Below are 115343 nucleotides of genomic sequence, written 5' to 3' on the forward strand. Positions count from 1 at the left end.
CCGTCTCCAGCCACATCATTAGTCTTAGTTGCAACTTCTTTAACTAATTGTGCTCCCATGTTTTCATATGGATCTTCTAATTCTATTTCTCTAGCAATTGAAACTCCATCGTTAGTTATTAATGGTGCTCCGAATTTCTTATCTAATACAACATTTCTTCCCTTAGGTCCTAATGTAACCTTAACCGTATCTGCTAATTTATCTACTCCAACTTGCATACTTCTTCTAGCGTCTTCGCCGAACTTTAACATTTTAGCCATTTCAATACACTCCTTTTATAAATAATCTATTTAAACATTCTATTAACTCATGTAATTATAATTTTAATCTGTCTTATACTTAATTTATAATTAAGCTATATATTAATTCTATAAAATATAGTTTATTCAACTATTGCTAAGATATCATCTTGCTTTAAAATTGTATATTCATCTCCATCTACTTTTACGTCTGTTCCTGCATATTTAGAGTATAATACTTTATCTCCAACTTTTACTTCCATTTCAATTCTTTTTCCATCTGTTATTGCTCCTGGACCTACTGCAACAACTTCTGCTTCTTGTGGTCTTTCTTTAGCACTTCCTGTTAAAACTATTCCGCTTTTTGTTTTTTCCTCTGCTTCTAATTTTTTAATTACGACTCTGTCGCCAAGTGGCTTAATATTCATAAAAAAACCTCCTTAAAATATATATTAAATTGATTATTGCATTTCTTTGTTAGCACTCATTAAAGTTGAGTGCTAATACAATTATTATAATATCCTTTATATCCATATAATTCAAACAGGACTTATAATATTATATCCCGTTTTAAAGCGAATATTCTTAATTATCTCAAAATATATTTAAATTGCTCACTTTTTCTTTAATTTTCATCTATTAATCTTTTTAATAATTTTCCATGGAAGTCTATATATTTTTATTACTAAAGAAAGGAATTTAATCTATATATTTTTAATATCAAATTATTGTAATTAATATATATTATTTGATATAATCTAAATAAAATAATTCTAAAATTCTGATAGGAGATTTGTATGAAAGAAACTCATATATGTGAACTATGTAATAGAGATGTATCTATTATAACTAAGCATCACCTAATTCCTAAGCAAAAAGGTGGCAAAGATTATAAGACAATCCATTTATGTACTACTTGTCACAAGCAAATTCATGCACTTTTTACTAATACAGAACTTGCCACATTATATAATTCTATAGATGCATTGAAAAACAATGCTAGAATAATTAAATTCTTAAATTTTGTAGAAAAAATCCCTGGAGATTATAATGTTAACATAAAAAAATCTCGTCGAATACGAAAAAGCAGTTAACTAATCATAGTTTAAATATATATTCATATGTATTATAAGGCAGCTACTTTAACTGCCTTATATTTATAATGTTATAAATTTGATTTTCTACTCTTCAATTTTTATTTTATTTTCTCTTGCATAGTAAAATAAATATTGTTGAGCAAATCCAGATAGCTTACCAAACTTATTTCTACCAAAGATTCTTATCTTATTTAAAGAAGCATCTTCAGCGCCATAAAAATAAACCATAGCACGTTTAACCCATACATCTACAGGAAATGCAGAATACTTTTCCATGGAGAACAGCATTATGCAGTCTGCAACCTTAGCCCCTACACCTTTAAACTCTTGAAGTGCTACATGACATTCATCATCATTTAAGCTTTTTATATAATCTAAACTATATTTTCTAAACTCATTTATTGCATTTACGTCACCGCTTTTAATTGCTTCCTTGCTTTTATAAACATTAGAAATTGTATCTACTATATATTTACTTCTAAATGATGCTCCTGTTTCTTGTATTTCTTCTAATGTGGCATCTTTTATTTGATCTATTGTAGGAAATGCATAATATATAGTATCTTTATATTCAATTTCTCTTCCATATTTAATCGATATCTTATTGATAGTTTTCATTATTGATGGTATGCTGTTTCTTGCTGATATAATAAAGCTTATTAATATTTCAAACGGATCTTGATTTAATATCCTAATTCCAGGACCAAATTCTACACTTTTTCTTAACAATTCATCTTTGGATAATTCTTTTTGAATTTCCGAATAGTCTCGTTCTAAATCAAAATATTTAATCCAAATATTTTTAACATCTTCTTCATTAGAATTATATATAAAAATATTATTTCCATCTTGCTTTAATTCAATCACTTTTTCAAAAGCAACTACTATATAATTAGTATCATCTATTTTATAAAATCTAAAACATTGACCACATTCAAAAGTTTGTTTAATATTAAAATTCTTAACTTCTTCTATGGCAATATAATTTTCATATGATTTTATTCTTTTGTAATCCATAAGAATCTCCTCCATTTATTTTTCATAACTATATTGTACTCTAAACACTATATTTATACTTACATAAAATTTTAATATGTATATGATCTATACCAAAAGCAACTTCTTATTACTAAGTTATTACTAAGATTTTATTAACTCTAAGTTAAGTAAGTATATTTATAGTAATATTTTAAATTTTGATTAACCTTCTTTTATTATACTTTCTAATATCTCTACACTTACTTCAATCATATGGCTACAAGCTTTTTCCTCTGGATTCACAATCTTTGTTTTTAAATCTCTACAATCTATGTATCCCATTTCTTCTTTAAATCTTTTTATAAATTCTTGCGTCATAGCCCTTACTTTAGGGCTCTTATGTCCTCTTTCCTCAGTAAACATAATTCCGAGTACTGCTACAGCACCAGATATAGCTCCACACACTTCACCAGATGCCATACCTCCTCCAAAGCCAGCCATAGTCTTAAATGTTTCATGTGATAAATTTAAGTTATATTCTTCATTAGCTGCATACATTATACATTCTGCACAATTCAAATCATATTCTTTAGTCCAGTATCTTTTTGCTGTTTCTGTTAGCATTTTTCTCTCTCCTTTTATTAATAATGCAATTACCTTTCATTTATTATATCACTATATTTATAATATGTAATCTAATGAAGGATATATACAATGTGGAGTATTTGTTATTATAATACTATAAAAAGGAGTATCATAGATTAATAATGAACCGACCCCAAAAAGTTAGACCAAAAATCTAATGATTTGGAGGTCGGTTTTTTGGCAAAATATAGTTATGAATTCAAAAAAGAAGTTGTTCAAGCGTATTTGGATGGTAAAGGTGGTTATAAATTTCTTGCGAAAGAGTTTGGTATTCCTTCTCCAAGCAAGGTTAAATTATGGGTTGATAATTACCGTACATTAGGCGATGAAGCGTTGATGCGTTCAAGAAAAAATGAATCTTTTACTTTCGAATATAAACTTCATGTAGTAGAATTATATCTAACAAGTGAGGTCTCATATCAGGAGTTAGCCCTTCAAGAAAGGATACATAATCCAACGCAAATAGTTAAGTGGGTAAATGATTTTAGAATTGCTGGTCCTGATGCTTTGCGGCCGAAGAAGAAGGGACGAAAGATATCGTTGGAATCATCAAATAAATTGTCTAGTAAAACAGAATCCGCCGAAATTGTTTCAGTTGACACTACTGCTGAACATGTAAAACAGCTTGAAGATGAATTGCTCAAGCTCAAAATTGAGAACGCATATTTAAAAGAACTGAGGAGGCTGCGTTTAGAGGAGGAAGCTCTTCTGAAAAAACAGCGAGAATCATCCACAGCCTCCGAGGAGAATTCAAATTAAAAGATATTCTCGCAGTTGTAGGCTTTCCAAAAGCGACATACATGTATTGGCAAAAGCGATTTAATAGAGAAAATCCTAATAAAGAACTAGAAGAAAAGATCCTTGAAATACGTAGTATTAATAAAGATTGGGGTTATCGACGTGTATACGGAGCACTACGTAAACAAGGAATACTTATAAATAAAAAGAAAGTTCAGAGAATTATGCAAAAGCTTAATCTTCAGGTGACTTCCTTTACAAGAAAGAGTCGTAAGTATAGTTCATACAAGGGTAAAGTTGGAAAGGTTGCTCCTAACAGAATTCATAGACGTTTTGACACACAGATTCCTCATCAGAAAATCACAACAGATACTACTGAGTTTAAGTATTATGAGGTTGATGATAAGGGACGAATGATAATAAAGAAACTATACTTAGATCCATTCATGGATATGTGTAATAGAGAAATCTTAAGCTATGGAATATCTCAACATCCGTCAGCGGCCAATATCATGGGAGCACTAAACCAGGCAATTGAAATCACAGCTGATTGTCCATACAGAAGAACTTTTCATTCTGATCAAGGTTGGGCTTACCAAATGAAAGCTTATGTACACACTCTTAAAGAAAATCGAATTTTTCAAAGTATGTCCCGAAAGGGCAACTGCCATGACAATTCAGTAATGGAGAACTTCTTTGGAATAATGAAACAGGAAATGTACTACGGCGTTGTTTACTACAGTTATGATGAACTCAAAGAGGCAATAGAACAATACATCAAGTACTACAATGAACAAAGAATTAAAGAGAAACTAGGATGGATGAGTCCCGTAGAATACAGGCTCAACCTCTTGGCTGCATAAAAATAGCGTAGCAGCCATTAAAACTGCTACGCTTAAAAAGTCTAACTTTTTGGGGTCACCTCATAAAAATCATTCTAAGATACTCCTTAAAAATTAAAAATCACTTATAAATTAAAAATCAACCTTTGTATTATAATATGTGCAAGTAAATAGCCTCTCCATTGTTTCATCATTTATTTCTCTAGGATTAGATCCTGTACACGCATCTAATACGGCATTATGAGCTATAAATTTAAGATTATCCTTAAATTCGTCTTCACCAACACCATATTCTTTCATTGAATGAGGAATATTTAATTTATCATTCATTTCATTTATCATAGTTATCAATGAATCTGTTAATTCAGAATCATTATTTCCATCTAGTTTTAATACTCTAGCAATATCTGCATATCTGCTTTCACATTTAACTCTATTGTACTGAATTACATATGGTAAAAAGATTGCATTTGCACATCCATGAGGTATATGGAATACTGCCCCTACTTTATGTGCCATTGAATGCACTATTCCAAGAAGAGCATTTGAAAATGCCATTCCTGCTAAACATTGAGCTTCATGCATTAAGTTTCTAGCATCTTTGTCTCCACCATAAGATTTGAATAAATTTTCATTCACCATTTCTATTGCCTTAATAGCTAATGGATCTGTAAAATTAGAACTTTGTGATGCAGTATAAGCTTCTATAGCATGAGTCAATGCATCCATTCCAGTATGTGCTACTAGCTTATCTGGCATAGTTTGAGCTAATGCTGGATCAACTATTGCTATATCTGGAGTTATATTAAAGTCTGCTAAAGGATATTTTATCTTTTCTGAATAATTTGTTATTACTGAAAATGCTGTTACTTCTGTAGCTGTACCACTTGTTGATGGAATAGCTACAAACTTAGCTTTTTGTCTAAGCTCAGGTAATCCAAAAGGCACTACTGCTTGTTCAAATGTAAAATCTGGATATTCATAGAATATCCACATAGCTTTTGCTGCATCTATTGGAGATCCTCCCCCCATCGCAACGATCCAGTCTGGTTCAAATTTTCTCATAGCTTCTGCGCCCTTCATAACAGTCTCTACAGATGGATCTGGTTCAACACCTTCAAATAGTTCAATCTCCATTCCAGCCTCTTTTAGATAATCCTCAACTTGTTTAAGAAACCCAAACTTTTTCATTGATCCGCCACCAACTACGACAAAAGCCTTATTACCTTTCAAAGTTTTAAGCACTTCCAAAGTTCCTTCTCCATGATATATGTCCCTAGGTAATGTAAATCTCATAACGCCTCTCCTTTTATTCAATTTATTTTTACACCATATATATTCTATATATTTTTTACAATTCCTCCAGTATTTAATATATATTTATGATTCTATATATATATATATATATTAAAAAATAAAAAAACTCCCAAAGAAATAATCTTTGAGAGTTTTTAATATTATTTAGAATAATCGAAGAATCCTTTTCCGCTCTTTCTACCTAACCATCCTGCTCTAACATATTTTCTTAATAATGTACAACATCTGTATTTGTTATCTCCAGTTTCATTGAATAAAACATCCATGATAGCAACACAAACATCTAATCCGATAAGATCTCCTAAAGCTAAAGGTCCCATTGGGTGATTAGCTCCAAGCTTCATAGCAGCATCTATGTCTTCAGCAGATGCAACACCTTCTTGAAGGATGAAAGCAGCTTCGTTAATCATTGGGATTAAGATTCTGTTTACAACAAATCCTGGTGCTTCAGCAACTTCTACTGGAGTCTTTCCGATTTCTTCTGATATAGCTTTAACAGCATCAAAAGTTTCTTGAGATGTAGCAGCTCCTCTGATAACTTCAACAAGCTTCATTACTGGAGCTGGGTTAAAGAAATGCATTCCTATAACTTTATCTGGTCTCTTTGTAGCAGAAGCAACTTCTGTTATAGATAAAGATGAAGTATTTGAAGCTAAAATTGTTTCTGGCTTACAGATTTCATCTAATTCAGCAAAGATTTCTTTCTTAATTTTCATGTTTTCGATAGCAGCTTCAACTACTAAATCGCAGTCAGCAGCTAATTTCATATCAGTAGTTCCTGAAATTCTTGAAAGTATAGCTTCTTTATCAGCTTCTGTAATCTTTTCTTTAGCAACTAATTTGCTTAATCCTTTATTGATTCCAGCAATTCCTCTTTCAACAAATTCATCTTTAATATCTCTAACGATAACTTCGCATCCTTTTGCAGCAAATGCTTGAACAATTCCAGCACCCATAGTTCCTGCACCAAGTACAAATACTTTTTTCATGGTAAAACCTCCATTAACTTTATTCATAATTTTTATTAATATCATGCTCTTTATGACATTATTAGTTTAATTTAAATCAAGTTTTAAATTATCATTTATCAATTCTCAATAATCAATGAATGATTAAATCACTACGCGATTTCTTTAAAATATATATTAAAAATTTTGCATAGCAAAATAAATCTTCATTGAAAATTGATCATTGTACATTGTTGATTAAAATTATTCTGCGTCTTTAATTGCTTTAACTTGAGCTATTAATTCAGGAATAACTTTTTTAAGATCTCCAACTATTCCGTAATCAGCAACTTGCATGATTGGAGCAGTTTCATCTTTGTTAATAGCAATGATAACTTCTGAATCTTGCATACCAGCAACGTGTTGGATAGCTCCTGAAATACCACAAGCAACATAGATTGTTGGTTTAACAGTCTTACCAGTTTGACCTACTTGGTAAGCATTTTCTACCCATCCTTTTTCAACTGCAGCTCTTGAACCTGCAACAACTCCACCTAAAGCTTCAGCTAATTCTTTTACTAGATCGAAGTTTTCTTTAGATCCAACTCCTCTACCACCAGCAACTATTATCTTAGCTTCTGAAATATCAACGATATCTTTAGCAGTTTTAACTGTTTCTAAAACTTTAGTTCTAACATCACTGTCACTTAATTGAACTGCAACTTTTTCTATTTTGCAGTCAGCTCCATTTGTATTAACTTTTTCAAATACACCTGGTCTTACTGTAGCCATTTGTGGTCTGTGATCTGGGCATGCAATTGTAGCCATTAAGTTACCACCAAAAGCTGGTCTTGTAGCTAATAGATCACCATTTTCAACTTCTACATCAATTGATGTACAGTCAGCTGTAAGTCCTGTATTTAATCTTGCAGCTACTCTAGGGCCTAAATCTCTTCCTATGAAAGTAGCTCCAACAAATAATATTCCTGGTTTTCTTTCATTTGCAAGATCACAGATAACTTTAGTGTAAGCATCAGTAGTGTAATGTGCTAAGTTTTTATCTTCAGCAACTAAAACTTCATCAGCACCATGTTTAGCTAATTCATCAGCTAAGTGAGCAACATTATCACCTAATAATAAAGCTGTTAACTTAACTCCTAATTTATCTGCTTGTCTTCTTCCTTCTCCAAGTAATTCTAAAGATACTTTTTGTAATTCGCCTTCTCTTTGTTCAGCAAAGACCCAAACGCCTTTATAATCTGCTATATTCATAATAAATTAACCTCCTATTATCTTAGATGTAGTGTTTTTCTTTTAATTTTCCTAAAACGTAAGTTGCAGCAGTTTTAGCATCCTCTTTAACTAATTCTCCAGCACCCTTAACTTCTTTAGTCATTGACTTCTTAACCTTAGTTGGTGATCCTTTAAGTCCTAATTCTTCTACAGCTACATCTATATCAGCTGCACTCCAAACTTTGATTTCATCATCAGAAGTTGAGAATATGTTTGCAACATTCATATATCTAGGTTCATTTAATTCTTCAATTGCAGTTAATAAACATGGCATTTTAACTTCTACAACTTGATGTCCGTCTTCTAATGCTCTATTAACTATTAATGTATCTCCTTCAACTTTAACGTCTTGAACGTAAGTTACTTGAGGAATGTTTAAATGTTCAGCAATTTCTGGTCCTACTTGTGCAGTATCTCCATCGATTGCTTGTCTTCCAGCAAAGATTATATCGTAATCTAATTTCTTAATCATTCCTGTTAAAGCTTTTGAAGTAGCTAAAGTATCAGCTCCTCCTAATGCTCTATCTGTTAATAGGATGGCTTCATCAGCTCCCATACATAATGCTTCTCTTAATGCAGCTTTTGCAGCAGGAATACCCATGCTCACAACAGTCACTTTAGCACCAGTTTGTTCTTTTATTTGTAAAGCTGCTTCTAGAGCATGTTTATCTTCTGGATTTATAATTGCTGGAACACCATCCCTGATTAATGTACCAGTCTTTGGGTCTATTTTAACGGCTGTAGTATCTGGAACTTGTTTTACACAAACTACTATATTCATTCTAAAAGTCCTCCTATCTTAAAATGCTTCCTGCGATAACCATCTTTTGAACTTCTGAAGTTCCTTCATAGATTTCAGTTATCTTAGCATCTCTCATCATTCTTTCTACTGGATATTCTTTAGTATATCCGTATCCACCAAATAATTGTACTGCCTTAGTTGTTACTTCCATAGCAACGTCTGCAGCAAATAATTTAGCTCTTGCAGCATCAACTGTATATGGTTGCCCTAATTGCTTCTTACAAGCAGCTTTATAAACTAAATGTTTTGCAGCTTCGATCTTAACATCCATTTCAGCAATATACCATTGTAATCCTTGGAAAGCTGAAAGAGGTTTTTTAAATTGTTTTCTTTCTTTCATGTATGCAACAGCTTCTTCAAAAGCGCCTTCTGCAATACCTAAAGCTTGAGCAGCAATACCAATTCTTCCTCCATCAAGAGTCTTCATTGCTATTCCAAATCCTTTACCTTCTTTTCCAATTAAGTTTTCCTTTGGAACTATACAGTCTTCAAAAATTAATTCTGTAGTAGAAGATGCTCTGATTCCCATTTTGTTTTCAAGTTTACCAATTGAGAATCCTGGGAAAGATTTTTCTACTATGAATGCAGAAATTCCTTTTGTTCCCATCGACTTATCAGTCATAGCAAATACGATGAATGTTTCAGCAACTCCACCATTTGTTATGAATATTTTTGATCCATTTAATACATAATGATCTCCATCTAATACTGCAGTTGTTTGTTGTCCAGCAGCATCTGTACCAGCACCTGGTTCAGTTAAACCAAAAGCACCAATCTTTTTGCCTGAGCATAAGTCTGGTAAGTATTTTTCTTTTTGAGCTGGAGTACCATGTTCGTTAATTACTGAAGCACATAATGAAGTATGAGCTGAAAGTATAACCCCTGTTGTTCCGCAAACTTTTGATAATTCTTCTACAGCTATTATGTAAGAAAGAACATCTCCGCCTGCACCTCCAACTTCTTTAGAAAATGGAATACCCATCATTCCTAATTTTCCCATTTTCTTTACATTTTCCATTGGGAATTGTTCAGTTTCATCGATTTCTGCAGCTAATGGCTTAACTTCATTTACTGCGAATTCTCTAACCATTTGTTGTACTAATTCTTGTTCTCTAGTTAATTGGAAATTCATTAAATTACCCTCCTTGTTAATTGGAGCCTACTAGTAGGCAAACTATATATAAATCTCTAATAGATTTTTGACTAAAAAAATTATTTGTTTTGGAAATTCTTTTCTTTTCTTCTTTCTAAGAAAGCGCTCATTCCTTCAGTTTGATCTTCTGTTGAGAAGCATTTACCAAAGTCAGCTGCTTCTATCATAACAGCTTCATCTATTGCTACTTGCATACCTCTGTTTATAGCATCTTTAGCTAGCTTAACAGCAATTGGTGCATTAGATATAATTATTGAAGCCATTTTCTTTGCTTCTTCCATAAGATTTTCTAAAGGTACTACCTTATTAACTAATCCTATTCTATAAGCTTCATCAGCTTTAATATTTCTTCCTGTATAAATCATTTCCTTAGCTTTTCCAAGACCAACTATTCTTGGTAGTCTTTGAGTTCCACCAAATCCTGGCGTTATTCCAAGACCTACTTCAGGTTGTCCGAATACAGCTGCTTCAGATGCAATTCTTATATCACAAGCCATCGATATTTCACATCCGCCACCAAGTGCAAAACCTTGAATAGCCGCTATAACTGGCTTGTCCAAGTTCTCAAGTCTTAAAAATACTTTGTTTCCAAGCTCACCAAATTCTTTACCTTGAGCTTCATTTAAATCTTTCATTTCAGCTATGTCAGCACCAGCAACAAAGGATTTTTCTCCTGCTCCTGTTAATATAACTGCATATATGTCGCTATCTTTTTCTAAATCATCTAGAACTATATCTAAGTCTTTTAATGTTGCCGAATTTAAAGCATTTAATGCTTTTGGTCTATTAATTGTAACAACTGCTAAATGTCCTTCTTTTTCAAGGATAACATTTTCTAATTCCATGTTTTTTACTCTCCCTTTAAAATCATATTATTTATTTTTTTAATTTTCTTACAATTTTAAAAATATTAAATATGCTTGTTATAATATTAACAAGCTTGAACAAAAAAACAACGGAGCTTAAATCTCCTTATTTAAAATTATAATACGTAGTTACATTATTTGCAATAAAATATTATCTTTCCATCCAACTTTTTTATACCTTTTATCTGCATTGTTCATACAAAAACTCATATATGAATAAAAAATAAATAATTTATATTAAAAGCTTATATTTTTTCCTTTTAATATAAATTATTTATTTAACAAATTTATTCGTTTAGTAAATAAATTAATGTCATTAAACTCTCACTTAAATGAACATTTTCTACCTTTACATCACTTGGAACAACTAAATCAACTGGAGCAAAATTCCACATTGCTTTAACTCCGCCTCTTATTAATTCATCAGCAACATTTTGCGCATTTTTTTGAGGAACACAAATTATCCCTATATCTATTTTCTTACTATCTAGAGTTTCTTTTAACTCATCTATATCTCTTATTTCTATATCTCTTATTTTCATTCCAACTAATTTAGGATTAACATCAAAAATAGTACCTATATTAACTCCTAAATCTTCAAACCTAGTATAATTAGCAACAGCCTGACCTATATTACCTGCTCCTATCAATACTGCTTCATACCCTTTATCTAGTCCTAATATACATCCTATCTGCGTATATAGCTCTTTTACATTATAGCCATAACCTTGCTGCCCAAAGTCTCCAAAACAATTTAAGTCTTGACGAATTTGAGAAGCTGTAAAACCTATTTTTTCTCCTAATTCTTTTGAAGAAATCCTATCAACATCGTTCTTCATTAATTCACCAAGATATCTATAATATTTAGGTAGTCTTTTAATTACTGCCATCGATATACTTTTGCTTCTCTCCATTCCGTTTCTCTCCTTAATCTAATATACTCTATTTAAATTATCCCCCAATGCATAATTAATTATTATTTTATATTCAACAAATCATATAATATACTATAATTTATAATTTTATCATATCCATCCATTTCTATGTCAAGTTTATTATAACTTTTTATAAATATGAGTTATATAAATCATTAATAAAATCGTGTATATTAATATGGAGTAAAATATTATCAACTTTTATTATTAAAAATAATAAAGACGTACATTTTAGTATATTTTTAATTAATACATATGTCAACTTTTATTAATTATTTAACTCAGATTAATGTCAGAAGCAAACAAGAAAAAATGTGATTAATAGTTCAAAAAAGGTGTTTACATTATTGGCATAGATCCAGCGACAACGGACTTTCAATGTCAAGTTATTGCCATGCTTGGCATGCAAATAGAGAGTAGATAGTTTTGTTTTTACCTAAAACTATCTACTCTACCTTCAAGTTATTAAGTTATTTTTTAAATATCATTTTCTAAATCCGCACCATTTGTTGCAATTAATTTTTTATAATAATAGAATGATTTCTTTTTACTACGCTTACCAGTTCCATTTCCATAGTCATCTATATCTACATAAATCATGCCATATCTCTTTGTCATCTCTGATGTACCAGAAGAAATAAGATCGATTGGTCCCCACCAAGCATAGCCAAAGACATCTACTCCATCTTCAATAGCTTCTCTCATTTGTTCAACATGTCTCTTCATATAATCAATTCGATAATCATCATTGATTGAACCATCTTCTTCGATTTTATCAACTGCACCTAATCCATTTTCTGAAATAAAGATTGGTAAATGATAACGATCATATATATGATTTAAAGTAATTCTAAAACCAATAGGATCAATCGTCCATCCCCAATCAGACATCTCTAAATTAGGATTTTTAATATCAGAAACCAATCTTCCTGTTGGTTTAGGTACTGTTTCACCTTTATAGCGCATAACATAAGTCATATAATAACTAATTGTAATAAAGTCAACAGATCCTTCTTTTAAAATCCTTTCATCATCTTCTCCCATCTCAATATGGATATCATTTTCATCAAAAAATCTTTTCATATAATATGGATATTCACCTTTAGCTTGGACATCTGTAAAAAACCAGTTAAAATGATCTTCAAACAAAACTTGTAATTGGTCTTCTGGTTTAGAACTTTCAGCATAATTTTCTAATCTACAAAGCATATTACCCATTTTAGCTTCCGAATCAATTTCGTGACATTTCTTAACTGCTAAGGCACTAGCGACCATTTGATTATGCACTGCTTGGAATTTTAGTTTCCAGTTTCCTAAATAAGGATTACAGCTATTTGGTTCAGGTGCTCCTTCTAAAATAACACCACTACTTGTAAAAGGATTAGAAAGAACATTATTAATTTCATTAAAAGTTAACCAGTATTTAACTTTACCTTTATAACGTTTTAAAACTGTTTCAGCGTATTTGACAAATGCATCTACTGTATGGCGGCTTAGGAATCCATTATATTTTTCTGCCAAATGTAAAGGTGTATCAAAATGCGATAATGTTACTAATGGTTCAATATTATATTTATGCAATTCATCAAATACATTATCATAAAATTGTAATCCTTCTTCATTAGGCATTTCATCATCTCCATTAGGGAAGATACGTGACCATGAAATACTCATACGAAAAACTTTAAATCCCATTTCAGCAAATAATTTAATATCTTCTTTATATGTATGATAGAAATCAATTCCTCTACGTTTTGGTAGTTCCCAATTTTCAGGATGTAATTTCATGTCTTCTACCATTTCTTTTGAAGCAGCATTATGTGGTACATGAACATCAAATGAGCCTTCAGTGTCACGAATTTCTTTAGTTATCAATCTTGCAAAGTCAGATGTTGCTAAACCTCTACCTCCTTCATTATAAGCCCCTTCAATTTGATTAGCAGCTGTTGAACCGCCCCATAAAAATCCTTCTGGAAATACTTTATTTTTTATTATCATAATTCTATTCTCCTTTACTTCGTTGATATAGTGCTTTAAAGATAGGCTCCATTTTTTGAACCATTCTTAATTCTGTGGTAATTGTCATAACTGTATCTTGTGCATGAACAAATAACAATGAATATTCAAATTGTTCACCACTTACCTGTGCTTGAATAACTTTTGTTTGAGCATTATGTGCCTGTAAAATTTCTTGTTTTGCTTCTTTTAATAATTTATCAGCATACTCGAAGTCAAAGATAGCCATTTTTTCTAATGCCTCATCTATTTTCATTCTTCCATCACCTGCATGAAGAATAACTTCCATTGCTACTTCATTAATATTTATTATTTCTTCCATATTTAATCACTCCTATTCTTGTACAGCTAATTTTTTTGCAGCCTTTTTTGATGCTTTTTGTTTTTCTCGTTCAGCATCTTTAGTAACTTCAAATTTTTCTGATGCTTTAAAAAATGGATACCAGATTAATGTTGCTAAGACTATATTGATCAGTACTAAAATTACATTTCTAAAATCTCCACCAGACATCATAAATGCAGAAATAGCATTTGGTAAAAAGTTCATATCAAAGTTTACATAATTTATAGTACCCCAACCAAATTGGAACCATAAATAAGAGAATCCTGGAAGAATTATACTAATTAAAACAACTGGAATAAACATAAATGGATTATTAACAACAGTACCATAAACTAATGGTTCATTAATATTGAAAATAGAAGGTATAATTGTCGCTCTACCTAATAATTTATATTTTTTACTTTTTGAAAATAACATCATAAAAGCTAAAGGAAGTGTTGCCAATTGTCCTCCAATATGATGATAACGGCTAAAACCATAAGCATAAATATTTGTAGCAGTTCCTCCAGCAGCAACCATAGCAGCATTTTCAGCAATGGCTGCTTGTGTAATAGAACGTGTTACAGGCGTGAAAACCCAGCCACTAATACCAAAAAAGTAGAAAATATTTTGTAAGAAACAAATCAAAATTACACCAGGTAAGCTTTGTGCAAACCCTTTAATAGGACTCATAACAACTTGTACCATTGCAAACACATCAATATTAAATGTAAATGTTAGTAAATAACCAGCCAATAAACTTAGAAAGATTGAGATAATATTGTCAAACCAATTCTTAACAAAGTCTGGAATTACACTATCTTCTCCAAAGAAAGAAAACCTTACCATACATTTATAAATAAATGCTACAATAAATCCTATAAACATTGATGTAAACATACCGCCTGCACCAAATTGTGATATATTAAATAGAGTTCCTTCAGCAACTGTCTTTGCATTCATACATAACATGAATGCTCCAATACCAGTAAATCCAGCAATCATTGCTCTATCTTTCTTTTCCTCTTTAACTAATGTATTATAAGGAATAATAAATACAACAAAGAGACCTATTAATCCAAAGGAATATGTATTAAGTGGTGTTAAATCTGGTAAGCTTGGTACAAAACGTCTAAGAATAGACCATAAACTTGGAATTGTACTTACCATTGAAAATGGTACGATATATAAAATCGCATCAGCAATAATACTAAACCAATAACTATTTGTGATTTTGTTGATGATTGGAACTAAATAAGTTTCAATCCATGCTTGTATTGCTTTCATGACTTCTCCCCCTCTTACTCTTCATTATAAAATTCAATCGCTTCATCTAAAATGCTTTCCCCATCTAATGATGCATAATAATCTGAATCAATAGAAGTTACTTTAACATGATGATCCTTTAATTCTTCTTGGTATTTTGGAACTTCAGCAGCAAAATGAGGTCCAAGTAAAAGAACATCAATTTTATCTGCATACTCCATAACTTGAGATTTGCTAACTGCATTGACCTTAACATCTAATCCTCTTGCTTTAGCAGACTTTCTCATATTTGCAGCCATAAAACCTGTTGAAGCACCAATTCCGCAAGCTAATAAAATTCTAATCATAATTCATTCTCTCCTTTATACATTTAATCTTTATTACTGCTCTCCTTTTCCTTTATTTGCTTTCATTGTATAATCAATTTAAAATAATATATAACATATTTTTTTCCGCATACACTGCAATATATCGAAATTACCTACATAATAGAAAATTCTTTATTAGCAATTTATAGTTAAAAATTTGTATTATTATAATGTAAACAATGTCATTTATATACTGTTTATTGGGAAGGGGGGAATTAGTCATGAAAAATATGAGGATAGACACGCTAATTAATGTTTTAGAAGAAACAAATGATGATATATCATCTACATCATTGGCTAAAATTATAGGCGTTAGCGAAAAGACAGTAAGAAATTATATAAAAGAGATTAACCAACAAGAAATATATAATATTCAATCTTCCAAAAATGGATATAGATTAATAAAAATGTCCGAAAATCCTAATGATTTTACTATAAATAGTATAGAATACAGAGAGAATTATCTTATTTCTAAACTTTTAACGAACAAAAATGGAATTTCAATATTTGAGGTGGCAGAAGAATTATCAGTAAGCGAAAGCACAATTATTAATAATGTACTACCTAAAATTAAGAGGTTGGCAAATAAATTTCAATTATCAATTCAATCACATAATTATCAATATAGTCTAATTGGAAAAGAAAATCAAAAGAGAAAATTCATCGGTTATATAGCTACTCATAATAGCTATGGATACTTCACTTCAACTGAAACATTAGAAAAATTATTTCCTTCTATAGACATTAGAAAAACCTTAAATCAATTACATAATATTTGTCAACAATCTAATTTATTCCTCAATGATTACTCTATGAATAACTTTTTGATTCATATTTTAATTATGTGGATTAGAGTGCAATCAAATAATACAATCAGTGTAGTAGATAATTACAAAAGTATTGAAAATATTATTTCTTTTTCTGAGCAAAAAGAAGACATAATTAAATTAGCCGATTTAATTCAATCACTATTTGTTGATATCCATTTCTCAATTCCACAAAATGAATATCAACAGATAATTGCATTAATAACTCTATCTATTGATAATAGTTATAACAATTTAAAGAATTTAATTGAACCCAAATTTATGGATAACATATTAGAGATAGCAAAAGAAGTTTCAACACGCTTTGATATACCTGAATTCGATCATAGTTTTCTAATGCAATTTTCTAGACATATGTATACTGCCTATCACAGGGCAAAAATGAATATGAGTTATCCTAACCCTATAGCACATCAAATCAAATTGGATTATACTCCTGTATACGATATGAGTGTTTATTTTGCTCATAAATTTTCAACAATTTATAATATAACATTAAATGAAGACGAGATTGCTTTCATAGCACTTCATTTTGGTGCATATCTAGAAAATAATAAAAATAAATTAGATATGACATCATGTATCATAATATGTGAAAAATATCATAATATCACTAAAAAACTAGTATCTAAAATCAAGCTTAACTTTCAAAGTGACCTTATTATTTTAGATATTATGTCATTAGATCACTATCTTTCCATTAAGCCTCAAAGTGATTTATTAATTACAACTATTGAAACCACAATACCATATCCTTATAAGATACTTATAAATCCAATTTTGACTAAACAAAATATACGGGATATATGGCAAGGTATAGAACAAATTGAGGAAAAAAAATCATTAAAAAAAGGAAAATTTTTTTTAGAAAAAGCTTTATCCGATTGCTTATATGCAAGAAATGTTTCTTTTAATAACGTCGAAGAATATATTAGATTCATGGGCAATATTTGCTATACAAATGATTATATTTCGCCAGAGTTTATTGATGATGTATTATTGAGAGAAGCTGTTTCATCTACTGCTTTTACAAATTTCGTTGCTATTCCTCATACAATAAGTCTATATGCAAAAAGTTCATTTATATTTATATTACATAACGACTCACCAATTAATTGGAATAATAAAAAGGTTAATTTTATTTTAATGATAGGTATTGCTGAAAGTGATATAAGCTCTTTTAATGATACACTTAATTTTTTGATAGATATATTCTCTTCAACTCAAAAAACATTGAAGATTATGAATACAAATACTTTTGATGATTTTAAAGAAACCCTTATGAATTTATAATATGAATTGTCAAGCGAAGTAAACAATTAACTTATTCTTTTTTTATGCTTCATGGTATTTCTCTATAATAAATTCCATCATAAAAATAACAGCTCCAAGTTTACGTTTCCCTTGGAGCTGTTTATTTTTATTCAAAATCAAAATTATTCACAATCTCTGTAGTTTTATCCACATAATTTTCAACAGCTTGGTCAATTTCATCACAAATATATTTTAAACTGCATCCTTCACATTTATTAAGTATGCCTTCCTCTAACAAAGAGCATTTTAAGTCATCCTCAAAAGTGGAATTTCTAATAGCGAGAGCTATTTGCTTTTTATCATATACCTCTCCTTCTTCTGATTTAATTTTAATTTCATTCTTAAACATATCCACAACACACTCCATAATTTATTTGCAGCTTAAAAATTTATTCAATAGCTAGTATCTGTAAAACCACCACTTCTTCAAATAGAAGTTAACTGTTACACACTAATGAATAGGCTAAACTTAATCTGCTACTATTATGGATATATGTTTTAAACTTAAACATTACTGGCATCATTCAATTCAAACAGATTTCCTTCTGGATCTCTGAAATAGGTGCAACGCATCCCCCATGCTTCAATGTGTTGTGGTTCTCCAAGAAACATCACCCCTGCTTCTTTCAGACGCAGATAATCTCCATCTAAGTCAAGTGTTGGGATGACTGCCACAACAGTATCTGGCTGTGTGCTGACATTTGGTTGTTCATACCCTTGAAACATTGGCATAGCTTCTCCTGCAAAAATAGCAAAGCAAGGTGGTGTATTGTTACTTGTGGCAAAAGAGGTGTACGGTCCATTTCTATCGCCCCAAACTGCAATCAAGCCAATTTTCTCTGTGTAAAAGTCAAAGCATTCTCCATAATTTTTTCGCACTAGAATACGAATTGTTGTTTCATTAAATTTCATTTCTATAACTCCTCTCTTTTTGTTTAATATTACAAAGATATTATAGATTTAAAATTTTGCTATTTCACTGTAAAAATCGGACATATTATTTCTATATTCTTGAGGTGTAATACCACATACAATTTTAAAATCTTTTACAAAGTGAGAAACATCATAATATCCTAGTTTCTCACATATGAAAGCTAATCCATTTTCTTTTTTATTTAGAAGCTGAATAGCTTTGTTTATTCTCACTAATCTGGAAAAGAATTTCATACTCATACCGAGATATAGATTAAACAACCGATTTAGGTGTCTTGAACAATAAAAGACATTATTTGAAATTTCTATAGAAGTCATAACCCCTTCCATTTGAATGATGCCTTTGATAGCAAGTTCAAGCTCCTTAGGATATCGAACTTTAGTACTTAGAATTAGTTTTTTTTCAAATTCCAGTAATAATTCATCTACAGATAAAGAAGTTATAAAAATATTTCGCATTGCTATATCCAATGAATTATCAATCAATGAAAATGGTATAATCTGGTCAGTCAGTTTCTTTTGATTTATTTTGGTAAAAGGAAAAAATCCTGCTGGTTGAAATTCAATAATGAATATGGCATCACATTTATTTGCAATATCACCTACTTTGATTGACTTTGTGGTTGGTCCAAATAAAAAACTATAAAGTTCAGCATTGTAATTGAATAGTACAAGAGTAGCACTACCATGAGGCATAATAGTATAATCATCTGAAATAATTGATTTATTAGGAAAGCTGATTGTGAAATTGGATATCAAGCTCCTAAGTTGCTCACATGGTAATAAGTAGACAAAATTTTCTTCACGAATAAGTATCTTTCTACCTGTAGATATATTCTCAAGACTTCTCTTATTTATCATTTTCTCTTTTTTCCTTTTTTTAGATTTGTTAACTAAAATCACTCATATACATATATGATACATATCATTTAAGAACTTTAAAAGAAGTTTTACCTAATAATATATAAAAAATTATTCACAATCTCTGTAGTTTTATCCACATAATTTTCAAAAACTTGGTCAATTCCATCACAAATATATTTTAAGTCACCCTTCACACTTATTAAATATGCCCTTAGCCAGCATTTTATAAGCAAATTCTTATATTCTTGAGTTCTCATATTCTTAAATTCTAAAAAATATAAATTCTTAAATTCTTAAGAACTTTAGATTTTATAATAAATACTCATATATCTTTTAAGAGGGTACATAAAAATATCTCTAAGAAACTTCCAAAGAAAGATACAAATAATGCATAGGAAAATGATATCAAATATAACGAAGAATACTTGAAAATATTATTTAAGAACTGCTAAAGGAGGATATAGTTTATGCCTAAGAAAAGAACATCAAAGGTTGTTAAAAATGATTTTGAATATGATGAAGGTGAAGTATGTGGATTTACCAGTGAAGTTCCTACAGATGGTAATTGTATATCTTCCTTTTCTTTCGATGATGATTCTGATGTTAAAGATTTTGAAACTAACTCCAAATCTAATATTAATACTCATATTAGAACAGATAATAAGCCCAATTCTAAAATTGATACTATTTCATCTAGTAACACCAATAATCAAAATAGCATAACTGATTCTATTAGAATCAAAAATCCTCGTATCTCTACAAAAGAAATATTTGATAACAGAAGGACTCCACTTCCTAATGGTGCTGCCCCTGCTATTGATGGTGAAACTCCAACTATAAAAAGAAGTTACACTCTTAGAAGCTCCACAATAAGAAAAATAAATGAATTAAAAAGTATACATCCTGACATTAATGTATGTGTAAGCACAATAGTTGATATAGCTATAGATTGCTACTATAACCACATTGTAAATGAAGGTGGAAATCAATAACTGAATTTTTAATATATATGTTCTAATTATGATTCTTCATTTGAATCTACGCTGAAGCTAGTTAGGATTTATATGCTGAATGTAGAAAATTTATTAGAACTTATATATGAAATAATATTTTTTCTATCATATATCCTTTATAGGAGGTGAAAAATTATGGAGGTAAATGAACTTATGAATCTTATTGTTAATAATGGTTTTGCTATAGCTGTTGCTGCATATTTGCTGATTCGCTTGGAAAAACAGATTAATAACTTATCTAATTCAATTAACAAATTAAATACCATAATATCAACCAAGCTTGGAGTTGTTATAGATAATGATGATTCTGATAAAATAGCTTGAGAAAAAGGCATGAAACACTTTAAATAATTTTCAAAGTGTTTCATGCCTTTAAACTTGTCTACATTTAAAATTACAACTTCCCAAGTATTAAGTAATTTAAATCGAAATATTTTATATTTTCATATACATAAAAAATCAAAAAAATTGCCTAAATTTTAGGCAATTTTTTTGATTTTATATAACCTTTTTAATCTTACTTTCATTAGTAAGTACATTATTTAAAATCATATTTAAGATACTGTCACAAACATAGTATGCGAACGTTAGATCATTATTAAAATCTATCACACTCTCATATTGCTTTTGTAAATCTATCAAAAAATCTTTAGTGGCATTTGGATTTATTTTCGCAGTTAATATACCTCCCGGTATAAATGTTTTGCTTTTTTTAGCTAATCTCTTCTCATATAACATATGATCTTTCATTATTTTTGTACTAGTACATTCCCATCTATAATAATGTGGAGCACAAAAATAATCACATAAAAAATGGCAAACAACACCTAATTCTTCACTGAACTTAGCCATCGTCATTCCATAGTGTACATCATATATAGTAAGAGATGATAAATATAATATCTTATTAATTACCATATCTATACTTTCATCAAAATAGTGTCTTATACGTTTATATTGTGGAACACAGTCTGGTTTTACGTTCCCCCATATAAATCTATTTTTATTAATTAGAGAGATAGCTTCGGTATTAGAATACTTAAGTATATTCCCTCCCATTAGTTTATGATTATTTATCATCAAGATTTAATCACATCCTTCATTCTCTAATTACAATAATAATATTAAAATAACATAATCATTTCAATGCAAATTTTATTACTAAATTGTAAATTTAATATATATTATTATAATAATACTATATCAGGATGTTTACAATAAATTCATAATTAAAAATTTATTAAATTAATTTACTAACTTCTTCTTCCATTAATATAGTTACATCTCTATGCATATTAAGCATAGTTGATGGATTATTAGTTGTGATCACACCTTTTAATAATTCTCTTACAACATCAGCTTTGTTTGTTCCTTTAACTATTAAAATTATTTTTTTTGATTTTAAAATTTGACCTAATCCCATAGTTATTGCTTCTGTTGGCACATCTTCTATTTTATCAAAAAATCTTGAATTCGCTTCTATAGTACTTTGTGTTAATCCAGTTTTATGTGTACCTGCTATTAATACTTCATCAGGTTCATTAAATCCTATATGGCCATTAACGCCAATTCCAAGTATTTGTACATCAATTCCACCTAGCTCGTCAATTTTCTTATCATAGTTCTTAGCTTCTTCTTCAATATTTTCTGCTACACCACTTGGTACAAAAGTTCTTTCCTTATTAATATTAATATGATCGAATAATTTGTTATTCATGAAATATCTATAGCTTTGTGGATTATCTCCATTTAAACCTATATATTCATCTAAATTAATAGTTGTAACATTTGAGAAATCTATTTCTCCATTTCTATTCATTTCAATAAGATTATTGTATAAACCTTCAGGAGTACTTCCTGTTGCTAATCCTAATACAGAGTTTGGTTTTTCATTAACAGTCTCTTTAATCATGTTTGCTGCTAACTTACTCATTTCATTATAATCTTTTGTAATAATAACTTTCATAACATATCCCTGCTTTCTTTATATTCTTAATATTTATGTAGAATCTTAGCTAAAGTTTTATCATTTAAACTTTAGCTAAGATTTCTTCAACTCAACTTAATACTGTTATACTGTTACTTGATTTTCTACTTTATTAGCTGCTGCATTTTCTTGCTTAGCTGCCATAGCTACAAATGGAAGATATATTACCACTGCTGCTGCTAGACAAATAAGTGCTGTTATACCACCTCTGATTGAGTTAGTAGAAAGTATTGCCCCTAGAATTGGTGGTGTTGTCCAACCAGCCATAACTACAACTTTTGGAGCAAATCCGATTGCTGTTAATGCATAAGCTATTACTGTACATGCCATAGGTGCTAATATAAATGGTACAAAATAAATTGGATTTAATATTATTGGCATACCAAAAATTACTGGTTCGTTAATATTGAAACATCCTGGTGCTATACCTAAACCTACCATCATTTTTTGTTGCGCACTCTTTCTTTTTGCAATTATTAATATTGCTATAAGTAACGCAATTGTTGTTCCAGATCCACCCATGTTTACATATGAATCTATAAATTGACTGTTTAGTATATATTCAGCTGGCTTACCATTTGCAAAAGCTTCTGTATTTAATATAGTTAATGGTAATAATAATGCATTTATAATTGGAGCCATGATATTTGAACCATGTAAACCAAAGAACCATAATAAATGAATCATAAATACTATTACTAGAACTCCGCCTAAGCTTCCAGCTACACCTTGAAGTGGTGCTTGAATAACATTAAATAAAGCTTGGTGTATATCTGGCAATCCTAATACTTTAAATATTTCTAAAATTCCTGCTGTAACACATAGAACTACAATAGATGGAATTAATGCTGCAAAAGATTTTGCTACTGCTGGTGGCACACCATCAGGCATTTTTATTACTAACTTAGGATTTCCTATTAACTTAACAAAGATTTCTGTTGCAATAATTGCAACTATAATAGCAACAAACAAACCTTGTGAACCTACAAAAGTAAGTGGTAATGTACCATCTTCTGTTGTTTTATATAACATCCATGATGCTGCTACTGATACAACACCTGCTGATAAGCCATCTTTATCATAAGATCTTGCTAAATGATATGATATTGAAAAAACTACCAATATTGACATAAGTCCAAATGAAGCATTCCAGATGTCACCACCAAAGTTCTTCCAGTTGGCTGGTAATAACCAATTCATAAAGTTTTGATAGAACTCAAACCCTAAATTATTAAATAATGTAGCAAAGGCACCAGCCATAATTAATGGAGTTAAAGTAGCAAATCCATCACGAATTGCAACTAAATGTCTTTGTGATCCTATTTTAGCCGCTATTGGAATAAAATGTTCTTCCATCCATTCAAAAAACTTATTCATAATATATTCTCCCCTTTATTAATATTATTTTTCTTCTATAAAACCAAAACTACTCCATGGCTCTATATAATCTAATAGGAATTTTTCTTCGTCAACTATTTTCCCTATAACATTAGTTTTACCTTCGTTTTTCATTTCCTTTAAGGCTATTTGAAGTTCTCCTGCATATCTAGTATACAAATCAGAATCTATCAAAATATCCCCTCTTTGAATATTCGGCGTATTTATAGGAGGAAAACTTTCATTTTTATACTTAACTCTGCTTTGAGTAGATCTTATCATGTACTCAGAAACATCACCTCTATTATAGTGATATTCTTCTAATACAATCTTTCTATCTAACTCTCTAGCACTTTCATCAAATTTGACTTTGAATGTTATTTTTTCCTTATTAAGTTCGCTTAATAATTTTAGTTCCTCTTCACTAGCAAAAGAATTAGCTATTATAATATCATCCACAAAGCCTGTTGCCATTAAATGTTTTGCTTGAACATCAATTGGAAGCTCCCTATGCATTTCTAATGTACATAGTCCCTCTGATACTGGCCAAGGACCATATTTTGCACTTGGAGAATTAACAAATGCTGCTACATTAATCCCTAGTTCTTTAAATTGTTTTGAACATTTAATGAAGTGATCTAATGACAGTCCTGTATATCTATGTGGATAGAAATTATGACATCCATATAAATTATTTAAATTAGCTTTATATGATAATATATTATCTATATATCTTGTACCATTGCTTACATTTAACTCTATTTTCAATCCATATTCATTAAATGACATTATAGCTTCTTCTTGGCCACTAAATCCCATATCTAGTCTTATACCATCTAATCCCATATCTTTGAATACTTTTAAGTCATATATAGATGCGCCTAAATTCTTGAAGATAGTTGGATCTAAATCTGCAATAACTTCCATATTTTCTTCTTTTGCAGCCTTAAGCATAACCTTAAATTCACTTATTACATCATCTACATTCTTATCCGCCACAGATAATAAACATGTAAAAATTCTTTTAAAGCCATATTTTCCTGCCAAATGAATATAATCCACTATTTCATCTATTTCTGTATGATTTGGATAAACCGAAATTCCTAACCTTTTCATTAATAATCACCTCTATTTACTTTGGTTAATGTATATATAGTATGCTCCCTTGGTTGGTGAAATATCATCATCTACTATTTCATCAATACACATATTTTCTCTTAGATAATTTTCAAAAGCGCTTCTAACAACTTTTGCTTTTCTTATTACGCCACCAACTAATGCTACTGAACAACTTTCAAATCCTAACTTTTTGTATAACTTTTCTACTGTTTTAGCTAGTTCTATTCCTTGCTCACATAAAATATTTTTAGATATATAGTCGTCGTCTTCTCCAAGTCTTGCAACTATAGGGGCTATTGATGCAATGTCGTCCTTAGTTGATGAATATACAAATTCAGTAATATCATTAACACATTCAATTTGTAATTTTTCTAATATGCTCTTTGTTAGTTTTGATTGTGGTAATGATTCTTCTTCTTCTTTTATCATTCTTTGGATAGCACATATTGCCACTTTATATCCGCTACCTTCATCACCTAGAAGATTTCCCCATCCACCACATCTTGAAGATCTTCCGCTATTTATACCAAATGCAATTGATCCTGTTCCTGCTATAGTTAGAATTCCATCTTTTCCTTTTAACATAGCTTTTAAAGCAATCTCAGCATCATTCATAACTTCTACTGTTACGTTTATTTGCGACTGTATCTTTTCTTTTATTAACTTAGAATTATTCCCTACTTCTGCTCCAGCTGCCCCGATATAAATTCCATCTAAATCTTCACAACCTAAGTCAGAAGCAATCTCTGTTATCGCATCTGATATATTAGCTAAAGCTATTTCCGTATTGTTTAATAAATTTCCAAAACCTTTTATAGAGCTTTTTATACATTCACCATTTAAGTTATAAGCTGCTGCTTCTGTTTTTGTACCTCCAGCATCAACACCTATTACATACTTCATACTAAACCCTTCTTTCTTACTCAACTGGAAAAGTAATTCTACTTACTTTGAATTATTTCGTGTATATCTATCAATTCTACTGCTAAATCCTTCAAAGTCATACTTGTCATTAAGTGATCTTGTGCATGAACTAATAACAATGATACTTCTGCTTTATTTCCTGCTGCCTCGTTTTGTATTAATGAAGTTTGAACCTTATGAGATTCCACTTGTTCTTTATCTGCTTTCTCAATTAGCTCTTTAGCTTCCTCTATATTACCTCTTTTGGCAGCCTGAATTGCTTCCATTGAATAACTTCTTACTTCACCACTGTGTAATATAAGATTCATTATTATTTCTTCCATAACTATTCTCCTTCTATGCTACGTCCAAATACTCTGTAATATCTTATTATTTAATAAGATCTAATGCTTGTTTTAACACTTTTTCACCATTCATTGTTCCATAATCTACTGCATTTATAACTTCTACTGGTATGCCTTTAGATTCTACACTCTTTTTTATTTTTGATAGTAGAAATCTTACTTGAGGTCCCAACAATATTACGTCTGTATCATCAATTCTGTCTTTTAGTTCAGCTTCTGCAGTTGCATTTATTTCACATTCAATTTTTTGATTTTCTGCTGATGCCTGCATTTTAGATACTAATAAACTTGTCGACATTCCAGCTGAACATACTAATAATATTCTTTTCATGATAACTTCCTCCTTATTATTTTTATTTACACTAATATATATAGCAATTATCATGCCAAAGTCCATAAATCTTATCTTCCATTATAAATGCCTGTAATCGTCATCTTAGGTGTATTATTAACTGTGTAATTTAAGTTATTTAGTGTGTAATATATAAATACACACTCTTTATTTTACACACTATGATGATTATTTTACACAGTTTATTAGTTCTCTATAATCATCCTTACTATATGAGCTAATTCATCATCTCCAACATTAATTTTATAAGTATTTTCGATTAGCTTAAGTGCCTTTTTAACTAATATAAACTCTCTGTTTTTATTATGTCTGTAGTTTTCTAAGTCCTTAAACTTGACTTCTTTCTTTCCATTTACTAATCTTTCTATTAAGAATGCTGTGTGAATTAAAATTCCAATTTTAATTTCATGTTTTATTTTGATTTGCAAACTCTCTTCTATATTAGTTATAGTATCTCTTATATTTGCAACCATATTTTTACAATTGATATCTTTTATGTGTATTTGCCCTTCTAATGATCTTGTAATCTTTAAAAATTCTTGTTCAACTTCAATTAAATTTTCTAATTGTTCAATTCCTTTATTCAAAAACACTTCTTGAGCTGATATAAATGGCACTCCATCTATAAATATATTTACAGTACCAACTATAGCAAGTATTGTGTATTTTTCTTTTAATGTTTTTACTTTCTTCAAAAAGTCCTTTTTATCTAAAATGTTTAATGGTATTACTTTAATCTTGTTAGAATCATTTAAAGATGAAAGTATTCTATCTTTTATTTTTTCTGCTGCACCTTCTCCTGTAAAGCATGTTGTTATTATTGCAAGTTCTTTATCAACTGTATAATCTTCTTTTTCCATCTGTATTGATAATCTTCCTATCTCTTGACAAGAAGTATATATACTTTCAAGATTCCTACCATTTAAAGCCTTTCTTCCCGCTTCAAGTACTGTTAATGTTGTAACCATATCTATTGTTTTTATTTGTATTCCTAACTCACTTGATATAATTTCGCCAAAATTAATTAGAGACCCCATGTCAACCAGCATCAACACGCCTTTATCATTTTTCATTTTTGATATTTCTTCTTTTGCAATTTGAAGCATATCTTCTGCTTTCATTGTTAATGGCATATCTAATGCTTTTACATATTCTTCTCCAATTAATGTATTAGCAACTTCAACCATACTTGTTGCAGTATTTCTTCCATGCATAATTACTAAGACGTTTACCTTTTCTTCAAGCAGCTCATTATTTTCTTCTCTACTGGCTGCTAAAAACATAGTTATATAACCAATTTCATCTAGTGGTGCTTCTATATTAAATTTATTTTCTACTATTTTGACTATTTCCATTGCTACCATAAATTCTTCTCTGTATTGTGCTCTAATTAAGTTGATCTTTGGATGACGTATTTTTATTCCTAATGTCATTCTTTCAATACTTCCTTGCAAATGTAAAGCCAATCCAAAATAAACCTTTTGTTCAAATTCTCTGTTTAGTTTATTTGATGCTATTTGTAACATCTCTTCAACTATATTTATTAGCTTAATATCGACTACTTTTGAAAGTTCACTTTTTTCAATTTCATTACTTAAGCTACTTATATATTTTTTAAAATGTTCTTCTAAATCAATGTTTAAAAGATCATTCATTTTTTCTTCATCTATTCCTTGTGCCTTTAACTCTTCCATTTTCTTTTCTATCATGGAATAAAAGCTTAAGTTCGTTATATCCTTGTCTGAATCATTTTCTAAATTCAGTGGTATTAAAACATCTTCTTTATTTGAAAATTGTACAATATCACTCATATTGTTTGATATTTTTTCTACTTCTTTTCTATGTGACTTTAAATTTATGATTCCTTTTTGAACTCTTGATTGTAGTTCACTTTGATCTATTAATATGAAATTACTTTTATTAACCTTATAATTTAAGAATGCCTTTGCACATGATAATTGTACATCGCTTCTTAATTGCCCTATATTGTTATTACAATCATAAAGCAAAAATGATATTATTGAATTTTTGCTTATATATATGCTCTTTCCGAGTCTAACCGACTCTTCTTTAATGAAAGATTCTAAAAGTAAGTATCTTTCTTCTAATGTTCTCTCTCTTAATGGCGGTAAAATTATTGTCATAGGAATTCTTCTTGTGAAAGTCTTTAAAATAAATTATTGCGGGTCTTCAGTAGTTTCCNTGCCCTATATTGTTATTACAATCATAAAGCAAAAATGATATTATTGAATTTTTGCTTATATATATGCTCTTTCCGAGTCTAACCGACTCTTCTTTAATGAAAGATTCTAAAAGTAAGTATCTTTCTTCTAATGTTCTCTCTCTTAATGGCGGTAAAATTATTGTCATAGGAATTCTTCTAGTGAAAGTCTTTAACATAAATGATTGCGGGTCTTCAGTAGTTGCCGAAATTATTTGAACTTCAGCTTTTATTTGTTCTTCTGTGTCTCCAAGTCTTCTAAACGTTCCTTTATCTATAAATGTAAATAACATTTCCTGACCTTGTGGAGATAATCTATGTATTTCATCAAGAAATAAGATTCCACCATCTGCTTTTTTTAATAGTCCCTCTTTGTCTGAATCCGCACCTGTAAATGCTCCCTTTTTAACTCCAAAGATCTGTGCAACAACTAATTGAGGATTATCAGCATAATCTGCGCAATTAAATCTTATAAATGGTGCATCTTCATCTATAACTCTAGATTCCTTAGCAAATGAATACATCATTTCTGCAAATAATGATTTTCCCACACCAGTTTCACCTAAAATTAATGTATGGAGTCCTCTTGGTGGATAAAGCATTGCTGCTTTAGCTTGCTGTATAGGTAGCTTTAATGATAATTCTGCACCCACAAGTCTATCTAAGCTATCTTTTTTTACAACTAATTCATCTTCTCTTTCTCTTTCTTTTATAACCTCTTCTTCTTTTTCTTTTCCAGTATCAACATCTTTGAGCTTAAAACTACTATATAGAACCGGTCTTCCGTTCGATTTATTAACCCTTTTTTCCTTATATAAATTATTTAAATATCTGCTTACATTGGCTCTATCCATTTTCATATATTCACTAAGCTCATATGCACTTATTCCTCTATTTTTTTTATTTTCTAAATATACTAATGCCTCTATAATTTTCTCTTCTTTTCTTACATCCATATAAGTCCCACCTTGAATAGAAATCTAAAGTATAAGCAGTTTTTAATATAAGCTGTGGCAAAATCCACCTTATCTTTTTACCACAACTTATAAATATTCATAAATTAATCTTTGTTATTTTTTCTTAAATATATTATGTCAAACTACTTATAATTTAGAACTTCTCTTTTCCATTAATAAATACTTTTTTAATGTTTATATTATCGTCAAATAAAATTATATCTGCATCGTATCCTTCTTTTATTAATCCCTTATGATCTTCAACTTTGCAATGTCTTGCGCCATTATATGTTGCCATTTTAACTATTTCATTTAATGGAAGTTTTGAATTCTTATATATGTTTCTTACTGCTTTGTCTAAAGTTAAAACTGATCCAGCTAATACTCCATCTTCAAGTGTAGCAACACCATTTTTAACAGTAACTTTTTGTCCTCCTAATGAATAGTCTCCATCTGGCATACAGCAAGCCATCATAGAATCACTTACAAGTAAAACCTTATCTGTTCCTTTTTGCTTATATGCAACTCTTAAAGCGGGATATGATATGTGAATACCATCTGAAATGGTTTCTGTTGTAATATCTGTATCAAATGTAGCTCCAACAACTCCTGGACTTCTATGTTTGAATCCTGTCATTGCATTATATAAATGTGTGCTATGCGATGCTCCAAGTTTTATTGCCTCTATACACTCTTCATATGTTGCTTTAGTATGCCCTATAGAACATACTATTCCTTTTTCAGAAATATATTGGATTAATTCTCCTGCACCTTCTACTTCTGGGGCTAATGTTACTGATGTAATCACATCTTCATATCCATCGCTTATTTTCTTGAAGTTATCAATAGTTGGTTCTAATACATAATTTCCATTTTGTGCTCCAAGTGCCTCATAACTTATAAAAGGTCCTTCTAAATGCGCTCCTAAAACTTGCGCTCCTTCAGTTCCATTTTCCTTTGATTCTTTTATAGCTTTTAATGAATTTCTTATTTCTTCGATTGAAACAGTCATTGTAGTTGGTGTAAATGATGTAACACCATGTTCTACTATTGCTTTCGAAATTTTATTAATTGATTCGACTGTTCCATCCATGGTATCACATCCACCTGCTCCGTGAATATGTACATCGATAAATCCTGGCGCTAAGTATAATCCCTCAGCATCTAATACATTGTCATCCAACGTATCTGTGTTTATTTCCTTTATCTTTCCATCTTTAATTAATACTGATCCTTTTTCAATCCTATCGTAATATACTATATTGCAATTTTTTATTAACATTAAATCCCCTCCTTTATAAAACTATAAAAAGCAGAACTGGACATTACCACTCTTTAAGTTTATTATAGATTCTTAAGTAATAAATTGCAATAAAATTTATTATCAATATAAATAATTTAGATTTATTCTCACATGTTTACGTTTTTATAATATTTAGCGATAATTTAAATGAATTTATTAAAATTATTTTGTAAGGATAATTGTAATTACCACTTTTTCATTAATTATTCTTAAAATTATATTGTATAATTTATAATAAAATGCACACATAATAAGATTTTCGCCACTAAATATAGAGCAATTCTCACATTCGTCTGTATATATATTTTGAATAAAAAATGTAATTATTCCTCAAATCTACAATATACATTTAAAATATTCACTTAATAACATAAAACTGTACTAGTATAATCGTATTTTTATCTTCTTGAATAAAACTATCTATAGATATAACATGAACTTACAGAACTATTTAAGGGAGGTTTTAGATATGAAAGATAAAATTAAAATAGTAACAATTGGCGGTGGATCAAGTTACACACCAGAATTGATAGAAGGTTTTATAAAAAGATATAATGAATTACCAGTAGGTGAAATATGGCTTGTTGATATTGAAGCTGGAAAAGAAAAATTAGAAATAGTAGGAGCTTTAGCTAAAAGAATGGTAAAAAAAGCTGGTGTTCCTATAGATATTCATCTAACTTTAGATAGAAGAGAAGCATTAAAAGATGCTGATTTTGTTACAACACAACTTAGAGTTGGTCTTTTAGATGCTAGAATCAAGGATGAAAGAATACCTTTAAGCCATGGTGTAATTGGTCAAGAAACAAATGGTGCAGGTGGAATGTTTAAAGCATTTAGAACAATTCCAGTAATATTAGATATCGATAAAGACATGGCTGAATTATGTCCAAATGCTTGGCTTATTAACTTCACAAATCCTGCTGGAATGGTAACTGAAGCTCTTCTTAAATATGGAAAAAACAAGAAAGTTATTGGATTATGTAATGTTCCAATTGGTATGGAAAAAGCAGTAGCTAATCTTTTAGATGTAGACCATAGCCGTATTAATATGACATTTGCCGGATTAAATCATATGGTATTTGGAAAAGAAATTTACCTTGATGGAAAAAATGTTACCGAAGAAGTAATCAATTCAATTGCAGAAGGTAAAATGGGTTCAATAGTTAAAAATATTAAAGACTTTGAATGGAGCCCAGAATTTATTAAGGCTCTTGGAATGATGCCTTGCCCATATCACAAATATTATTTCCAAAGAGAAGATATGCTTAAAGAAGAATTGGCTGAGTTCTCTAAAGGTGAAACTAGAGCAGAAGTTGTTCAACGCCTAGAAAAAGATTTATTCGAATTATATAAGGATGAAAACTTAGATATTAAACCACCTCAATTAGAAAAACGTGGTGGTGCATATTATTCTGATGCTGCATGTAGACTAATTAATTCTATTTATAACAACAAACGTGATATTCAACCAGTTAACACGCGAAATAATGGTGCTATTGAAGGAATTGATGATAATTCAGCAGTAGAAATTTCATGTATTATAACTAAAGATGGTCCAAAACCAATAGCTACTGGAAAACTTCCTGTTGCAGTAAATGGTCTTGTTCAAACAATAAAATCATTTGAAAAATTAGTTGTAGATGCGGCTGTTGAAGGAGATTATAATAAAGCACTTCTTGCATTAACAATTAATCCATTAATTCCATCAGAAAAAATCGCAAAAATATTGTTAGATGAATTATTAGAAGCTCATAAAGATTATTTACCACAATTTAATAAATAAACTTTACTTAATAATAGGAATTTAAATGTTTAAAGCATTTAAATTCCTATATTCTTATATAATTGCCAATCTTAAAATTTCTTCATAAATAATATTTAATGCTATTTTTAATTGATCAATATTTAACCTGGCACTACTTACCCTTATACTATTATCAAATTTATTTATATTATAATAAGCTTCTACATTTGATGATACAAATACATTTCTTTTCTTTAAATTCTCAATTAATTTATCACAATTAATATTTTCATTCAAAACTAATGTTGAATAATATCCAGAAACTCCTCCTATCACTTTAACAATATCTTCATCCCACTTAGAAGTTATTTTTCTAAATGTTCTTAAAAGGTCTTTTATATTTCCAGCAAGTATTGTTGTATGCTTTTCATATATATTGCTTTTTATATATGACTCAAATGTAGCTTGAGAAACTAATGAAGGCATATAATATGAATAGTAATATGAATAATCAATCCATTTTTCGTATGTATCAATTAAGCTATCAGGAATTACAGCAACCCCAATCCTTATATAAGGTATTGTTTTAGAATAGCTTTTTAAATATATACAGTTTTTTAACTCTGAATAATAATATATTGGTGAATAGTGAGACAAATTACATAAATCCGAAAAGTAATCATCTTCAACAATATATACATCATATTTTTCTGCAAGCTTAGCAATTGTTTTTCTAGTTTTTAGAGAATAATATGTTCCTAATGGATTATGATTTCTAGGTATTGTATAAAAAAATTTGATTTTTTCATTTTTAAATATTTCTTCTAATTCCTTTAAATCTATTCCATTTTCATCTCTTTTTATAGTTTTTACCTTTATATTATCGGCTTTTAAAAAATTTATATAGTATATATATGATGGCTCTTCAATAAGTATTGTATCATTACCATTAGGAAATGGCATTTTTGATAATAATGTTAGTACTTGCAAGACTCCTTGTGATATATATATATTTTTATTCTTACAATAAATATCGCTTTTAACTAATAAATCAGGAAGTATTTCTAATACTGATGGAACTCCTCTTGATCCTCCAGCTAAAGAAATATTACTATAGAGCTCTACTGCTGAATTTAAACAATGCTGAATATCTACTACTGGGATGTTACTAACTAATGGATTTCCAGTAGACAAATCATATATACCTGAACTTTCTTCACAAAAACGCATAAGATTATCTGCTACAAAAAAACCTCTTTGAGGTGAAGAATATACTATGTGTTCCTTGCATAATGTATCATAAGCTTTGATAACAGTTCCTTTACTACAATTATATTTTTCACACAATTTAGTAATAGACGGCAGTTTGTATCCTTGAAATATCTTATTAGAAACTATATATTTTTTAATATCTTCTGCTATTTGTTCATATATCTTCATATTAATTCCGCCTCCTCTAAATAAAGTATACTATATTTTGTAGTAGTTTAAACTTCTCTATAATTATATTCATTTACCAAATTTGAATATACTTGCATACTATCTTCTTTATAATTACTACTTTCTAATTAATTATCTTTAATAATATGTAAATTTTATAACTAAATAATAAAATGCACACATTTTCATAAAGTCTAATTATGATAATGTGTGCATTTTTATCTTATAAAAATTTATTATATTCACTTTTTTCGTTCAATTTATTTAATAGATGTTTTATTTCTTGATCTTTATTTTTATCCATAACAAGTATTACATCTCCGGCATCTACTATAACCAAATCCTTTACTCCAAAACCTATTATAAGATTTTTACCACCAAATATAGAGCAATTCTCACACTCGTCTACATATACATTTTGAGATACATTATTATTTCTATGACTATTTAACAATCTACTTAGTGCTCCAAAGCTACCCATATCATCCCATCCAAAATCACTTTTTATTACATAAGCTTTTCTAGTTTTCTGCATAACTCCAAAATCAATTGATATTCCATCTATCAGCTCATATTGTTCTTTTATTACTTTTTCTTCCTCTGGTTCGCCTAAATTTTTATATATCTCCATTAATGGTTTATGCAGTTTAGGAAGATACTTTTCTATTTCTCTTAATATAACATCTGCTCTAAATATAAAAATTCCAGAATTCCATAAATAGGTTCCTTTTAGAATAAAATCTTTTGCAACTTCTAAGTTTGGTTTTTCTGTAAATCTAGCTATTTTATAAGTTGGTATATTTCCATTAGTTCTCTCACCCATTTCTATATATCCATACCCCGTTTCAGGTCTGCTAGGTTCTATTCCCAATGTTACAATACACCTTCTCCTATTAGCAATTTCAATTCCTTGAGATAAGGTATTTGTATAATTATTCTCACCTTGAATATAGTGATCAGATGGTAAAACCACCATAACTGCATTAGCATCTTGTTTTAAGAGCTTTATTGCAGATAAGCCTATACAAGTAGCAGTCTCTTTATTAGCAGGTTCAGCAAAAATATTCTCTCCATTAACCATATCCGAAAGTTCTTCTCTTATTTTTTCTTTATAGTCTTTGTTTGTAACCACATAAATATTTTCTTTATCTATTATTGGGGTTATCCTCTCAACCGTATTAACTAAAAAACTTTTATCATTAATTAGTTTTAGAAATTGTTTCGGTTGATCAGCTCTTGATAGAGGGTATAACCTGCTACCTTTACCACCAGCTAAAATTAGCCCGTATATCACCTATTTTCAACTCCAAGTACTGATATCATTTTATTATATGTCTTAATATAAATAATTGTGTTTGTAAATTTTTAAGCAGGGAGGCCAACTCTTGTATTTGGTACTAATCGCTTACACCGGCATATAATGTTTGGTGAGGCACGAGCCTAACAGTATAGCCCATCTTCATCTACTGATGAAGATGTTTCCCTAAATATTTTCTTCTAATCCCCATAAAATAAGCAAATTCGTAAAAATTTATATTCCTATATTCTTGTATTCTTAAATTCTTAAATTCTTAAATTCTTAAATTCTTAAATTCTTAAATTCTTAAATTCTTAAATTCTTAAATTCTTAAATTCTTAAATTCTGGGCATTTTATCATTCTTCAAATATTTGTGCAAGTATGTTTTATACAATATATTTAAATAATTTCTATACATTATGAAAATTCTTGTGAAAAAAGTATTGTATAGGATGAATTTTATTTCATTCTATACAATACTTATTAAAAGTTTTCTTATTAAAATTTATACAGCATTCATTATTTCATACTGAGCCATATAAAGATTATAGTACTCTCCATGATTATTAATCAACTCATCATGTGTTCCTTGTTCAACTATTCTGCCATCATTTATAACCATTATTCTATCTGCATTCTTTATAGTAGATAATCTATGAGCAATTACAAATGATGTTCTTCCTTTTAATAGTCTATCTAAACCTTCTTGTAAAGCCTTTTCTGTTTTAGTATCTATACTTGAAGTTGCTTCATCTAAAATTAATATTTTAGGATCTGCTAAAAGAGCTCTTGCAAATGATATTAGCTGCCTTTGACCTACAGATAATCTACTGCCTCTTTCATTTACCTGAGTATTATATCCATCTTTTAAATTAATAATAAATTCATGAGCTCTTACTGCTTTTGAAGCATTAATAATCTCTTCTTCAGTTGCAGATAAGTTTCCGTATCTTATATTTTCTAGTATAGTTCCTGAAAATATAAATGTATCTTGAAGCATAACTCCCATTTGTTCTCTCAGAGAACTTAGGGTTACATTTCTTATGTTATTATTATCTATTATAACCTCACCTTTTGTTACATCATAAAATCTGCTCAATAAGTTTATTATAGTTGTTTTTCCTGCTCCTGTTGGACCAACTAAAGCAATGGTCTCTCCAGCATTTACTTTAAAAGATACATTTTTTAATATTTCTCTCTCTTCATCTTCATATTTAAACACTACATTTTTGAATTCAATATTTCCTTCTATAGATGGCATCTCATAAGCATTTGGCAAATTAGAAATACTTACCTCCTCATCTAGAGTTTCAAATATTCTTTCTAGGTATGCCATAGCCATTATTAATGTATTATAGAAATTTGATATATTTACTATAGGATTCCAGAACCTCCATATATATCCCACAAATGCTACTAATGTACCAATGGTTATAACCTCTCCAATAGCTTTTATACCAACTAAGTATACTAAAGATACAGTAAATACTGAAATATTATCTATTGCAGGCCATAGCATAAGTTGATATTTTACCGCTGTCATCCATGTACTTCTATTTTCTCCACTTACAACTTTAAATTTCTCTGCATTAACTCTTTCTCTTACAAAAGCTTGGGTTACCTTCATTCCACTAATACTTTCTTGAATATAAGCATTCAAATTTGATTGTTTATTACTATATCTTTGAGTTGTTATTCTTTGCACCTTTGCAAGAAGTGCTACTACTAATGCCAAAATGGGCATTCCGATCATACAAATTAATGTAAGTTTAGGGCTTATAAATACCATAAATCCTATTATTACAAAAATACTAAATAAATCAGTTAACAAATTGATCAATCCATTTGACAATAAATCGCTTAATGAGTTAACATAATTAACTACTCTAACGAGAATCTTACCATGTGGTCTGCTATCATAATATGAAAATGGAAGTTTTTGAAGATGATTAAATAAATCAGATCTAATATTTCTTACAACTGACTGCCCTACAAATGTCATTGTTTTTATCTTATACTTCATACATATTGAACTTATAACAATTGTAGTTACAAATATAATACATATTAAAACAAGTCCCCTCATATCTTTACTCGGAATATTTTCATCCATGGCTATTTTTACAAGATACGGCCCCATTAAGCTAGCTATACTTGATACTAGCATTACTATAAGAGTTATGACCATTTCCTTTTTATAAGGTTTAACATACGATAATAACCTTTTGCAATATTCTAAATTAAATTGAATATCTAATGATTCATCTACATCATATTTATTCTTAGCCATCTATATTACCTCCTCACGTCTACTAGTATCCTTTATATACTCACCATATTGTTCTTTGTATACTTCATAATAATGTCCATGTGCATTTATTAATTCCTCATGTGTACCGCTTTCAACTATTTCTCCATTATCTAAAACTAATATTAAATCTGAATTTTTTATTGATGAAATTCTATGCGCTATTATAAATGTTGTTTTATCTTTATATATTGTATTCAAATTTTTCTGAATTACAGCCTCAGTTTCAACATCTAGTGCTGAAGTTGTATCGTCAAGAATCAATATAGAAGGATCTTTTATTATTGATCTGGCAAGTGTTATTCTTTGTTTTTGACCACCAGATAATCCTACTCCTCTTTCACCAACTATAGTTCCATATGACTCTGAAAGCTTGTTTATAAAATTATCTGCATCAGACATCTCTGCTGCCCATGCAATCCTTGAATTTTCTACTTCTGGTATTCCATATCTTATATTATCTTCTATAGTATTTGAGAATAAAAATACATCTTGCATAGATATTGATATATTTTTTCTCAATGCATGTATGTCATATTCTTTTACATTTACTCCATCTATTAAAATTTCTCCAGATGTCACATCATAGAATCTTTCTATTAGATTTATTATTGTAGATTTTCCAGAACCAGTTTGTCCAAAAATAGCCACTCTTTGTCCAGGTTTAATATGAAAGTTAATGTTTTTAAGTACTGTCTCATATCCATATTCAAAGTTTACATTTCTAAATTCAATTTCACCATTAATTTTTTTAGGTTTAATTCCATCTACCGGATTCTTTATTTTTGTTTCTTCACTAAGAAGTATTCTTATTTTCCTAGATGCTGCTATAAATCTTTGAACATCATTTATTAGCCATCCTACCATATTCATGGGATTATTTATCGCCCAAATCAAGCCATTAAACATTACAAGTTCACCTATGGTTAATTTATCATTTATTATTAAAATTCCACCTACTAGAATCATAACAACAGTAAACATATTTGATAATCCATTTAATATTGGCATATATTTTTGAGTAACTTTTGCAAGATCCATATTGGAATCCATATAGCTCTTATTTCTCTCTTCAAATTTTGATATTTCGTATTTTTCTTTTGCAAATGCTTTAACTACTCTATTTCCACTTATATTTTCCTGAACTACTGTATTTAATTTAGAAAACTGTTCCCTTATATCATAAAATATAGGATTTGATTCAATCGTCATCTTATATGCACAATAAGCAACTATTGGTGTCAATAAAAACATGAAGATTGTAAATTTAGCATTTATAATAAACATACTACCTATTGCAAATATAAACACAGTTACATTTTCAAATATATTGTACATAACCCAAGCTACAAAATGCCTTATGGCATCCATATCACCAGTCATTCTTGCCATTATATCTCCAGTTCTTGTCTTATTATAATAATCTAAATCTAATTCCTGTAGTTTATTGTACATTTGCTGTCTTATTTCAAATATTACATTTTGAGATACACGCTCAAAAGTCATCTGGTAAGTATACCTTATTATTGCTTTTATCACTGTTACCAAAATCATTATTCCTAATATATAAATGAGCATATTTAATTTATTTTTCATTATTACTTCATCAACAAGTTTTCCACTTAAATACGGATTAATCATTGATATAAGTGAACTTATCAATACAGCTACGAATGCGAAATAAAATCTAATCTTATACTTATTTATATATCCAAATATCCACCTAATACTACCCATTAATAATTCCTCCTTATTGCGTTTAATTCATCATTTTTAACATGTTAATTATCTAATAAAAAACTTCAAATAAAAATGTACTTTTTTATTTATATGATGTATATTCTTATATAAAAGGGGAGGAAATTATTAATGTGCAATGTAGGAATTTCAATAGAGAATTTTAATCCTGAGATTTTATATTCATTTAATTGTAATAATACAGATAGCTTTGAAGGGCAATATCATTGCCATGATTTTATAGAATTTAGTTATGTTGTATCAGGCAATGTAAATTATAAAATAGGTGATAAATTTTACACAGTAAAAGAAAGAACTTTACTTCCGTTTAACCCTGGCGTATATCATAAAGAATCATTTACAAAGGGCATTAACAACGATATAACTGAACTCCATATTGGCTTTAGAAATGTGAAAGTGGATGGACTTCCTATTAACCATATTTTAAAAGATTCTTCAGATGTACCCATGCAATTTCAGCAATATGGTGAGGACTTTCATAAATGCTGCTTGGAAATAATAGAGGAACAGGAAGCTTGTGAAGTTGGAAAAGAATTAATTTTAAAAAGCCTTATTATGAAACTTATAGGTCTTTTTTTAAAGGAAACAAACTATGTAAAGAACACAAAGAAGATTAACAGATGTAATTTACCTTTTTACGATAAATCAAACATAGTTAAAATTATTATAGATTATTTTGAAAATAACTATACTGATAATATCTCTTTAGATGATATAGCAAGAAATATGTATATGAGTTCTGTATATATCTCTAAGATATTTAAAGAAAAAACTGGAGAGCCTCCAATAAATTATTTGATAAATCTAAGATTGGAAAAAGCAAAGAACTTATTGCTTACTACTGAAGCACCTGTAAAGGTTATTGCTCAGTCAGTTGGATATACTGATGCTTATTATTTCAGTAAATTATTCAAAAAATATTATGACTACTCTCCTCATAAATTTAGAATTATAAATTCAAAATAAAAAGATAAGATATCTTGAAGTTAGTTTTCTTGGATATCTTATCTTTTTCAGATCTTATTTATTTTTTCCACAACATTTTTTATATTTCTTACCGCTGCCACAAATGCAAGGTTCATTTCTTCCAATGTTTATTTCATTTTTTACTGTAGATTTTAAAGCTTTAATATCATTAATGCTATAGCCTTTATATTTCCACATTCTAATCTTATTGGCAAACTTACCCATTAGATTTGCTGCTACATTTCTTACATTGTCTTCATCAACTTCCATTACATCAAGTATTTTATCAATTGACTCATTAACTTCATTTTCTTGGATATCTATTGATAAATCATCCATTATTGCTTGCAACATTTCTCTATTTGAATTAAAGGTATTGCTAAATTCCTTGCAAAAAGCTTTACCAGCTTTAGTAGAAAAACCATAATCTCTATTTGACATTACAAGTAATTCTTCTTTTGAAATTTTGGCATATTCTAATTCAGCACACTCTTTTTCTATAGTTTCAACTAAACTATCAATATCTTGTATCTCATTGTTCACGAATAGCTTGCTATCTTCTCTATATTCAGAATAATAATATCCACTTTCTCTAATTAATTCTTCAATATTATCGTTATATAAATCATACTGGCTCAATATACTTTTAATGCTTTCTATATTTAAAATTCCATAAGCCTTATTCATTCCTCTATACACATTAATTATTTCACCATTTTGTTTAATGATTCTTCTATAATCAAGTGTATTCTTATCCTCAATAATCTTTTGAACTATTTGTGGCATCAAAAATACTGCTATTCCATCTTTAAGCGTAGGATAAATAAATCCTTGTTGAATGAAATATGCACTCTTTTCAACTTCTTCTTCATCTATATCATTAAATATTTTTACTCCATCTTTATCTAAATAGCTTCTAAGCAATCTATATCTCTCTTCTTCAAATAAAAGAAGTCTTTCTTCTATTAAAGACTCGTAGTTTTCAATTAAATTGTTAAGCAATTCATCTTTCTTTAATCCTGAAATTTTTGCTAATCCTAAATTTCTTGCTATATTATATATTTCATCTTTAGATAAGCAGTTTAGTAGCTCTGCTATATCAAATGAATATACTCTTTTATTAAATTTCTTTTCTAATCTTTCTGAAATCTTTTCTAACTCTTCTTCTTCATTTTTGCAGTTTTCACATAACCAGCAATTCAATTCATCAATATAATATAAAGCTTCTGCTCCACATTTTTCACAAATGTTATTTTCATTTAAACTCATGTCCTTAGTATCCAAAAATCTAACTCCTTTTTGCAATTTTGCTTATCTCATCTTTATGTCATAATCTTGATTTTATATTTTCTTTATATTTTAGTCAACAAGCTTCAGTGAAAAAAGGGTTTACTTTGCTGTTAATAAATTGATTATTTGCTCAATTTATAAAAATTCTAATATTTTTTCTTTATTTTCTATAACTAAGTCATATCCATTATTATATATATTTCTTAATTTAACTTTATCACGTTCAAATCTACCTACATCCATTGGAATCGTTGGCCTTAAAACTATTGCATTGCCCTTATTTTCTAATTCATTACAAAATTCAAGTTCTTTATTATATTCTATGTGTCTTTTGGCTAATACTTCAGCTAACTTAGGATATTTCTTCTTATATACTTTATAAGCTATTTGATTTGCTTTAGATTTTTTCTTTCTGTAATCTATATTTCTAGTTAAAACTATAATATTTTTATCATTTCCATCTTCTATTGATTTATAAATTGGTATAGGATTTGACAGTCCACCATCAGCATAATATTTATCTTCTATATTTACAAACGGAAATAATAATGGTATTGAACAGCTTGCTTTTAATATTGTATTCTTTTCATCAAGTTTATCTTTATCAAAATATTCAACTTCACCAGTTTCAACATTAAATGCTCCTGCTAAAACTTTTCCATCATATTTATAAAACTCATCATAATCAAATATAGAATGTTTATTAGGTATTTCATTAAATACATAATCAAAATCCATTAACGAACCGCATCTAATCAAATTTCCATAACTAATATATCTTTTATCACCCATATACTTTTCCATAATTTCTAAATTTCTTCCTCTTTGTTTAGAAATATATGAATAAGCATTAGTTATACCTGCTGATACACCTATTACATATTTTAATTCAGCTTTTATATCTAATAATCCATCTAAAACTCCTGCTGTAAATAAGCCCCTAAAGGCTCCTCCTTCTAATACAAGTCCAGTAGACATTATCAATACTCCTCTCTCTTAATTGCTCTGAAATTTTCCTTATTTAATTATTATACCCTAGTGTTGTCAATTTTAACACTTGTCTTTACACTTCACATTCCATTAGGTATATTTATACACGGATGATTTACTTTTGAAAATATTATTACTAGCCCGCATAAAATAAGCAGAGAGCCCAAATCTTTCATTTGTTGCGAATCGCTTATACCTACGAATGTATATGAGTAGGTGTTTCCTTGGCATATAATGCTTGGTGAGGTACGATCCTAGAAGTATAGCCCATCTTCATCTACTGATGAAGATATTTCCTTAAACAAAGAAACTATATAAATGAGTATCTCGTTATCTCCATCAAACCCGCATAAAATAAGAAAAGATCCGTATTGCAGCATAGCTGCTCTTTTTATAAGTGCATATTCTTATATTCTTATATTCTTATATTCTTATATTCTTATATTCTTATATTCTTATATTCTTATATTCTTATATTCTTATATTCTGGGTATTTTAATTTTAAATAAGTATTTGTGCAATAATTTTTTAAATGAAACTCACTATTCACATTCGTTCATAGGAGTAAGTTCGATCAGCCAAATATAAAATTTGGGTTCTCACTTATATTCTGGACATTTTATCTTGCTGCAAAATATTATTCAAGTATTCTTATTTAATTTTATTGATTTTTAAATATTTAAGCAGCTTACCTTTAAAATATAATAAATGGATCAAATCAAATTTAAAAAGTAAAACTTTATAATTTCAATATGATCCAATTCTAAAAAATGAGGTATTTTTATGATAGCTATATTTATTTTAAATTAAATTTTTCAAAAACCTTATCAGATAAATCACTATCTATTTCTTTTAAACTATTAATATATAATAAAGCACTACCATTATATTCTTGTTCTTGTCCTGTAAGAATTATTTCATAACAATTTCTTATTATATTTATAATACAATTTTCAAAATGGTCTTCTCTGCAACTTTTGCATGTCTTAAGTATATCTACAATTCCATCAACAGCAAATTCCTTATCATATAATTTAGTATCTAATAATGGAATATTTTTATATCCATCTAATACACCGGTAGTTTTATTTATCATGCAATATTTAAGACACTCTTTTCCATAGCTGATTAGACATGTACTTGAGTTGCATTCTCCACAAACCTCTTCTGATAGACAACATTCACACAGCTTGTCTACAACATTGCTAAAATTAACTTCCTTAAATTGAATGCTCATTAAAATATCTCTCCTTCTAAAAATAATCAAATTATTAAAAAATAACAATTATTATCTAATATTTTAATTATATAGATTGAATTTCCATTGGGCAAGCATATCTATATCTTTTTTCAATATTCCATGCAAATAATGCCTATAATTTCATTAACTATTTCTTCTACAGATTTTCTAGTTGTATCTATTTTTGTTGTATCCATGGATTTATATAAGTCAAATCTTTCAAGACTTCTTTTTATATTGCCTGTATCTCTTGCTCCACTTTTTATATCCTTACCAATTCTTTTTACAAGTTCATCCTTGCTACTCATAAGTGTAAGTTTATAGATTTGAATATCTTTTTCAGTGATTTTATCTAATAAATCCTTCATTATATAATCAGTTGGAATTACCCAGTTGAATAATACATACTCTGTACTTGAGTTTTTCAAAAAGTTATTTAAAACATGCACAATATTATCTAAAACCATAGCTTTATTCTCTTCATTAACAACAAATGGATTCATCATCCAGCAGTTATCTCCATCAAGCCAAAATGAATTATTCAACTTCTTATATAGCACTTTACATATAGTTGTTTTTCCCACTCCCATTACCCCATTAATTATTATTAATTTTTTCTTCATGTAAATCTCATCCCCTAAAATTGGTATTCCATTATTTAATTGTACATAATTAAATAATAATATCCAACCTCAATTATCTATATTAATTAATTTATATATATAAAAAACAGTATAAAATTGAAGATTTTATACTGTAGATTAAAATTATATCTTATATATGAATTTATCCCCTCTATAAATTATCTCTGTATACTCTAATATTATATCTGTATCTTCATCTTTACAATTCCTCTTTAATTTAAGAAGTGGTACTAATTCTCCACAATCTAACAACTTCCGTTCCTTTGATGTAGGATACAATACCTCTAATATACTCTTTTCTGTAATATAATTTATAAACCATTTTTTCTTATAGTAATCAAACATAGATGTAATTTTTCTTCCTTCTGCCGATATATCATTAAATACCTTTTGTGATACATATGAAAAAATAATTATTTATTATTTTTCATTTTTGTTCTTAAGAATCTCATAAGCAAATCCCGATCTTATTAAAGTATTAATAGTAGCTACATCAAATACTGATCCTAATAAATGAACATCTACATTTAATCCCTCTTTTAATTTTTCGTTCAAACTCAAAGACCTATAATCTACCATAAATTCTCACACCCTTCACCCTTTTATACTTTTAATATATACCTTTATTGTTAATTAGATATTATTCAACTGTTAAATAAATGTTACTATTTTAAAATTTCTATAATAGTTTTCCCATCAACACTTTCCATGGTAAATTCTAAAAGTTCAGTGCATGTTTAGCTACATAAATGTCATTACCATTTTCTACAATTTTTACTGTTAAAATAAAATTTATATTTTTTTATTGACAAGCTAATACAATTTAGATTATAGTAGTATTAATTAGATATGCTTTTTTGTTAAAGGGGAGTAATCAAAAATATAACGTCAACATCCGCGGCTAATTTTAGTCTGGTGTTATATACCCAAGTGGTGATGAGACTTTTAATATAACTTCAATAATACTAATCTTGAAGTTATATTAAAGGTCTCTTTTTTATTATGAAAAATTAGACTTTATTCAAAATTGGAGCAAATATATATTTATTTGAAAGGAAGATTAATATGAGTAACTTTTTTAGTAAAACTACAGATGAATCATTGAAAGAATTAAACTCATCTCTAGAAGGACTATCGAGTAACAAAGCTACAGAACTATTAAATACTGTAGGAGAAAACATCTTAAATGAAAAAGAGAAAAAAAGTATGTGGTCCATATTTTTTGATCAGTTTAAAGACTTCTTAGTTATAATCTTAATTATTGCCGCTATTATTTCTGCTGTGACGGGTAATATGGAAAGCACTATTGTTATTATTGCTGTTATAACTATGAATGCTATATTAGGTACAGTTCAATATATTAAAGCTGAACAATCTCTTGATAGCTTAAAAGCTTTATCTGCACCTAATGCTAAAGTAATTAGAGATGGCAAAAAAATTGAAATTCCATCAAAAGATGTTGTCCCAGGAGACATTCTTCTCCTCGAAGCTGGTGACTTAGTTGTTGCTGATGGAAGAATATTAGAAAACTATTCTCTAAAAGTTAATGAAAGTTCATTAACAGGTGAATCTGAAGCTGTTGAAAAATTCTCTGATGCTATAAATAAAGATGAAGTAGCCCTAGGCGATCAAAAAAATATGGTATTTTCAAGTTCCCTAGTTACATATGGTAGAGCTACAGTCTTAGTAACTAAAACAGGAATGAATACTGAGCTTGGTAAAATAGCTACTTTAATGGAAGAAACTCAAGAAAAAGCTACTCCGCTTCAAGTTTCTTTAGATGAATTTTCTAAAAAATTAGCTATCGGTATTATAGGTATATGTATTCTAGTATTTGCATTAAGTATGTATAGAGGAACTAATTTATTAGATTCATTAATGTTTGCTGTAGCTTTAGCTGTTGCTGCTATTCCAGAAGCACTTAGTTCAATTGTTACAATTGTACTTGCCATAGGTACTCAATCAATGGCTAAAGAAAATGCAATTATTAAAAAACTTAAAGCTGTAGAAGGACTTGGTTGTGTATCCGTAATATGCTCTGATAAAACTGGAACATTAACACAAAATAAAATGACTGTAAAAAAGATTTTTATTGATAATAAAACAATTGATTGTGAAAAAATTAATGTAAATAGTCCAATTGAAAGTTTTCTATTAAATAGCTCTATTCTTTGTAGTGATGCAACTTCACTTGATGGAAATGAAATTGGTGATCCAACTGAAGTAGCTTTAACTAATTTAGGACATAAGTTCTCAATAAACGAGATTGAATGTAGAAAAGCTTATCCAAGATTAAGTGAAATACCATTTGATTCTGATAGAAAGCTTATGAGTACTCTTCATAACATAGATGGAAAATATATAATGATAACAAAAGGTGCCTTAGATGTGCTTTTAGATAGAACTACATCAATAAGGACTTCTTCTGGATTAAAAAGATTTACCAATGAAGATGCTAATCATATTAATTCTGCTAACAAAGAGTTATCTTCACAAGGGCTTAGAGTTTTAGCATTTGCTTATAAAGAATTAGATGATAATAAAGAACTTAATTTAGATGATGAAAATGGATTCACTTTCCTTGGTTTAATCTCAATGATTGATCCACCTAGAGAAGAATCTAAAGCTGCTGTTGCAGACTGTATCAAAGCTTCAATTAAACCAATAATGATCACTGGCGATCATAAAATTACTGCTTCTGCTATAGCAAAAGAAATTGGAATACTTCAAAAAGATGATATGGCTGTTGAGGGATTAGAGCTTGATAAAATGTCTGATGCTGAACTTGATTCAAAATTAGAACACATCTCAGTTTATGCAAGAGTATCCCCTGAGCATAAAATAAGAATAGTTAGAGCATGGCAAAATAAAGGTAAAATCGTTGCAATGACTGGTGATGGAGTTAATGATGCTCCTGCATTAAAACAAGCTGATATTGGTATAGCAATGGGAATTACAGGTACTGAAGTTTCAAAGGATGCTGCTTCTATGATCTTAACTGATGATAACTTTGCTACTATAGTAAAATCAGTTACTAACGGAAGAAACATATATGCTAATATTAAGAATTCAATAAAATTCTTACTTTCAGGTAATATGTCTGGAATATTAAGTGTTCTTTATGCTTCATTACTTGCTCTTCCAGCTCCATTTGCACCAGTTCACTTATTATTTATAAACTTAGTAACTGATAGTTTACCTGCAATTGCAATAGGAATGGAAAAATCTAAAAAAGATGTATTAAAAGATAAACCTAGAGATTCTAAGGAATCAATATTAACTAAAGATTTTATGGTAGATATATGCGTTCAAGGATTGATTATTGGAATATTCACCATGATGGCTTACCACATAGGATTAACAAAAGGTTCTAATGGTGCAGCAATGACAATGGCATTTAGTACTTTATGTTTAGCCAGATTATTCCATGGTTTCAACTGTAGAGGTAAAAAATCAATATTCTCACTTGGACTTTTCAGTAATAAATTTAGTTGGATGGCATTTGGAGTAGGTATTATTTTAGTAAATTCTGTACTTCTTATACCTGGTCTTCAAGGATTATTTGAAGTTACACCACTTGCTATGAAAGATATAGCTACAGTTCATTTACTTGCTTTCATACCAACTATAATTATTCAACTTGTTAAAATAGTAAGAGACTTCATTGAAAGAAAAAATGAAATAACTATTGAATCAAACAATACTGTTTCAAATTCAAAAATAGCATAATAATTTACTATTTATATTGAAATAAAAGTTTTATTTAATCAGACTGTATCAAAATTATTATTAAAATTTTGATACAGTCTATTATTTATAATTTAAAAATTCTACTCTCTTAATTTCAATTCGTTGTAATATTCTTCTATTCTATAGTATACTAATTCTAAATCAAAAAATTATTTTTGTATTTAAGTTTAACTTACATTTAGGAGATGCAAAGTTTATGAATAAAATAATAGAAAAAGCTAAACTTACACATGAATTAACTAAAGATGAAATATTAATGTTATTAGAAAATGATAATATAAATGAAGAACTTTTTAAGGCTGCAGATTATATTAGAGAAAAATATTTAGGAAATGTAGTTAATCTCAGAGGATTAATTGAATTTACAAACATATGTAAAAGAAACTGTATGTATTGTGGTTTAAGAAGAGATAATAAAAATCTTAAAAGATACAGATTAACTGAAGATGAGATTTTTGATTTTGCAAGCAAAGCAGTAAACTATGGATATAAGACAATTGTTCTTCAAGGTGGCGAAGATGACTACTTTGATGTAGATAAAATGACTAATATAGTTAAAAAAATAAAATCACTTGGTGTTGCTTTAACTTTAAGTTTAGGCGAAAAAACATATGAAGAATATAAAGCATTTAAAGCTGCAGGTGCTGACAGATATTTAATAAGAATAGAAACTACAGACAAGCAGTTATACACAGCTATGGATCCAGGCATGAGCTTTGAAAACAGATTAGAATGTTTAGATAATCTTCGTAAGCTGGGTTATGAAGTTGGTACTGGAATATTAGTAGGATTACCAAATCAAACTTTAGATTCAATCGCTAATGATATATTATTCTTTAAAGAAATAGATGCAGATATGATAGGAATTGGTCCATTTATTCCAAATGCTGATACTCCTTTAAAGGATGCTGAAGGTGGAAATCTTACATTATCATTAAAAGTAATGGCAATAACAAGATTAATACTTCCAGATATAAATATTCCTGCTACTACGGCTATGGAATCCTTAGCCCCTAATGGTAGAATTAAAGCACTTCAAAGTGGTGCAAATGTTGTAATGCCTAATGTTACTGAAGGTGAATATAGGAAGTTATATGCTCTATATCCTGGTAAGATTTGCACTGGAGATACTCCATCTCATTGTAGAGGATGTATTACTGGGAAAATAACTGCCATAGGAAGATCTATTTCAGATGGATATGGATTTAGAGGCAATAGTAATGTAAATTCACATGACTGCTAATTATTTATAGAACTGTTGCAAAACTAGAATTTGTCCAGCAATTCTCAGTTATCAATGCTCAATGAATGATGAAAAACTTTTAGTTTTTCTAAGATTATATTATTGCATCTACATTTGCTAATACAAATGTAATCCGCTTAAGGCGAATGTTATGGCTAATGCTATAACGATGCAATAATACAATTAAAAAGCTATAAGCTTTTTTTCCTTAATTGAAATTTTATCATTGATAACTGATCATAAAAAACAAATTCTAATTTGTAATGTAAACATAAAATATTACAAATTATTGTGCAACAAACCTATAAATGTAAAATTAATGATAAAGATAATTTTCTCCAAACATTTTAAGTGGAATCTTAAATTCCCTAATTCCAGCTACATATGGTGCAATTTCATATAGTTGATAGTATATTATTAAATTTTCTCCAGTAAGGTAGTAGCCTTGATTATCTTTTATTCCCTTAAAATCTTTTCCTGAATCAAAATATATATCTGGTTCTAAGTTAATTTGTCTCACTATCTCCTTATTTATTATATCTTTATAATTAGAGTTTTTTATAAATAAGTCTTGTAGCATTAATAATCTTACATTCTGCTTATCAACATTATATGACGTTCTAATAGTATTTCCATGCGCTCCACCTAGGTATTCATAATAATCGTTGTATATACTAATTAATTTAGGATTATTTAAATTTACAGTATAATTTGACATTATTTCAAATGGGAAATTTGGAATGATTACATTACCTGTATTATCAAAATATTCTCTTGCAGTTTTCTCAGCATCAGCTACTTTAGGTAATATATCATTTTTAATGCTACTATTTATAGAATCTACTCTCTCTTTAAACAAATCACTTTTTAAATATGGTATCTTTATATCTTCTTTTAAATATTTATAATCATTTTTTATTACTTCCTCACTAACTTCTATTTTATTTTCAACAATTAATCCACAAGTTATCAACACATTCTGTTTATAACTTGTGGTGAAAGAAGAAGTTATCAACAATCCTATTCCTATGCCTTGAACTATATTCATAATTTATTCTCCTTAATTATAAATTAATGCTTTTTACTACTAATATATTCACACAATTCGCTGTAAATATATGTATATTAACATTTTTATAACATGTTATCCACATGCACTTGTGGATAATGTTAATAAGTTGTACTATTTTCTTATTATTGTATACTTTTTATATTTTTAGTCTAAAAGTTATTAAATATTCTGTTAAATAATACAATAAATTTTTATTTATAATAATCTTTTTAGATGGCCTCCTAGTATTTATATAATTTTTTATTTATAATGTATTGTATATTATATAATAGGAGGAAATTTAATGAAGAAATCATACCTATTGATAATATCAATAGTTACTATTATTTCTGTATTTATTGGATATAAATTTATTGATACAAACACAAGTATTATTAAAGATAATAATCAAAAGGATTACAATGAAAAATCTAATATCCAAGATGATATAAGAATAAACAATAACGACACTAACATAGATGACACTAAAGAAGATATTCTTAAAACATATAACTCTGGTTTTTCTGAATCAGATAAATTAATTAATGATAATCGAGGCATTCCAGTTTTATACTATCATTCTGTAAATATAGACTCTACTAATGAGGTTATAATAACTCCTGAACTTCTTAAAGAACAGCTTTCATATTTAAAAGATGAAGGATATGTTTCGTTAACAATGAGTGATGTAGCAAATTATTTAATAAATAATAAGCCAATTCACGAAAAGAGTATACTAATCACATTTGATGATGGATATATGGATAATTATTACAATGCCTTTCCATTATTAAAAGAATTAAATTTGAAAGCTACTATATTTTGTATTACGAATGCTTTAGACGGAAAATATTATCTATCTGAAGATGCCATTAAAGAAATGTCTGATTATGGTATAGATATTCAAAGTCACACCGTTAATCATCCTAATTTAGATAAATTAAGCTATGCTGATCAATTAGCTGAAATGATTAATTCAAAGAAAACCCTGGAAAAAATAATAAATAAAGAGGTATATGCTATCGCCTATCCTTTTGGAGATTTTAATGATGATACTATTAAGGCAGCAAAAGAAGCTGGCTATACACTAGGATTTACTACTAACAGAGGATTTTCAGATAGAGAAGATAATCTTCTTAAGCTAGATAGAATCTATGTAAGCTCAAATTATGATCTTAATACACTTAAAAATATTTTAAACGAAACGAAGAAATAAAAAATAGAACAAGATATACTTTACATATCTTGTTCTATTCTTTTATTTTTCATTAATATTATCTTCTAATTTCTGCTGAACCCCTGAATTATTGATAACGACCTTTATATCATTTTCTATTATAAATTTATTAGTCTCTGATAATTCTCCATATTTTAACGGTTGTCCTGCGACGGTTATATACACAGTATTTTCTTTACTTACCATTTCATTTTTTAAACCATATTTTAAAATATCTGTTATTACATCATCAATTTTTCTATTTTCCGCATCTAAATTTGAAACCAGTACCTTCCCTTTTTCTGTTGGAGAATGTGAATAAATTACCCTATCATATATATTGACATGCAACTTTATATTAGATGTAGTTTGAACAACTATTATACTGCTAGCTGTTGTATACTTTGAATATATGTTAAAACCAAATATCATTAAGAATAAAAGTAAAATACATACAGGTATTTTATATATTGCTGATCCAATTTTTTTCTTACCTTCACCCACAGCCCCTAAAGTTAATTCACCCTTTAATTTTATTTTTTTAAATTCTCCTGTTGAAGTTAATATGCATGCTGAATTATGTAATAGTAATTTTATTATTATTCCCCTATATGTCTTCTGCTTAATAATATTATGTCTTGTTTCTCTGTTTCTTTGCTTTAACTTAATTTTTAAATATTCTTGTATAAACTTATATTCAGGGTTATTTATTATAATAAAATATGCAACAATATAATCTTTCCATTTTTTTATGTAATCACTTTTTATTTTGGTTGCTCTTGATAATTTAGGTATATTTAAATGTCTACTTAAATTTAAATTATCTCTTAATTCCTCATTCTCAATAATATAATAAGCAATATTTAAAGCTATATTTCTTTCCTTTTCTTTTAAAGGAAAATTAACTAAATCCTTAAGAAAAACATTATACATATTTAAATCTTCTATTAATAAATTAATTTGTTCATTTCTATTATCCCTATCTGCTGAATCCATTAATATAATTGGTGAAGCAGAAGTAAATTCGTATTTATCCTTCATAAATTTTATATTTTCCATTATTTATATACCTCACACATTGATATCAAAATACAACTTCGCTCATATTATATTATTATAACATAGAAAATTATAAGTTAGTTCTAAATCAATTATTATGGAGCATTTTATGAGAAAAAAAGTTATCTACGTAAATTTCACAAAAAAAAGAAGAGTTAATTTTATATCTTTCATTTTCTACAGAATTGTTAATTTCATATTTAATAAATTTAAAGTCAAGCATAAATCTCAATGTAATCAGCATTTAAATAAACAACGTATATCTAACTAATTTTTCATGAAATTTATTTTTTGTGATAAAATAAAAATAAAAATAATAATAATAATAAATCAGAGGTGAAAGTATGAGAGTTGGATTAGGATACGATGTTCATAAATTAGTTGAAGATAGAAAATTAATTATAGGCGGTGTTGAAATACCATATGAAAAAGGACTATTAGGTCATTCTGACGCTGATGTTCTTATTCATGCCATAATTGATTCAATTTTAGGTGCCTGCGCTTTAGGCGATATAGGTAAACATTTTCCAGATACTGATGAAAATTATAAAGGAGTTTCAAGCATGGTTTTATTAAAAGAAACTGCTAAACTAATTTCAGAATCCGGTTATAAAATAAATAATATAGATGCTACTATAATAGCTCAAGCCCCTAAAATGTTACCTTATATAGATAACATGGTTGTTAATATATCAAATGCTCTTAATATAAATAGAAACCAAGTTAACATTAAGGCTACTACTGAAGAAGGTTTAGGATTTACTGGTGAAAAACTGGGTATCTCTGCTCAAAGTATAGCTTCTATTGACTAAATTTATTAAATAAAAGATGAGTAAGTCACTACTCATCTTTTATTCATACATATTTAAAATACCTCTGTAAGTTTTCTAAGCAAAACCTTTCTAAATTTTTCTCCATTTACTTTATTACCAATAGCTGTTCTACTAATTTCTTTCCATTCATCAATTGACATTCCCAACTTCTCTTCTAATTCCTCTTCTGTACTTGTCATTACACTAGAAGAAATTACAAAGTCAGCTAACTCTTCAGGAGTTGTAAAGAATTTTATATATATAAATTCCTCATTATCTCCCATCCATTTTTTATTAAAAGCTCTTGAAAATTTCTTTAATTCTCTTTGAATATTTGAAGACCTCATTTCCCAAAGCTTTGATAAAAATTCATAGTCTTCTTTCATTTTAGAAACTACATCTTTATCTATAATATTATCTTTAGATGCATTTCTTATAACATTATCAACACTCACAAAAGGAATATTAGTTATAGTCTTTAATTTTCCATATATCCATTTATAAAAAGACTCCTGCAAAAAAGAATATTGAATATATCCTAACAAACTCTTTGTATTAGGAAAATAACCCCAGACATTGTTCAATCCATTATTTTTACTGAACATCATTGTATGAAAATAAAAAGATTTCTCTGTAGGTGAATCCTTCATAAACATATGCCCACGTATAGTTTTATTTTCTCTGACAACGTTTTCCCAAAACTTAATGGAATTATAATTTTCTCTCACCTAAATCACCGTCCTATTGTGGTTTATTTCTAATTAAATTTAAAGGTCTATATTTATTCCTTCAATTACATTATATAGTATATTGTACTGTTTATTCAAGTTAAATATACATGTTTATTTATTAAAATTCTCTTCTTATAAGGTAAATTTTAACTTGTAATTATTTAGTAATTATTGTTTGATATAGTAACATATTATTAATTCTAACCATAATGATATAATAAAATTGATATTTTTTATTCATTAATTTATAATATTATAGGTTAAGTTTAATAATAAAAAATCAATTTTATCAAAATTCTAAGGAGGATAAACTATTGCCTTTATGTGAAATATGCAATGCACCAGCTGACATACACCATATTGTTCATAGAAGTGAAGGTGGACTTGATATAGAGTTAAACTATAAATATCTGTGTCCAAGACATCATAGAGGAAAGTGCGGTCCTCATCATTGTAAAGAAGTGGACATTAGATATAAATTAGAATTACAGAATAAATTACTTTATATGTTAAGAAAAGAATACTACTCTTTTAAGGAATTATCATTAGAACTTAACTTACCAAATAATGCCCTAAAAAGAATAACTAAAGATTTAAAATTATATAAAGAGGGCTATAAAAAGAATGATGTTATATTAAAGATTATGGGTGGAAAACTATATTCTGAAGATATGATAGTTAATTTAACCTTAGATAGATTAATTAATAATATAGATTAATGTACAAGTTAGGAGCCATCAAATCTTATAATATTTTTGATGCTCCTTATTTTTTAATATTTTCTAGAATTATTGACATAAAAACATCTAATGATTATAATAAAAAATAATATGATAACACGTTGATGAGGACAGTAAGCTAAAATCTTATTTTCAGAGAGAGAATATGCTGGTGTGATTATTCTTAAATAAATTTAGTCTGAAAACCACCTCTGAGTGGCTCTAATAAAGCCCGTTTTTATCACGTTACGATAAATTTAAGTGACCTAATATAGTTATATTATTTTATATCTTATTTTAGGTAATTAGAGTGGAACCACGGATATTACTTCGTCTCTATATTTTTGAGACGGAGTTTTTATTTTGTAAATTATTATAAACATCATATAAAACAATTAATTTCATATTTTTGAAAGGAGTCTTAAACAATGATAAAAGTTACTTTAAAAGACGGTTCTATTAAAGAATTTGAAGCTGAAATATCAGTTCTTGACATTGCTAAATCAATAAGCGAAGGATTAGCTAGAAATGCTTTTTGTGGAATAGTAAATGGTGAAGTTTGTGATTTAAGAAAAATTATTAATGAGGATGTTGAATTAAGTATTTGTACTTTTGATTCTCAAGAGGGTAAAGATGCTGTAAGACATAGTGTATCACATGTCTTAGCTTATGCTGTTAAAAGATTATTCCCTGAAACAAAATTAGCTATAGGGCCTTCTATCTCTAATGGATTCTATTATGATTTTGATAGAGAAACTGCATTTACTACTCAAGACTTAGAAAAACTTGAAGCTGAAATGCAAAAAATAATCAAAGAAAATCCTGAAATAACAAGATTTGAGCTTCCAAGAAATGAAGCTTTAGAATTAATGAAAGATGAACCTTATAAGGTAGAATTAATTAATGATCTTCCTGAAGATGAAGTAATTTCATTCTATAAAATGGGTGATTTCACTGATCTTTGTGCTGGTCCTCACGTTATGTCATTAAAACCAATAAAAGCAATTAAACTTACTAGAAGTGCTGGTGCTTATTGGAAAGGTGATGAAAAGAACAAGATGCTTACAAGAATATATGGAACTGCTTTCTTAAAGAAATCAGAACTTGATTCATTCTTAGAAGCATTAGAAGAAGCTAAAAAGAGAGATCATAATAAGTTAGGTAGAGAACTTAAATTATTTACTACTGATGAAAAGGTAGGTCAAGGTCTCCCTTTATTAATGCCAAAGGGAGCTAAAATAATTCAAATTCTTCAAAGATGGGTTGAAGATGAAGAAGAAAAAAGAGGTTATGTTTTAACTAAAACTCCATTTATGGCTAAGAGTGATTTATATAAAGTATCTGGTCACTGGGATCACTACAAAGATGGAATGTTTGTATTAGGTGATGAAGAAAAAGATGATGAAATATTTGCTTTAAGACCTATGACTTGCCCATTCCAATATACTATATATAATGCTGAACAACACAGCTATAGAGATCTACCAATAAGATATGGTGAAACTTCTACTCTATTTAGAAATGAGGCTTCTGGTGAAATGCATGGTCTTATAAGAGTTAGACAATTCACTTTATCTGACGGGCATTTAATAGTTACTCCAGAACAATTAGAAGATGAATTCAAAGGAGTAGTTGAATTAATAAAATATATAATGGATACTTTAGGAATATCAGATGATATAAGCTATAGATTCTCAAAATGGGATCCAAATAATACTGAAAAATATATTAATGATCCAGAAGCTTGGAATAAAACTCAAGATATAATGAGAACTATTTTAAATCATTTAAATATAGATTATGTTGAAGCTGATGATGAAGCTGCATTCTATGGTCCAAAACTTGATATTCAATTTAAGAATGTTCATGGTAAAGAAGATACAATAATTACAGTACAAATAGACTTTGCTTTAGCTGAAAGATTTGATATGACTTACATTGATAAGAATGGTGAAAAGAAACGTCCATATATCATTCATAGATCATCAATTGGATGTTATGAAAGAACTTTAGCTATGCTTATAGAAAAATATGCTGGTGCATTCCCAACATGGCTTTCTCCAACTCAAGTTAAAGTATTACCAATCTCTGATAAATATAATGATTATGCAGAATCTGTTACTAGAAAACTAAGAGATAATGGAATAAGAGTTGAAACTGATTATAGAGCAGAAAAAATTGGTTACAAGATTAGAGAAGCTAGACTTGAAAGAACTCCTTATATCCTAGTTGTTGGTGAAAAAGAAGCTCAAAACAATGAAGTTTCTGTAAGAAGTAGAAAGAACGATGATGAAGGTGCTATGAACCTAGATGCATTCGTTGAAAGAATTGTTACTGAAGTTAAAAATAAAGAAAGATAAAAATAATGACCGCCTTACTAAATAGTGAGGCGGCCAATTTTTATTACTTAACTTATTAGCTTATCTTCTTCTAAATTACATTCATCAATTGTTTCCTCTTTATCCAATTCATCATCTATAATGTTCCCCATATTATTTTCTTCATTGTCTAAAATTTCTTCATTGACTTTAAACTGCTTGACTTCTTCTGTTAATGAATCAGATTCATTTAATAGTAAATCTGCTTTTTGACTTACTTTATCACCAAGTTTAGATAAATCAATAGCAGAAATTGTTATTTGATCTATTGATTTAGATGTGTCTTCAACCATATCTGATAATTCATCAACTGTTTTAACTATATCTTCTTTGCTATTTGTTATATTGGCAAACTCAGTATCTATGTTAGATATTTTAGGTGCTATTTCTTTAACTAATATATTAATTTCTGAAAATGAACTCAAAACATCGTATATTATTTTTCTTTGCAACTCTAATTCTTTTTCCATTTCCTTAGAATCACTAACTATTTCTTTTGTCATAATCATTAATCCATTTATTATCTTATATATATTGTGAGATGAGTCTTTACTTTGCTCAGCAAGCTTTCTTATCTCATTTGCTACTACATTAAATCCTCTTCCTGCCTCTCCTGCCCTAGCTGCTTCAATGGCTGCATTTAATGCTAAAAGATCTGTTTGTTCCGCAATTCCATTTATAATATCTGTGATTCTATTTACCGTCATCATTTGCTCTTCTATTTGATTTACACTATTAGAAAAGACTTCAAAAGTAGAATTCACATTTTCAATTCCATCATTTAAATCTTCAATATTTTTATTTCCACTACTTGCTTTATCATTTACTATAAGAACTCTTCTATTTATTGAATTAATATTCGATTTTATAATATCAAACTTTTCACTAAACATACCTAGTGTATTCATTATGCCTTTAAATTCATTATCCTGTTTAGCTGTGCTACCCGCAACACGTCCTATTGATAATGATATTTCATTAGTAAACATTGATAATTCTGAAGAAATTTCCGATAAATCTGATGATTCATTTTTAACTTTATGTGCGTTATCTCTAACAGATTTTATCATATTTCCTACAGACTCTTTAGCATTATTTACGCTTCTACAAATCTCACTTATTTCATCTTTTCCTTTAAGAAATTTTTCATTTAACCTGCTCTCAAAATCTCCATTTGCTATAGTATCAACATAATTTTTAGCTATTATTAGCTTTTTAGTAACCCTAAATAAAAAAATTATTATAATACTTGATATAATAACCATCATTATTATTGTTGCTATAACATCTACTAATTTTAATCCACTTAATGCTTTAAACAAATCTTGTTCTTCAACTGTAATTCCTAATGAGAGCCCTGTATTCCCTATAGGTGTATATGACATATATCTAAACTTACCACCATAATTATATTTTCCTATACCACAATCAGTAGCTATAATCATACTCTTTCCTATGTTATTTAGTTTGTCTAAAACTTCATTTTCAGATTTCATATCTGTAATATTCTTATTTTCTTTAATCATTTCACTATCGCTTGAAACTATAATATTTCCATAACTATCTACAATAATTATACTGCCTGTCTCTAAAAATTTTATTTCATCAACTAATGATATAAAATCACTACAATCCTTAGTTGATGTTATCATTCCTATAACTTCATTTTCTGAATCTACTATGGGTGCTGAATATGTTACAACTTTTTTATTCGTTTCAGGATCTAAATATGGATTCGTTATAGAACTTATTCCTGTCATAGAATTAATATAACTTTGAGATGTTTTAGTATTCTTTATTTTACCTGATGTAGTTATAAAGTTTCCTTCTTTGTCCCCTACACTCATCTCAATAAGGCCTTTCTTTTCTGCTGTTTTCTTTAGAAAGTTCACCTTTTCTTCAATACTAATTTCTTTATTTGTCATAATAGGAGTACAAGCCAATGCTTCTATATTATCAATCTCTCCATTTATTCTATCATTGGCCTTACTTGCAGCTACTTTTGTCATCTCCTTCATTATTTCTAAATTACTACTACTTAAAGAATTACTAGCAAATTTATATCCTAATGTTGATATTGTTGTGAATGCTAGCAATAAAATTGGAATTAAGAATATGAGGATCTTTGTTCTTATACTATTAAATTTAATCATTTTTCCTCCTATAAACTTATGAATTATATTATTTCCAATATATATAATATTCCATTCTCATAAAGTTCCAATTAAGTTTATATTAAAGTTCTGTTAAATAGAATAATAACTATGTTCATTAATATTAGCTAAAAAATAAGCTGAATAACACTTGTTATTCAGCTTATTTTTATATTATAATTCTTTAAATTCTATAGTTTCTCTTGTTACTTCTAATGCTTCTTTGCCTAATCCCATATGCTCGTATTCAGCTTCTCCTCTTTGATTATCATATGGATCTATCCTTAAAAACTTCTTACTTGGATATAATTCATACTGAAATTCTGAATTTGCAACCATTCTAAACGGATCTATATTTCCAAAATAGAACTTCCATCTTTCTTTATCTCCTTTTCTATATGCAGAACCTCCAAAAGAAGGATCTGCAAACAACCATCCATATGGTGCTATATAAAATTGTGCCCAATCATGACAACCTACTGATAAAGGTGATGCAAATAATCCTGACTGCCATTTTGCAGGTATTCCAGCACATCTACATAATGTTATGAAGAGTATAGCTTGAACTCCACAATCTCCTTTTAAATTAAGTCCAGCATATTCTGCTATATTTTCTATTGTAAAATATTCTCTTACAAATGAATATTTTACTTTTGTTGTTACAAATTCATAAATCTTTTTTGCTTTTATTAGCGGATTTTTTTCATCTTTAACGATTTCTTTACATAACTCTCTTATATATGGGGTAAACATTATATGTGGTGGCAGTTCATTTATTTCAAAATCAGGCTGTATATCACTTACTTCTTCAGGTTTAAGCTCCACATAATTTACGGTGCTTTTATATGAATACTCCACTGAAAATTCTCTATTATTATCTGTTATATTTTCCTCAAAATAAACAGTTCTTTGTTTATAATCTTCATCATTTATATTTTTAGCTTCTGGGACAGTATTTATTATCTTAATATCACTTAATTGTTTTGATTTAGCAGGAATAGGAATATGAACTTTTATTTGTTTGCCTTCCTTTATAGAATCATCTTTTATTTTCATTTTACTCCTTAAATGAACAAAATATGATTTAGTGCCTTTTTCTTTTATTTCTCTTATTATATTATTTAAAAATTCATACTCTTTTTCATTATTATTTATTTTATCTTTATCCATAGCTCTCTTCGCGAACTCTTCTCTTGTCTTTATAATAGTTCCACAAAAGCTATCTTGAAAATAAACTTCACCATTAATAAAAATCCAATCTGCAGTACCATCCTCTTTTAACATTATTAATTCCTCTTCTGTAAAGTCTTCTATATTTTCTTTTCCAACTTTAAGAGCTTCTTCAAATGTATATGGATACTCCCCCTTAATTATTTTTATAATCTCTTTCTCTAGGCATAATTTTTTCTTTAATACTTCTGGAATATCTCTTTTCATAAGACTGTTAATTAACTTTTCTTCTTCATCAAAATTGCCATTACATTTTAATTTCATTACATCTTCTGGTAAATTAATTTTTAAATATTCTACGTTTTCCATACCAATTCTCCTAACTCTATGCTTTAAATAAAATTTGAGCCACACATTGTGTGTTTCTTCTATTTTCTAAATATATACACTGTAAAATAAAAAATTATAGTTTAAAAAAACAAAAAACTAACAATGACAATCATTAGCCATCATTAGCCTTTTATATTTTAAACTTCTTCTAGTGCCTGTTTAACATCTTCAATTATATCTTCAATATTTTCTAATCCCACAGATATTCTTACAAGTCCAGGAGTTATTCCCGCTGCAACAAGCTGCTCATCATTAAGTTGTCTATGTGTTGAACTTGCTGGATGTAATACACATGTACGTATATCAGCTACATGAACTACATTTTCAGCTAATTTTAAACTATCCATAAACTTTATGGCATTTTCACGTGGTCCTTCTATAGAAAATGATATTACTCCACTGCATCCCTTAGGTAAATACTTTTTAGCTAAATCAGCATATTTATTCCCATCAATTGTTGGATAATTAACAAATTCTACTTTATCATTAGAATTTAAGAATTGTGCTACCTTTTCTGCATTGCTACAATGCTTTTCTATTCTTACTGGAAGAGTTTCAAGTCCTAAATTTAGCAGAAAGGCTGCTTGGGCAGAAGGATAACATCCTAAATCTCTCATTAATTGAACTCTTGCTTTAGTTATATAAGCTGCTTTTCCAAAATCTCTAGTATACATAACACCATGATAAGATTCATCTGGTTCAACCAGTTCTTTAAATTTACCATTATCCCAATTGAAATTTCCACTATCAACAATTACTCCACCTATTTGAACCGCATGTCCATCCATATATTTTGTTGTTGAATGAATTACTATATCAGCTCCAAATTCTATTGGTCTACAAAGAATAGGCGTTGCAAATGTATTATCTACAATAAGCGGCACATGATTCTTATGTGCTATTTTTGCAAATTTTTCAATATCAAATATTGCTATTGCTGGATTTGCTATTGTCTCACCAAACACCACTTTAGTATTAGGTTTAAATGCTTTTTGTATTTCTTCTTCTGATGCATCTGCATCTACAAATGTACATTCAATCCCAAACTTTTTAAGAGTAACTGCAAAAAGATTTATTGTTCCCCCATAAATTGTTGCTGCACTTACTATATGATCACCTGCATTAAGTATATTCAATATACTTATTAATGCAGCAGCTTGTCCAGATGTAGTACAAAGGGCTCCAATTCCACCTTCTAATGATGCTATTTTCTCTTCTACAGCTGCAACTGTTGGATTAGATATACGTGAGTACATATGCCCATCAGCTGTTAAATCAAATAATTGACCAATTTCATCTGTACTATTATATCTATATGTTGTACTCTGGTATATAGGTAATGCAACTGGTTCTCCATTTTTAGGATGATACCCTTCATGCAAACATTTAGTTTCTATATTCATAATATATAGCCCCCTTGTTATAAATAAATCATATTAATTATACATTAAATATTCATCTAAGTTAATATCAATTTATTTATACCCAATATGATGCTTCCATGTCTGGATATATATTTTTAATTACTTGGATTTGTTTCCTACATTCTTCAAGCTTCTCTTTTGTATCTTTTAATTCTTTTTCTTTAATTTTTAATGATTCTTTTAATTCCAAAGTTAAATCATTTATACCGTCTATAGTATTTTGAAGATGAATAATTTCTTGGTATTCATTTTTAAAATGCATACTTCTCTTTGCTTCTTCAATAAGCAATTTTTCTACATTATTTATATTAGCATCATTAACATACTTAGCATTCTGCGCTTTCCATATTCCAGTTGACATAGCGCTTTTAATTGCTCCAAGCTTTTCTTTCATTTCATCTATTGTTTGATCATGTTCTTCTTTTTGAGCTATTAAATTTGTATAATTCAAATATGATGGCAAATACTTAATTTTGTCTGATGATAATACATTCTTTTTAAATTTATCTAAATCTTTTACATATTTATTACTCATTACAATATAATCTTTAGAATTTTTTTCAGTATCTAGCTCTAATTTTTTCTTCTCATTAACTAATTTTATTAAAGACATTTGGCTTTTTTTCTCATATATAATTAAATCATTATACTGCTGTTGCTTTAATATCCAAAAATCAGATATTTCATTATAGGATTCTAAATCTGTGAATTCCTCTATAATCTTATCTGCACATGTAACCATAAATACGAAAAGTGGCAATAAAGCTTCCTGCTTTGCCTCAAATTTATTAAGCGATAATCCTCCTTCTGAAATAAATAAATCAACAATTACTCTTTTTTCTAAAAACTCTTTAAGTAAACTTCCATTAGTAATTATAGCCTCTAAACCTAAATCATTATTAGAATAATATAGTTTAAATAGTAATCCACAAGCTAAAGCATATGCAAATTTGCTATCCATACTACAAAGAACATTAATAAATCTAAATATATCAGAACTAATACTATTCCTAATATTAATCTCATCAACAACTAATACGTTTAATCCCTGATAAATATATTTTTTTTCTTCTTCATTAAATTTTTTAATGTTATTAAATATATCGTCTATTAAATTAGATTGCATTACTATTTGATTATTATAGTAATTTGATTTAATATTATTTGTTATTCTTTGTAAATAATAAATACTTATAGCTTTTAGATAATCCGAATATCCCTTAACCCATTCTCTGCTTTTTAAAAATTCATGTGCTTTCTGTACTATATTATCTAAATTTTCTGTGAAACCTTTTCTATTACACACACATTTTACTTCAACCTTAGCTATATTAATCAATCTATAATAGATATGCAATTTTATTTCTGCATCAGAAACATCTGAAATTTCTTCTATCTTTTTATTTATATATTCATCAATTCCTTCTTTATCAGGTATTCCAAATATATTCTTTGCTGTATTCATTAGAATTGATTGTACACTGAATTTATTACTTAGTACATACAATCGCTTAAGAGAATTTCCCCTTAAATTTAAGAACCCTTTATAAAACTCATAATATTTAATCTGTTTGGTTATTTGATCATTTAAAATCTTCTTTAAAACTCTGACATTCTTATTAGCTTCATCTATATTGTTGAAATATATAATCATTTCCTCTTCAAAAAGCTTATCTTCTTTATTTATATTTATTCTTGTCCTACTTTCTTTCCCTATCAAGTCATTCTTATATTCATCCTTATAAGAAAAGGTGATTGTTGCCAAAATGTCTTTATATTCCTTACATAAGATACTAAGATTCTTATATCCTTTTCTTAACTTATCTAATGATTCATTTATTAATAACTCATATTTTATTATTTCATCTTTATTACCCTCGAAATTGCTTGCTAGCATCTTGAAATCTTGATTATTTATTTCAACTTTTACTAACTTATCTTCCTTCTCGCTTATTAACGTCTGAATCTTATCCCATTCACTTCTCAATGTGTTAAGTTCTTTCATTTCACTTTCATAACTTGATTCTATATCCAAGATACTATCTTCATAAATTTTAATTTCTTCAGATAAATACTCCTTTTTTTCTTCTAAAAGAGCTTTTTCCTCTTTTATAGCAATCACAACTCTATTCAATCCACTAACATTTTGAGAATTATTAGCTAAATCTATAACCCTTTCTCTAAGAGCATTTATTTGATTTTCTTTACTCACTATATCATCTATAGTTTTTTCCAATTCTTCTTTACTTACGTCCAAATTATTCGGTAAAATGATTACAGCATCATCTTCATTAAAATCAGATACTTTTTCAATGTCCTTTATATACCATATAAATATTCTATTTGCCATTTTTAAAAGATCTGTAGAATTAAATATTTTTGCATTCTCAATATCATAATTTTCTTTATTTATCCCATTGAATCGTATTGTATTAATACATTTACATATTTGTTCAGGAAAACATATATTAAAATTATACTTTATACTTGTAATTAAATTTCTCATATTTTCCTTTGAATATATACCATACTTTTTGGCAACTTTTCTAACAATGTCTTCTACTATTTTTCTTAATAATATTTTAGTTATCATTGGATACTTATCAGAAGCGCATTGAGCCTTTATTATATCTGTATAGTATTCGCTTAAACTAGTATTTTTTAAATAAAAAAAATTTCCTTTCTTCATAAATTTCCACCTTAATTCGTTGTACTACATGCATATAGAAAATTTAGTTTATATTAAAGCTTGTAATAAACTTATAATATAATTTTAGAAGTTGTTATTATAGAGTCAACTGGTACATCATTCTTATCCATTGGAACATGATCAATTATTTGAAAATCATAAGCCAATGCAACTTTATTTATTCGCTTATAATATTTCTCGCTAATCTTACTAAAATATCTATCATAATACCCTGCACCATATCCCATTCTGCCTTTATTGTTATCAAAAGCAACTCCAGGAACAACTATTAAATCCAATTCATTTGGATCAATAGATAATTCTTCATTTGATGGTTCTAAAATTCCATAAGCATTCCTTATTAATTTATCGAACGAAATAATGTTTACTGCATCCATATTCCTAGTCTTTATTTCTGTTCTTGGTACATATACATTTTTATTATCTTTAATTGCTTTTAATATTATATTTTTAGTATTTATTTCTGAACCATATGATATATAAATAAATATATTTTTAGCACATATATATTCTTTACTATTCAGAAATTTTTTTTCAATTATATTATCCATCTTTTTCTTTTCATGTGTATCTAGATTATTTCTTGCTTCTAATATATTTTTTCTTATACTTTTTTTGTCCATAATAACTCCCCTCTATTTATTCGAACCACATAATTGCTATATACACATAATTATAGATTTATACATATATTCTTATAGGTGTATATTTTTTATTATTACTGGTGTCTTCTTAAATGCTATATCTTTTCTTATTTCTTTTGTTTCTTTATCTATAGTTATTTTATATATATTAGGGCAGCCTTCTTCTCTCCATTTTCTCATATATTTTGGTGTTGCCTCTATTTCATTATAATATCTTTCATCAAATTCATCTGAAAACTCTAAATAGCTTACTAAACTATATCGATCTATATTTATTTTTTCTTTATCATAATTTTTATATATAGGGAAAAAGAATCTTAGAGGAACTTCATAATCATATCTTGATCCCTCTTTTAACTTCTTTGATTCCATAATTGCTCTTTTGAATAAATTATTTATATCACACTCTTTAATTTTTAATTTAAATAATATTTTTCCGCTTTTATTTTTTTCTAATTTAATTTTTATCATTTGCCTCTCTCCAATTTATTTTTTAGACAACTAATATACTATCATGATTATATCTAGATTGTCTAAAATAAAAGTGGATGGTTAGATACTTAACCATCCACTTTATAAAATTATTTATTCTTCTGTAGATATATACACTATTGGTAATGCTAGAAGTATACCACCACCGATTATGTTTCCAATAACTACAAAGAAAAGGTTCTTTAACAATAACATCATTGGAAGTCCGCCTAATGCAAAGTATCCTACTGCAAATACTCCTACATTTGCAATACTATGTTCAAATCCAGCTATTATAAATGTAAATACTGCAAAGAACATCATTGCAAGTTTTCCAAATTCTGTTTTCATTTTTATTCCACTTAAATATGCTAAACAAACACTAAAGTTACATAGAGCCCCTCTTAAAATCATTTGAGGAATTGATAATTCTAATTTTGAAGCTACAAGTGGCTCAACATAATTTTGAATTGCACTTAAAGATGCACCACTTTTTATAAATAAATATCCAAATATTATTAATCCTATTGCATTTCCTAAAAAGCTATAAGCCCATATTTTTAAAGATTTAGCTAATGTAACTCTTTTTTCATACATTCCAACACACATAACAAAGTTATTTCCAGTAAATAATTCACCACTTAAGAACACAATCATAGCTATAGCAAAACAGAATGTTGAAGCAACTATTATCTTAGCAACTTCATGTGATACAGGATACATTATTCCTCCAGTTGTATAAGATAGTATTATAGCTACCATTATATAAAATCCTGTTAATACAGATCTCCCAATATATTTTCCTGGCTGCTCATCAGCATATCTCACTTTTTTTTCTGCTAATTTGTTGATTGTTTCTACATCACTTCTGTACATATTGCCCTCCTAAAATTTCATTTTTTCTTATGTATCTTAATTTAATGAGATGTCTCCATTAAAATTATAATTAATATTAGAATTCTCTAATATATTGCTTTGTATGCATCACTTAAAAAGTCCAACTACTTTATTCTACATCAAATTTTAATTTTGTCAAAATATATTTAATTTAATTAATTTTGTAATCGTTATTTTTTACTTTTAAAGTAATTAAATTAAAATTTGTATTTTTATTACTAAAAAAATAATAAAAGCTATTTTAAGTTCACAATTTACATGTGATTTGTAGTAAAATATTCTAAAAGCATTATATAAGTGGAGGCGAAAACTTTGAATTATGATATCAAGATAATAACCAAACAAGAAAATACTCCAACTTTTTGGTATGGTGGAATGTCAGCTGAATTAACAACATATCCTCCTTCTTCTAGCTTCGCTAAAAGAGATTTTTTATGGAGATTAGGATTTGCTAAGATTGATATCCCAGAGTCAAACTTTAGTGCATTACCTGGAGTTTCTAGACATCTCATGGTTACGAACGGTAAAATGACTATTGAACATGTAGGACAATATACTAAAATACTATCAGAACTTGAAGTTGACAATTTTATTGGAGACTTTGAGACAAAAACACATGGAATATGTTCTGTTTTTAATCTAATGACAAGAGAAAATTATAAAGGTAGTTTATTTCCATTAATAATAAATCATAAATCTAGTCATGAATTATCACATTCTATTTCATATAATGAAGAAATTGTTTCTGTATGCTTGTACCCTCTCGCCGGATCATTTAAAATAATAATTAATAATCATAGCTTTGCGATACATACAGGTGATTTATTAAGAATTGACTGTATGGAATCAGATTCATCTGTTAAATTCAATTTAGTAAATGAATCTTATGAGCATTGCAAAATAATAGTAAGCATAATATACAAATAATTATATAAAAATTTTATTATAATAAATGACTGCATTAAAGTTCTTCATTAATGCAGTCATTCTAATTACATGTTTTAAAATTTCAATATCATAGTTTCCATACTATTTAATTCTATAAAAGATTTAACTTCTACTAATTTTTCATTAATTAAATCCTTAGCAATAAACTCTTCATTTAAATCTATTATTTTTTTGCAATCATTATTATTTATAATAATAATAACATTTTCATCTTTAAAGCATCTTTTAAATGACACAATATTATCTTTACAATAGATTTCTTTATAATCACCATAAATCAATGATTTGTTTTCTTTTCTTATCTTTATTAGCTTTTTATAAAAATCTAATAATTCTAAATTTTGTTTTTCTTTGTTCCATATCATGCATCTTCTATTATAAGGATCATCTCCCCCGTTCATTCCAATTTCATCACCATAATATATATACGGAATTCCTATATAAGTAAATTGGAACGCTATTGCAAGCTTAAGTGAATTTATATTTTCATTACTTTCTGTTAAAAATCTTTTTGTATCATGACTATCTATTAAATTCCACATTTGCCTTGTAATTGAATCCATATAAAGCATTCTTGTTATTCCCAATATATTTGAGAATTCTTCACTACTTATGACCCTTTTAGCAAAAAAATCTGTTAATGCATTCTTAAATGGATAATTCATTATCCCATCTAACTGATCACCTTTAAGAAATGAGTTGGCTTCATGCATTATTTCCCCAATTACAACTGCATCTTTCTTTGTATTCTTTATCCTCTTTTTAAATTCTCTCCAAAAATCATGTCCTATTTCATCACATACATCTAATCTCCATCCATCGATACCTATTTCTTTTACCCAATATTCCCCTACTCCTAATAGATAATCTCTTACTTCACGATTATTAGTATTAAACTTTGGCATATTCCTATGATTTTTTCCAAAGGTATAGTAATTTCCTTTATTAAAATTAACAGGATAATTGTCAACAAAATACCAATCAGTATATTTAGACTTTTCTTGATTAGTAAGTAAATCTTGAAAAGCAAAAAAATCATCACCTGAATGATTAAATACAGCATCCAGTATTATTTTTATATTTTTTGAATGACACTTATGCACTAATTCTTTTGCCACTTCAACAGTGCCAAACTCTGGATCTATATTAAAATAATCACATGTATTATATTTATGAGCAGTATTTGATTTAAATATTGGTGTAACATAAATCACATCTACACCTAAGTCTTCTAAATATTCTAACTTATCTATTATTCCCTTAAGATCACCACCATATCTAGAATGATATGATAGATTTTTTTCTTCCCCCCAAGGCATTACATATTCTGGATTGATACTTGAATCCCCATTGCAAAATCTCTCAGGAAATATCTGATAAACAATGCTCTCCTGCATCCATTCTACTTCTTCATATACATCTTCATGAGCTATATAAGGAAAAATGAAAGGATAGCTATTTCCTTCTGAAACGCCTCTTTCTGTTAGATAGTATTCTTTTTTATCTGTATCTATTAATTTAAAGTAATACTCATATCTATTTCTATCTGTATTAATATCGCATTGAAAAAAATCAAATAATTCCGATGTAGCTACAACATCCATACTTTTATTTTCATATGGTGAGCTTTCAAAATATTTATCTTTATAAAAGACGGTACATTCTTCTATATCTTTTGCTGCTGTTCTAACCCTTAAAGTCAATTTATTACAATCTTTAGCATAGCAATAAGGTGCCTCTGTTACATGATATATTCCATATTTATTCATTTAAAAATCGCCTCCAGAAATTCTCTTTACTTTGGTGGCTAGTACCTATAACATCCCCGGGTAAGAAAAGTTACTATACCTTAATTCTTACATTTCAAATTATATTGTTATTATAGCAAATACTATTGATTAAAATTGTATATATTTAATATAATATGTATATACATAATCTTAGTTTATACATTAATTTATATTTTAATATTTCAGGAGGCAGTACTATGAGTGAATCTTTTAAATCTGATAATAATATTTTTAATAACAGAATAACATTTCTTATAGGTTTAAGAGCTAAACCTGAAATACTTGAAATAATAAGAAATAAACATATAGGTGAAAAAATTGATGAGATTTCAATTCAAGATAAAAAAAATGATTTAATCATTTGGAATGCAATCTATACAACTGAAGTTGTTAAAAATGGTGTTTTAAAGAAATATCTTCATCCAATATATAATAAGTTTTATGATTTAATTCCTACAAAAAAGACATTGGAAGATTTACAACAACTAGAGATTCAGATGATAGACACATATATAAACCTTTTAATAAATGATATAGAAGTAACAGATAACTTTGTAATCAATAGGATTTTAAAACATCTTCATTTAAATATCGAAAGTCATGTTTCTCTAGAAAAACTGTCACAAGACCTAAATCTTTCACAAGGATATATATCTGACTGCTTTAAAAAGCATATGGGCATAACCATCATGAATTATGCTAAAAAAATAAGAATAGAAAGAGCTAAAGTTTTACTTCTTACTACTAATGAAAGCATATTAGAAATAGCCTTAACTCTTGGATTTCATGATCAAAGTCATTTTTACAAAGTTTTTAAATCTTTTACTGGAATGTCCCCATCTAAATATAGAAACACTAACTTTGGATAATTATTTCTATAAAACAAAGCTTTGAAGAGTAAACTCTTCAAAGCTTTTCTTAGAAAATAATATTTTTAATTATTAGACTCATTATAACTTTCTGTATCTACAAGTACATATGAACTCTTAGCTGGTAATATAACTTTTGAACCTTCAACTTTTCCTAATGTTTCTACCCCTGCCTTGTTACCATCTACTACTACTGTCCAATCTTCAGATGATAATTGGACTTCAACCGCTTTATCAGTTGAATTAAACATTACAGCTATTTTATTCCAAGAGTCGCCTATATTTTTCCCATTTAAAACATATGCTACAACATTATCTCCTTTAAAATCTTTGCCATTCTCTAAGAAAGTAAGATTATCCTGAATTTGTTTTGTAGTATCCATTCTAAATGCCTTATGAGAACTTCTAAGTTTTATTAATCCTACATAATATTCATATAGATCTTTATATTCACGAATTCTATTCCAATCAAGTTCATTAACTGAATCTGGAGACTTATAACTATTCCCTTCCAAGTTACCATTCTCATCACGTTTAGTTCTAGCAAATTCTTCTCCTGCTTGCATGAATGGAATTCCTTGAGATGTCCATACTATTGTTGCTGCTAATCTATTCATAGCTAAGCGGTCTGATTCACTTGCATCCGGCGCACTTAACTGTAATCTATCCCATAACATATGATTATCATGAGATGTTACATAATTAATTGTTTGATATGGTTCATTAGCCCATGCCTCTTTTGAATAGTTTACTTTAGAATAATCTATTCCATCATGCTGAGTTGATGCAACTATACCAAATTTAATTGTATCCTCTAAATCTTCCTTACCATTAATATAACCAGGCGCATTCTCTGTAAATACATGTCCTTTAAGTCCATCTCTTAAATCATCACTAAACATTGCTACTTGTGATTTTCCAAATTTAGGACCATTAGCCTTTAATGCACTATTTTCTGGAACCAATTGTGTTGTTCCTCCACTCCATCCTTCACCATACATTATTATTGATGGATCAATTTTATCTAGTTCACTTCTTATCTTTTTTACTGTATAAATATCATACACACCCATTAAGTCAAATCTAAATCCATCAACATGGTATTCATTAACCCAATATTTTAGTGAATCTATAATAAATCTTCTAGCCATATATCTTTCTGTTGCAACTTCATTACCAGTTCCCGAACCATTTGAAAAATTTCCATCTTTATCAAATCATTAATATTAAGATCTTATAAATAAAGTTATAAAAACTAGCTTTTATTTTTCATAGCTTCTTTTCTTATCTTCTTAAGAGCTTTTTTAGATCCTCGTTCTATATCTCTTTCCAGTTTCCTTTCCTTAAAACTCATAAATAATTGATTTAAATCATATCCTTCCGGATATAATTCTTCAGCTTTTATTTCCAATTTAATCCTCTTGTAATTAACTTCTATAAACTCTTTATTCAATAAAACGACAATGTTATTAAATTGATCTATCCCTTTATAAACTATTGCACTTATATTTTTGTCTAGTAATAAAACTTTATCTCCAACACTGTATTCATATTGTTTTTCATCCTCAGCCTCATCTATCTTTTTCTTATTAATTTTAGTGCTATCTATAGATGAGTAATTATAATTTTTCTTTTCTATATATTCCTTACTTCTTTGAATTATATTTTCGTTAATTCCCATTTTTCTTGATATATATAAAGCATTACTATTTCCACTTTTTCCAATAGAAAGCTTATAAAGGGGTTCTAATGTATCCTTCTTAAATTCCATTGCAGCATTCTCAAAATCAGGATGATTCTGCGAGAAATTTTTTATCTCTCCATAGTGAGTGGTTGCAACTGTTATACATCCCTTGTGATAAAATTCTTCTAAAATAGCAATAGCAAGTGCTGCCCCTTCATTTGGCTCTGTTCCGCTGCCTATTTCATCAAATAATAATAGTGTACTTTTGTTGCTTTCTTTTAATATTTCAGAAATATTCTTTATATGGGATGAAAATGTGCTTAAAGAATTTTCAATACTTTGATTATCTCCTATATCAACGAATATCTTATCAAATATAGATAATTCACTATTATGGGAAGCTCCTATATGAAATCCACTTTGGACTGCAAGAGTTAAAAGTCCTATTGTCTTTAATACAACAGTTTTTCCACCAGCATTTGGACCAGTTATAACTAAAGTTCTAAAATCTTCTCCAATTTTAAAATCCAATGGAACAGGATTTTTTATTAATGGATATTTAGCATCCTTTATATTTATATAACCATAATTATTTATTGCTGGTGCTATACCATTTATTTCTTTGCTATATTTAGCCTTTGCCAGAATCATATCATACTCAGCTATTACTTCTATATTGACTTTAAGCTCCTTGCTTCTTTCATATATCATTTCACTGATAGTTGATAATATTTTATATTCTTCTATACTTTCGTCTGCTTTTAAACTATTTAATTCTGTAGTATATTTTCCTATTACAGACGGTTCAATAAAAATTGTATTTCCCTTAGAAGATGTTTCAACTATAGTTCCTTGTACATGATTTTTATATGAAGATTTTATGGGAACAGTATATCTTCCATTCCTTTGACTTATAAAATTCTCTTGAAGATATTCTTTATTGTTTGGATTTTTAATAAACTTTTCTAATTTATCTTTAATCCTTTCTTCACAAATACTAATTTGTTTTCTTATCCTCTTCAATTCTTTGCTTGCATTTGAATCAACCATACTTCCACTTATACATAAATTTATTTCTTCTTCAATATAATTTAATTCTGTTATATTCTCACCATACAAGCTTAAAGTCTTTGCATATCCTTCCTTGTCTTTAATAAATAATTTTATTTTTCTACATCCTCTTAAAAAATCATTTATAGTTGTTAATTCCGAAGGTTCAAGAACACCGCCTTTTTCTAATTTATCTAATAGTGTGCTTATATCAAAAATTCCTTCAAGAGGTATATTATAGCCTGCATCTATAAGTCTTCTGCCTTCTGATGTTTCATCTAACATCCCTTGTATCTGTTTTATATTATTACTTGGAGTAAGTTTATCTATTAACTTCTTTCCAAGTCCACTTTTGCAATAAGATTTAACTATTTCTTTTAATTCATTATAATGTAATTTTTCTAAACTTTTATTATTCATTTTTTCTCCGACTTTCTCTATAGTATTCAAGTCTACGAAAATCCATATAGATTTCATATTTTTAAAAGCTTATCCACAAAATTATATTTAAGTTTCATACTTTTCCACAAATTGTGTTATAAGCACAAAAAAACTGTGGATACTTCCACAGTTTAAAAACTTCATAATTATTAAAGGATAGTAATATCCTTAGAAGTAAATTTCGTAAACTCGTAGTATCATAAATTATAGTTAATTAATTCAACAACAAATAAAGGTAGAAAAATACCTATTTTGAATTAATTATTAAGTTACTATAAATTGATACTAGACACTCACAAAACAACATCCTTTTCTTTGAAATCTATATAATTAGATAATATTATACTCCGATGCTACTGTCAATAATAAAATAAAATGAACTAAATAGAATTTAACCTATTTAGTTCATCTTCATTATTTCATCTTATAGATGCCAAATATCTTCATTATATTGTGCAATTGTTCTATCTGAAGAGAAGAATCCAGCCTTACTAATATTTATTAATACTTTCTTATTCCAAGTTTCTCTATCTTCATAATCTTTAAACGCAATATCTTTAACTCTAATATAGTCTTCAACATCAAGTAATGTCATAAACCAGTCTTTATTTATTAATTCTTGATGAAGTCTTGTTAAGTTTTCTTTATCTCCAACTTTAATCATTTCATCGCTTACTATAAAATCTACTAATTTCTTAATTTCAGATTTTTCATAGAATTTTTTAGAAACATAATCAGCTTTCTTATAGTGTTCTATTACTGATTCTGGAGATTCACCAAAGATATATATATTTTCATCTCCAACTAATTGATGTATTTCAACATTTGCTCCATCTTCTGTTCCAAGTGTTAATGCACCATTTAACATAAACTTCATATTACCAGTACCTGATGCTTCTTTAGATGCAAGTGAAATTTGTTCTGATATATCACAAGCTGGTATTAATTTAGATGCCTTAGTTACATTATAGTTTTCAACCATAACTACATTTAAGTACTTATTAACTTCAGAATCATTATTAATTATCTCTTGTAAGCAAAGTATTGTATGAATAATATCTTGTGCAATTATATAAGCCGGTGCAGCCTTTGCTCCAAATATCATTGTGATTGGAGTAGTTGGTACCTTACCACTCTTTATCTCTAAATATTTATTTATGATGTATAAGACATTCATTTGTTGTCTCTTGTACTCATGAAGTCTCTTAATTTGGATATCAAATATAGAGTTTTCATTTATTTCTAAACCTTGAGTTTTATTTAAATAATTCTTTAGTTCAATTTTATTATGTTTTTTAATTTCACCAAGTTTATTTAATACATCTTTATTATCCACAAACTTAGCTAATTCTTCTAATTTATCTGCATCTTTTTTGTATCCATCACCAATAAGTTCAGTAATATAGTCAGCTAATTCATTATTACAATGTAATAACCATCTTCTGAATGTTATACCATTAGTCTTATTATTGAATTTTTCTGGATATATATCATAGAATGGTTTTAATTCTTCTTCTTTTAATATATCTGTATGAAGAGCAGCAACACCATTTACGCTGTATCCATAGTGAATATCCATATGAGCCATATGAACTCTTCTTTCATTATCTATAATATATACTTTTTCATCATTATATTTAGCTTTAACTTTATTATCTAATTCTCTTATTATTGGCATTAATTGTGGAACTGCTTTTTCTAAATAATCTATTGGCCATTTTTCTAAAGCTTCTGCTAATATTGTATGGTTAGTATAAGCACAAGTTTTAGTAACTATTTCAATAGCTTCATCCATTCCAATTCCTTTTTCACCTAATAATCTTATTAATTCAGGAATAACCATTGATGGATGTGTATCATTGATTTGTACTGCTACGTGTTCATGTAATTTATGAAGATCATATCCATTTTCTTCTGCCTCAAATAAAATTAATTGAGCAGCATTACTTACCATGAAGTATTGTTGATAAACTCTTAGTATTCTTCCAGCATCATCACTATCATCTGGATATAAGAATAACGTTAAGTTCTTTTCAATATCAGTCTTATCAAAATCAATTCCTTCTGTAACCAAAGATTCATCTACTGTATCAATATCAAATAATCTTAATTTGTTACAAGGCTTGTCATATCCTGTTACATCAATATCATAAAGAGTTGATTTAACTTTGAATCCACCAAATGGAACTTCAAATTTAATATCTGTTTTATTTAACCAGCTTTCATCTGTAAGCCATGGATTTTTAACTGCTTTTTGTTTATTATCTACAAATTTTTGTTCAAATAGTCCAAAATGATAATTAAGGCCTACCCCATCTCCATTTAAACCTAATGTTGCAATGGAATCTAAGAAACATGCTGCAAGTCTTCCTAATCCACCATTTCCTAGAGAAGGTTCTAATTCCATTTCTTCAACTTCAGTTAAGTCCTTACCATTTTCATCTAATACTTTTTTCACTTCATCATAAAGACCTAAGTTAATTAGATTATTAGATAATAATTTACCTATTAGGAATTCTGCTGAAATGTAATATAATTTCTTTTTTCCTTTATTTGTTCCCTTTGCTTTTTCAGTTGATTTTGTTAATTGTAATAATGCTGAATAAATTTCTTCGTTAGTAGCTTCTTTAATAGTTTTTGAAAATTTCTTTTCTAAGATTTCATTCAAATTCTTTTCTACCATATTCATATCTCCTATTCATATAATTTTATATTTAGGTTATTATATTCTTTAATGAAAACGCTTGCGTTGATTTATATTTATTTTATCAAGTTTTTCAAACCTACTTTTGTACATTTCTCTTTTTTTTTGTACATTTATTATATAACTTTTTTATTTTTTATTTTCTTGTATAATCAATAAAAATTTATGAAACAAAAAAACATCCAAATCATATATGATTTGAATGTTTTTGAATTTATTCTTCATTTTCTTTTTGTTTTTCTTCACTAGGCTTCCATTCATCATTGTTATCTGAATTCAGTAGTTCTTCTGATGCTAGTTCTGGTTTTATTTCTGTTTGTTGAACTTCTAAATTTCCACATACATTATTTATATTTAATTCATTATCAAAATTATATATAACAAAAGTATCACATAGTATATCATGCAACCCACGCTTTTTTGAATCAACAGCAATCATTATATACCCTATAAAGATTATTAACCCACTTAAATATCTACCAATACTTTCACGATAAATCACATCGACTAAAGATAGTTTTTCTCTATTTTGTTTTATAACCTTAATTTTTAAAGCCTTTTTTCCTAAAGTGGCTCCATAAAAATAAGTCATTAAAACAAAATATACTAATGATAGCAAATACAATATTATATCAACTGCTGAAAATTTAAATAATATTGGTTTACCAATAAATATATCTGGATTTATTATAGATATAAAAAAGTAGGGTATCTTTATTACTAATAAAGCTAGACCAACAAGTATGCAGTCAATGATATATGCTGCTAATCTTACAAAAAAGCCAGCATATAATGTATTCTCATTATTCTGGTTTAGCATAGTACATCAATCCTCCATTACCCTGTTTTTCCAAATATTCAGATATTACTTGTGCATCTGACTTAGATTTTAAATCTCCAACTTTTGAGAAAAGTGATGCAAAAATATTTTCTTGTTGTTCTGGAGTATATATTGTTATATCTTCACCTATAGCATCCATCATAGCCTTTTTCATATTTTCATAAGTATCGATATTATCAATTAAACCTAGATTTAAAGCTTGCTTTGCAGTGTAAATTCTTCCATCAGCAATAGGCTTAACTGTATTTATATCCATGTTTCTTCCTTCTGCCACAATACTAGTAAATTGTTCATAAGACTCATCAACCATACCTTGAAGTATTTTGCGTTGTTCATCTGTCATCTCCAACCCACTTGATCCAATAGCCTTATTAGGACCACTTGTTATATCTATTTCTTGAATTCCAAGCTTATCATATAATCCCTTAACATTAGTCAATGACATTATGACACCAATAGATCCTGTCCACGTATTCCTATTGGCATATATTTTATCAGATGCCATAGATATATAATATCCACCTGAGCAAGCTCGTGATCCCATGTAAGTCCATATAGGTCGTCCTGTTTCTTCTTTATATTCTTTTAATTTAAGATAAAGTTCATCACTTTCGTAAACTCCACCACCCGGGCTATTTACATATAAAATAATTCCTTTATTATTTGGCGCATCAATCATAGAATCAATATAATTTAATGTACGTTCATGATTATATGAAGCAGGAGTTGAAAATAATCCTTGTGATTCTGATGTATTCATTATAGTTCCTTCTACATCTACTACCCCAACAAAATCTTCTGATGGCAAAGACACATCATTAGTAGTAAGCATAGATTCTATTGATTCCTTAGCTTCATTTTTACTAGCAATGCTATTAGCTAATGTATTTGTAAATACACTTATTGCTCCAACAAAGGCAAACACTGCACCTGCCACAACTAGTCCTATTATTTGTTTTTTATTCATTAATAAATTTCCCTCCATTAAATCCATCTACTATTCCTATACTAATAAGTATACTAAATATAATATTATAATTATATATTATTAATCTTAAATACTTCTTAAAATCTAATTTTATTATCATTATTTAATGAAATTTAAAAAGCTTATAACTGTAACTGAACTATAATCCATATATAATTTTATAGTATACTCATTATTATAAATGCGTACATTCTAATCTTTAACTTACTAAAAAGTGTAGCCATAATATTATGGCTACACTTAAAATTAATAAATTTACATATTTTCTACTTTCATAGCTCTCATAGCATTTAAAACTGCAAGAAGCGCTACTCCAACATCTCCAAATACAGCTTCCCACATAGTCCCCATTCCAATTGCTACAAGTCCTAATATTATAATCTTTACACCTAAAGCAAAAACTATATTTTGCATTACTATACTTCTTGTTTTCTTTGCTATTTTTATAGCAGAGGCAATTTTTGAAGGCTCATCTGTCATTATAACTACATCAGCAGCTTCAATTGCAGCATCTGAACCAACACCGCCCATTGCTATTCCTATATCTGCTCTAGCTAAAACTGGAGCATCATTAATTCCATCTCCTACAAATACAATCTTGCCTTTAGGTGATTTTTCTTTAAATAATAATTCTAATTTTTCAACTTTTTGATCTGGTAATAATTCAGCATAAACTTCATCTAATCTTAATTCCTTAGCAATTTTACTTCCAACTTTTTCATTATCACCTGTAAGCATTACTGTTTTCTTAACACCTATAGCTTTTAAATCCTTTATTGCCTTTGCTGAATCTTCTTTTAATTCATCTGAAATAACTATATAACCTGCATATTTTTTATCTATTGCAACATGAACTAAAGTACCTATTGTTTCCACTTGTTTATAAGGTATATTTTCTCTATTCATTAATTTATAGTTACCAGCAAGCACCTCTTTACCATCAATAATAACCTTAACACCATGACCTGATATTTCTTCATAATTCTCAATTTTATATTTATCTATTTCTTTACCATAAGCCTTTAATATTGAAGCTCCTATTGGATGATTAGAGTAATTTTCTGCATAAGCTGCATAAGCTATAAGTTCATCTTTTGAAATATTATTTTCTGAATTTATTTCTGTTACTTTAAATATACCTTTTGTAAGTGTTCCAGTTTTATCGAACACAACCATCTCAACATCATTTAATGCTTCAAGATAATTGCCACCTTTAACAAGTATTCCATTCTTTGATGCTCCTCCTATTCCTCCAAAGAATCCAAGAGGTATAGATACAACTAAAGCACATGGACATGATACAACTAAAAATGATAATGCCCTGTAAACCCAATCTGAAAATGTTGCACCTTCTATGAAAAGTGGTGGAATTATAGCTAATGCTAATGCTGCAAAAACAACAGTTGGTGTATAATATCTAGCAAATTTTGTTATAAAATTCTCTGTTGGAGCTTTTTTGCTGCTTGCATTTTGGACTAAGTCTAATATTTTTGCAACAGTAGAATCTCCAAATTCTTTTTCAACTTCTATAGTTAAAAGTCCATTTTTATTAATAACTCCACTTAAAATACTATCTCCTCTTCCTACTTCTCTAGGAACACTTTCACCAGTTAATGCAGCAGTATCTACCATGGAACTTCCCTCAATCACCTTACCATCTAATGGTACCTTTTCACCTGGCTTTACTACTATAATATCTCCAATGCTGACTTCTTCTGGATCTACTTTTTTAATGTCACCATTTATCTTTAAGTTAGCAAAGTCTGGTCTGATATCCATAAGAGCTGAAATAGATTTTCTAGAACGATTAACAGCCATATCTTGAAACATCTCTCCTACTTGATAGAAAAGCATAACTGCTACACCTTCTGGATATTCACCTATAGCAAAAGCACCAATAGTTGCTATACCCATTAAGAAGTTTTCATCAAACACTTGACCTCTGCGTATATTTCGTAAAGCACCTAAAACTACCTCTCCACCTACAAGGACATAACTTATTAAATACAATACTAATTCTATTGAATTAGAAAATTTCATTACAGTTGCTATTCCAAAAATCAAAGCACCTATAATTAATCTAATAATCTCTTCTTTATTATTTTCCTCTTCAACTTCTTCATTTTTACTTTTTGATTGACTATCTTTACTATCAATAACAACTACATTGACATCTGGTTCAATCCTTTTAACTATATCCTTAACCTCATCAATAATATCACTTTGTTTTGAAGAATCTTCTATCTCCATGATTAGTTTTGTTGATATAAAGTCTACTATGGCAGATTTTACTCCATCTATATTATTTGACTCTCTTTCAATTTTTGCTGCACAGTTACCGCAGCATAATCCTTCAAGTAAAATCTCTTTTTTTAATATCTTATCATTAATCTTTTCCCTAACCTTTACCTTACTCTCAATATTGGTAACAACATTAATCACAGATTTTATCAAGTCTTCTACTTTATTAACTTCTTTTATTTCTAATGTTAAAGTTTTTGTCATAAAATTTACATTAGCATAATGAATTCCATCTAATCCATTTACCTTTTCTTCTATTTTAGATGCACAGTGTGCACATCCAAGGCCTTCTAAAATAAATTCTTTTTTTACTGGTGTCTGGTCATTTTTATTTCTCAATTTAGCATTAATAGGACTATTTACTGTTTTTATATTACTTGCCATAATTCTTTCACCCCCAAATTTAATACTAATTTCTTTCTGATATATGAATCAGACCTTGATCAAAAATACTTTTAACATGTTCATCATCTAGTGAGTAGTAAACTACTTTACCTTCTTTTTTATATTTTACTAATCTCGCTTGTTTTAAAACTCTTAATTGATGTGAAATAGCTGATTGAGTCATTCCCAAAAGAGCTGCTATATCACAAACACACATTTCTGCTTCAAATAGTGCACATAATATTTTTATTCTTGTTGAATCTCCAAGAACTTTAAATAAATCAGCTAAATCATAAAGAGTTTCTTCCTCTGGTATAGATTTCTTAACTTTACTTACTATATCTTCATGGATTATAGTACAATTACAAACTTCTATATTATCATTCATATCTATCACTCTTTTCATTTGAATATATGAATATCTATTCATATATTTATTATATGCATTATAATTATATTTTGTCAATAATAACCGAATTTTATTTTCAAGTTTTCAAATAAAAATTATACTTATAATACTTGTTATGTTTTATAACATATATAACAATGATGAGTCTTATATTTTATTAGCTATAATTAATACACAGCTTTAAATTCATTTTTGATTCACTTCCTTTAACTATATAAAAAATAAGACATAGAGTATCAGATATATTCTGTACTACTCTATGTCTTATATATTTATACATACTTATTTTTAAACAAATTTATTATTTATCTTTATTCTACTGTAACGCTTTTGGCTAGATTACGAGGTTTATCAATATCGCAGCCTTTAAATTTAGCGATATAGTAAGATAATAATTGAAGAACTGCAACTCCAAGCACTGGTGCAAATATATCTATAGTTCTTGGAATATAAATAACTTCATCTAGAACTTCTTCCACACCTTTAGTTCCTTCATAGCAAACTCCTACTACTTTAGCTCCTCTAGCTTTAATTTCAACAATATTGCTTATCATTTTTTCTTTTAAAGCTTCTTGAGTTAATAATGTTACTACCTTAGTGCCTTCTTCTATTAAAGCTATTGGGCCATGCTTTAATTCTCCACCCGCGTATGCTTCAGAATGAATATATGATATTTCTTTTAGCTTAAGTGATCCTTCAAGTGCTAATGCATAATCAAGACCTCTTCCTAAATAAAACATATCTTTTTCTTCATATAAATTCTTAGCTATATCTTTTATCTTATCTTTATCTTCTAATACTAATTCTACCTTTTCAGGTAAGTTTAGTAATTCTTCTTTTAACTTATTTATTCTTTCACTCTTAACTCTACCTAATATTTTAGCAAATGTCATTGCCATCATATACATACCAATTATTTGAGTAGTGTATGCCTTTGTTGAAGCAACAGATATTTCTGGTCCAGCTAATGTGTATAATACATGATCAGCTTCTCTTGATACTGAACTTCCAACAACATTAGTAAGTGCAATTATTGTAGCGCCAATATTTTTGCAGTTTCTCATAGCAGCTAATGTATCTGCTGTTTCTCCAGACTGGCTTATTACAATTACTAAAGATTTTTCTGTAACTAATGGATTTCTATATCTAAATTCTGAGGCAATATCAACTTCTACAGGTATTCTTGCAAGTGATTCAATTAAATTTTTTCCTACAAGTCCAGCATGATATGCAGTACCACAAGCCACTATAAATACTCTATCAGTATTTAATAAATCTTCCTTAGTTATTTTTAATTCATCAAGTAAGATTTCATTCCCCATAGATACTCTTCCTGCTAAAGTATCTCTTATAGCTCTTGGCTGTTCATGAATTTCTTTTAACATGAAGTCTTCAAATCCACCTTTTTCAGCTGCATCTTCACTCCATGTAACATGATATATATCTTTTTTAATTTCATTTCCTTCTGTATCTACAAGCTTAACACCATTCTTATCTATTACAGCTATTTCGAAATCCTCTAAAAGATAAACATCTCTAGTATAGCTTAATACAGCAGGTATATCTGATGCTATAAAGGATTCTCCTTTACCTAACCCAACTATTAATGGACATTCTTTTCTTACTGCTATTAATTTATCAGGTTCATCTTTGCAGATTATTCCTAAAGCATAGCTTCCTTCAAGTCTTTTAAGTGCTTTAGTTACAGCTTCAAATAAATCTCCTTCATAATAATAATCAATTAAGTTAGGGATTACTTCTGTATCAGTTTCTGATTTAAAAGTATATCCTTCTCCTTTTAGCCAAGTTCTTAATGCTAAATAGTTTTCAATGATACCATTTTGAACTACAGCTATTGTTTCTTTGCTATTTAAATGAGGATGAGAGTTTGCATCTGATGGTGCACCATGAGTTGCCCATCTTGTATGACCTATACCTATACATCCCTCAACTGGATTTTCCTTTATATTATCTGCTAAATTAGATAATCTTCCTTTAAATTTTCTTACCTCTAAATGATCTTTATTAAATACAGCAACACCTGCAGAGTCATATCCTCTGTATTCTAATTTTGATAATCCATTTATTAAAAATGATGTTGCCTTTCCACTTCCTAAATATCCAACTATTCCGCACATATTAAATTCTTCCTTCCTTATTTCACAAATTAAGAATGCATTTTAAACATACGAATTACTTGTTCATTAGCTTACTAAGGAACAAGTGTTAAAAATTCAAGTGTTTAAAAAGTTCCTTTTTCCTAACAAACATATCTAGCTAGGCTTCTTTATTCATAATTTTATCTAAGTCTTAAAACTTTATACTAGTAATACCAAAATATTAAAATATCATTGCAAATTACTTTACAATTAATAATCATATTAAATAAAAAAAGGGCATAATAGTCCTAGTACCTAAAAGCCTTAAACTTTAGAAGGTTTTAACACCAGACTGGATTTGTTCTTTAAATCACTTTAAAGGTTTGCCAGCCGTTAACGGTAGTGCTTAATACCGTGGGGCACCCGCCGAAGTTTCGATAACTCCCCAACCTCGTCAACTTCTTTCGAAGTTCTGGCGCTTTAAATATAGATGCTTTTTAAAACTATCCCTATATAATTCCACCTTTCTATTTCTTATTTCACACCCTTTTATATATTTTATCATATAAATTAGTTTTGTCTATAATATATAATATTAAAGTGCTTTTAATTATGTGATTAATAATAATTTAAGAATTTATCTATAAAAATTGCATCCTAAGTTATTTAGGATGCAATTTAAAATTCATTAAATTTGTATTATTGTCCAGCAGAAGATGAACTGCTTACTGCCCAAGGTTTTTCAAATACTATCTTCAATTGATAATATTGATTTAATGTCTGTCTCAAACTAATATCTAATTGTCTATACCCTGTTGCAGCTGTATTATAGTCATTAGTAGTCATCAATCCTAATTGATATTGTAGCTTTGTATTCGCTAAGCTTTTATTAGCTATATCAATATTAGTTATTAATTGATCAATTCCATCTTCCATTGCTAGAATATTAGAGTAATTACTTCGTAACATATTTTTATATGTTTTCTCTTTTATGTTTACTCCAGCACTTGCAGATTCACTACCCTTTTTAGCCTCTAAATAGCCTTTATATGCAGCTAATGCTCCATTTTTAGCAGTATTATATGCTTCTTCATTAAGATCATATCCTATAACATTTCCATCGGAATCTGTTTTAGGAATATTATAAAATTTATCTTTATCTGGCATTTCTAAATCATCTAAATCATCATCTTTCATATCGTCTACAGCATCTTCTAGAAGATCAGCTAATTCTCTATCATACTTAGTAATAATGCTTATTTTATCATCAATATAACTTTCAAGATCACCATCTAGTTTCAATTTTTCATAATTTAATCTATCATCAAATGTATAGTTATTTACATTTATTCCTGTAGCTAATTTTAATTTTTCTTTTAAATCATTAAGTGAGTTTATTTTAGCCTGTAAGGTATCTTTTTCAGTCTTAAGAGAAGCTTCTTGCTTGGACATAGAAACAGAATCAATTAAACCTTTATTATATTTTAATTTCATATTACTTGTTTTTGTTTCTTCATTATTAACAATCTCTCTTTGATATTCAACCTGCTTTTCAGCTAATACTATACTGTTATAAAGATTAGTTATTTCATACTCTACTGCATCTTTTCTAAATTCTTTTGATTGCTTAGCAGAATCTATATTTACATCATTTTGGTCTTCTCCATTATCATTATCAGCTTCATCATAATAATCCTGCAAATCTTTATAATAATTTAAATTGCTTGATAATATTTTCATTTGATCATCATTATTTAGGCCTGCTTCTATCGCTTTATCTAAAGTGAGGATTTTCAAACTATTTTCTGAAGCCCCTGATATTGTGTTTATCTTACTATCTCTTATAGTTTCAGTTGCCAGTACAGGAGATACATTTCCTACTATTACACTTAAACCAATTCCAATAGCTATTAATTTATTAATGTTTTTCTTCACTTTCATACCTCCAAATGTATTATTTATACAATTAGCAATGAAGACTATACAAAATGTACCTCTTCATTACTATAAATTCATTCATTTAATAACTCATTCTTTATAATCAACTAATAAATTCGCTTAAGCTCTAATGCTTTAAATCTTAATATTTTTTTAAGTTAATCTATATAATTCCACCATTTTATTCTCTTATTTTACACCCTTTTATATATTTTACCATACAAATTAGCTTTGTCTATAATATATATTATTAACATATTATTAACGATTTAAGAACTTACTTAATAATGCTTTTCTTAACTTTCATACCTCTAACTATATTATTAGATATTAGTAATGAAGACTCTGCAAATTGCATGTCTTCATTACCATAAACAAATATATTTATTTTTTTAATTTTTCTTTTCCATTTTTTATTATATTTTTAAAACTATTTTTTAATTTATTATTGTCATTATAATCTGAATCATTAGAGTCTTTTTTTAATATTTTTCTTAATTTTTTCTTAAATGAATTTTCAATTCTATCAAATATCAAATATAAAGTCGGTATTAGAACTAATGTTACTAATGTTGATACAGTAAGTCCTCCAATAATTACTATCGCAAGTGGCTGCATCATAGCTCCACCTTCACCAAATGCTAATGCACTTGGAATCATGCCAACTATAGTTGTCAATGTTGTCATCAATACTGGTCTAAGCCTTGCTGCTGATCCCTTAGCGACAAGCTCTTCTAATGTACCATCAAATTCTGATTCTCTAAGCTGTCCAATATAGTCTATTAAAACTATACCATTATTAACAACTATACCAACAAGTAATATGGCACCAAGCATACCTACTACATTTAATGTAGTTCTTGAAATTACCAATGCAAGAACTACTCCAACAAATGCAAATGGTATACTAAACATTATTATGAACGGTTTATTAAATGATTCAAATTGAGCTACCATTACCATATATACCAGAATTAATGCTATTATCATTGAAAATACAAGCCCACTCATAGATTCATTCATCATTTCAGCTGTACCACCAACATCTATTCCATAGTCTCTAGGCATATCAACTTGATTAACTGCTGCAACTGCTTTGGCTGATGCAGAATTGGTATCTAACCCATCTGCTTTTGCTGTAATTGATATTGAATAGTCGCCATCTGTTCTTGAAACTGATTTTAATCCTTCTGACATTTTGATATCTGCAAAAGCACTTAAAGGAAACTCTTGTCCTGTTGCTGATTTTATTTTTATCTGTCCTATATCATCTACGCTATCTATACTTGAATCTTTAAATTTTAAGTTAACATTATAATCATATCCGTCTATTGTTACTGTACTTGTATCTGAGCCACTTATTGCTGTACGTAACGTTGATGCTACTGATGCTGTATTTATTCCATATAATGTTGCTTTTCTTTTATCTATTTTAAATTGTGCTTCTTGATTTGCATCTGATAATGATGTTTCTACATTTCTGAATCCTTGGATCTTTTCCACATTAGCCTTCGCCTGATTAGCTATTTCTTCTAATACGTCTAAATCAGGTCCCTTTATATCAACTTGAACTTCACCAGATCCTCCCATAGACATACTACTGCTCTGACTTACATTAATTTCGCAATCAGGAATTACCTTTAATCTTTCAATTACTTCTTGTTCTATTTCATCAGTTGATCTATCTCTTTCTTTAGATGAAACTAAATCTAAATTTATACTTGCACCTGAACTCATTAACGAGCTCATCCCTGAGCCTGTTCCAAATGAAGTCACCATCGTTTCAATTTCTGGTATATCTGCAATCTTTTCTTCAGCCATTGATACATAATAATCACTTGGTTCTAAGTCTAATCCTTCAGGTAATGTGATTGATATGCTTAACATACCCTCATCACCTGTAGACATAAAATCCATACCTATCGCGCCAGAAAAGCCTAAAATTATTGAACCAATAAACATTCCTATACTTATAAGTACTACTACTGTCTTATGCTTTAATGAAACAGTGATGAGTTTTTTATACATTTCACTAACCTTATCAAATATAGGAGATTCTTTCTCTTTCATTTTAGCAGCATTTTTCCCACCACTTAATTTAACAAATATACTAGGCACAAGAGTTATTGCAACTATCAATGATAATGTAAGTGCAAAAATAAGAGTTTTAGCTAATGATCCAAACATTATCTTAGTAAAGCCTTCTGTAAACAGGATCGGTAAAAATATTGCTACCGTTGTTAATGTTGAAGCTAAAACTGCATTAGAAACTGTTTGTGTTCCTTGAATTGCTGCTTCATCTAATGGTAAAGCATCATTTTGTCTATATTTAAATATGTTTTCAATAACAACTGTTGCATTATCAACAACCATGCCAACTGCTATTACAAGCGAACTTAATGTTACCATATTTAAAGTTTCACCAGTGAAATAAAGCAATGCTATAGCACCCACTATTGACGTTGGTATTGATACAGCAACAACAAATGAAGCCCTTCCACTCTTTAAGAAAAGTAATATTACAAAGAAGGCTATCACTGCACTTAATACCAGGTTATTCATTACATCTTTTATAGATGTACTAATATACTCGCTTGTATCATTTACTATCTTTAAATTATATTGTGGATTTTCTGAATTCAACTGCTCAACAATTTTATTTACATTCTTCATGACTTGTACTGTATTTGAATCTTGTTGTTTTTGAATATCCATAACCAAACTTTCTTGGCCATTATATCTATATACTGATGTCTTTTCTACAACTCCATATTCCACATCACATATTTTATCTAGATTAACTGTTTCTCCTCCAGATACAGGCACTTGAATTGACCTTATATCTTCTATATTCTCAATTTTATCTACTCCTCTAATTACAATTTTATCTTCACCTTGAGTTATAGATCCATATGGATAACTTTTATTAGCTGCTGATAAAAGCCCTTTTATAGTATCTAATGATACACCATAGTTTGAAAGAACTGCTGGATCTGCTGTTACATTAATTTGAGTCTTTTCACCACCATTAATATCAGCAGATGTTATCCCATCTACAGATTCTAATTTAATTTGTACTGTATCTTCAGCATATTTCATTATGTCATCTGTACTTCCATCACCATTTACAACAATTTGTGCTATGGCTTGGGCATTCATGTCCATTTTTAATATACTTGGTGATTCTACATCATCCGGCAAAGTCATTTTGACTCCATCTATTTTAGTTCTTACATCATTAAGTTTCTCATCTACATCAGTTCCATAATCAAACTGCGCCACAACCATTGATACACCTTCACTTGACTGTGATACTGTTGTTTTTACTTTAGATATACCTGAAAGACTCTTTTCAATTGGCTCTGATATTTGATCATCAATATCTTCTGGTCCTGCACCTGGCCACGTAGTCATAACCAGAACTACTGGTATCTCTATATCTGGCATTAAGTTAGCTGGCATTTTCATATATCCTATTCCACCAAACATCATAACGACTAAAAATACCATTATTATAGTAAGAGGACGCTTTACTGAAGTTCTTGTTACACTCATGCTGTTAATCCTCCTTTACTACTGGGAATAACTTGCTGCCATCATCAATAAGTGATGTTCCTCCAATGACTATTGTATCGCTATCACTTACTCCACTTGTAATTTCAATTTCTTCTGCTGTTTCAATTCCTGTTTGGACTTCTACTTTACTTGCTTTATTTTCTTTTGTAACTATGTATACATATTTTTTATCATCTTCTTCGATAATTGCTTTTCTAGGAATTGTAATTACTCCAGATTCTTCTTCGATGCTAACTTCAACTTCAGCTGATACTCCTGCTTTAAATTTGCCTTCTCCATTATCTACAAGTATCTCTACATTATATAATGATGATGAATTATCAACAGTAGTAGGAACTGTTTTAACTGTACCAGTAGTTTCATCATCTCCAATTATAACTTTAACTTCTTTTCCAACAGCAAATTTATCCAAGTCATTAGCTGTTATTTTTAAATCAACCTGTAATATATTAGGATTAGATATAACAAATGCAGCTCCTTGTTGACTTATAAGTTCATTTTCATTACAATTTTTAGCAGTTATAATCCCATCAACTGGTGCAGTTAATGTAAGTTTATCTATATTTCTTGCTGCAGAATCATAACTAGCTTGGGCTTGTTCAACTCCTTTTTGGCCTGCTTCTACAACTTTTGGAAGTAATTCATCATAACTCTTTATTGCACTATCTAATGCATCTTTAGCCTGATTATATCCCTTTTCAGCTTGTTTATAGGTATCTTCGCTTATTACATCTGCTTCATAAAGCTCAGTCTGTATATCATAATTTCTTTTTGCTTCATCATATGCTAGTTGTGCTGATTTTAAACTTGATTCCATTTGTATTTTGGTTTGCTCTATGTTACTATCACTACTAGCCTTAGCTGACTCAACAGCTGCACGAGCCGTATTGACTCCATCCCTTACATCATCACCTTTTATCGTTAATAAAACATCCCCTTTATGTACTTGTTGTCCAACTTCAACTTTTATCGATTCTACGGTTCCACCTATTTCTACTGAAACAGCCGTTTCATCTTTAATCTTTGTCGTTCCTATAAAAGTATTTGTATTTTTTATTTCTCCATTTTTAGCTGCTTTTACTGATACAGCTACTGACTTATCTTCTTGTTGAACTTCTTTACTTCCACATCCAACCAAACTAAATGCAGTAATACTTACTAAAAATAACGCCAAATATTTTTTCATACTTTCCTCCCCAATCTACCCAATTAATAACTTTTACTATGTTATACAATTGTTTACACTTCTTACCTTTTTCTTTAATATCAGCTTAAACAGAATATATATATTTTTTATATTGTATACTATACTTCTTTTAAGTGTATTATGTAATTGATTATAATTTTATAACTATTCTAAGTCAATAACTTTTGTCCTTGTTAATAAATTATTCATAGTCTATAATAATATTAATGAATTTTTAAAATTTAAAGTATGTTATAGGAGCCTTGATATATACTATGGATGAAATTGTATTAAAAACATTAGCAGATTCTTTATTTGATTTTTTAATAATATCTAGAAATAATGTTACGAATGGTGATGAATTTCTAAAAACTTTCCTGCGCCACCAAAACAATTTCAAGAATATATAGAAAAGTGCCCTATGCTGCCACCTTCACATATAAAAGTTATTATTTATCTTTATGAAATAAATTCAGCTCCAATGTCTCAAATTGCTTCTACTATAAATATTTCTAAATCAAATATGACACCAATTATAGATAAACTTATATCTTATGGACTTGTTAAAAGATATACTGATGAAAAAGATAGAAGAATTCTACGTATTGAACTAACTGAATTAGCATTTAATATATTCAATCATTTTAAAAATTATGCGAAATCAGTCTTGTTAAATAAAGTATCAATTCTTCCTGATGATGATCTTGAAGAAGCATAATATTGCATTGAAAAATTAACTTCTATTTTCTTAAAGCTGTCTTAAATCCAAAAAATAAATCTCAAACTCCACAGGGTTTGAGATTTATTATAAAATTCTTTTATGTAAAAAAAGCATTTTACATAAAGACTATACCGTTAATCAGAAGGAATAGAATTTGTTCATTGGTACGTAAAAAGAAAAAATCCATTACAAAAATCAATTTAAAACCTTGAAGAATATCTTTCAAAATCGAACTAAAAATCATTTATTTGAGTTAAATAAAATTGCATAAACTTATTTTTAAGTCTTTTAATTAAGATTGTTTAAGTGTATCTATTTATATAAAAACTGTAAGTTCAAAAAATCAGCATGAAAAAATAGCGCCCTAAATAATTTAGGATGCTATTATGAATTTATTGATTATCTTTTTGTTGCTCAGAATCTGAACTGCTTACTGACCAAGGTTTTTCAAATGTTGTTTTTAATTGATAATATTGATTTAATGTCTGTCTCAAACTAATATCTAACTGCCTATACCCTGTTACAGCTGTATTATAGTCATTAATAGTCATCAATCCCAATTGATATTGTAGCTTTGTATTCGCTAAGCTTTTATTAGCTATCTCAATATTAGTTATTAATTGATCAATTCCATCTTCCATTGCTAGAATATTAGAGTAATTACTTCGTAACATATTCTTATATGTTTTCTCTTTTATGTTTACTCCAGCACTTGCAGATTCACTTCCCTTTTTAGCATCTAAATAACCCTTATATGCAGACAATACATTATCTCTAGCAGTATTATACTCTGTTGTATTAAAATCATTTCCTATAACATTTCCTTCAGAATCTGTTTTAGGAATATTATAAAATTTATCTTTATCTGGCATTTCTAAATCATCTAAATCATCATCTTTCATATCGTCTACAGCATCTTCTAGAAGATCAGCTAATTCTCTATCATACTTAGTAATAATGCTTATTTTATCATCAATATAACTTTCAAGATCACCATCTAGTTTCAATTTTTCATAATTTAATCTATCATCAAATGTATAGTTATTTACATTTATTCCTGTAGCTAATTTTAATTTTTCTTTTAAATCATTAAGTGAGTTTATTTTAGCCTGTAAAGTATCTTTTTCAGTCTTAAGAGAAGCTTCTTGCTTGGACATAGAAACAGAATCAATTAAACCTTTATTGTATTTTAATTTCATATTATTTGTTTTTGTTCCTTCATTATTAACAATCTCTCTTTGATATTCAACCTGCTTTTCAGCTAATACTATACTGTTATAAAGATTAGTTATTTCGTATTCTACTCCATCTTTTCTGAATTCTTTTGACTGCTTAGTAGAATTTATGTTTACATCATTTTGATCTTCTCCATTTTCATTATCAGCTTCATCATAATAATCTTGAAGATCCTTATAATAATTTGATTTACTTGATAGTATTTTCATTTGATCATCATTATTTAAACCTGCTTCTATTGCCTTCTCTAAAGTGAGGATTTTCAAACTATTTTCTGCTGCCCCTGATATTATATTTATATTACTATCTCTTATAGTTTCAGTTGCCAGTGCAGGAGATACATTTCCTACTATTACACTTAAACCAATTCCAATAGCTATCAACTTATTAATGTTTTTCTTCACGTTCACACCTCCAAATGTACTATTTATACAATTAGTAATGAAGACTATACAAAGTGTACGCCCTCATTACTATAAATTTATCTAGATTTTATTTTTTCTTTTCCACTTTTCAATATATTCTTAAAATTAAACTTCATCTTCTTATCATTCTTAGGTTCATCATCTGAATCCTTATTGAATATTTTTCTAAGTTTTTTCTTTACTGAAGTTTCTATATTATCAAAAATAATATATATTGTTGGTATAAGCACTAAGGTTACCAATGTTGATACGCTAAGTCCACCAATAACAACAACAGAAAGTGGCTGCATCATTTCTCCACCTTCGCCAAATGCAAAAGCTGAAGGTAGCATACCTATTATAGAAGTTAATGCTGTCATTAAAACTGGTCTTAATCTTGTTGAAGATCCCTTTGCAACTATTTGTTCTAAACTTCCTCCAATATCTGATTTTCTTAGCTGCTCAATATAATCAATTAATACTATACCATTATTAACAACCATACCTATCAATAATATTGCCCCCAACATTCCTATTACATTTAATGAAATTCTACTTACTACAAGTGCTAGTACAACTCCTATAAATGCAAATGGTATGCTGAACATTATAATAAATGGTCTACTAAATGATTCAAACTGAGCTACCATTACCATATATACAAGAACTATAGAGATTAACATAGCAGATACAAGGCCTGACATAGCTTCATTCATTTGTTCTGCATCTCCACCAACATCTAATCCATAATCTTTAGGGAAATCTAATTGCTTTATTGCTTGCATTGCTAAATTGTTTGCTTTATTAGTATCCATTCCATCTGCTATACCACTAACAGCTATAGAGTAATCTCCATCTGTTCTTGATATTGATTTAACACCTTTTGCGATTTGAATATCTGCAAAAGCGCTTAATGGTACTTCTTTTCCACCTGCTGATGTTACAGTTATTTTTCCTACATCCTCTATACTATTTATACTATCTTCTTTTAGCTTTAAGTTGATGTCCATACTATAACCATCAATTGTTACAGTGGTTGCATCAGTTCCAGTAATTGCAGTACGTAATGTTGATCCAATACCCACAGTATTAACACCATACAATGCTGCTTTTCTTTTATCTATTTTAAATTGAACTTCTTCTTTACTATCACTAAGGGTAGTTTGTACATTTCTAAAATTTGGAATTGCTTTCAATTTTTCCTCAGCTTGATTTGATAACACTTCTAAAACATCTAAATCTGGTCCTTTTATGCTTATCGATACACTTCCACCGCTGCTACCACCCATACCACTTGAACCAACTGTTATTTCGCAGTCTGGAATAACTTTTAATTTTTCTGCAACTTCCTTTTCTATTTCAGAAGCACTTCTATCTCTTTCTGTTCTAGGTGTTAACATCATATATATCGAACCTGAACTTTTGTCTACTTCAGTTAACATTCTATCAAGTTCTGGAGTATTCATTATTTTTTCTTCTGCCATTGATACATAATACTCACTTGGCTTTAAATCCAAGCCATCTGGTAACTTCATGCTTATTTGAACCATACCTTGATCCCCCATAGACATAAAGTCCATTCCTATTAATCCTGAAAAACCTAAGACTATAGACCCTATAAATAACCCAAAGCTTGTCAACACTACTATTGTTTTTCTTTTTAATGACCAAGATATAAATCTTTCATAAAATGCACTTATTTTATCAAATAATGGTGTTGGCTTTTCTCTCATTTTAGCTGCATTTTTTCCACCACTTAATTTAGCATAAATACTTGGTACAATAGTCATAGCTACTATTAAAGATAATGTTAAAGCAAAAATAAGTGTTTTAGCTAATGCACCAAACATTATTTTAGTAAATCCTTCAGTGAACATAATCGGTAAGAAAATTGCTATTTTAGTTAATGTTGATGCCATAATAGCATTTGATACTGTTTGTGTTCCTTTTACGGATATTTCCTCTACATCAAGCATATTATCTGATCGCCTATGCTTAAATATATTATCAATAACAACTATAGCATCATCAACAACTATACCAACTGCAATTACTAGCGAACTTAATGTAACCATATTTAAAGTTTCACCAGTAAAGTATAGTAATGCAATAGAGCCAATTATTGATGTTGGTATTGCAACTGATATTACTAAAGATGCTCTTAAACTCTTTAAGAACAAAAGTATAATACCAAATGCAATGACTGAGCTAAGAACTATGTTTAACATTACATCCTTTATAGATGCCCTAATATATGATGATTCATCATATGCTACAGTGAGCTTGAATTGTTCATTTTCTTTATTTAATTGATCAACAGTTTTGTTTACTTTATTCATTACTTGAACAATATTTCCATCTTGTTGTTTCTTAATATCCATTCTTAAAGCAGGTTTTCCATTGTATCTTTGTATTGACTCTTTTTCTTTAGATCCATAATTAACGCTACATATTGTTCCTAAATTAACAGTCTCACCTTCATTTGTAGGTATTTGAATTAATCTTACATCTTCTAAAGATTCAATTTTATCAACCCCTCTTAAAACAAGAGAGTCCTCTCCTTGAGTAATAGAGCCATAAGGAGTAGTTTTATTTGAACTTGCTAAAATTCCCTTTATTGCATCCAAAGAAATTCCATAGTTTCTTAATACGGCTTGGTCTGCAACTACATTTATTTGAGTTTTATCTCCCCCTTGTATATCTGCTGCATTTACACCATCAACAGATTCTAACTTAGGTTCAACTATATCTTCTGCATATTGCATTATGTCATCTGAATTTCCTTCACCTTCTACTATAATAAAAGATATCGCTTCTGAATTCATATCAAATTTTTGAATAGTTGGTCTATTTACATCATCCGGTAATGAGCTTTGAACTGTATCTACTTTTGATCTTATATCATTAAGTAAATCATCAACCTTTGTTCCATATTCAAATTGTGCAACAACCATTGAATAGCCTTCTCCTGATTGGGAAGTTGTTGTTTTTACACCTTGAACTGATGAAAGAGCTTTTTCTATGGGCTTTGATACTTCTTTATCAATATCCTCTGGTCCTGCACCTTGCCATGTAGTTTGTACCATTACGACTGGGATATCAATATCAGGCATTATATTTGATGGCATTTTTAAATATCCTATTATTCCAAATAAAAGTACTATTACAAATACCATTATTATAGTAAGTGGACGTTTAACTGAGGTTCTTGTTATGCTCATATATTAGTCCTCCTTTACTACTGTAAATAATTTACTTCCATCTTTAATACGTGATAAACCTGAAATTACTATAGTATCTTTATTGTTTACACCACTTTTAATCTCTATTCTTTCTGCTGTTTCAATACCTGTTTGAACTTCGACTTTTTTAGCTTTATTATCTGCTGTTACTACATATACATATTTTTTATTATCCTCTTCAAATACAGCTTTTTTAAGTACACTAATTGTGTCATTTTTATTTTCTGTAGTAACTTCAACATCTGCTGCCATTCCGCCTTTAATTTTACCTTCAGAATTATCAGCAATAACTTCCACTGTATATAATGATGTTGAATTATTAACTACAGATGGCACTGTTTTTATTGTTCCTTCTGCATCCTCACCATTAACAGTAACCTTTACTTTATCCCCAACTACAAATTTATCTATATCATTTGATGTTATTTTCAAATCTATTTGGATTATTGATGGATTTGATATAGTAAATGCCGGAGAACCTTGTGCTATTAATTCGTTCTCTGTGCAATTTTTAGCAGTTACAATTCCATCAACTGGAGAAGTCAATGTAAGTTTTTCTAAATTTCTTGCTACCGAATCATAACTCGCCTTAGCTTGTCCAACTCCTTTTTGACCTGCTTCTTCAACTTTAGGCAACAACTCATCGTAACTCTTTATTGCACTATCTAATGCTTGTTTTGCTTGATTATACCCTTGCTCAACTTGTTTATACGTATCTTCACTTATTGCATCTGAATTATATAATTGTGTTTGTATTTCATAATTTCTTTTAGCTTCATCATACGCTAATTGTGCATTCTTTAAGGCTGTTTCTAAACTAATTTTAGTTTGCTCTATATTACTGTCACTAGTAGCCTTCGCAGATTCAACAGCTGCACGTGCCGTATTAACTCCATCCTGTACATCATTTCCTTTTATTGTTAAAAGTACATCTCCTTTATGAATTTCTTGCCCAACTTCTACTTTTATTGATTCTACAGTTCCACCAATCTCTACCGATACATCTGTTTCATCTTTAAGTTTTGTTGTTCCTGAAAATGAATTTGTATTTTTTATTTCACCTTTTTTAACAGCTTGTACAGATACTGCTATAGATTCTTCTTTTATTTCAATTTCCTTGCTACCACAGCCTACCAGCGATAATGCCGTAAGCATTACCAAAACTAATGCTAAATGCTTTTTCATATTTTCCTCCCCAATCTACTATATTCAATGAATTCTAGTATAATATTATTGCTTTTAATACTATATCATATATCATAGCTTATACTCCTTATTTTTTTCTTAATATTAACTTAAATAGAACTTATGATTTATTTTGTATTTATATTCCATATAATTCTCGTTTATATTACATATAAACCCAGTATATAGCTGATTATAATTTCATAACTATTCTAAGTTAATAACTTTTTTCTTGTTAATAAATTGTTCATAGTCTATAATAAATACTAATGACTTTATAAAATTTACATTATATTATAGGAGTGTTGATATATATTATGAATGAAATATTATTAAATAGACTGGCAGATTCTTTATTTGATTTCTTAATAATAGCTAGAAATAATATTATTAATGAAGATGAGTTTCTAAAAAATTTTCCTATTCCGCAAAAAAAGTTTGAAGAATATATGAAAAAGTGTCCTATGCCGCCTTCACATATAAAAGTAATTATTTATCTTGCTAGAGTTAATTCAGCACCCATATCTCAGATTGCTTCTACTTTAAACATTTCAAAGTCAAATATGACTCCAATTATAGATAAATTAATATCGTATGGACTTGTTAATAGATATACTGATGAAAAAGATAGACGAATTTTACGTATCGAATTAACTGAATTGGCATTTAAGTTTTTTAATTCCTTTAAAGATTATGCTAAATCTGCATTGTTAGATAAGATAGCAATTCTTCCTGATGATGATCTTAAAGAAGCACAATATTGTATTGAAAAATTAACTTCTATTTTTTTAAAACTATCTTAAATACGAAAAGCAGATGACATCTAATAATGCCATCTGCTTTTTATTTTATTCATATCGCAATGCTTCAATAGGATCTAATTTTGCTGCTTTTTTAGCTGGATAATATCCAAAGAAAACCCCTATTCCCATAGAAAATACAAGACTTATAAATATTGTTGGTATTGAAACAGATACCGGTACTTTTAATACTAAACATGCAATTATTCCTGTTCCTACACCTAAAGTAATTCCTATAACACCACCTATTGCACATATAATAACTGCTTCTGTAATAAACTGCATTTTTATATGAGAACTCTTAGCCCCCAATGCTTTTCTTGTTCCAATTTCTCTTGTTCTTTCTGTAACTGATACAAGCATAATGTTCATTACACCTATTCCACCAACTAAAAGTGAAATAGCAGCTATAACTGAAACCACTAATGAAACTATACTTAGCATTTTGGTAAATCCCTCTACTTGGCTCTCACCATTGTATACATCAGCTGTAAAATATTTATTTGTCTTATATTTATTTTCAAAATATTTTTGTAATTCTTCAGTTAATTTATTCGAATCACTTCCTGGTTTAGGCTTTATTGTGAAATTATCATAATTCTTCTTATCAGCTGACTCCTTTACTGATGTTACAGTGGTATAAACAGCTGTAGGCATATCATCTTCATTTCCCATTCCACCCTCAAACATTGATTTCTTATATTCATATATACCTACGATAGTATATGTAGTAGAATTTTCTCCTAAAGAATCCGTTACTTTAAACTCTTTTCCCAAAGGATTGGGTTCATTTTTAAATAACTTTTTCACTAATTTATCTGATACTACTGCTGTTTTTTTATTTCCTTTTACATCTTTTTTAGATATAAATCTTCCTTTTAATATTTTAAAGTTTTCTACACTTTTATATCCTGCATTAACTCCTGTTATATATACATTAGCTGTTGATCTCCCTGATGTTTTTGCTTCCCCACTTATTCCTCTTTCACTCACTTCAACGTCTAATATTTCACTGTTAAATCTTTCTTTAACACTATCTAAGTCTTCAAGTGAAAGTAAATCATTATCTTCTGCTTCTCTATCACTATCACCTTTTTGATACACATAACCATATATATTTCCCGCTCCCATATCGGACATTAAACTGGTAACTGATGCGCTAAGTGCACTTCCTATTGAAACAATAGAAATAACTGAAGATATTCCTATTATTATTCCAAGCATAGTAAGAAGCGATCTCATTTTATTTGATTTAAGACCAGCTATAGCTAGCATTATATTTTCTTTTATAAACATGACTTTTCACCTTCTGGGAAACGCCTTATGAAATTACTATTTTGTCTTTCATTTACTATCTTCCCATCCCTTACAGTTATAATTCTTTCAGTCTCATCTGCAAGTTCACTGTTATGAGTTATAAGCACTATAGTTTTACCTTCCATTTCATGTACCTTATGAAATAGATCCATAACTAATCTTCCTGTTTCAGAGTCCAATGCTCCTGTAGGTTCATCTGCAAGTATTATACTAGGATCATTAGCTAAAGCTCTTGCAATTGCAACTCTTTGTTTTTGTCCTCCTGATAGTTCATTAGGTAAATGGGTCATTCTTTCCCCCATATCTACTAATTCAAGTAGCTCCTTAGCTTTTTCAATTCTTTTCTTTTTATCTATTCCAGCATAAAGCATTGGTAATTCTACATTCTTTAACGCTGTACTTCTAGGTATTAAGTTAAATGTCTGAAATACAAAGCCAATTCTTTTATTCCTTATATCAGATAACTCATCATCACTTAGCTCATTTATATTAGAACCATCTAAGAAGTATTCTCCTGATGTTGGTCTGTCTAAAGCTCCAATTATATTCATTAGTGTACTTTTCCCCGACCCAGAAGCTCCAACAATAGATAAAAATTCACCATTCTTTACATCTATATCTATTCCTTTTAATATATCCAACTGGTTTTCAGTTCCAATGTAAAAGCTTTTTATTATATTTTTCATTTCAATTACATTATCACTCAACAACTTCACCACCCTGATTCATCATCATCGGATCAGCTAATTTCACTTCAGTACCAACTGTATATGATGTAGGATCATTTACAACAATTAAATTATCTTTTATTTTATCTCCTGATATTTCTATATTTACATCCGACTCCATTCCTGTGATTACTGGAATTTCCTTAACTATATATTTATCCTTATCAGTTTGTTCTAGAATATATATACTTTGTCCATTTTCTCCATCTACAATGCAATCAAATGGCACTGTATAAATATTATTAGATTCTTCTACAACTATTTTAGTTCTAGCATTCATACCAATCTTAATCTTATTATCTGGATTTTTCAATTTTATTTTGGCTTTAAATGCTGAACTAGTACTACTAGAATTTGATCCAGAATTTGACTCTGATGTAGAAATCTCTTTTTCTGCAGTATCAGTGACACTTGCAACTTCACCATCTACAAATGCTTCATCCTCCATAGCATCAGTCCTTATTTCAACTCGTTGTCCTGCCTTTACATCTAATATGTCTACCTCTTTAATAGGAACCTCTATATATACATCATCTAAATTCTCAATTACAAATAATGTTCCATTTGCAGCTTCTCCTTCTTTGGCATTAACACCTGTAATCGTTCCACTAACAGAGGCTCTTATTTGACAATTTTTCAAATCTTCTTGCTTATCTTTTAAAGCCGATTTTTTACTATTATCATTAGCTTTGATTTTAGCTGACTCGTAATCTTCTTTTGCAGTTTGAAGTTTATCTTTCGCATCTGTTTTAGCATTTTCCAAACCAATCACAGCTTCATCATATGCCATTTTTGCTGCATTAAGATCTGTTTCTGATTTTTTAAATACTTGCTCTGAAACTTCTCCGTAATTAAATAACTCTTTATTATATTCATAATTGCTTTGCGCTTCTTCCAATGCAACCTTCTTTTCATTCAAAGTTGATTTTGCTGTATTTACTTCACTATTCATATCATTTTGTTCTTTATATAGCGTATTTTCATACACTCTCTTTTTACTTTGTAAATCTAGATCTGAAGACTGATCATCCTGCTCTATACTCTCAGTTTCCTCTTTAATCTGTCTTTCAAGTTTTTCACTATCAATTACCGCTAAAACATCGCCTGCTTTAACTTTATCTCCTACCTTAACATTTACTTGTTTAATATTACCTTCAACTTTTGAATATATATTAGTTACCTTTTCACTTTCAACAGTACCTGTTGCATCTATACTGTTTACTATTTGTGACTTTGCTAAAGTAGTGTAATTTGAAATAATAATATCCTTAGGTATTAAGAAGGTTTTTGCTACAAATCCAATTATTATAAGTACTATTACTCCTAATACTATAAACTTCTTTTTTATTTTAAACTTTTTTATGTGTATATTTTTAGGCTTTAGCTTACTCAAATCTGGCTTAGTTAACTTCATTTTTTTCTTCCTTTCTAAATCAAGTATCCATCTTTCATTTGCATATATTTAAAGTAGTTTACATATAAGGTATTTTTTTCTTTTATATATTCTGATTTTTGATTTATTAATTGTATATATGCTTCCTCACATTCTTTGTTAGATATATAACCATGATTTAATTTTACCTTCTTAATATTGAAAGCATTTTCTTTATCAGTTAACTTATTCATGCTATTTTTTATACTATTATAAGAATTCATTAGATTATTATAATTATCTTGAAAAGTTAAACGTAAATCACTTTTTCCTTTTGTCAATTCCAATTCTGCATTATCTATTTCATAGTCATCACTATCATCATTGTCTTCAACTTGATCCAGCTCTATCTTTTTAATTTTTATGTTACTATTATTGTTAATCACTTGATTAAAATCTTCTTCAAAGTCTATATTGGCAATTTTACTAATATCAAAATCTAAATTTTCATTTACAGTTATATTTTCATCATCTATTCCTAAGGCACTTTTTAATTCCTTTAAACTCATTTCTTCATCTGTTATTGATTTATTATACGTATTTTCTATATCTATAAAATCTACAGTATTAGTCAAGTACTCATTTCTTGAGATATATCCCATGTCGTACTTAGCTTTATTAATGTTATTTTTATCTTTATTGTAATTTACTTCTTCTTCTTTTATATCTTTAAGAGATTTATTATATAAATAATCTATATATTTTTGTTGAGCAGTTGTAACTAAATCTCTAACTTTATTTTGATATGTAATTCTAGCAATCTTTAAATCATCTTTTTTCTTATCATATTCCTTTTCTAAATTAGATAATTCTGCTTTATTTTGATCTCTTTCTTCTATTTTTTTATTTTTACTTTCCTCATCAAGATCATTTGTAATAGAATTATTTAAGCTAGTTATCTTTTTTTGCACCTTACTTATATCTTTATCCAAATCATCATAATATTGTATTTTACTTTCAAGAGAATTCTTTGCAATTTTTAATTCGATGTTGTTGTCTATTACAATCTCATCAATATTATCAATAGAAACAATAATCCCCTTTTCACTTGCTGAAGCCGGAATTATATTGATTATAAGTAATAGCATACATATAAATGATGAAATTTTCAGTTTCATGGTAATCTCCCCCTAATTATGTATTACATTTAATTTTTTGCATAATTTTATGCAATATATTCATGGCTTTATTGTACCATTTACTAGCAATGTTTTCCCTTAAAGAATTATTAAATTTTTCATAAATATAAAGAAAAAAATCTTTAGAATTGTAATGTACCTATTCTAAAGATTTTTTAATATAAAATCATTCTCTAAATGATTCTCTATATATGATTTTCGACTCTACTATGTAATGATTAATTTTCCTTTGATTATCTTCTAAATAATCAATTAATATTTTAGATGCATAATATCCAAGCTCATGAGAATTTATATCTACTGATGATAATTTAGGAGTTTGAAACTCTGCCAATGGACTATTATTAAAGCCTATAATTGAAATGTCTGTAATGTTTTTTTCTTTAAATACATTTAATACCCCAAATGCTAAGACATCATCTTCAACTATTATTGCTGTAGGATGACTATTTTCTAATAATATATCAGCTGCTTTAGCGCCATCTTTTTCATTGAAATCAGGCATCATTATAATATTTTTATCTTCTATTGGGATTCTATTCATTTCACATGCCACTTTAAATCCATATAGTCTGTCCCTTGTAACGTTCCATTCTTCTCTCGCTCCAATAAAACTTATGTCTCTATGCCCCTTTTTATATAATTCTCCTACTAGGTTATAAGTGGTTTGAAAATTATCATTATCAACCCATAACATTCCATCAGCTTCCTCTGGTCTTCCGATTACAACAAAAGGAAAATCCATCTGCTGAAGGTATTTAATACTTTTATCCTCTGGTCTAGCACGAAGTAAACATACACCATCTACCAAGTTGCTGGTTATAAAGTTATTTATATTATCATACTCACTTTTTTCATCTTCACTAAATGCATAAGTTATATAGTACTTCTTCTTTTGAGCATATTCACTCATGCCTTTCATAGCTTGAATAAAAAATGGATTTGTAATTAAATCTTGATCTTCGTTAGGTAGAACTACACCAATAATCCTACTTTTATTATTTGCCAAACTTCTAGCTATAGCATTTGGTTTGTATTTTAATCTATTAATAACCTCTCTTACTTTTTCCTTAGTCTTATCACTAATTTGTGGACTATCAGATATAACTCTCGATACCGTTGAGGGAGAAACATTTGCTTCTTTAGCAACTTCCTTGATTGTAACCTTCATACACTTACCTCCTAATTTTATTTATTCTAGCCCTCAAGTTTGATTATAAATATTATAAAGCTACAAATTATTTAAATTCAATATAAATATTTTTAAATACTATAATACATAAAGAAAGACTATCATTTATCATTTTACTTAATATTGTTAAATGCATCCAATTATACAATAAATATATATTATATTCTATAATACAATTGATATATTGTATATAAATATATTAGATAACTAATAAAGTAAATGAGATCCCATGATAGTCTTTTTTTAATACATCATTTATAGAAGTCATATTTAATTATAATTGTTTGTCTTCTTCTACATATCTTCCATAAATCTTTGTCATTTCTTTCATTCTTTTAGCTAATTTATTATCATAAGCCCTAGCTTTCATTCTCCAACGCCAATTTATACCTAGTGTAGATGGTAAATTCATTCTAGCAGAATTGCCTAAATCCAAGAAATCCTGCATTTGTGCTATAGCTATATCTGCAACGCTACTCCAAGCACTTCTAATAAATCCCCATGAATATCCTTCTTCTTCTGTCAACTTTAAATACTCAATTGCTTTTTCAACATGCTCTTTTTCTCCTGTTTTCTCCATCCATCCTCTTACAGTATCATTATCATGTGTTCCAGTATATACTATAAAATTCTTATCATAATTATGTGGAAGAAATGGATTATTATAATCACTATCAAAGGCAAAAGTTAATATCTTCATTCCAGGATATCCAGTATCATTTCTTAATTTTATTGTTTCTTCTGTTAATGTCCCTAAATCTTCAGCAATAATATTTACATCCCCCAATGCATCTTTAATTGCATTAAATACTTTTATACCGGGGCCTTTTACCCACTCACCATTTTCAGCAGTTTTATCACCATATGGAATTGACCAATATGATTCAAATCCTTTAAAATGATCTATTCTTAAAACATCATATATTTTGAAACTTTGTCTTATACGATCAATCCACCATCTATAGTGGTCCTTCTCCATATGATTCCAATCATATATAGGATTTCCCCACAATTGACCTGTTGCTGAAAATATATCTGGTGGACATCCGGCAACTTTTAATGGTCTTAAAGTTTCCTTGTCCAACATAAACGCATCTGGGTTTGCCCAAACATCTGCGCTATCCTCTGCTACATATATTGGCATATCTCCAATTATCTCAATTCCTAATTCATTTAAATATGTTTTTAATTTTGTCCATTGCTTAAAAAATTCAAACTGCAAGAATTTCCAATAACTAATATCATCTTTTAGCTCTTCTTTATATTTAAACATAGCTTCTGGCTTTCTTAATCTTATATCCTCATCCCATGTCTGCCAGCTTCTTAGGTCAAAACTATTCTTAACTGACATATATAATGCATAATCATCTAGCCATGCATCTTCTTCTTCTATAAACAGTTTCAATTCTTTAATGTCTTTTGATTTAGAATTTTCATATGCCTTTCTTAAGACTTTCATTTTATTTTGAAATATAATTCCGTAGTCTATATCTTCTTCATTACTTCCAAAATCAACTGACTCATAGTCTTCTTTCTCTAAAAGTCCATCTTTTCTTAATAAATCAAAATCTATGAAATAAGGATTTCCTGCAAAAGCTGAAAAAGATTGGTATGGTGAATCTCCAAAGCTAGTCGGACCTAAAGGTAGTATCTGCCAATACTTTTGTCCTGCTTCCTTAAGGAAATCTCCAAATTTATACGCTTCTTCACCAAATGTTCCTATTCCATATTTTCCTGGCAAAGAAGAGATATGCATTATAACACCACTACTTCTGTCCATAAAAACCTCCTACAATAATTTAATATTAAAACTCTTACTACTTTTAGGTTATAAATTCACTCAATCGGTTGCATTATTATATGTAAATATAGAGCTTCACTAGATGTAAGTTTATATATTTTTATACACTTTCTTTCATAGAAACCCTATATTTACATTATACACCTATTTTATTGATCCTTGTACTATTCCAGCAATTATTTGCTTTTGTACAAAGAAGTAGAAAATTATTATTGGGATTATTGCCATTATCAATGCTGCCATTGCTAATTCCCATTGCTTTGAAAATGCTCCAAAGAAATTATTCATTGCAAGAGGTATTGTATTTATTTTTCCATTAACAGTTAAGAAAGGTAAAAGGAAGTCATTCCATATCCAAATACTATTTAAAACTGCTACTGTAACTGTTGTTGATTTTAATAATGGAAAAACAATTTTTCTAAAAGTTTGGAATTTAGTACATCCATCTATTACTGCAGCTTCTTCAAGTTCTGCTGGTATACTTTTAATAAATCCATGATATAGGAATATACTCATACAACATCCAAATCCTATATACATAAATATTAATCCATAGTGTGTTCCAATCATACTTATGGAACCGAACCTAAATTTTCCCATCCATTGTACAAGTGGTATCATTACAGCTTGGAATGGTACTATCATACCTGCTGTAAATATATAAAATACAACCTTGCTCTTTGTAGTCCTATCTCTCACAAGAACCCATGCAGCCATTGCTGAGAATACTATTATTAATATTACACTAAATACTGTTATTATCATAGAGTTAGCAAATGAGCTAATAAAGTCCATTCTATCTATGGCTGTAGCATAATTACTAAAATTCCAATTTGCAGGCAACCCTGTTGTATTAGCAAATATCTCTCTTCTTGTCTTAAATGAATTTATAAACATTAAGTAAAAAGGAGTCATATATAGTATTAATAGTACCCATGAAAAAACTTCTAATAATTTTAGCTTTCCAGTATAACTATCTAATGTCTTTAATTTTTTATTCTTTTTATTTTCTACAGAAGTTTCTAATGTCTTATTTGCTTCCATTATGCTTCAACCTCCTTCTTCTTATTGAAATAAACTTGTGTCAACGAAATACATGCAACAATTAAGAAGAATATTATAGCTTTAGCTTGGCCAAATCCCATGTTGTTTACAACAAATGCTTCTCTATATATATTTAACGCCATCATTTCTGTCGCTTTTCCTGAACTTAATGAGAAGTTTAAATCAAACATCTTAAATGATTGTGATAATGTTAGGAATAAACATACTGTTATTCCTTGTCTAACCATTGGTATTGTTACATTATTAAATGTCTGCCATCCATTAGCTCCATCTATATGTGCTGCTTCTATTAAATCTTTAGGTACATTTTCTAATGCTGATACATATATAACCATAATATATCCGGCATATTGCCATGTTGAAACAAATATCATTGCAAATACTGCTGTTCCTGTATTCTGAAGCATTGAAGTTGAAAGTACTGTACTTCCTAATGTCTTACCTAAATTCACAAATACTGAGTTAAACATGAATTGCCATATAAATCCTAAAATCAATCCACCTATTAAGTTTGGCATAAAGAAACCAGTTCTTAAGAAATTTTTTGTTTTTAAATTTCTTGTAACCGCATATGCTAAACCAAATCCAACTAGGTTAATTACTATGACACTTATGAATGTATAAACAATTGAAACCTTAAATGAATATATGAATTGTGCATCAGTGAAAATACTTGCATAATTTTTTAATCCCACAAAATCATATTTCGGATTAGCGCCATTCCAATTTGTGAATGTATAATATATACCAATTATAAACGGGATTATTACTACCATTGTAAAAGCGAATAGACAAGGACCTATGAATATCCAAAAATCCCTACTATCTCTTGTTTTCTTAGTCATATCTATACTCCTTTCCTAACTACATTTAATACATACCCAAAACAATCTTACTAACATAATTTCTTTATACCACTTAATATTAATTGTTTAATATATAAGGGAATCATATATGTTCCCTTATATATTTTAATTTCTATATTATTAAATTATTTACTTACTGGAGTAGCAGCTTGAATATCTTCTAACATTTGTTTCTTAGCAGCATCTCCCATATCTGTCTTTATAAATTTAGAGAATACTGGTCCTATATTATTCATAGAGAATCCATCTGGGAAGTTTGTAAATGTCCAAGGAAGAGTCTTTCCTGCTTTATTGAATTCACTAATTGATTTGTTTAACGCATTATCACTTTCTACAGCAAAGTTTGTAAATGCTGGAATCATATCCATATTCTTAACTATAGCTTCTTGACCTTCTTTACTTTCAACCATCCAAGTTAAGAAAGCTTTAGCTTCAGCATTAACTTTTGAATCCTTGTTAACAACCCAATACATAGGAACACCTACTGGAATACAAGAACTCTTTTCACTATCATCAATACTCATTGGTATGAATCCCATATCAAATTCAGCACCCTCAGTTAATTTCTTTAAATCTCCTGCTGTCCAGTTACCTTGTTGCATAAATGCTGTTTTTCCTAATGCAAAATTACCAACTTGAGTACTATAATCAATAGTTTCTAATTTTTCTTTTCCACCATATTTACACATTAATTCAACTAAGTTCATCCAGTCATTAAATTGTTTATTGTTAACTACATCTGCTTTACCAGCAAAATAATCATCAGCAAATTTTTCTGGGTCATCTTGCATTGCAAATGGAATGTTAAATGTATGGTTACCAGTTACCCAAGTTTCCTTTGTAGTATAAGAGAATACGTCATCAATACCTAAATCAGCTTTTTTACTGTCTAGCTTTTCTACAGCTTCTTTTAATTTTGTGAAGCTAGTTATTGATGCAGGATCAATTCCTGCCTTGTCCAAAATTGATTTATTATACATTAAGCCATAACCTTCAGTTGCAGCTGGCATACCATAAACTTTTCCGTCTACAGTTACAGTATCAAGAGTTCCATTAACTGCATTCTTAATCCAGCTTTCATTGCTTAAATCGTCAATTTTATGTTTCCAAACCTCATAATCTCCAGCCCCTTGAATCATAAAGATATCTGGTTCTGTACCTTTTGCAAATTCTGCCTTTAATGATGCACCATAATCAGCACCACCACCAACTGATGTTATTTCAACTTTAACTCCAGTTTCTTCTTCATATTTTTTAGCTAATTCTTGAAGTGCATCATTAATTTCAACTTTTAATTGGAATACTCTTACTACTTTTCCGTCACCACTTTTTGCTGTATCTCCACCTGCACTTGATTTTGAAGAATCTGCTGTTCCTCCACCACATCCTACAATAGTTCCACATGCTAATGTAGTTGCTAAAATTGTTGCTAATAATTTTTTCATTTTCATATAAAATACCCCTCCATTTAAATTATTATTTATTAAAGTCAAAGGTTCTATAAATTTATTTATATTATCTATATGGTTAAATATAGATTAATATTCAATTTAAACAATCGTTTGCATTATTATCGAAAATTATTCAAGTCATTTGTTATAATATGTATCATATCTAATATAAGTAAACTTTTTCAATGAATAATATATGAATGCTTATGCTTTACTTTTTGCAATCGGTTGCGATTTGTTGCAAAAAAATATATTTAATATTCAGCAAACAATTATATTTCAGAATATTGTTTTTATTTCCTTTATCTGTTTTTATTATATCAGTGTAAGTAAACTTTTACAAGCACTTTTTAGAAATTATTTATTTATATTTTAGAAAATTTTTTTGAACTGCTTTTTATAAGCCATTCCTTCTTACTTCTAGTATATTTTTTTATTTCATACTCCCTTTTCATTGCATCTTTCTTATCATCAAATTCTTCAAAATATACTAATTCAACCGGACCTCTCCCTCTAGTATACTTTGCCCCAGTACCATTAGAATGTGCTTTTATTCTTTTTTCTAAATCGTTAGTCCAACCAGTATATAAAGTATCGTCTGAGCATCTTAATATATATACATAATTCATTTTTATCCTCCGTAGATTGAATTATTATTGTTTAAACAAATCCTATCTATATTTTATAATACATAAAAAAGCGGCTATGCCACGCTTTTTAAGTAAAAATTAAGTATTATTAGTGAATAATTTTTTAGATGAGAACCTTAAGCTTTTTATAATTTTACTTTGAAAATAACACTGCTGTTTTTTCCTTAACTCTTACACAATAAAAAAGAGATAGCATAAATACATGTACTACCTCTATTTTATAAATTGGTTATTTACTAGTCAATTAGATAATTCAATATAATTTTATTCGGTTATTATCTCATTAATAGGTGCACCTGGTGCTACCATAGGAAAAGCTTTCTTATCAATATCTATTACATAATCTATAAGAACTGGACCTTTTTCTTGTATAGCTTGTTTTAACACAGGTTCTAATTCTTCTGGCTTAGTCACTCTAAATGCTTTTCCACCAAAAGCCTCCATTAGCTTTACATAATCTGTTGGTCTATCAAGAGTTGTTTCCGAATATCGTTCTTCGTAAAATAAATTTTGCCACTGTCTAACCATTCCTAGACAGTTGTTATTCATAATTATTTCTATCATTGGCAGTCTATTTTTAACTGCTGTAACAAGTTCCTGACAGTTCATTCCGAAACTTCCATCACCAGCAATGTTAATTACTTGTTTATCAGGATTACCAACCTGCGCACCTATAGCAGCGCCCAATCCATATCCCATTGTTCCTAAACCACCAGATGTAACAAATGTTCTTTCTGATTTAAAGTCAAAATACCCCGCTGTCCACATTTGATGTTGCCCAACTTCAGTTGATATTATAAAATTGTTATCATTTAATTCATTTAGTTTTTTGAACAACAATTCTGGAGTATTATAATCCATTGAAACTTCTTTATCTTTTTCTTTTAATGATTCTATTTTTTCAATCCATTCAATATTCTTTTTTTCATTAACTAATGGATATAATTTTTCCAATACTACTTTTAAATCACCAATAACACATTGATTTACCTTAATGTTTTTATTAATTTCTGCTGGATCTACATCTATTTGAAGTATCTTTGCATTTCTTATGTGCTCTTGCTTGCTTATAACTCTATCACTGAATCTTGCTCCTAGTGTTATTAATAAATCACACTTAGTAGCTCCTATATTAGAGGCCTTTGTTCCATGCATTCCGATCATTCCAGTATATAGTTCATGATCATTAGGGAAACCATCCATACACATTAATGATGTCGATACAGGTGCATTTATTTTTTCTGCAAATTTAATTAATTCTTTAGTTGCACCTGATATAACAATACCACCACCTGCATAAATAAAAGGTCTTTTACTATCATTGATTAATTTTACTGCCGCTTCTATGCTTTTGGCTTTTATAACCTTATCTTCTCTATTTATTTCTTTAGGAATTATAGGTTTATAAACTGTTTTATCTGCTGTTATATCCTTTGGAATATCTATAAGAACCGGCCCCGGTCTTCCTTCTTGAGCTATATAAAAAGCTTCTCTAATTATATTTTGAAGGTCTTTTACGTCCTTAACAATATAATTATGCTTAGTTATTGGCATAGTAATACCTGTAATATCAACTTCCTGAAAACTATCTTTACCAAGCAATGGCTTAGTAACGTTTCCTGTTATTGCAACCATAGGCACAGAATCCATATGTGCTGTAGCAATACCAGTAACTAAATTTGTTGCTCCTGGACCTGAAGTTGCTAAACATACTCCAACCTTACCAGTTGATCTTGCATATCCATCAGCTGCATGTGCTGCATTTTGTTCATGCGCTGTTAATACATGATTTATTTTCCCTCTATATTTATATATTTCATCATATATATTTAATACAGCTCCACCTGGATATCCAAATATGGTATCTACACCTTCATCAATTAACGATTTTATTAATATTTCAGCACCTGTCAATAACATATTTTTCCCCCCCATTGGACAATTCAAAATTCAAAATTCATACCCTTTAGGGCACCCAGATGGGCAATTCACAATTAAAAAAGGATTTATCCCACAATTGTGAATTGTGCATTGTGAATTCTGAATTACTTAAGTATTGCTCCTTCTGCTGCTGAACTAACTAGTTTAGCATATCTTGCTAAATAACCTTCTTTAACCTTTGGTTCAATTGGCTTAAATGTCTTTCTTCTTTCAGCAATTTCTTCATCACTCAACTTTACATCAAGTTTACAATTATTAATATCTATTGAAATTATATCCCCATCTTCAAGTAATCCAATAACTCCACCGTCAGCTGCTTCTGGAGATACATGTCCTATTGAAGCTCCTCTTGTAGCTCCACTGAATCTTCCATCAGTAATTAATGCAACTGAGGAATCAAGCTTCATTCCTGCAACTGCTGCTGTTGCTTGAAGCATTTCTCTCATGCCAGGGCCACCTTTTGGACCTTCATATCTTATAACAATAACATCTCCTGGATTTATCTTTTTAGAGAAAATAGCTGCATTTGCTTCTTCTTCTGAATTAAAGACTCTAGCTGGTCCTTCATGAACAAGCATTTCTGGTAAAACTGCTGCTCTCTTTACAACAGCACCATCAGGAGCTAGATTTCCTCTTAATATAGCGATTCCTCCAGTTGCACTGTATGGATTATCAATTGGTTTGATAACATCATAATCTGAAACAGTTACACCTTCAATGTTTTCTCCAATAGTCTTTCCTGTAACAGTCATACAACCTAAATCTAGAATATCCTTCTTAGCAAGTTCACTTAATACTGCTGATATTCCCCCTGCTGCATATAATTTTTCAATATGAACATCAGATGCAGGTGCTAATTTACAAAGGTCTGGAGTTTTAGATGATAAATCATTTATTATATCTAAGTTCATTTCAACCTTTGCTTCATTTGCAATTGCAGTTATATGAAGCACACTATTAGTTGAACATCCAAGTGCCATATCAGCCTTTAATGCATTCATTATACTTCTCTCATTAATTATATCTCTTGGCTTAATGTCTTTCTTTAAAACATCCATAACAGACATACCTGCTTTTTTAGCAAGTCTTAATCTTTCAGAATATACTGCTGGAATTGTTCCATTACCAGGTAATGCAATACCTAATACTTCACATAAACAGTTCATTGAATTAGCTGTAAACATTCCAGAACATGAGCCACATGTTGGACATGCAGAATTTTCTAATTCACATAGTTCTTTTTCATCAATAGTTCCATTTTCATATGAACCAACCGCTTCAAACATAGTAGTAAGAGAGATATCCTTGCCTTTATGTCTTCCAGCAAGCATTGGGCCTCCGCTTACTAAAACTGCTGGAATATTAACTCTTAGTGCTGCCATAACCATTCCTGGTACAATCTTGTCACAGTTAGGAATTAAAACTAATGCATCAAATGCATGGGCCTTTGCCATACACTCTATTGAATCTGCAATAAGTTCTCTTGTAACTAAAGAATATTTCATTCCTTCATGTCCCATAGCTATACCATCACAAACACCAATAGCAGGAATCACAATTGGTGTTCCTCCAGCTACTAATATACCTTTTTTAACAGCCTCTGTAATCTTATCAAGATTCATATGTCCAGGTATAATTTCGTTTTGAGCTGATACTACTCCTATTATAGGTCTTTTTATTTCTTCATCTGTTAATCCTAGTGCTTTAAGCAGTGATCTTTGCGCTGCTTTTCCAGGACCTAACTTTATTGCATCACTTTTCATTAGCCTCTACTCTCCTTTAACAATTTTTTTACAAACTAAGTCTCCCATTTCCGTAGTTCCAACCTTAGTTTTTCCTTCACTCATTATATCTCCAGTTCTATAGCCATCTTCAAGAACTGATAACACCGCATCTTCTATAACTTTAGCTTCTTCATCTAAATTAAAACTGTATCTAAGCATCATAGCAACTGATAATATTGTTGCTAATGGATTTGCAATTCCCATTCCTGCAATATCTGGTGCACTTCCATGGATCGGTTCATACATTCCAAGTGTTCCATCTCCAAGTGATGCTGATGGTAACATTCCAATTGAACCAGTAACCATACTAGCTTCATCTGATAATATATCTCCAAACATATTTGAAGTAACAATTACATCAAATTGAGTTGGATCTTTAACAAGCTGCATTGCAGCATTATCTACATACATATAATTAACTTCAACTTCTGGATAATCCTTTGTCATTTCTCCAATAACTTTTCTCCAAAGTCTTGAACTTTCAAGTATGTTTGCTTTATCTACACAAGTTAATTTCTTATCTCTCTTCATTGCTGTTTCAAATCCAATTTTAACAATTCTTTGGATTTCTTTTACATTATATCTTTCAGTATCATAAGCAGATTCTAAACCATCAACAGTTTCTCTACCTCTTTCTCCAAAGTAAATACCACCAGTTAATTCTCTAACTATAGCAATATCTATTCCATTTCCAACTATACTATCTTTAAGTGGTGATGCATTCTTAAGTGGTGCATATAATGTTGCTGGTCTTAAATTACAATATAGATTCATTCCACCTCTTAAGCCTAATAAAGCTTGTTCTGGTCTTACCTTTGCATCTGGATCATCCCATTTTGGACCACCGACAGCTCCAAGTAATACTGCATCATTTCTTTTACATATTTCTAAAGTTTCTGCTGGAAGTGCTTCTCCGGTTTTATCTATAGAACATCCACCAGCTATTGCATATTCATATTCAAATCTATGTCCAAATTTTTCTCCAATTGTTTTTAATACTTTTATAGCCTCTGCCACTATATCTGGACCTATTCCATCTCCTGGTATTACTGCTACGTTACATTTCATTATAAAAATCCCCCTCTTTATCAGTTCACAATTTACAGTTTATAATTAATCAAAGTTTCAAATAAATATAATATTATTTAACTGTGAATTGTAAATAAATATGTTTAGCTTCTATTTTTGCTTATTTATATTAACTATGCTTACTTACCTTTGTTTTACTTCTACTTATTGTTTCTGATATATCCAATAAGTCCATCATTATCGATTATTTTTTGCATGAATTCAGGGAAAGCTTCTCCTTGATATTCTTGGTTCT

At 28.7% G+C, this 115343-nt stretch carries 93 protein-coding genes, 1 pseudogene and 1 other annotated feature (2 of these 95 cut by a window edge); of the genes and pseudogenes, 17 read left to right on the forward strand and 77 right to left on the reverse strand.

The window, feature by feature from the left end; translation table 11 throughout:
- Positions 1-260 carry the start of a chaperonin GroEL gene (gene groL, locus BN2920_RS02230; RefSeq protein ID WP_058293413.1) on the reverse strand. It extends 1366 nt beyond the left edge of the window, so the window shows 260 of its 1626 coding nt (coding positions 1-260); its start codon is at positions 258-260; the stop codon falls past the left edge of the window.
- Between the two features lie 122 nt (positions 261-382).
- Positions 383-667 carry a co-chaperone GroES gene (gene groES / locus BN2920_RS02235; protein WP_058293414.1) on the reverse strand — a complete coding sequence of 95 codons (285 nt, stop codon included), beginning with the start codon at positions 665-667 and terminating at the stop codon, positions 383-385.
- A gap of 369 nt (positions 668-1036) precedes the next feature.
- Here groES and BN2920_RS02240 point away from each other — a divergent pair, with 369 nt between their 5' ends.
- Positions 1037-1333: a hypothetical protein gene (locus BN2920_RS02240; protein WP_058293415.1), complete on the forward strand. Its 297-nt coding sequence runs from the start codon at positions 1037-1039 to the stop codon at positions 1331-1333.
- Between the two features lie 87 nt (positions 1334-1420).
- Here BN2920_RS02240 and BN2920_RS02245 read toward each other — a convergent pair whose 3' ends face one another.
- Both BN2920_RS02245 and BN2920_RS02250 read right to left on the reverse strand, forming a co-directional pair.
- A complete protein-coding gene (locus BN2920_RS02245; RefSeq protein ID WP_058293416.1) occupies positions 1421-2353 on the reverse strand; it encodes a DNA-3-methyladenine glycosylase family protein in 933 nt (310 codons plus the stop codon).
- A gap of 183 nt (positions 2354-2536) precedes the next feature.
- Positions 2537-2938 carry a C-GCAxxG-C-C family (seleno)protein gene (locus BN2920_RS02250; protein WP_058293417.1) on the reverse strand — a complete coding sequence of 134 codons (402 nt, stop codon included), beginning with the start codon at positions 2936-2938 and terminating at the stop codon, positions 2537-2539.
- Between the two features lie 198 nt (positions 2939-3136).
- Here BN2920_RS02250 and BN2920_RS20845 point away from each other — a divergent pair.
- A protein-coding gene (locus BN2920_RS20845) for an IS3 family transposase (RefSeq protein ID WP_230132317.1) occupies positions 3137-4560 on the forward strand; the annotation gives its coding sequence in 2 pieces (ribosomal slippage) (positions 3137-3626 and positions 3626-4560; 1425 coding nt in all).
- Between the two features lie 111 nt (positions 4561-4671).
- Here BN2920_RS20845 and BN2920_RS02265 read toward each other — a convergent pair.
- From BN2920_RS02265 to BN2920_RS02315, 11 genes are all read right to left on the reverse strand, one after another.
- Positions 4672-5835 carry an iron-containing alcohol dehydrogenase gene (locus BN2920_RS02265; RefSeq protein ID WP_058293418.1) on the reverse strand — a complete coding sequence of 388 codons (1164 nt, stop codon included), beginning with the start codon at positions 5833-5835 and terminating at the stop codon, positions 4672-4674.
- Between the two features lie 161 nt (positions 5836-5996).
- A complete protein-coding gene (locus BN2920_RS02270; RefSeq protein ID WP_058293419.1) occupies positions 5997-6845 on the reverse strand; it encodes a 3-hydroxybutyryl-CoA dehydrogenase in 849 nt (282 codons plus the stop codon).
- Positions 6846-7067: 222 nt separating this feature from the next.
- Positions 7068-8075: an electron transfer flavoprotein subunit alpha/FixB family protein gene (locus tag BN2920_RS02275; protein ID WP_058293420.1), complete on the reverse strand. Its 1008-nt coding sequence runs from the start codon at positions 8073-8075 to the stop codon at positions 7068-7070.
- A 22-nt stretch (positions 8076-8097) separates the two neighbouring features.
- Positions 8098-8877, reverse strand: a complete 780-nt coding sequence (locus BN2920_RS02280) for an electron transfer flavoprotein subunit beta/FixA family protein (protein ID WP_058293421.1) — start codon at positions 8875-8877, stop codon at positions 8098-8100.
- 13 nt (positions 8878-8890) lie between these two features.
- Positions 8891-10030 carry an acyl-CoA dehydrogenase gene (locus BN2920_RS02285; protein ID WP_058293422.1) on the reverse strand — a complete coding sequence of 380 codons (1140 nt, stop codon included), beginning with the start codon at positions 10028-10030 and terminating at the stop codon, positions 8891-8893.
- Between the two features lie 80 nt (positions 10031-10110).
- Entirely contained in the window at positions 10111-10896 is a 786-nt protein-coding gene (locus tag BN2920_RS02290; protein ID WP_058293423.1) for a short-chain-enoyl-CoA hydratase, read from the reverse strand.
- Positions 10897-11204: 308 nt separating this feature from the next.
- Positions 11205-11831 carry a redox-sensing transcriptional repressor Rex gene (locus BN2920_RS02295; RefSeq protein ID WP_058293424.1) on the reverse strand — a complete coding sequence of 209 codons (627 nt, stop codon included), beginning with the start codon at positions 11829-11831 and terminating at the stop codon, positions 11205-11207.
- A gap of 498 nt (positions 11832-12329) precedes the next feature.
- Positions 12330-13850 carry a glycoside hydrolase family 1 protein gene (locus tag BN2920_RS02300; protein ID WP_058293425.1) on the reverse strand — a complete coding sequence of 507 codons (1521 nt, stop codon included), beginning with the start codon at positions 13848-13850 and terminating at the stop codon, positions 12330-12332.
- 4 nt (positions 13851-13854) lie between these two features.
- Positions 13855-14190 carry a PTS lactose/cellobiose transporter subunit IIA gene (locus tag BN2920_RS02305; RefSeq protein WP_058293426.1) on the reverse strand — a complete coding sequence of 112 codons (336 nt, stop codon included), beginning with the start codon at positions 14188-14190 and terminating at the stop codon, positions 13855-13857.
- A gap of 12 nt (positions 14191-14202) precedes the next feature.
- On the reverse strand, positions 14203-15477 hold the full coding sequence (locus tag BN2920_RS02310) for a PTS sugar transporter subunit IIC (protein ID WP_058293427.1): 1275 nt from the start codon (positions 15475-15477) through the stop codon (positions 14203-14205).
- A gap of 14 nt (positions 15478-15491) precedes the next feature.
- Entirely contained in the window at positions 15492-15803 is a 312-nt protein-coding gene (locus tag BN2920_RS02315) for a PTS sugar transporter subunit IIB (RefSeq protein ID WP_172437847.1), read from the reverse strand.
- Between the two features lie 242 nt (positions 15804-16045).
- On the opposite strand from BN2920_RS02315, the gene BN2920_RS02320 reads away from it, so the two are divergent.
- Complete coding sequence (locus BN2920_RS02320) at positions 16046-17944, forward strand: BglG family transcription antiterminator (protein WP_058293428.1); 1899 nt, start codon at positions 16046-16048, stop codon at positions 17942-17944.
- 127 nt (positions 17945-18071) lie between these two features.
- Here BN2920_RS02320 and BN2920_RS02325 read toward each other — a convergent pair whose 3' ends face one another.
- The 3 genes from BN2920_RS02325 to BN2920_RS02335 form a co-directional block, all read right to left on the reverse strand.
- Positions 18072-18314, reverse strand: a complete 243-nt coding sequence (locus tag BN2920_RS02325) for a hypothetical protein (protein WP_058293429.1) — start codon at positions 18312-18314, stop codon at positions 18072-18074.
- A gap of 155 nt (positions 18315-18469) precedes the next feature.
- Positions 18470-18877, reverse strand: a complete 408-nt coding sequence (locus BN2920_RS02330; protein WP_058293430.1) for a VOC family protein — start codon at positions 18875-18877, stop codon at positions 18470-18472.
- A gap of 48 nt (positions 18878-18925) precedes the next feature.
- Positions 18926-19759 carry a helix-turn-helix domain-containing protein gene (locus BN2920_RS02335; RefSeq protein WP_058293431.1) on the reverse strand — a complete coding sequence of 278 codons (834 nt, stop codon included), beginning with the start codon at positions 19757-19759 and terminating at the stop codon, positions 18926-18928.
- A 470-nt stretch (positions 19760-20229) separates the two neighbouring features.
- Between BN2920_RS02335 and BN2920_RS02340 the strand changes: the two genes are divergently transcribed.
- Complete coding sequence (locus BN2920_RS02340; RefSeq protein ID WP_058293432.1) at positions 20230-20754, forward strand: hypothetical protein; 525 nt, start codon at positions 20230-20232, stop codon at positions 20752-20754.
- 156 nt (positions 20755-20910) lie between these two features.
- Positions 20911-21099 (forward strand): YvrJ family protein, encoded by a 189-nt coding sequence (locus tag BN2920_RS02345; RefSeq protein WP_058293433.1) that lies wholly within the window; start codon positions 20911-20913, stop codon positions 21097-21099.
- A 174-nt stretch (positions 21100-21273) separates the two neighbouring features.
- On the opposite strand, the gene BN2920_RS02350 is transcribed toward BN2920_RS02345, so the two are convergent.
- The 10 genes and pseudogenes from BN2920_RS02350 to nagA form a co-directional block, all read right to left on the reverse strand.
- On the reverse strand, positions 21274-21855 hold the full coding sequence (locus BN2920_RS02350; protein WP_058293434.1) for a zinc dependent phospholipase C family protein: 582 nt from the start codon (positions 21853-21855) through the stop codon (positions 21274-21276).
- Positions 21856-22015: 160 nt separating this feature from the next.
- Positions 22016-22741, reverse strand: coding sequence for a glucosamine-6-phosphate deaminase (gene nagB, locus BN2920_RS02355; RefSeq protein WP_058293435.1), 726 nt, complete (start codon positions 22739-22741; stop codon positions 22016-22018).
- 105 nt (positions 22742-22846) lie between these two features.
- Positions 22847-24139 carry a PTS sugar transporter subunit IIC gene (locus BN2920_RS02360; RefSeq protein ID WP_058293436.1) on the reverse strand — a complete coding sequence of 431 codons (1293 nt, stop codon included), beginning with the start codon at positions 24137-24139 and terminating at the stop codon, positions 22847-22849.
- A gap of 24 nt (positions 24140-24163) precedes the next feature.
- Positions 24164-25255, reverse strand: a complete 1092-nt coding sequence (locus BN2920_RS02365; RefSeq protein WP_058293437.1) for a DUF871 domain-containing protein — start codon at positions 25253-25255, stop codon at positions 24164-24166.
- Between the two features lie 12 nt (positions 25256-25267).
- On the reverse strand, positions 25268-26161 hold the full coding sequence (locus BN2920_RS02370; RefSeq protein ID WP_058293438.1) for an N-acetylglucosamine kinase: 894 nt from the start codon (positions 26159-26161) through the stop codon (positions 25268-25270).
- Positions 26162-26199: 38 nt separating this feature from the next.
- Positions 26200-26505: a PTS sugar transporter subunit IIA gene (locus BN2920_RS02375; RefSeq protein WP_058293439.1), complete on the reverse strand. Its 306-nt coding sequence runs from the start codon at positions 26503-26505 to the stop codon at positions 26200-26202.
- A 46-nt stretch (positions 26506-26551) separates the two neighbouring features.
- Positions 26552-26911 (reverse strand): PTS sugar transporter subunit IIB, encoded by a 360-nt coding sequence (locus tag BN2920_RS02380; protein ID WP_083498697.1) that lies wholly within the window; start codon positions 26909-26911, stop codon positions 26552-26554.
- Positions 26912-27063: 152 nt separating this feature from the next.
- The gene (locus BN2920_RS02385; protein WP_083498690.1) at positions 27064-29022 is read right to left on the reverse strand and encodes a PRD domain-containing protein; all 1959 of its coding nucleotides are present in this window, start codon (positions 29020-29022) and stop codon (positions 27064-27066) included.
- Between the two features lie 61 nt (positions 29023-29083).
- Positions 29084-30055: pseudogene (locus tag BN2920_RS02390) on the reverse strand (sigma 54-interacting transcriptional regulator); the annotation flags it as partial.
- A gap of 154 nt (positions 30056-30209) precedes the next feature.
- On the reverse strand, positions 30210-31337 hold the full coding sequence (gene nagA / locus BN2920_RS02395; protein ID WP_058293441.1) for an N-acetylglucosamine-6-phosphate deacetylase: 1128 nt from the start codon (positions 31335-31337) through the stop codon (positions 30210-30212).
- Positions 31338-31827: 490 nt separating this feature from the next.
- On the opposite strand from nagA, the gene BN2920_RS02400 reads away from it, so the two are divergent.
- A complete protein-coding gene (locus BN2920_RS02400) occupies positions 31828-33144 on the forward strand; it encodes a 6-phospho-beta-glucosidase (RefSeq protein ID WP_058293442.1) in 1317 nt (438 codons plus the stop codon).
- 54 nt (positions 33145-33198) lie between these two features.
- On the opposite strand, the gene BN2920_RS02405 is transcribed toward BN2920_RS02400, so the two are convergent.
- From BN2920_RS02405 to BN2920_RS02420, 4 genes are all read right to left on the reverse strand, one after another.
- The gene (locus BN2920_RS02405; RefSeq protein ID WP_058293443.1) at positions 33199-34545 is read right to left on the reverse strand and encodes an aminotransferase-like domain-containing protein; all 1347 of its coding nucleotides are present in this window, start codon (positions 34543-34545) and stop codon (positions 33199-33201) included.
- A gap of 223 nt (positions 34546-34768) precedes the next feature.
- Complete coding sequence (locus BN2920_RS02410; protein WP_058293444.1) at positions 34769-35839, reverse strand: mannose-1-phosphate guanylyltransferase; 1071 nt, start codon at positions 35837-35839, stop codon at positions 34769-34771.
- A 509-nt stretch (positions 35840-36348) separates the two neighbouring features.
- Positions 36349-38133, reverse strand: a complete 1785-nt coding sequence (locus BN2920_RS02415) for an ABC transporter ATP-binding protein (RefSeq protein WP_058293445.1) — start codon at positions 38131-38133, stop codon at positions 36349-36351.
- A complete protein-coding gene (locus tag BN2920_RS02420; protein WP_058293446.1) occupies positions 38134-39888 on the reverse strand; it encodes an ABC transporter ATP-binding protein in 1755 nt (584 codons plus the stop codon).
- Between the two features lie 132 nt (positions 39889-40020).
- Here BN2920_RS02420 and BN2920_RS02425 point away from each other — a divergent pair, with 132 nt between their 5' ends.
- Entirely contained in the window at positions 40021-40875 is an 855-nt protein-coding gene (locus tag BN2920_RS02425; RefSeq protein WP_058293447.1) for an AraC family transcriptional regulator, read from the forward strand.
- 54 nt (positions 40876-40929) lie between these two features.
- Here BN2920_RS02425 and BN2920_RS02430 read toward each other — a convergent pair whose 3' ends face one another.
- From BN2920_RS02430 to BN2920_RS21175, 6 genes are all read right to left on the reverse strand, one after another.
- A complete protein-coding gene (locus BN2920_RS02430; RefSeq protein ID WP_097919243.1) occupies positions 40930-42159 on the reverse strand; it encodes an SEC-C metal-binding domain-containing protein in 1230 nt (409 codons plus the stop codon).
- A gap of 141 nt (positions 42160-42300) precedes the next feature.
- A complete protein-coding gene (locus BN2920_RS02435) occupies positions 42301-43143 on the reverse strand; it encodes a patatin-like phospholipase family protein (RefSeq protein ID WP_058293448.1) in 843 nt (280 codons plus the stop codon).
- 808 nt (positions 43144-43951) lie between these two features.
- Positions 43952-44392, reverse strand: coding sequence for a hypothetical protein (locus BN2920_RS02440; protein WP_058293449.1), 441 nt, complete (start codon positions 44390-44392; stop codon positions 43952-43954).
- A 113-nt stretch (positions 44393-44505) separates the two neighbouring features.
- Positions 44506-45018 carry an AAA family ATPase gene (locus tag BN2920_RS02445; protein WP_058293450.1) on the reverse strand — a complete coding sequence of 171 codons (513 nt, stop codon included), beginning with the start codon at positions 45016-45018 and terminating at the stop codon, positions 44506-44508.
- 144 nt (positions 45019-45162) lie between these two features.
- Positions 45163-45456: a UTRA domain-containing protein gene (locus BN2920_RS02450; RefSeq protein WP_083498691.1), complete on the reverse strand. Its 294-nt coding sequence runs from the start codon at positions 45454-45456 to the stop codon at positions 45163-45165.
- A gap of 3 nt (positions 45457-45459) precedes the next feature.
- Positions 45460-45618: a hypothetical protein gene (locus BN2920_RS21175; RefSeq protein ID WP_157065751.1), complete on the reverse strand. Its 159-nt coding sequence runs from the start codon at positions 45616-45618 to the stop codon at positions 45460-45462.
- A gap of 486 nt (positions 45619-46104) precedes the next feature.
- On the opposite strand from BN2920_RS21175, the gene BN2920_RS02455 reads away from it, so the two are divergent.
- Together BN2920_RS02455 and hydE are read left to right on the forward strand one after the other, a co-directional pair.
- Positions 46105-48768 (forward strand): cation-translocating P-type ATPase, encoded by a 2664-nt coding sequence (locus BN2920_RS02455; protein ID WP_058293452.1) that lies wholly within the window; start codon positions 46105-46107, stop codon positions 48766-48768.
- A gap of 217 nt (positions 48769-48985) precedes the next feature.
- Positions 48986-50032, forward strand: coding sequence for a [FeFe] hydrogenase H-cluster radical SAM maturase HydE (gene hydE, locus BN2920_RS02460; RefSeq protein ID WP_058293453.1), 1047 nt, complete (start codon positions 48986-48988; stop codon positions 50030-50032).
- 316 nt (positions 50033-50348) lie between these two features.
- Here hydE and BN2920_RS02465 read toward each other — a convergent pair whose 3' ends face one another.
- Entirely contained in the window at positions 50349-51080 is a 732-nt protein-coding gene (locus BN2920_RS02465) for a DUF3298 and DUF4163 domain-containing protein (protein ID WP_058293454.1), read from the reverse strand.
- A 307-nt stretch (positions 51081-51387) separates the two neighbouring features.
- Here BN2920_RS02465 and BN2920_RS02470 point away from each other — a divergent pair, with 307 nt between their 5' ends.
- Entirely contained in the window at positions 51388-52299 is a 912-nt protein-coding gene (locus tag BN2920_RS02470; protein ID WP_058293455.1) for a polysaccharide deacetylase family protein, read from the forward strand.
- A gap of 42 nt (positions 52300-52341) precedes the next feature.
- Here the strand turns inward: BN2920_RS02470 and BN2920_RS02475 are convergent, their stop codons facing one another.
- Positions 52342-53358: an anti-sigma factor domain-containing protein gene (locus BN2920_RS02475; protein WP_058293456.1), complete on the reverse strand. Its 1017-nt coding sequence runs from the start codon at positions 53356-53358 to the stop codon at positions 52342-52344.
- A gap of 344 nt (positions 53359-53702) precedes the next feature.
- Between BN2920_RS02475 and ispF the strand changes: the two genes are divergently transcribed.
- Positions 53703-54170 (forward strand): 2-C-methyl-D-erythritol 2,4-cyclodiphosphate synthase, encoded by a 468-nt coding sequence (gene ispF / locus BN2920_RS02480; protein ID WP_058293457.1) that lies wholly within the window; start codon positions 53703-53705, stop codon positions 54168-54170.
- 53 nt (positions 54171-54223) lie between these two features.
- On the opposite strand, the gene BN2920_RS02485 is transcribed toward ispF, so the two are convergent.
- Positions 54224-54898 carry a hypothetical protein gene (locus BN2920_RS02485; protein ID WP_058293458.1) on the reverse strand — a complete coding sequence of 225 codons (675 nt, stop codon included), beginning with the start codon at positions 54896-54898 and terminating at the stop codon, positions 54224-54226.
- A gap of 317 nt (positions 54899-55215) precedes the next feature.
- Here BN2920_RS02485 and BN2920_RS02490 point away from each other — a divergent pair, with 317 nt between their 5' ends.
- On the forward strand, positions 55216-55620 hold the full coding sequence (locus tag BN2920_RS02490) for an HNH endonuclease (protein ID WP_058293459.1): 405 nt from the start codon (positions 55216-55218) through the stop codon (positions 55618-55620).
- A 113-nt stretch (positions 55621-55733) separates the two neighbouring features.
- Positions 55734-55961: a binding site (T-box leader), on the forward strand.
- A gap of 87 nt (positions 55962-56048) precedes the next feature.
- Positions 56049-57980, forward strand: coding sequence for a threonine--tRNA ligase (gene thrS, locus BN2920_RS02495; RefSeq protein ID WP_058293460.1), 1932 nt, complete (start codon positions 56049-56051; stop codon positions 57978-57980).
- Between the two features lie 47 nt (positions 57981-58027).
- Here the strand turns inward: thrS and BN2920_RS02500 are convergent, their stop codons facing one another.
- From BN2920_RS02500 to BN2920_RS02530, 7 genes are all read right to left on the reverse strand, one after another.
- Positions 58028-60151, reverse strand: coding sequence for a methyl-accepting chemotaxis protein (locus BN2920_RS02500; RefSeq protein WP_058293461.1), 2124 nt, complete (start codon positions 60149-60151; stop codon positions 58028-58030).
- A gap of 174 nt (positions 60152-60325) precedes the next feature.
- A complete protein-coding gene (locus tag BN2920_RS02505) occupies positions 60326-61690 on the reverse strand; it encodes a transglutaminase-like domain-containing protein (RefSeq protein WP_058293462.1) in 1365 nt (454 codons plus the stop codon).
- Between the two features lie 158 nt (positions 61691-61848).
- Positions 61849-63114, reverse strand: coding sequence for an O-acetylhomoserine aminocarboxypropyltransferase/cysteine synthase family protein (locus BN2920_RS02510; protein WP_058293463.1), 1266 nt, complete (start codon positions 63112-63114; stop codon positions 61849-61851).
- Positions 63115-63190: 76 nt separating this feature from the next.
- Entirely contained in the window at positions 63191-65824 is a 2634-nt protein-coding gene (locus BN2920_RS02515) for a coiled-coil domain-containing protein (protein ID WP_058293464.1), read from the reverse strand.
- A gap of 71 nt (positions 65825-65895) precedes the next feature.
- Complete coding sequence (locus tag BN2920_RS02520; RefSeq protein WP_058293465.1) at positions 65896-66468, reverse strand: 5-formyltetrahydrofolate cyclo-ligase; 573 nt, start codon at positions 66466-66468, stop codon at positions 65896-65898.
- 72 nt (positions 66469-66540) lie between these two features.
- The gene (locus BN2920_RS02525) at positions 66541-66960 is read right to left on the reverse strand and encodes a hypothetical protein (RefSeq protein WP_058293466.1); all 420 of its coding nucleotides are present in this window, start codon (positions 66958-66960) and stop codon (positions 66541-66543) included.
- A 114-nt stretch (positions 66961-67074) separates the two neighbouring features.
- The gene (locus tag BN2920_RS02530) at positions 67075-67836 is read right to left on the reverse strand and encodes a formate/nitrite transporter family protein (RefSeq protein WP_058293467.1); all 762 of its coding nucleotides are present in this window, start codon (positions 67834-67836) and stop codon (positions 67075-67077) included.
- A gap of 333 nt (positions 67837-68169) precedes the next feature.
- Between BN2920_RS02530 and BN2920_RS02535 the strand changes: the two genes are divergently transcribed.
- Positions 68170-68784: a HutD family protein gene (locus BN2920_RS02535; RefSeq protein WP_058293468.1), complete on the forward strand. Its 615-nt coding sequence runs from the start codon at positions 68170-68172 to the stop codon at positions 68782-68784.
- Positions 68785-68858: 74 nt separating this feature from the next.
- On the opposite strand, the gene BN2920_RS02540 is transcribed toward BN2920_RS02535, so the two are convergent.
- Positions 68859-70574, reverse strand: coding sequence for a glycoside hydrolase family 13 protein (locus BN2920_RS02540; protein ID WP_058293469.1), 1716 nt, complete (start codon positions 70572-70574; stop codon positions 68859-68861).
- Between the two features lie 218 nt (positions 70575-70792).
- On the opposite strand from BN2920_RS02540, the gene BN2920_RS02545 reads away from it, so the two are divergent.
- Complete coding sequence (locus BN2920_RS02545; protein ID WP_058293470.1) at positions 70793-71464, forward strand: helix-turn-helix domain-containing protein; 672 nt, start codon at positions 70793-70795, stop codon at positions 71462-71464.
- 65 nt (positions 71465-71529) lie between these two features.
- Here the strand turns inward: BN2920_RS02545 and BN2920_RS02550 are convergent, their stop codons facing one another.
- From BN2920_RS02550 to BN2920_RS02600, 11 genes are all read right to left on the reverse strand, one after another.
- A complete protein-coding gene (locus BN2920_RS02550) occupies positions 71530-72615 on the reverse strand; it encodes an alpha-1,6-glucosidase domain-containing protein (RefSeq protein WP_058293471.1) in 1086 nt (361 codons plus the stop codon).
- Between the two features lie 104 nt (positions 72616-72719).
- On the reverse strand, positions 72720-74618 hold the full coding sequence (locus BN2920_RS02555; protein WP_058293472.1) for an endonuclease MutS2: 1899 nt from the start codon (positions 74616-74618) through the stop codon (positions 72720-72722).
- 445 nt (positions 74619-75063) lie between these two features.
- Positions 75064-77322 carry a glycogen/starch/alpha-glucan phosphorylase gene (locus BN2920_RS02560; RefSeq protein ID WP_058293473.1) on the reverse strand — a complete coding sequence of 753 codons (2259 nt, stop codon included), beginning with the start codon at positions 77320-77322 and terminating at the stop codon, positions 75064-75066.
- Positions 77323-77557: 235 nt separating this feature from the next.
- Complete coding sequence (locus BN2920_RS02565; protein WP_083498692.1) at positions 77558-78163, reverse strand: RDD family protein; 606 nt, start codon at positions 78161-78163, stop codon at positions 77558-77560.
- A complete protein-coding gene (gene sppA, locus BN2920_RS02570; RefSeq protein ID WP_058293474.1) occupies positions 78147-79151 on the reverse strand; it encodes a signal peptide peptidase SppA in 1005 nt (334 codons plus the stop codon). The genes BN2920_RS02565 and sppA overlap by 17 nt, the downstream gene beginning before the upstream one ends.
- Positions 79152-79427: 276 nt before the next feature.
- Entirely contained in the window at positions 79428-81857 is a 2430-nt protein-coding gene (locus BN2920_RS02575) for a heavy metal translocating P-type ATPase (protein ID WP_058293475.1), read from the reverse strand.
- A 25-nt stretch (positions 81858-81882) separates the two neighbouring features.
- On the reverse strand, positions 81883-82245 hold the full coding sequence (locus tag BN2920_RS02580; protein ID WP_172437848.1) for an ArsR/SmtB family transcription factor: 363 nt from the start codon (positions 82243-82245) through the stop codon (positions 81883-81885).
- A 332-nt stretch (positions 82246-82577) separates the two neighbouring features.
- The gene (glmS, locus tag BN2920_RS02585; protein WP_058293476.1) at positions 82578-84404 is read right to left on the reverse strand and encodes a glutamine--fructose-6-phosphate transaminase (isomerizing); all 1827 of its coding nucleotides are present in this window, start codon (positions 84402-84404) and stop codon (positions 82578-82580) included.
- A 660-nt stretch (positions 84405-85064) separates the two neighbouring features.
- A complete protein-coding gene (locus BN2920_RS02590) occupies positions 85065-86300 on the reverse strand; it encodes a TolC family protein (protein ID WP_058293477.1) in 1236 nt (411 codons plus the stop codon).
- 387 nt (positions 86301-86687) lie between these two features.
- Positions 86688-89858 (reverse strand): efflux RND transporter permease subunit, encoded by a 3171-nt coding sequence (locus BN2920_RS02595; RefSeq protein WP_058293478.1) that lies wholly within the window; start codon positions 89856-89858, stop codon positions 86688-86690.
- 4 nt (positions 89859-89862) lie between these two features.
- Positions 89863-91065 carry an efflux RND transporter periplasmic adaptor subunit gene (locus tag BN2920_RS02600; protein WP_058293479.1) on the reverse strand — a complete coding sequence of 401 codons (1203 nt, stop codon included), beginning with the start codon at positions 91063-91065 and terminating at the stop codon, positions 89863-89865.
- Positions 91066-91486: 421 nt separating this feature from the next.
- Here BN2920_RS02600 and BN2920_RS02605 point away from each other — a divergent pair, with 421 nt between their 5' ends.
- The gene (locus BN2920_RS02605; RefSeq protein ID WP_242868287.1) at positions 91487-91783 is read left to right on the forward strand and encodes a MarR family winged helix-turn-helix transcriptional regulator; all 297 of its coding nucleotides are present in this window, start codon (positions 91487-91489) and stop codon (positions 91781-91783) included.
- 395 nt (positions 91784-92178) lie between these two features.
- Here BN2920_RS02605 and BN2920_RS02610 read toward each other — a convergent pair whose 3' ends face one another.
- The 3 genes from BN2920_RS02610 to BN2920_RS02620 all read right to left on the reverse strand — a co-directional run bounded on the left by BN2920_RS02610 (position 92179) and on the right by BN2920_RS02620 (position 97853).
- Positions 92179-93426 (reverse strand): TolC family protein, encoded by a 1248-nt coding sequence (locus tag BN2920_RS02610; protein WP_058293480.1) that lies wholly within the window; start codon positions 93424-93426, stop codon positions 92179-92181.
- Between the two features lie 77 nt (positions 93427-93503).
- Complete coding sequence (locus BN2920_RS02615) at positions 93504-96647, reverse strand: efflux RND transporter permease subunit (protein ID WP_058293481.1); 3144 nt, start codon at positions 96645-96647, stop codon at positions 93504-93506.
- A gap of 3 nt (positions 96648-96650) precedes the next feature.
- The gene (locus BN2920_RS02620) at positions 96651-97853 is read right to left on the reverse strand and encodes an efflux RND transporter periplasmic adaptor subunit (RefSeq protein ID WP_058293482.1); all 1203 of its coding nucleotides are present in this window, start codon (positions 97851-97853) and stop codon (positions 96651-96653) included.
- 317 nt (positions 97854-98170) lie between these two features.
- Between BN2920_RS02620 and BN2920_RS02625 the strand changes: the two genes are divergently transcribed.
- Positions 98171-98656, forward strand: coding sequence for a MarR family winged helix-turn-helix transcriptional regulator (locus tag BN2920_RS02625; protein WP_058293483.1), 486 nt, complete (start codon positions 98171-98173; stop codon positions 98654-98656).
- A gap of 45 nt (positions 98657-98701) precedes the next feature.
- Here BN2920_RS02625 and BN2920_RS02630 read toward each other — a convergent pair whose 3' ends face one another.
- The 14 genes from BN2920_RS02630 to leuD form a co-directional block, all read right to left on the reverse strand.
- The gene (locus BN2920_RS02630; RefSeq protein ID WP_058293484.1) at positions 98702-99949 is read right to left on the reverse strand and encodes an ABC transporter permease; all 1248 of its coding nucleotides are present in this window, start codon (positions 99947-99949) and stop codon (positions 98702-98704) included.
- Positions 99940-100677 carry an ABC transporter ATP-binding protein gene (locus BN2920_RS02635; RefSeq protein ID WP_058293485.1) on the reverse strand — a complete coding sequence of 246 codons (738 nt, stop codon included), beginning with the start codon at positions 100675-100677 and terminating at the stop codon, positions 99940-99942. The genes BN2920_RS02630 and BN2920_RS02635 overlap by 10 nt, the downstream gene beginning before the upstream one ends.
- Positions 100670-102112 carry an efflux RND transporter periplasmic adaptor subunit gene (locus tag BN2920_RS02640; protein WP_058293486.1) on the reverse strand — a complete coding sequence of 481 codons (1443 nt, stop codon included), beginning with the start codon at positions 102110-102112 and terminating at the stop codon, positions 100670-100672. Before BN2920_RS02640 ends, BN2920_RS02635 begins: the two co-directional genes overlap by 8 nt.
- 14 nt (positions 102113-102126) lie before the next feature.
- Positions 102127-103248, reverse strand: a complete 1122-nt coding sequence (locus BN2920_RS02645) for a TolC family protein (RefSeq protein ID WP_058293487.1) — start codon at positions 103246-103248, stop codon at positions 102127-102129.
- 187 nt (positions 103249-103435) lie between these two features.
- Positions 103436-104440, reverse strand: coding sequence for a LacI family DNA-binding transcriptional regulator (locus BN2920_RS02650; protein ID WP_058293488.1), 1005 nt, complete (start codon positions 104438-104440; stop codon positions 103436-103438).
- Between the two features lie 295 nt (positions 104441-104735).
- Complete coding sequence (malQ, locus tag BN2920_RS02655; protein ID WP_058293489.1) at positions 104736-106241, reverse strand: 4-alpha-glucanotransferase; 1506 nt, start codon at positions 106239-106241, stop codon at positions 104736-104738.
- 165 nt (positions 106242-106406) lie between these two features.
- Complete coding sequence (locus BN2920_RS02660; protein ID WP_058293490.1) at positions 106407-107306, reverse strand: carbohydrate ABC transporter permease; 900 nt, start codon at positions 107304-107306, stop codon at positions 106407-106409.
- Positions 107306-108172 (reverse strand): carbohydrate ABC transporter permease, encoded by an 867-nt coding sequence (locus BN2920_RS02665; RefSeq protein WP_058293491.1) that lies wholly within the window; start codon positions 108170-108172, stop codon positions 107306-107308. Before BN2920_RS02665 ends, BN2920_RS02660 begins: the two co-directional genes overlap by 1 nt.
- A gap of 146 nt (positions 108173-108318) precedes the next feature.
- Positions 108319-109644 (reverse strand): ABC transporter substrate-binding protein, encoded by a 1326-nt coding sequence (locus BN2920_RS02670; RefSeq protein WP_058293492.1) that lies wholly within the window; start codon positions 109642-109644, stop codon positions 108319-108321.
- Between the two features lie 365 nt (positions 109645-110009).
- Positions 110010-110273: a GIY-YIG nuclease family protein gene (locus BN2920_RS02675; protein WP_058293493.1), complete on the reverse strand. Its 264-nt coding sequence runs from the start codon at positions 110271-110273 to the stop codon at positions 110010-110012.
- A 285-nt stretch (positions 110274-110558) separates the two neighbouring features.
- Positions 110559-112214 carry a biosynthetic-type acetolactate synthase large subunit gene (gene ilvB / locus BN2920_RS02680; RefSeq protein WP_058293494.1) on the reverse strand — a complete coding sequence of 552 codons (1656 nt, stop codon included), beginning with the start codon at positions 112212-112214 and terminating at the stop codon, positions 110559-110561.
- Positions 112215-112339: 125 nt separating this feature from the next.
- The gene (ilvD, locus tag BN2920_RS02685) at positions 112340-113998 is read right to left on the reverse strand and encodes a dihydroxy-acid dehydratase (RefSeq protein ID WP_058293495.1); all 1659 of its coding nucleotides are present in this window, start codon (positions 113996-113998) and stop codon (positions 112340-112342) included.
- A gap of 6 nt (positions 113999-114004) precedes the next feature.
- Positions 114005-115087, reverse strand: a complete 1083-nt coding sequence (leuB, locus tag BN2920_RS02690; RefSeq protein ID WP_058293496.1) for a 3-isopropylmalate dehydrogenase — start codon at positions 115085-115087, stop codon at positions 114005-114007.
- 161 nt (positions 115088-115248) lie between these two features.
- Positions 115249-115343, reverse strand: partial view of a 3-isopropylmalate dehydratase small subunit gene (gene leuD, locus BN2920_RS02695; protein ID WP_058293497.1) — the end only. Its footprint extends 394 nt past the window's final position; 95 of the gene's 489 nt are visible here — the last part of the coding sequence; its start codon lies off the right edge, out of view — the gene reads right to left on this strand; the stop codon is at positions 115249-115251.

Origin of the sequence: Clostridium neonatale, assembly GCF_001458595.1 — a bacterium.
Lineage (GTDB): Bacteria > Bacillota > Clostridia > Clostridiales > Clostridiaceae > Clostridium > Clostridium neonatale.

Bases quoted from the DNA above. Each gene is read 5' to 3' on its own strand.
- BN2920_RS02290 (WP_058293423.1), bottom strand. From the start codon at position 10,896: ATGGAATTAGAAAATGTTATCCTTGAAAAAGAAGGACATTTAGCAGTT.
- BN2920_RS02425 (WP_058293447.1), top strand. From the start codon at position 40,021: ATGTGCAATGTAGGAATTTCAATAGAGAATTTTAATCCTGAGATTTTA.
- BN2920_RS02550 (WP_058293471.1), bottom strand. From the start codon at position 72,615: ATGGCTAGAAGATTTATTATAGATTCACTAAAATATTGGGTTAATGAA.
- malQ (WP_058293489.1), bottom strand. From the start codon at position 106,241: ATGGACAGAAGTAGTGGTGTTATAATGCATATCTCTTCTTTGCCAGGA.
- BN2920_RS21175 (WP_157065751.1), bottom strand. From the start codon at position 45,618: ATGGTAGATTATAGGTCTTTGAGTTTGAACGAAAAATTAAAAGAGGGA.
- BN2920_RS02365 (WP_058293437.1), bottom strand. From the start codon at position 25,255: ATGAAAAGGTTAGGAATTTCGGTTTATCCAAATCATACAGAAATAGAT.
- BN2920_RS02510 (WP_058293463.1), bottom strand. From the start codon at position 63,114: ATGAATATAGAAACTAAATGTTTGCATGAAGGGTATCATCCTAAAAAT.
- BN2920_RS02515 (WP_058293464.1), bottom strand. From the start codon at position 65,824: ATGAAGAAAGGAAATTTTTTTTATTTAAAAAATACTAGTTTAAGCGAA.
- BN2920_RS02285 (WP_058293422.1), bottom strand. From the start codon at position 10,030: ATGAATTTCCAATTAACTAGAGAACAAGAATTAGTACAACAAATGGTT.
- BN2920_RS02545 (WP_058293470.1), top strand. From the start codon at position 70,793: ATGAGTGAATCTTTTAAATCTGATAATAATATTTTTAATAACAGAATA.
- BN2920_RS02375 (WP_058293439.1), bottom strand. From the start codon at position 26,505: ATGGAAGAAATAATAATGAATCTTATATTACACAGTGGTGAAGTAAGA.
- BN2920_RS02505 (WP_058293462.1), bottom strand. From the start codon at position 61,690: ATGGAAAACGTAGAATATTTAAAAATTAATTTACCAGAAGATGTAATG.
- BN2920_RS02625 (WP_058293483.1), top strand. From the start codon at position 98,171: ATGAATGAAATATTATTAAATAGACTGGCAGATTCTTTATTTGATTTC.
- ilvD (WP_058293495.1), bottom strand. From the start codon at position 113,998: ATGAAAAGTGATGCAATAAAGTTAGGTCCTGGAAAAGCAGCGCAAAGA.
- BN2920_RS02560 (WP_058293473.1), bottom strand. From the start codon at position 77,322: ATGGTAGAAAAGAATTTGAATGAAATCTTAGAAAAGAAATTTTCAAAA.
- BN2920_RS02555 (WP_058293472.1), bottom strand. From the start codon at position 74,618: ATGAATAATAAAAGTTTAGAAAAATTACATTATAATGAATTAAAAGAA.
- leuB (WP_058293496.1), bottom strand. From the start codon at position 115,087: ATGAAATGTAACGTAGCAGTAATACCAGGAGATGGAATAGGTCCAGAT.
- BN2920_RS02615 (WP_058293481.1), bottom strand. From the start codon at position 96,647: ATGAGCATAACAAGAACCTCAGTTAAACGTCCACTTACTATAATAATG.
- BN2920_RS02445 (WP_058293450.1), bottom strand. From the start codon at position 45,018: ATGAAGAAAAAATTAATAATAATTAATGGGGTAATGGGAGTGGGAAAA.
- BN2920_RS02580 (WP_172437848.1), bottom strand. From the start codon at position 82,245: ATGAATGATAATATAGAAGTTTGTAATTGTACTATAATCCATGAAGAT.
- BN2920_RS02330 (WP_058293430.1), bottom strand. From the start codon at position 18,877: ATGAAATTTAATGAAACAACAATTCGTATTCTAGTGCGAAAAAATTAT.
- BN2920_RS02275 (WP_058293420.1), bottom strand. From the start codon at position 8,075: ATGAATATAGCAGATTATAAAGGCGTTTGGGTCTTTGCTGAACAAAGA.
- BN2920_RS02315 (WP_172437847.1), bottom strand. From the start codon at position 15,803: ATGATTAGAATTTTATTAGCTTGCGGAATTGGTGCTTCAACAGGTTTT.
- BN2920_RS02415 (WP_058293445.1), bottom strand. From the start codon at position 38,133: ATGGCTAAGAATAAATATGATGTAGATGAATCATTAGATATTCAATTT.
- BN2920_RS02465 (WP_058293454.1), bottom strand. From the start codon at position 51,080: ATGAATATAGTTCAAGGCATAGGAATAGGATTGTTGATAACTTCTTCT.
- BN2920_RS02245 (WP_058293416.1), bottom strand. From the start codon at position 2,353: ATGGATTACAAAAGAATAAAATCATATGAAAATTATATTGCCATAGAA.
- BN2920_RS02540 (WP_058293469.1), bottom strand. From the start codon at position 70,574: ATGAATAAATATGGAATATATCATGTAACAGAGGCACCTTATTGCTAT.
- nagB (WP_058293435.1), bottom strand. From the start codon at position 22,741: ATGAAAGTTATTATTACAAAAGATTATAATGAAATGAGTAAGTTAGCA.
- BN2920_RS02530 (WP_058293467.1), bottom strand. From the start codon at position 67,836: ATGTACAGAAGTGATGTAGAAACAATCAACAAATTAGCAGAAAAAAAA.
- BN2920_RS02385 (WP_083498690.1), bottom strand. From the start codon at position 29,022: ATGACAATAATTTTACCGCCATTAAGAGAGAGAACATTAGAAGAAAGA.
- BN2920_RS02310 (WP_058293427.1), bottom strand. From the start codon at position 15,477: ATGAAAGCAATACAAGCATGGATTGAAACTTATTTAGTTCCAATCATC.
- BN2920_RS02455 (WP_058293452.1), top strand. From the start codon at position 46,105: ATGAGTAACTTTTTTAGTAAAACTACAGATGAATCATTGAAAGAATTA.
- BN2920_RS02320 (WP_058293428.1), top strand. From the start codon at position 16,046: ATGAAAAATATGAGGATAGACACGCTAATTAATGTTTTAGAAGAAACA.
- ilvB (WP_058293494.1), bottom strand. From the start codon at position 112,214: ATGTTATTGACAGGTGCTGAAATATTAATAAAATCGTTAATTGATGAA.
- BN2920_RS02305 (WP_058293426.1), bottom strand. From the start codon at position 14,190: ATGGAAGAAATAATAAATATTAATGAAGTAGCAATGGAAGTTATTCTT.
- groES (WP_058293414.1), bottom strand. From the start codon at position 667: ATGAATATTAAGCCACTTGGCGACAGAGTCGTAATTAAAAAATTAGAA.
- thrS (WP_058293460.1), top strand. From the start codon at position 56,049: ATGATAAAAGTTACTTTAAAAGACGGTTCTATTAAAGAATTTGAAGCT.
- BN2920_RS02665 (WP_058293491.1), bottom strand. From the start codon at position 108,172: ATGACTAAGAAAACAAGAGATAGTAGGGATTTTTGGATATTCATAGGT.
- BN2920_RS02325 (WP_058293429.1), bottom strand. From the start codon at position 18,314: ATGTTTAAGAATGAAATTAAAATTAAATCAGAAGAAGGAGAGGTATAT.
- BN2920_RS02360 (WP_058293436.1), bottom strand. From the start codon at position 24,139: ATGAATAAGTTTTTTGAATGGATGGAAGAACATTTTATTCCAATAGCG.
- hydE (WP_058293453.1), top strand. From the start codon at position 48,986: ATGAATAAAATAATAGAAAAAGCTAAACTTACACATGAATTAACTAAA.
- BN2920_RS02660 (WP_058293490.1), bottom strand. From the start codon at position 107,306: ATGGAAGCAAATAAGACATTAGAAACTTCTGTAGAAAATAAAAAGAAT.
- BN2920_RS02675 (WP_058293493.1), bottom strand. From the start codon at position 110,273: ATGAATTATGTATATATATTAAGATGCTCAGACGATACTTTATATACT.
- BN2920_RS02265 (WP_058293418.1), bottom strand. From the start codon at position 5,835: ATGAGATTTACATTACCTAGGGACATATATCATGGAGAAGGAACTTTG.
- BN2920_RS02405 (WP_058293443.1), bottom strand. From the start codon at position 34,545: ATGAAGATATATGAACAAATAGCAGAAGATATTAAAAAATATATAGTT.
- BN2920_RS02335 (WP_058293431.1), bottom strand. From the start codon at position 19,759: ATGATAAATAAGAGAAGTCTTGAGAATATATCTACAGGTAGAAAGATA.
- BN2920_RS02440 (WP_058293449.1), bottom strand. From the start codon at position 44,392: ATGAGCATTCAATTTAAGGAAGTTAATTTTAGCAATGTTGTAGACAAG.
- BN2920_RS02370 (WP_058293438.1), bottom strand. From the start codon at position 26,161: ATGAAGTATGTAATAGGTGTTGATGCTGGAGGTACAAAAACAGAAGCA.
- BN2920_RS02630 (WP_058293484.1), bottom strand. From the start codon at position 99,949: ATGTTTATAAAAGAAAATATAATGCTAGCTATAGCTGGTCTTAAATCA.
- glmS (WP_058293476.1), bottom strand. From the start codon at position 84,404: ATGTGCGGAATAGTTGGATATTTAGGAAGTGGAAAGGCAACATCATTT.
- BN2920_RS02500 (WP_058293461.1), bottom strand. From the start codon at position 60,151: ATGATTAAATTTAATAGTATAAGAACAAAGATCCTCATATTCTTAATT.
- BN2920_RS02295 (WP_058293424.1), bottom strand. From the start codon at position 11,831: ATGGAGAGAAGCAAAAGTATATCGATGGCAGTAATTAAAAGACTACCT.
- BN2920_RS02345 (WP_058293433.1), top strand. From the start codon at position 20,911: ATGGAGGTAAATGAACTTATGAATCTTATTGTTAATAATGGTTTTGCT.
- BN2920_RS02350 (WP_058293434.1), bottom strand. From the start codon at position 21,855: ATGATAAATAATCATAAACTAATGGGAGGGAATATACTTAAGTATTCT.
- BN2920_RS02605 (WP_242868287.1), top strand. From the start codon at position 91,487: ATGCTGCCACCTTCACATATAAAAGTTATTATTTATCTTTATGAAATA.
- BN2920_RS02520 (WP_058293465.1), bottom strand. From the start codon at position 66,468: ATGGACAAAAAAAGTATAAGAAAAAATATATTAGAAGCAAGAAATAAT.
- BN2920_RS02470 (WP_058293455.1), top strand. From the start codon at position 51,388: ATGAAGAAATCATACCTATTGATAATATCAATAGTTACTATTATTTCT.
- nagA (WP_058293441.1), bottom strand. From the start codon at position 31,337: ATGTTAATAAAAAATTGCAATATAGTATATTACGATAGGATTGAAAAA.
- BN2920_RS02645 (WP_058293487.1), bottom strand. From the start codon at position 103,248: ATGAAACTGAAAATTTCATCATTTATATGTATGCTATTACTTATAATC.
- ispF (WP_058293457.1), top strand. From the start codon at position 53,703: ATGAGAGTTGGATTAGGATACGATGTTCATAAATTAGTTGAAGATAGA.
- BN2920_RS02620 (WP_058293482.1), bottom strand. From the start codon at position 97,853: ATGAAAAAGCATTTAGCATTAGTTTTGGTAATGCTTACGGCATTATCG.
- BN2920_RS02600 (WP_058293479.1), bottom strand. From the start codon at position 91,065: ATGAAAAAATATTTGGCGTTATTTTTAGTAAGTATTACTGCATTTAGT.
- BN2920_RS02595 (WP_058293478.1), bottom strand. From the start codon at position 89,858: ATGAGTGTAACAAGAACTTCAGTAAAGCGTCCTCTTACTATAATAATG.
- BN2920_RS02670 (WP_058293492.1), bottom strand. From the start codon at position 109,644: ATGAAAATGAAAAAATTATTAGCAACAATTTTAGCAACTACATTAGCA.
- BN2920_RS02640 (WP_058293486.1), bottom strand. From the start codon at position 102,112: ATGAAGTTAACTAAGCCAGATTTGAGTAAGCTAAAGCCTAAAAATATA.
- BN2920_RS02300 (WP_058293425.1), bottom strand. From the start codon at position 13,850: ATGATAATAAAAAATAAAGTATTTCCAGAAGGATTTTTATGGGGCGGT.
- BN2920_RS02340 (WP_058293432.1), top strand. From the start codon at position 20,230: ATGCCTAAGAAAAGAACATCAAAGGTTGTTAAAAATGATTTTGAATAT.
- BN2920_RS02280 (WP_058293421.1), bottom strand. From the start codon at position 8,877: ATGAATATAGTAGTTTGTGTAAAACAAGTTCCAGATACTACAGCCGTT.
- BN2920_RS02420 (WP_058293446.1), bottom strand. From the start codon at position 39,888: ATGGGTAGTATTAGGTGGATATTTGGATATATAAATAAGTATAAGATT.
- BN2920_RS02565 (WP_083498692.1), bottom strand. From the start codon at position 78,163: ATGCTAAACCAGAATAATGAGAATACATTATATGCTGGCTTTTTTGTA.
- BN2920_RS02250 (WP_058293417.1), bottom strand. From the start codon at position 2,938: ATGCTAACAGAAACAGCAAAAAGATACTGGACTAAAGAATATGATTTG.
- BN2920_RS02475 (WP_058293456.1), bottom strand. From the start codon at position 53,358: ATGGAAAATATAAAATTTATGAAGGATAAATACGAATTTACTTCTGCT.
- sppA (WP_058293474.1), bottom strand. From the start codon at position 79,151: ATGAATAAAAAACAAATAATAGGACTAGTTGTGGCAGGTGCAGTGTTT.
- BN2920_RS02380 (WP_083498697.1), bottom strand. From the start codon at position 26,911: ATGATAATTGCTATATATATTAGTGTAAATAAAAATAATAAGGAGGAA.
- BN2920_RS02435 (WP_058293448.1), bottom strand. From the start codon at position 43,143: ATGTCTACTGGACTTGTATTAGAAGGAGGAGCCTTTAGGGGCTTATTT.
- BN2920_RS02575 (WP_058293475.1), bottom strand. From the start codon at position 81,857: ATGGCAAGTAATATAAAAACAGTAAATAGTCCTATTAATGCTAAATTG.
- BN2920_RS02240 (WP_058293415.1), top strand. From the start codon at position 1,037: ATGAAAGAAACTCATATATGTGAACTATGTAATAGAGATGTATCTATT.
- BN2920_RS02400 (WP_058293442.1), top strand. From the start codon at position 31,828: ATGAAAGATAAAATTAAAATAGTAACAATTGGCGGTGGATCAAGTTAC.
- BN2920_RS02650 (WP_058293488.1), bottom strand. From the start codon at position 104,440: ATGAAGGTTACAATCAAGGAAGTTGCTAAAGAAGCAAATGTTTCTCCC.
- BN2920_RS02270 (WP_058293419.1), bottom strand. From the start codon at position 6,845: ATGAAAAAAGTATTTGTACTTGGTGCAGGAACTATGGGTGCTGGAATT.
- BN2920_RS02525 (WP_058293466.1), bottom strand. From the start codon at position 66,960: ATGATAAAAATTAAATTAGAAAAAAATAAAAGCGGAAAAATATTATTT.